Below are 103972 nucleotides of genomic sequence, written 5' to 3'. Positions count from 1 at the left end.
GTCCCGAACCCCCGCCGTCACCCTCGCCACATGAACGGGACCGAAACCCCCAAAACCGACAGCGCAGGATTGACGAACGACATAGAGGCACCCCCGTCAGTGTGATCGTTCCCGATAGACATACGGAATGCTATTGCTCAGGCGACAGTTGGTGCCTGGCCAAAGCTCGCTGCCGACTGTCTTGACGTGTGACTGTCCTGCACGGCTCGATCGGGAGGGCCGCGCAGGCGGTTTATGGTCAGCAGGTGACCAATGGTTGCGCACTGGGGGTGAGGTCACCTCGAGATGCGGCAGATGGTGACACAAGACGTCCCTATGCCAAGGGGCGCTCGGCGACGTGACGATCGAGCAGGTGCGGCGGACAGCGACGACGGCACATGCCCCGGGACGACCCTCCAGGAGAGCGCGGAACTACACGAGGGACTGGTACCCCGCTCCCGGGCACGGCATCTCGGCCGCCTCCGCGCGTGGCAGAACGTGACCGTTAGTGCTGTGGCTTCCCGCCGCGCTAGCCCACTTTCCGGCGGCGTCCTGCTTACTGCACGACTGCCGCTTCGGCGGGGGTCGGGCATGGGAAAGATCGGAAACCTGAACCCCATGGGGCGCTGGAGCGGTGGGGCAGCGAACGCTGCACCACTTCCGATGGAGCGGGATCGAGTAGGACGCAACTGGAGCGAAGCGGGGGTGTAAATCGGTCGCTTTGGTAAAGCTGCAGGTCAGAGGCATCACTTGAATGGGTTCGAGTCCCACCCGCCCCACCAGCGTCCCCAGGCAGAAACGTTCTGACCTGGGGAAACGCGTTTTCCGGGGGCGTTTCGCGTGTGGCGTTCGCCTCACGGCGCTGTGGAGAATGTGGGGCCTCGCGCGTCAAAAGTGAACTCTGAACGGCTTTGACCTGGGGTTTTGCAGCCAAGCCTTCGTGGAGCGTTGTGGGACGGTCCCACGGCCGCCGATTCCATGAAGATGCGGGAGCACTCCTCCTCCCGGCCGGCGCGAAAGTGCGTGCACGCGACTGGTGTTTACGTGCCCCGTGCAGACGGGGTCGCATGGCATACTTCGAGTATGGCGACTCGGAAGATCACGATCACGGTGCCGGATGAGCTGGTCGAATCGATCAAGGGGCGGGTCGATGCCCGGGGGGTGTCCGCCTACATCGCGGCAGCCGCGGCCCATCAGGACGCGATGGACCGGCTACGCGAGCTGGGGGACCGCCTGGAGGACGAGTACGGCTCGGTCACGGCCGAGGAGGAGCGGGCAGCGCTGGAGCGCATCGCGGCCATCGATGACTGGCATGACGAGAAGCGCTCGCCCGGCGCCGCGGCGTGAACCGTTCGAAGCGCGCTGGTGGCTCATCAGCACGTCGGCGCGCCTTCGTCCTCGACTCCCAGGCGCTGTCCAAGGCGGTCCAGGGTGACCGTCAGATGGCTGCCTTGATCAAGGCAGCGCCGCGCCTGGACATCGCTGTCGTCACCAGCGCGCTCACCACGCTGGAGGCGTGGAACCCTCAACAGGGTGCGCGCCAAGGGCTGTGGGACTGGGCGTTGTCCCGGATCGATGTGGAGCACACCGACGACAAGGCGATCTCCCTGGCCCGCCGCATGATGAAGGCTGCTGGGTTGCACGGGCACAAGTACGCCATTGATGCCGTCTTGGCTGCCGTAGCCGTCAAGGCGGCGGAACGCGGCTTCGAGGTCACTGTCTTCACCTCGGATGTCGACGACATGGACAAGTTCCTGGAGGGCCATCCCATTCGGGTGGAAAGAGTCTGAACGCAGGAGTCGGCCCCTCCGCCGCCGGGTGCAGCGGGCTGGCCAACTGCGCGTACGGGTTGTTGATGGTTCTCGGCTCGGTACGGACCCGTGTTGCCCTGGCCGTCCGTGCCCGGGCCGAGCTCTGGCCACGTATGAACTCGCGGCACTCGTCCCAAGCGCACTGTCGCCCCGCGGCGGAGCAGCTCAGGCATCGCCGGATCGCCTCCGATCGGTCTTCTGCGCCCGGTATGGGGGACGGCGAGCCGAGACGGCGTAGGCCATCTCGGCGGGGATGGCGTACAGAGTGCCGACCACGCGGCCGGGCACGAGCACGTTCTCAGCCGTCAGCGGCCGACGCGTCATCGCAAGGGGCTTCGTGGGCGTTGCGGACGCGGACCAGCAGTTAACGCAGGGTGTTGCTCGCGAGGGGTGAGGTCTGTCCTGCCGTCGATGAGGAGCACGCTCTGGAACGATGCTTGCTGCGGATCGACCACCGCCGTTCGTGCGACCAGGCGCTGATCGTTCTCGTTCAGGCTCAGCGCGGGTGGCCCCACCCGACCGTTGCCGTACTGGAGGCAGGTCGTCAGGGGGCGACTTCCATGTCCATGAGGGGTGCGTACTGCTGCCCGGCGTAGCAGTCGGTGTCGCGCAGTTCGCCCTGTACCGCCGGACGCGGCAGGGACACCTTCACGGCGAGGGCGAGGGGGTGGTTGACCAGGAGGACGTTGTCGGGGTCGGTGTTGTAGAGGGTGGCGAAGAGCTGCTTGTTGAGGAACTCGGTGGCCACCAGGGCTTCGTAGGTCTGTTCGTTGTGGCACATGAAGTCGAAGGTCAGGGTGAAGGGCCCGGCGTTTTTGGAGCGGACGAGGGAGCAGTAGTCGAGCAGGGTGGTCATGGGGTTACAGCTCCTCGGTGGTGGTGCGGAACAGTTCGGTGGGGGTGACGCCGGTGGCGACGTGGTTGAGGGTGAAGCGGTACAGCGGTCCTCGGTCCATTTCGGGCGGGGAGTAGGGGTAGGCGAGGGTGGAGACCAGGCCGTCGTACTCGGGGATCGGCAGGTGGCTGCTGGCGTGGGCGACGAAGGTGGCGACGGCGTGGGCGGTGGCCTGGTCCGGGGCGGTGACGGTGATGAGCACTCCGAGTTCCCGCGGATCCAGCGGGTCGGGCTCGTTGCCCGCGAGAACGGCGCCGGTGCCATAGAGGCGGTAGTCGATGTCGACGTCGGCGGGGTCGACGGTGCCGCGGAAGATGTCGGCGATTTTGGCGTCGAAGTAGTGCTTGGCCATGGGCAGGAGTTCGGGAAGGGTCTGGATGACGATCCGGTCGCGGACTCCGCCGATGATGACGGTCTGGTAGCCGATGAGCTCGGCGCCTTCCAGCTTGTTGGTGTAGCCGTCGGCGGGTACGTAGCGGGCTCCGCGGACTCGGACGGTTCTGTCGTCGACGGCCTCGTAGGTGGCGTCGGTGGTGTCCAGGACTCCGGAGGGTTCGGCGATGTGGAAGGGGTCGGCGTTCTCGTACAGGGTGTGCGCGGCTACCGACCGTGGGGTGAGGCGGCTGCCGTCGGCGAGGGTGGTGACGTCGAAGTGGTCCTCGCGCAGTGTGACGAGCAGGCCGTTCGCGGACGGGGGGATGGCGCAGGCGGCGCCGCACTCGATGGTCTTGGCCATGTGCCAGGTGAGGCCGGGGTCGGTGCCCTTGAGGTGCGGGAGGGCGGCGAACAGGGCGGTGTCGCTGGCGCGGCCGGCGAGGATGACGTCGCAGCCGTCCTGGAGGGCTTCCTGAATGGGTTCGACGCCCATCATGGCGACGGTGTGGCTGCGCCCGAAGAGTTCACGGTCGATCTCGGGTGCGTTGGCGAGGGGGGTGATGCGGCCGGCGTCGTAGAGTTCCTCCAGCCGTTCGGTGGGCTGGTCGGAGTAGATCAGGCCGAGTTTGAAGTGCAGGTTCTCCTCTGTGGCTATGGCGCGGGCGATGTCGGCGACCCGGTCGACGCCGACGTCGCGTCCGGAGGTTCCGCAGGAGCCGATGATCAGTGGCACGCCGAGCTGGTCGCGGGCGCGCAGCAGGAGCCGCAGGTCGCGTGTGACGGCCTGGGCGGACAGTTTGGGGGTGCCGGAGCCCAGGGCGGCGGGGCCGGAGTCGGTGGAGCCGGCGTCGCAGGCGATCACGTCCGGGCGGGCGGCGACGCCGGTCGCGAAGGCGGATGCGTCGAACCCGGCGCCGAGTGCGCCGGTGGGGGCCAGGATGCGGAGTTCCATGAGGTGGTGCCTTTCGGGATTGCGCGTACGGAGGCAGAGGTCTGTGGGCGTCGTCAGGTTGCGGGCCGGTCGGGACCTCGGCGGGCGAGGCGAGTGAAGACGAGAAGAGTGATCACGGCGAAGACGGTGGCGTTGAGGAACATGTAGCGCCAGGCGGTGAGGTCGATCGTCGTGCCGAGGAGACCGGGGCCCAGTGCCATGCCCGACTGCGAAGCGATGGTGTAGAGGGCGGTGTAGGTGCCCAGCACTTTCTGGGTGGGGGCGAGGTTCCACAGGGCGACGAGCGCGTTGACGGCAAATGATGCGTAGCCGAGTGACGAGATGATCATCGAGGCGATGGTGCCGGGCACGGTGGGCCAGGCGAAGCCGATCAGAAGGCCGACGATGAACAGACCGACGCCGTAACGCATTGAGCGCAGTTGGCCGAGCTTGTTGGACAGGTAGGCGATCGGCAGGACGCAGACGAGAAAGGCGACGGCGCCCGGCAGGGCCAGGCCGCCGGCCTCGCCACGGGTCAGATCGAGGACCTGGGTGCCGTAGGGGGTCATCAGCGAGCGGAGTGCTGACCACATGCCGGCGAAACAGAAGATGCCGATCATCAGCAGGAACGTGGGGCTGGTCGGCGTGCGCAGCGCGTCCTTCATCACCGCCCACGGCGAGGCGAAGTCGCGGACCGTCTCCGTCTTGTCCTCGGGGAGCACCGAATCGGTGTGGCGGCGCCCGAGGAAGGTCCAGGACAGACCGAGCATGACCAGCATCAGCAGCGGAGGGATCGCGAACGCGAGGTGCAGGGAGCGGTCGACGACCAGAAGACTGATGAGGGAGGAGACGATGATGGTCAGCGCAGCACCGGCCTTGATGAACCCCTGGGCCTTGCTGCGCTGGGACCGGACGACGTAGTCGGAGACGAGGGTCTCTGTGACGCCCTTGAAGGCGTTGGCGATGGCCGCGAATCCCACCACGCAGATCATCAGCAGGGGCAGGTTGTCCGCCCAGGGGATCAGGACGAACGGCACGCTCGCGGCTGCGGCCCCTACCAGGACAATCGGCCACCGGCCCGCGCGGCGGCGCACGAGCTTGTCGGAGAAGAACCCGACGAACGGCTGGGTGAAGATGCCCCAGGAGTGGTCCAGGCCCATGATCAGACCGATCACGCCTGCGGAGGCGAAGTAGTGCCGCAGCTGTTCGGGGACCTGGGCGTCGTAGAAGTTCCAGACCGCTTCCTGGGCGAACACCGCGAGGGTCACCCACAGCACCGCACTGCGGTTCATGCGCTCACCCACGCCTGACGGCGACGGGATGGTGGCTGCCCCAGGGGCGGGTGGTGAATCGGGCATCGTCATGACGGCTCCTATGCCACATGCTATAGCAAAAGGGAGCCTGTTCGCCGGGGGCGCATCAACGCCGGTGGGCGGAGCAGGCGGTTTGAGGGGGAGGGTCAGCTGCCGGAGAGCTGGTCGAGCGCGGCGCGATGGTGACGCGCGGCGAGTTCCTCGGCGTGCTCCTCGTCCCTTTCGAGGAGTGCGTCCAAAAGCTCGCGGTGCTCGTGGTAGCGGGCGCGGAATGCTTCGGCGCGCGCGGGTGCGAGCTCCATGGTGAGGTCGAGCCGTTCTTCGTCGCTGAAGGCGCGGGCTTGGTTCAGCAGGCCTTCCAGGACGGGGTTGCCGACGCAGGCCTCGACCTGGTGGTGGAAGAGGCGCAGCATGTGAAAGACAGCCACGACCTGGTCGGACACGTCGGCTTCCGGACCCTGTTCGGTAACGGTTTGCTCGATGCCGGCGACGATCTGATCAGCCTGGGTGAGCAGGGAGACCAGGCCGGTCAGCTGCTCGGCGGAGGCATTGCGGGCAGCGAGACGTGCCATGAGCGCGGACAGGCGGACCTCAGCCTCGACGATCTCGGCACGGGCCGCCGAGGAGTGATCGGCAATCCGCAGGGCCCGCGGGCCGACGCGCTCGACGACCCCTTCGTGCACCAACTGCCGCAGCGCCTCGCGGATCGGAGTGGGGCTCACTCCGAGCCGGGCGGCAAGATCACGTTCGGTGATCTTCTCGCCCGGCCGCAGGATGCCCTCGCGGACGGCCGCCCGCAGTCGCCGGTATGCCTGATCGGCCAGCGACATGGTCTCCATCGGCCCCAGGGCGTCAGTGCTCATGCCCCAAGAATGGATCTCGCTATAGCAAACAGTCAATGGTGCGAACGGACACGTAGGTCAAGCGACCATGGATGGCCCATGGGTATGCGCCTGGTTCACCGTTCGTAGTGGAAGCGGCACGCCACCACGTGGATGATGGTGTTCTCATCGATGCGGTACACCAGTCGGTGTTCGGAGTTGATGCGCCGCGACCAGTAGCCGGAGAGGTCGTTCCGCAGCGGTTCGGGCTTGCCGATTCCTTCGTGGCCGCCCCGGTCGATGTCGGCGATCAGCTGGTTGATGCGCTTCAGTATTTTGCGGTCGTTCCCCTGCCACCACAGGTAATCGTTCCAGCCGTCGTCGACGAACAGCACCTTCACGCGGCGCCCCGCCCGGCCTCGTCATCGGGATCCACCAGCTCGCGAAGTGCACCCTGGCCGGCCCGGTCCTGCTCGATGGACCTGCGCAGGCGCTCGGCCATCGCGGGCGACCGCAGCAGGTAATCCGTCTCTTTCAGTGCCTCGTACTCGGCGAGCGAGACGACGACCATCGGCTCATGGCCAGTCCGGGTGATGACCAGCTCCTCGGCGTCGTTCTCCACCGCGTCGAGGGCGTCGGCGAGGCCCGCGCGTAGCTCGGTGACACTCATCGTCTTCATGACGTACACGATAACGTACAGATAGGATCCCTGTGCGGCTGATCGCAATCCGCCTCCGGACGGCCATGCGGTTCAGCCTTCGGTGGCATTGGGGTGCGGCAGAGCCCGTCGGGCGGCTCAGTTGGTGTGGTGACCTCGCCGTTTTCGCGGCCGACCCGCTCCATGAGCGTGATCGTCGCGAACTCGGGAATGATCACTCACGGGCATGGTGGTAACGGACTTCGCCCTGTGCGGAGTTGGCGGCGTTCGAAGCGGGCACAGTTGGGCGGTGCGCTCCTCGACCCGCGCCTGCGGCAGTCTTCGGTGGTGTTCGACGAACCGTTACTGATGGTTGTGCCGGACGTTCGGCCGGCCGATGTCTCAGATTCTCTGGTCGGCCTGCCGGCCGGAAGCGAGACTTCCGCTCAGTGCGGTTGAGGGGCGTGATCGAACGGCCCGGATGCGGCCTCATGTGCCTCTCGGTCGGTGCAGCGAACGTGGCGCTTGGGGTAGGCGCGGCAAGCCTTACGTGGCTGTGACCTGGGCCTTTTCCAGTTCCGTGTCCGTGAGAGGGTTGTGAACGCTCCCGCGCCGCCACCTGGACCACGAGACGTTCAAGTTCCTGGTCGCTCCCGTGGGCTCGGGGCGGACACGGCCCGGTCCCACACCGCAGTCTCGGTCAGGTCGAAGCTTCTGACGACCTGTCCGACCGGGCGGTCACCTTGTCGGTAGAGCCCGACGATCTGAGCTACGGACTTCGGCGTGAACGCACACGAGGCGGCGTGGTGCCCTGGCGCGATCTCGGAATGCCGGGGGACGTGGGCCCTGACGGCGCCGATCTTGTACGTCTCGTGCCGCCCGCGCCCGCTGCCTTCCGGCCCCGTGAAGTCAACATCTCTCACACAACCCCGGTCGCGGGGAGCGCGTGGTCGATCGGTACTGGCGCGGCGCGGGGGGTGCCCCGTAGAGGTTCGGTGCGGTGCGTACCGCACCGAACCTCCGCGGCCGGGGATCGAGGCGGATGAAAGAGGACTCAGCAGGCTATGAATGTCCGTCTCTGTGCGGTTTCACAGGTGGGACGCGTCTCCCTTGGAGGCGTGAACAGCGCGCCTGACTCCGTTCTCGGACTTTGACGACAGGCGCGGCTCCGGTGGGCGGCGACCGGCTCAGGTCGAGCGCAGGCAGAAGGGGTGTCCGGCCGGGCTGGCGTAGACGCGGCTACCGGTGCGGGTTTCCGGGGTGGCCTCGTCGGTGGGCCGCAGTCGGGTGGCGCCGGCTTCGATGGCCGTGCGGTCGGCGGTCGCGAGGTCGTCGACGCGGAAGTCGAGGTGCATCTGCTGGGAGGAGCCGTCCGGCCAGTTCGGGGCGGTGTGTCCGGGGGCCGACTGGACGACGATCACCGGGAGGCCTGGGGCCTGAACGAAGTGGTGGCTCGGCGAAAGGGTGAGGGAGCCGCCGAGCAGGCGGTGCCAGAAGGAGCTTTCCTTCTCGATGTCGGCGGCGTCAATGATCACGGAGGCCAGGGTGATGGGCATGGGGGCGTCCTGTTCGTGCTGTCGGTGGTTGTTCAGACGGTCGGGATGATGCCGCCGTCGACGCGGAACTGCGCTCCGGTGAGCCACTTCGCGCGGCCGGAGGCGAGGAAGACGATCATCTCGGCGACGTCCTCGGGATCTCCGGGACGGCCCATGGGGACCTTCAGGTGGTCCACGATCTGCTGTGTGACCTCTTCGGTGGTGATGCCCTGCTTCTCTGCCATGTGTTTCAGATGGGCGGTGGCACCGTCGGTGACGACGAAGCCGGGCAGGACGCAGACCACGCGCACCCCGTTCTCGCCGACCTCGGTGGCCAGTTCGCGGCTGTAGGTGTTGAGCGCGGCCTTGGCGGCGGCGTAGGACGCCTCGGTGCGTTGAGGCAGTTGGCTGGCGATCGAGGAGACGTGCACGACGACGCCGGAGCCCCGCTCGACCATTCCCGGCACCAGGGCCCGGTCCAGGCGCACGGCGCTGAGGAGGTTCGTCTCCAGGTCCGCCTGCCAGGATTCGTCCGACCGGCTCAGGGTCGGCGCCGGGGCGCTCGCTGCGCCCGCGTTGTTCACGAGCACGTCCACGCCGCCCACCTGCTCGACGACGCGGCGGCCGAGTTCGGCCACGCCCTGCTGCGTGGAGAGGTCCGCCGCGAGGAACGTGGCACCGCGGTCCTCCTCCGGCCGGCTGCGGGAGGCGGTCAGCACGGTCGCGCCCGCGGCGACGAAGCGGCGCACGGTCGCCGCGCCCAGGCCCCGGCTGCCTCCGGTGACCAGTACCCGAAGGCCGTCGAGGCTGTAGTCCGTGATGGGCATGGGCATCTCTCCTCCGTAAGATGAACCTGACTCCGGATACGCTACACGTAAACGGAACCGGACTCACTTTATGGAGGTTCTCTTGCCGGCATCACGCCCGCTGCGTGCCGACGCGCGACGCAACCGCGAGGCACTGCTGTCCGCGGCCCGCCAGGCGTTCCTCGGTGGTGACGCCGACGCGCACGTGGAGGACATCGCCCGCAGCGCCGGCGTCGCCGTCGGAACGCTCTACCGCCACTTCGAAACCCGCGAAGCGCTGATCGAGGAGGTCTACCGCAAAGAGGTCGACGACCTGTGCGCCACGCCCGGCGACCTGCTGGACCAGCACCCCCCGGAGGAGGCGCTGCGGCGTTTCCTGCTGCTGCTGGTGGATCACGCGGCGGTGGGCAAGGGGATGTCGAGTGTTCTGGAGGGCATCATGGCGACGGACTCACCGGTCTTCGACGACGCACGCACTCGTATGGCCAACGCCCTCTCCCTGCTGCTCGAAGCCGGCAGCGCGGCCGGCGCCGTCCGCGGCGACGTCACCGGCGCCACCCTGTTGCGCGCCCTGGGCGGCGTCTGCGGAATGCGCGCCACGGAGGGCTGGGTGGTCGAGGCCCGGCAGATCACCGGCCTCCTCTTCGACGGCCTGCGCCACGTCGCCCCGCAGTCACCCTGAGCCGGGGGCGGCCCGTTGCGCGATCCTGACTCGCCGGAGCTGGACGAGGACGACGACGGGGCGGTCAGGAGTGACGGGCAGGACTTCCCGCTCATGGCTCCGAGCATGGGGCGGCCCGAAGCACGCAACATCCCCCCGCCGTGGATAGGCGGCACCGGGTCTGGCTCCGTGGCCCGAGCTGCGATGAGGTGGGCCTGACCGCACCCACTCACCCATTCAGGAGCATCCTTTGAGCACCGCGATCCGCGCACATGACCGTTTCGATGCCCTGAACGCGGCGGATTTCGCCTTCACCAGACGCGCATGGGTCGACGCCACCCCCACCCGGGTCTACGACCTCGTCAGTGACGTGTCCGCGATTCCCCGATGGAGCCCCGACGCCACCGATGTCGCCTTCGACCAGGGCGCGGGGCCCCGAGCCGGCGCCTGGTTCAGCGGCCGTAACCACAGGGACGGCAGGGACTGGACCACTCGCTCCCAGATCGAGCGGGCCGACCCCGGCACCGCCTTCACCTTCGTCGTCGGCGGCGTCGCGAACGGCATCGTGCGATGGGGCTGGACCTTCCGACCCCATGGGCGCGGAACCCTCGTCCAGCAATCCTGGCAACTCCTCCGCCTCGACCCGGTGCTGGGCACCACCCGCGGCGACCTCGACGCGCTGCGCCACCGTATGGCGGACAGTGCCGAAGCCACACTGGCCTCTCTCGCCCGGTGGATCGCCGAAGAACCCCGTCCCGACACAGCCCCCGGACCACGCCGGATCTCGGGCTGACCCACTGTCCCGGCAGGACGACGCTCCCTGTGGGGGGAGGTGATCGACACCGAGCAGGGCGCCACCGGCGCAACTTGGGTTCGCTCCTCTCGGGCGGACGTCCTGTCCGCCCGAGAGGACCGAGCGGTCCGCCGCGCAACTGGCCGGCCCCCCACCAGGCGCCTGGTCATCGAGGACGCCACCGAGCGCACGGAACGGGCGCTTGCGGTTACCGCGTCGCGGCGGCCGGCGCCGCGCGGATGGCGTCCGCCGACCTGCCGGCCCTTCTCGTCAGAGGTCGGTCCGTACGGGATCCCCCACACCGGCGTGTCCGTCGCCTGCCGCCAAATGTCGGCCAGCGACCCCGCGTCCACCACGCTGTACCCGATGGACTCGACGGATTCGGCCACCGCCGCCTGGGGTGGGCGAGCGTTCCTGCCTGTCGATCGCCAGGGACTCCGCACCGGCGACGTAGTTGCACGTGTCGATGACCGCCTTCCCGGCCAGTGGCGCGGCGGGCAAGCTGGGGAACGCCTTGACCGGCACCGTGATCACGACGATGTCACCGGACGCCGCGGCTTCGTCGCTCGTCGCCGCGGAAGCTCTCGGCCCCAATCTCTCGGTTGAACGGTGGCCGCGTATGCCCTTGTCCGCAAGGTGTTCGTCGCCCGGCACCGCGGTGACACCTGTGCGGCAATCGGCTTCGCCGACCGAGCGGCCCGGGCATCCGGTGGGTAACTCGGTGATCCGCGCGCACGCCGAGCCCACGCGTGGCCCAGGGGCATGCGCGCCGTGACGATGCGGGGCGTGCCAGTGACATCGCCACCCGTAGTGACAGCTTGAGCTCGCGTCAGGACCCAGTGTCGTTGTGTGTGTTGCCTGGGCCCCTGGGCTGCCGCCCTCGTGCCGTCGCGTGCACGAGAGCGGCGTGGGGTGACTCAGCGGTGGGCGGCGCGGTTCATCTCGACGACGTCGTCGACGGTGGGGGCGGCCGGGAGGGTGGCGAAGCGTTCCGGGAGGCTGTCGCGGACGGCCACGTCCTTGACGCGGTCGGCCGCGGCCAGGGCCGCCGGCAGCTCGTCGAGGGTCAGTTCGGTGCAGTAGGCGGGGCTGTTGGGCTGCTGGCGCCAGGAGTCGGCCAGGGTGCCGGCGTCGTAAGGGTCGAAGCCGGTGTCGTCCACGAGCCGCATAGCCACACGCCGCGCCTCCTCGGAGTCGCCTGCGACGGGGATGGCGAGGCGGCCGGGCGTTCCGGCCGGCACACCCTTGGCCCGCTGGGTCTCGGCCAGGGCGGCGTTCCACGCCTTGACCACGGGGCGGCCGAGCAGCTCGGCGGTGTACACGCTCTCCACCTGGCCGTCGTCCACCGCCTTGATCGGCTCGCCGAGCATGCCGGGGTAGTAGTTCGAGGTGTCGATGACCACCGTCTCCTCGGGCACCGACGCGAACAGTTCCGCCAGCTGGTCCGCGACCCCGAACGGGATCGACAGGACGATGACATCGCGGCCCTGGACGGCGTCGGCGAGGTCCGCCGCGCGTGCCCCGGACTCCAGCACCTCCGCCCGAACGGCCTCGGGGCCGCGGGCGTTGGGCACCTGGACGTCGTGGCCGGCCGCAGCGAGCTTGGCGGCTAGGTTCCCACCGATGGCACCAGCGCCGATAACGGTGATTTTCATGATGTGTCCTTCAAGGGGTTGTGCTGTGCCTGGAGGTAGCGCACACGTAATGACCGGGGTAGCCGCTTGAGGGGTGCGGGGCGGGTGCTTGGCGGTTTACGCCTGGACGTCCCGCTCGCGGTAGCCGCTCGCGATGAGAGCGCGGAGGCGGTCGAGCGACTCCTCCTCCATGCCGGTGCCCTTGATCCAGGCGACGGAACAGGCCGCGAGGAACAGGTCGTTCCCCCGTACCGACGCGCGTACGTGCCCCGCGCTCTGCGCCGCTTCCACGTACTGATCGGTGGCGGTGATGAGGATGTCGCACGGGATCGTGAGCGGATTGTCCGGCTTCTGGGCCCTGGCCGCGGCCATGAGCGGGTCCGGCAGCCCGCTGAAGGCGCTGAAGTACTCCTCCATCGCCCGCAGCCACTGCTCCAGCGCCTCGGCGGCGTCACCGAGGCGCTCGATGTCCGCCTGGCGAGCCACCAGCTCCTCGGAGCGTGTCTGCAGGACAGCCGCGAGCAGCGCCTCCCGGGTGGGGAAGTGCCGGTACAGAGTGCCTGGCCCCACGCCCGCTTCCTTGGCCACCGCCTCGAGCGAGGTGCCGACCCCGTACTGCAGGAAGTGACGCTGCGCGGTCTCGAGAAGCGCCGCGCGGTTGCGCTGGACATCCGCGCGGGGCTTGCGCCCTGGCTGCTCACTCACGCTCATGCGCCTTCCTGCCTCCGGTGGTCCTGCTGCAGCACCAAACGGATGCTGCCTCCATTCAGGTCCAAAGGTAAAGCGGAGGCGGCATCCGGTCAAACCGGCCACGTCTGTCGGCAGGCCGGAATCACCTGCTGGAGCACGAAGAACAGCTCTCTCCGGCGGCGGGTTCGCCCTCAGCCGCGGCACAGCCATCATGTGACGCCTCCGGACAGTTGTGGCGTGTCTCCCATGGTTGTTCACCGAGCTGATCCCCGAAAGCCGATCATGGCCGGGCGGGGCGGGCGTCAGCGGGGCGGGGCCGGTCTGGTGGGGGTCGCTCGGCGGGGATCGCCGTGCCAGTCCAGTATCAGGACCGTGGCGTCGTCCTTGAGGCTGCCGCCGCAGGCGTCGAGCACCGCCCCGGTCAGGCTGCGGACGGCTTCTCGCGGGTGCAGCGCCCCGGTGCTGTGAATGACCGAGGGCAGATCCACCGCGGCCGCACAGCGATCCTGCATGCCGTCGGTGAGCAGGACCAGGCGGTCCCCGGGCAGCAGTTGGAGCTCCTGCAGGTGATATGTGCTGGGGGCCGCGACGCCGAAGGGCAGGCTGACGGCGAGTTCGATCTCCTCGACGGTGCCGTCGCGCAGGCGCAGGGGCCGGGGGTGGCCGGCGTTGACCAGTTCGCACAGGCCGGTGTCGAGGTCGACGCACAGCAGTTGCCCGGTGGCCAGGCCACGGTTGTGGCTGAGCAGTGACCGGTGGGCGTGATGGGCTTGGGCGAGGGCGTCGCAGCCGCTGCGGCGCGACTGTCTCAGCGCTCCGACGAGCAAGGTGGCCAGCAGGGCGGAGTCGGTGTCGTGGCCCATGGCGTCGGTGATGGACAGGTGCAGGGTGTCGCGGTCGAGGGTGTAGTCGTAGGTGTCGCCGCCGATGTCGTCGGCCGGGACCAGCCCCGCCGCCAGGGTGAACTCGGTGGCCTCGCAGCAGGGTGCCGAGGGAAGCAGCTGGTGCTGGATCTCCGCGGCCAGGCTGGTCCGGGTGGTGCGTCGGCCCAGGTGGTACAGATCGGTGAAACGGCGGTCCGTGACGATGATGTAGGCCAGCGCGTGGGCCGCGTCGCGCACCTGTCGGAGCACGGTGTCACCGCCGGCCTGCAGGGTCACCTCCAGGACGCCGATGCGGTCGCCCCGGTTGGTGACCGGAGTGATGACGCGCAGGCTTCCCTGCCCGTCCGTCTCCACGTGCTGGCGTTGGCTCCGCAGGACATGGTCGTAGACGCTCCCCCGCAACTCGATCGGCTCGTCGGGGCCAGGGGCCGAGCCGTCGGCCGCGGTCAGCCGGACCAGCCGTTCGCCGATGAGGTCGACGAACAGGAAGGACACGCACTCCGCGCCGAACCGCTTCTGCAGGTCGTGCGCCACGACCTCGACGGACTCACCGGGCGGCGCGGCCTCAGCAGCTGCCAGCAGTTCGCCCAGTTCCAGATCTCTACCCACCACAGCAACCTCCCATCGGCTGCCGCACCTTCTTCCCCACATCCCCGCAACCTCACCTCCCGCATCTGTTTTGCCTGGTCAGAGCAGAGGGTGAGGCCGGGTCCAGCCGGTCCGGAGGCTTTCACACGGTGGCTGCGGTGGCGTCTGTCAGCGGGTGCGCCGGACGGCGACGATGTTGTCGGTGACGGTCGCGGTCCGGCCCTGGGGGCCGGTGGCGATGCGCTGGGGGGCGTCGCTCCGTTCGACGCGCCAGGCGTCGGTCAGCTGGAGCGAGGCGATGACCTCGTCGGGGGTGGGGAACCGGACGTCCTGGCCGGCCTGCCAGGACCAGGGGGCCACGGAGGCGTGCTCGATCACGATCAGCAGTCCGCCGGAGGACACGGCCCGGGCGGCCCGGCGCAGGACCTGTGCACGGGACAGCGCGATCGGGGTGTGGAAGTAGGTGGCGGTCACCAGGTCGTAGGTGCCGTCGGGGAAGGTTTCGGCCAGGTCGTGGCGCAGCGTGTGGATCCGGTCGGCGACACCGTTGACGGCGGCGCCCGAGGCCACGCGGTCGAGCGCGGTCCGTGACACGTCGACGGCGGTGACGTCCCAGCCCCGAGAGGCGAGCCAGAGGGCGTCGCCGCCGTGTCCGCAGCCGAGGTCCAGGGCTGTTCCAGGGGTGGGGGCCAGGTCGGTGACGAGGCCGGTCAGGACGGTGTTGGGCTCGATGCCCCACCGGGCGTCCATGCCGGCGTAGTGGTTCTCCCAGAAGGACGCGGAGTCGTTGGCACTGGTCACGTGTGGGCCTCTCGGGTGCGGGGTGGTCGGGTGGTGGCGGCCCCTGTGCGTCTCTGCGGCCGCCGGACCCGACCCTGCGACCCTCCTGCCATGGTTGCAAGGATCCATGCCGTTTCGGCATGCTGGTGGGCATGGGTACCCCTGGCAAGGACAGACTGGCCGCGGTCGGGCCGCGCCTGCGGGAGCTGCGACAGCGCCACGGGCTGACGCTGGCCGCCCTCGCCGGACGGACCGGGATCAACGAGAGCACGCTCTCGCGCCTCGAGGGCGGGAACCGTAAACCGACCCTGGAGATGCTCCTCCCTCTTGCCGAGGTCTACGGGGTTCCGCTGGACGAACTGGTCGGCGCACCCCGTACCGGTGATCCCCGCATCCACCTCAGGCCCGTCACCAGCAACGGCATGACCTTCGTGCCGCTCAGCAGGCCCGGCGGCGTCCAGGCCCACAAGCTCCTCATCCCGCCCTGGCCCGGCACCGAACCGCAGCCGAAGACCCATGAGGGTTTCGAGTGGGTCTACGTCCTCGCCGGCCGGCTGCGCCTGCTCCTGGGCGACAGAACCGTGATCCTCCAGCCCGGGGAGGCCGCCGAGTTCGACACCCACGTGCCGCACCGGCTCGGCCCTGACGACGAACGGACGGTGGAACTCCTCGTCCTGTTCGGCGCCCAGGGGGAGCGGGCCCACCTCAAGGCCCGCACCACCGGACGGCGCGGGTGACGTTGTCAGTGCCGAACACGCCCCGTCGGCACGGGTGAAGAGCGCTCCTCACCGCCCGGCCAGGTCACCCGCAGGCCGCCGACCCCTCCACCGCCTCGGTGTAGTCGATGAGCAGCTTCTCGATGGCGGCCCGGTCGTCGACGCCCGAGTCGCGGACCTGGACCACCGTGTAGAGGTCCTGCTCCGGATGGTCCGACGACGTGCACGAAGAAACGGTCTTGCCGACGCCGGCTTTCCCGGTGTGGACGAAGCGCTCGTCCTCCGACAACGTCCCGTCGTCCGTGTCAGCGTATCCCTGCGAGACCGCCGCCGTGCTCTGCCCCTCTCCCCACCAGGCCTGGACGAGGCTCAGGGCCGCCTTGCCGTCCACGGACAGATTGCAGCGGATCGTTCCCCCGTTCGGCTTCTCGGCGGCCGAGGAGAGCGAGTCACCGCCGGGCAGCGCGGCCTTCACCAGCGCGGGGTCCACGGTGATCCCGCACAGTGAGGTGGGCACGGTGTACGCCTTCTCGGGCGCGTCGTCGCCGGCGCACGCCGACAGGGCGGAGGCGAGGGCGACGGTGGCCGACAGGGAGACGAGTGTGCCGATGAACCGGTGACGCCGGAGAGATCCACGGACAGACAACGCGAGAAGCCTTTCGAGGTCGGGACGGGACGACGCGGCGGGCGCCGTTCCCGGACAGTCGGATCAGATGTCCGTCTTCAGGTGCGGGGACATGAAGTCGGTGTTCGTACCCGCGGCCCGGAACCCTTCCTGGGCGGCCGCGCGCGCCTTCTCGTCGATGCTGTCGTCCAACAGGTCGTCACGCTTGTGCGCCTTCGCCGCGTTCTCCACGGCCGTCTCGGTGTACCCCGCGTTCTGGTCGAGGCCGCTCTCCCACTTCTCGCCCATGACGGAGCCCGCGTCGTCCTTGGCATGCCCTTCGGCGTCCTGGAAGAGGGCTTCGAGGACCATGCTGCTGGCCGTCCCCGCCACGCCTCCGGCCACCGCGCCGCCGACCGGGCTGGCGATGAACGACGTACCGACGCCGATCCCCGTGCCGATGCCTCCGGAGACGGCGTTCTTCCACTGCCCCACGGACTGGTCGAACTTCTTGTCGGCTTCCTCGGCCGGCCCGGCGACGGCCTCCTGGCGGCCGATGGCCAGCGTCCCGGACACCTCGCCGGAACCGTGGGCGATCTGCTCGATGGCGAACTGGGTGTCGTTCGAGTAGCGCGCGTCGGCCGGCAGGTCCGGGTTCATGTGGTAGTCCATGAGGTTCGCCATGTACGCCTTGTTGGCCACCTCCACCGCCGCGTAACCCTCGGGGTTCTGCCCGACGGTCACCAGCAGGGCGTTCACGTCACGGTGGTTGAGCGTGGCGGAGCTCCCGGCGACGGGGAACAGGCGGTTCGTGTCCTCGTCCTGGTCGTCGGTCATGGCCCGGTTGATGTCCGGCAGGTACTCCGAGGTGATCTGTCCGATGCTGTCGGACATGTAACTGTGCTTCGTGAGCCGTTCGTTGTCGTCAGCGACGGAGGACACGATGGACTCGAAGAGCTTGGTCTGCTCGTCGTTGTGGGCCGGGGTGTCCGCCGTCGGCAGCTCGCCCGCCGGGTGCCCCGTCGTGGCGGCCTCCAGGGCGAGGGCGAGGTTGTTGCGGCCGGTGTTGTCGTCGTCGCCCTTGAGGTTGCTCTCCTGGGGCCACTCCCGCTCCTCGAACAGGTACTGGAAGTTGGAGAGCGGGACCTTCCCGTTCTTGCCGTTGCCGTCCGTGTCGCGCTCGAAGGGGGAGTCGTCCTTGGAGACGTACCCCTCGTTGAAGAAGTCGGTCGCCGCGTCCGGGCTGTTGGACAGGCCCTTGAGGTATCCGGCCAGCGGGTCGTCGCCGCTGTCGTCACCGATCCGGTTGAGCCACGTGTCCATGCCCATGTGCTGCCACGCCAGGTTGTCGTGCTCGCCGTTGCCCGTGAGCTTGCGTTCCGTCTCCATGAGCTTGGTGCCGTAGCTCTTGAGGAACTGGTCGTCGTAGTCGCCGGTCCGCATCAGGTTGCTCATGACCTGGAAGCCCATGGGGCCGCCGCCGTCCCGGCCGATGGGCTGCTCGCCGAGCCTGATCATGTTGCTCTTCCAGTTCGTCATGTCGGCCGAGTCGCTCTGCGTCGCGGTGGCGAGCGTCAGGCCGAGATTGCGCTGGAGGTCGTCGAGCTTGTCGAGCCGTTCGCGTCCCACGTGCGGGTTCACGGCGGGGTCGTTGATGCCCTGCCAGAATTCGAGGGTCTTCTCGGGCCCGAGCTGGGTGGCGAACCGCTCGGCGAACAGCGGGTCGTCCTTGTACTTGTCCAGGCCTTCGTTGATCTTGTCGAAGTCGGCCGGTGTGACGTCCTCGGGCTTCTTCGCCGCGATCCTGGCGAGGTCCTCCGCCGCCTGGACGGCCTCTGCCGCGGAGTCGCGGTCCTTGTAGTCGGCGTCCGAGAATCCCATCGTGGCCTGATCGGCTATCGCGGTCAGTACCTTGCTCGCGGTCTCGTCGCTCTCCGTGGCCTTCTTGAGGATTCCCTGCACCTCGTCACGCAGCGCGGTGACATCGCCCTCGCTGTGCTCCGGGACGGACGTGCCCTTCGCGGCCCGGTCGGGGTGGATGTTCATGGTGACGGTGAAACCGCCGTCACCGTTGCTCGTGACGGTCAGGTTCTTCTTGTGCCCGCGGCTGATGGCGGCTTCAAGATCCTTCTTGTACTGCCGCAGCTCGTCCCGGGTGTCGCTGAGGATCTTGTGAATGGTGTTGGCCTGCGTGTGGGCATCGCCGAACTCGCCGGCGGTCTTGCCGACGAACTCCTTGGTGACCTGAGCGTTCAGGCCGGCCCAGTCAGCCGTGTTGGCGGCCTTGTGCAGTCCGTCCTCGGCCTGCCTCTTCAGCTCGACGAGGTGGCGTACGAGCAGGTTCCAGTCGGAGACAGCGTCGTTGAGCGTCGTGAAGTTGGCGAAGCGCAGCGCGTCGAGATCCATGAGGTGTCGTTTCTCCTGTACGTCTGTGGTCGCGCCGCTACTTCTTCGGCTCGTACGCCGGGTTCTTCTTGCCCGGCTCGCCGACCCGCTCGTCGAACCCGGCATCCAGGGCGTCGATGCTGCTCACCTGCCGCTGGATGTAGTGCTCGTCACCGGCGTGCACCTTCTTGGTGACCTGCATGTGGTTGGAGATGTGGGCGCACGCGTCCATGAGCGACTTCAGCTGTTCGTCCCACCGCTTGGACACGTGCTTGAGGCCGCCGCCCAGCGCGAAGCCCTGACCGCTCAGGTCACCGGCGGCCTTGTCGCTGCTGGGGACGGCCACCCGGGCCTTGTCCCAGAGGTTGTCGTAGAGCTCGTGCGCCTGGCTGCCGATCTTCGCCAGATCGCTGTGGCCCACCTTGAGATCGCCCGTCTGCCCGGGCAGAGCCGCGGAACCGCCGCCTCCGGGGTCGAGCTGGTTCAGCTGCATCCCAGTCGACTGCCGGTCGGCGGCCTCCGCCTTCAGCTGTTCCCACTCGTCCCATGCCATGGGCAGTCCTTCCCCCGCGTACCTGTCCCGTCCCGTCGCGCCCGGCGGACGGGACGGCTTCAAGCCAAGCTAGCAACTCGCCAAGGCGTGCACATGGGGCGGAGTCCGGATCCTTGGACAGTGGCTGTGTACATTCCGTGGAGGCTTCAGGGGCGGCGCTGCTCGAATATCTGGATTCATCCCGAGAGGCCGGGACTGTCTCATTCTCGCGGTCCGCCGTCGGGCACCCGGAGCGAGGCGATGGTGAAGGGGAGGGTCTCCGGCGGCAGGCCGGCGGACCAGCGGCCGAACTGGCTGTTGACGACGAGGAGCCGTTCCTCCCGGCCTCCGGTCAGCGCCACCGCGCTGGGATGCCGCAGCCCTCGAGGCGGGACGAGTCCGGCCGCGTAGCGACCCCGGGTCAGGTCGGAGTTCATGGTCACGACGGCCACCTGGGCTTCGGTGCCGGGCGTGTCGAACAGGTTGCCCTGGGAGACGAACAGCCGGCCGTCGCCCCAGGCCAGACCGTCCCCGTTGCGCAGGAGGTACCCGCCGAGGTCCACCTCGACGACCTCACGGGTCGCGGGGTCGATGCGCCACAGCTGCCCCGTGTTGCTCTGTACGGCGAGGAGGTGGCGCCCGACGGACAGGATGCCGTTCAGGTTGTGCTCCCCGTCGATCCAGCCGATTCCGGCCGCCTTCACGTCGAGCCATGGCTCCATTTCCCAGCGCCCGTCCTCCCGGGCGACGCGGTAGATGACGGGTTCGAAGGAGTCGGTGACATAGGCCGCGCCGTCCGGGGCCGGCGCCACGTCGTTGACGAAACCTCCCGCGACGCCGTCCAGTTCGGCCAGCATGACGCGCTTCCGGGTGTCGTAGACGCGCAGGGTGCTGGTGGGGCCGCCGTTGACGTACAGCCGGCCCTCGCCGTCCAGTGCCATGCCCGCGGTGAACGTCCTGCCGTCCCGCCCGTCCGGCGACCAGACCGTCGTGGTGGGGCTGTCGACGTGGCCGCGCCGCAGCGTGCCGTCCTCGGCGCTGCCCACGTAGAAGTGGCCGGTGCGCGGGTCGTGGGCCAGGCCGGTGGGGAAGGCCCGGTCGCCGGGCACCACGTACCGGTCGGGTGGCGTCGGAGCCGTCGGATGGGTGAGCGCGAGGGAACCGGCTGCCACCGCGGCGGCGACGGAGACGAGGAGACGCATCGGGGGTCCTTCCGAGTACGGACGATGGGGCCATCGGGTGCCGCTCCATCGTGGGCGGCGCTCAGCCGCCGTCCCGCCACCCCGTCGTCCCCCGGGCGGCCCGGTCCCCGGGTCGCCGCTTCCCGGGTACGGCGAACCCGGGTACGCCCGTACCCCCTCGGGGACGCTGCCCGTGCGCCGGCCGGTCCGCCGCCCGGCCGCAGCCGCTCACCCCTCGCCCATCATCCGCAGCGCGGCCTCCTCCGCGGTGCCGGGCGCCGCCGTGTACACCAGCAGGCTCAGCTCCGGGTCCTGCGGGAAATGCGTGATCTCGTACGTCAGGGCGAGCGGGCCGGCGTCCGGGTGGTTGACGCGCTTCACGCCGTAGGACTTGGTGCGCACCGTGTGTCTCGACCAGTGGTGGACGAACTCCGCGCAGTGTTGCTTCAGTTCGTCGACCAGTTCCCACAGCAGGGGGTCGTCCGGATGGATGCCCGCGGCGATCCGCAGGTGGCCCACGACCTCCTGGGCGATCAGGTCGCGATCCGGGTAACGGCTGCCGATCTCCGTGTCGACGAGATGCAGCCTGCAGAGGTTGCGTTCGCGTGGCGCGAGCCGGCCGAAGTCGGTGATGAGCCTGCCGGCCGGCCGGTTCCAGGCGAGGACGTCCATGCGGCGCCCGATGGCCAGTGCGGGTGCGCTGATCCAGTCCAGGAGCCGCCGGACCTCGGCCCGGACCGGTTCGCCGCTCTCCTCCCGGCCGCCGGCATCCCCCGCGCGGGGTCGGGCCAGCCGGAACAGGTGGGCGCGTTCGTCCCCGTCCAGACGCAGCGCGTCCGCTATGGCCCCGAGCACGGCGTCGGAGGCGCTGTGGTTGCGGCCCTGCTCCAGGCGCACGTAGTAGTCGACGCTCACGCCTGCCAGATGGGACAACTCCTCGCGGCGCAGCCCCGGCACCCGGCGCACCCCGGCGCCCGAGGCGAACCCGGCGTCCTCGGGACGGATGCGGGCCCGGCGCGAGCGTAAGAAGTCGCCCAGCTCTCCCTGCGGTCTCATGGACGCATTCTCCCCACGCCGGCGGGTCGAGCTCGCCGATGTGCGGATCTGCCTCCGTCGGGAAAGGAGGAGGAGGGTGTCAGATCGGCCGGCACTCTCCCGAGTTCCCCGCTTCGGAGCACAGCCCGTGGCCGTGCTCGTGCAGGATGTCCCGGCCGCTCTGCCGGGTGAGGAAGTTCAGGAAGGCCGCCGCTATGGAGCCGGCCGGGGCCTCACCGTAGGTGTAGGCGTACTCGGTCTGCCAGTACGGGTAGTTGGTGTCCTCGACGCCTTCCGCCGTCGATTCCCTGCCGTCGATCCTCAGCTCGACGAGCTGCTCGGCGGCCTTGTGGTCGTCGACTCCCGCTGCCTCGCTGTAGCCGATGGCCCCGGGCGTCGAAGCGACCGTCTCCAGCATGGTGCCCGTGCCGGAGACCTCGCAGCGCCCGTACCGGGCCGGGTTCAGGGACGCGCAGTCGGTCACCGTGAACTGGGGCGGCTCCTTGCCGTCCAGGACCTTGGAGACGAGGGTGCTGCGGGTCCCCGAGCCGGGGTCTCGGTTGATCAGGTGGAGGGGAACGTCGTTGCCGCCGACCTCGGTCCAGTTCCGCACCCGGCCGGCGAAGATCTCGCGTATCTGGGCCGGACTCAGATTCTCCACGCCCGCCTCCCTGTTGACGATCAGGGTGAACACGGCGAGGGCGACAGGTCTGGGGACCAGCCGGGGGTGACCGTCGGACGCGAGGCCGTCGGTGAAGGCGATGTGGTCACCGAGCCCCCCACCGGCCTTGGTCCCGGCCTTCTTGCCGGCCTGGTCCAGGTCGGTGACACCGTCGGTGCTGCCCTTGAAGGTGTCGTCCGCGAGCGGGATGGACACGTCCGCCCCCTCGCAGCGCTTGAGGTAGTCCTCGGCGGCGGCCCGCACGGCGGATCCGAAGGCGGTGGAGCCGTGGAGGTGGAGGGTGCCGCCGACGCAGTCCAGCGGGGGCCGGCGGTCGTCGCGGAGGAAGAGCGTGAAGCACGCCTGGGCGGCGACGCTCGCGATCAGGATCCAGATGACCACCCACGCGGGCCGGGAGGCGAAGACATGGCTCTCGGTCCTGGTCGCTTTCAGCCGGAAGAACTTCAGCAGTTTGTCGTACCAGCGGCCCTGTCCGCCGAGGCCGCTGACGACGGGGTCCGGGAAGTCACCGGTGCCGACGTCGTCGGGCCAGCGCTCCAGTACGACGAGCACCTTGTACTCGGCACCCCGGGGCAGCGTCACCTTCGGCAGCCGGACGATGCCCGTGCGGTCCACCTCGCTGTTGTTGCGGCGGAAACCGGGTTTGGCGACCGCGCGGACGGTGTTGTCGTCCGCCGCCACCTCCTCGAAGAAGAAGTCCGGCACCTCCTCCTCGCTCGGATCGGTGAGGACGACGGCCGCGACCCGGCGGTCCCGGAAGGTGACCTTGATGCCGTAGGGGTCGGCGGGGTCGGCCAGGTAGTCCTCGGAGACGATCTTGGCCGACCCGGCGTTCTCGATGCGCAGCAGGACGAAGGAGGGGTCCTTGAGCTGGTGGCCGTCGTGCCGCATGTCGCCCAGCACGTCGGCGTACGGTTTCCCCGCCGCGTCGGCGGCCAGGGTGTCCATCTGCACCCGGTAGCCGAGCCGCTTGCGGCCGACGACGGCGAACTCCCACAGGAACGCCCCGACGGGGAACGCGAGACTCACGATCGCGATCCACTGCTCTATCTGTTCACTCATCGCAGGACCCCCGAATTGGCCTGCCCGGTGAGAGGAGTGGGCAGGGGTGCCAAGGGTGACGAGTGGGTGCGGACCGTTGCCAGCGGTGTCGTAACTCTCCGGGCGATGTTCATCCGGGAGCCATCTGTGAAACGTTCCGTTCACCGGCCCGATCGTCGTCCGGGGCGCGCCTGCCCCGTCCCCGGGGGACGCCGGGTGCACCGGGGAAGCGGCCGGACGCGGGGGACGGTTCAGGAACCGGCCGGGATGCCGGGGCTCATGTCGTACGCCTTCTGTACGAGGGCTGGGCGGCGGCCGTCGTTGAGCTGCCGGCCCCACTGGGCGTCGACCTGTTCGCGGGCCTGCGGCTCCATCTCGGCGGGGAGCAGGTGGCGGTAGCGGTTGTCCTCGCCGAGGAGGACCTGGACGGTCCGCCGGTAGACCGGTTCGGGGTCGTACTGCTCGTGCGGGAAGGCGAGGGCGGAGTGGTCGTGGAGACGGTCGGCGGGGTCGTCGCGCCATTCCTTCCACGTCTCGAACATGGTGTCGTTGAATCCCGTGAGGAAGGGGCCCGGGTTGATCGTCGCCACCGTGACCCCGAACTCCGCGAGCTCCTGGTCCAGGGCGTCGGCGAACGCTTCCACGGCGTGCTTGGATCCGGCGTAGGCGCCGGTGAAAGGGTCGACGGTGAGACCGGCGACCGAGGACATGAAGACGATCCGCCCACTGCGGCGGGCGGCCATCCGGCGGGCGACGCCCTGGGTGAGCAGAACGGGCCCGAAGACGTTCACCTCGAACTGGCGGCGCAGCCGCTCCTCCGGGATGTCGGTGGTCGCCCCGCCCTCGGAGACACCGGCGTTGTTCAGGAGGACGTCGACATCCCAGGACCAGGCGTTCTCCCGGTCGCCGGGGTCGGTCACGTCCAGCTTCTCGACCCGCACCTCGACACCGCGCGCCCGGGCCTCGGCGCGGACCGCGCTGACCTGGGCGATGATCTCCACGCCCGCGATCACCTCGTGCCCGGCCGCGGCGAGCCGCAGCGCCACCTCCTTGCCGAAGCCGCTGCCCGCGCCGGTGATCAGAATGGGTCCCGCCATGTCGTCACGTCTTCCCGTACCGGCGCCCGGGCTCCCCGGACGACGGGGCTGCCCGCCCGGCTCCGGTCCGGGTGGCGCATATGACGGCCACGTTAGGTCCGCGGGCAGCCAGGGCGCCCTCCGGTACAGCCGATCGGGGGAGGAGGTGGAGGAGGAGGACGCTCCCGGCGGGCGGAGCTCACGGGGTCATGGCGCGTCGGCGGTCTCAGTCACCGACCGCGCAGGCGTCCCCGTTGAGCATGAACCGCGGAGGTGCTGACGCGTCACCGGTGTGCTCGGACAGATAGCCGAGGGTGATGCTCGCTCCCGGGGCGATCGTGGCGTTGTGCGAGGCGGCGGCCGCCTCGATCGTGTTGCTTCCCTGGGTGAGGTCGGTGTTCCAGTCGGAGACGACGGTCTGCCCGAGGGGCAGCGGGAATTCGAGCGTCCAGCCGTTCACGGGGGTGCTGCCCGTGTTGGTGACGGTGAGGTCGACCGTCGAGCCCGTACCCCACGCCGTCACGGCGCGGTCGACACGGCAGGTGGGTTCCTCCCTGGCGAACGACACCCGGTGCAGGCCGCCGGGAAGGTCGTTGACCACGTAGAGCTCCCCGTCGGCCGTCGCCCCGATCGACGTCACCTGGGTGGGCATCTCGCCGATCTCGGCCTGCTCGTAGCCACCCTGGCCGTCGGGGCGCAGTGCCCAGACCGTGGACGAGCAGTAGTCGGTGGCGATGTACGTGCCACCGACCAGATCGGCGTACTCCTGGCCCCGGTAGACGCGGCCACCGATGACGGAACAGCCGCCGGTGTAGGGGGAGTACGTGAAGACCGGCTCGGTGTAGCTCTCGCCGGCCACGCAGTCGCCGCCGGGGAACTTCTCCAGACCCTCGTAGCAGGACCAGCCGAGGTTCAGCCCTCCCTGCCCGGGGGCGATGTGGTCGACCTCCTCCCACCGGCCCTGGCCGACGTCGCCGATCCACATCGAGCCGTCGGCGTCGTCGAAGGAGAAGCGCCACGGGTTGCGGAGGCCGTACAGCCAGATCTCCTCGCGGGCGCCGGGGGAGCCCACGAAGGGGTTGTCGCCGGGAACGCAGTAGGCGAGCTCGCCGCAGCTCCGGCTCACATCGACGCGCATGATCTTGCCGAGCAGGGTGTCCAGCCGCTGTGCGGCGCGGAGGGGGTCGGCGGAGCCGCCGCCGTCGCCGATGCTCCAGTACAGGTGGCCGTCCGGGCCGAACGCGAGCTGGCCGCCGTTGTGGTTGCTGTGCTCGGCGTGCTCCTGCGAGAGCAGGACCTCCAGACGGGACTCGTCGAGCCGGTAGCGGGCGAGGGTGACCGCGCCGTCGGGCAGCGCCGTGTACGCCAGGTAGAGGTCCTGGCTCTCGGCGAAGTCGGGCGGGACCGCGAGGCCGAGCAGGCCGCGTTCGTTGCCCGATTCGTCCACGGCCGAGGTGATGTCGAGGACCGGGTTCGGGGCCAGCCCGGTGTCCGGGTGGTAGACGCGGACGGTGCCGGACTTCTGGGTGATGAACAGCCGGTCCGTGCCGTCGTCGGCGGCGGCGATCGCGGTCGGCCGCCGCAGTCCGGAGGCCACCTGCGTGGTGGTCGCGCTGAGCGACGGCAGGGGCACCGGAGGCGCGTCCTCCGCCACTGCCGTGCGGGTCGGCGGGGCGGCGGCGGCGGGGAGCGAGAGGGGGGCGGTCAGCAGGAGGGCGAGGAGAAGTGGCCCGGCCCAGTGGCGTCTTGACATATCGGCTCCAGAGAAGGGGGCGCTGGCACAGCGGTGGTCCTTGCACGCGGTGGCGGTTCCTTGGAGATCGAGCGCGGCCAGACCTGCGGTACGCAGGGGCATGGGAGCGCTCCCGCACCAGGCTGCTCGTCGCGGAACGGGGCGGCAACACGTGATCGCGCCACGTTCGCGCCGTGTGGCGTGAACCCGCTGCCGCGCCGTCGGCTTCAGCTGAACGCGCGCCGATAGCTGTGGGGACTGACACCGGTCGTCTTCTTGAAGCGGTCGCGGAAGGCGGTCGGCGAGCCGAATCCGACCTGGGCGCCGATGCGTTCCACCGTGTGCCGGGTGGACTCCAGGAGGTGCTGGGCCTGGCGGATACGGGCACGGTGGAGCCACTGGAGGGGCGTCGAGCCGGTCTGTTCGCGGAAGCGGCGGATCAACGTCCGCGTGCTGATCCCTGCGTGGGCCGCGATGTCGGCGAGGGTGAGCTCGGAGGCGAGGTTGTCCTGGAGCCAGACGAGCAGGGGTTCGAGGGTGCTTCCCCGGGGAGTCGGCGCGTGGTCGTGGACGATGAACTGCGCCTGCCCGCCCTCGCGTTCGAGCGGCATGACGGACAGCCGGGCCGCGTGGGCGGCGACGGCGGAACCGTAGTCCCTGCGGATCATGTGCAGGCACAGATCCAGACCGGCGGCGGCACCCGCCGATGTGAGGACCTGGCCGTTGTCGACGTACAGGACACCGGGATCGACGTCGATGTCCGGGTGGGTGGCTGCCAGCAGGTCGGCCGCCATCCAGTGCGTGGTGGCCCGTAGTCCGTCCAGGAGCCCCGTGGCGGCGAGGGGGAAGGTGCCCGAACAGATGGACGCGATGCGCGTGCCTGCCCGTGCGGCGGTCCGCAGCGCGTCCAGGACGGCGGGGGTGGGCGGAGCTGCGGCATCGGCGGTGCCGGGCACGATGATCGTGTCCGCGTCCGCGAGCCCCTCCAGTCCCCAGGGCGCGCGCAGGGTGAAGGAACCCGCGTCCGTCTCCTGCCGCTCGGCGCAGACGCGGATCTGATATCCGGGACGGCCGTCGGGGAGACGGGCGCGGGTGAAGACCTCGATCGGGGTGGAGAGGTCGAACGGGATCACCTGGTCCAGCGCGAGGACGGCGACGGTGTGCATGGCGTAAACGTACCTGCCCACAGGGGAACCGCCAGGCCTGTGAGCCTGTCGGTGCCGCCATTTTCCCAGGTCACACGCGGCAGAAGAGCGAATGGCACTTTTCCGTCGAGGTATGGCACTCACGCCACTGGGAGGCAGGGGAGCGGCTGGCTAGCGTCGTGACCGAACCCGGCGCCGACCGGGCCGCCCGATTCCGGGGGACCTCCTATGCACGCCCAGATCGTCCTGTTCGACGGTTTCGACCCACTCGACGTCATCGCTCCGTACGAAGTCCTCTACGCCGGTGGCACCGCCTCCGGCGGCCTGGTGAGCGTGGAGCTCGTCTCGGCCGAAGGGCCGCGCGAGGTGGTCAGCGGCACCGGGGCCCTGCCCCTGCGTGCCACGGCCGCCCTCGACCCCGCACGAGCGGGCCTGATCCTCGTACCCGGGGCCTCGGGCCTCGTCGGCGAACCCGACGAGGCAGCGGACCAGGACCTCGGGGCCGGGCAGTGGCGGCAGGACGAGTTCATTCCGGTACTGCTGGGGCGCACGCTGACCACCCGGCTGCCGTCGCTGTTGAAGGCGGCGATGGACAACCCCGAAGTGACCGTCGCAGCGGTGTGCGGCGGCTCACTCGTCCTGGCCATGGCCGGTCTGCTGGAGGGGCGGCACGCCACGACCCATCACATGGGTGCGGACCTGCTCGACGCCACCGGCGTCCACGCCGTGCGGGCGCGGGTCGTCGACGACGGTGACGTCGTCACCGGCGCCGGTGTCACCTCCGGGCTCGACCTGGCCCTCCACCTCCTGGACCGCGAGGTGGGCCCGCGGATCGCCCACGCCGTGGAGAACCTGTTCGCCCACGAGCGCCGCGGCATCGTCTGGCGCGACGAGGGGCCGACCGCAGCCTTCTGACCGTCGGGCGTTCCGGCCGGCTCCCGTACGAACGACACCGAACGACACCGAACGTCCCCGAAAGACAGCGAACGAAGGAACGTGCACATGCCCGTCGAAGGAACCTGGGACCTGTCCCTCTCCACCCCCATCGGCACGATCAAGGCCGTCGTCGAACTCCGCCGCGAGGACGGGATCCTGTCGGGGGTCGCCCATGGCACGGGGGAGGAGGTCCCGCTCGAGGACGTCGTACTCGACGGTGACCGCCTCACCTGGAGGCAGGCCGTCACCAAGCCCATGCGTCTGAACCTGGCCTTCGCGGTGCGGGTCACCGGCGACACCCTGGCCGGCACCTCCAGGGCCGGACGCCTGCCCGCCTCCGAGGTCACCGGCCGGCGTCTGCCCCAAGGGGCTCCGTTGCGCTCCTCCCCCGAACACCGTTCCCTGGACCGGGGCGTGTGACGGCGCGGACCGTCTCCCCGTAGCCGAGGGGAGACAGGGATGAGCGCGTACACCGTGGTCGGCCTGGTCGGGGCCGTCGTCGTGGCCGGGGCCGTGCTGGGCATCGCGGCCATCGTCCGCAGCGGTGTCCGGCACGCCCGGCGATACCCGGCCCCGCCGCCCGAACCCCGGTGCCCGGGCTGCGGCCACGGGGTGAGCCACCACGCCGGTGGCGTGTGCAGGGCGCAGGTCGCCGGAGGACGGCGATGGTGGAACCACGACGAATGGGTCTGGGACACGAAGAACTGCGGCTGCACGCGCCGCCCGTGACGGTGCTCAACTCCCTCACCGTGTACCGGCATCTCCCGACCACGGGCGGTGTCCCCGGGAAACGGGACCGGGCGGGATCCCGCGCTCCCGCCCGAGCGACTCAGCCCCAGGGCCCCGGGTGCCCCACGACCGAGCGGGCGACGCCCAGTTCCACCAGGTCCTGGGGGCGCAGCCGGAGCTGGTCGGCGGTGGAGCGGACCTCGTCCGGGCCGCGCTTGAGGATGGCCGCCGCGAGCTCCGGTGCGATCACCGAGAAGTAACTGTCCGCGGTGACATGGGTGTTGTCCGGTGCGGCCAGCGCCAGCGCGCCGCCCGAACCCCCTTCGCCGATCACGAGCGTCGTCACGGGGACCCGCGCGCCGGCGACGGCCGCGAAGGCGTCGGCGATGGCGGCGCCCGCGCCCGCCCGCTCCGCCTCCGCGTCGTTGGCGGCGCCGGGGGTGTCGATCAGGGTGAGGACGGGGAGGCCGAGCCGGTCCGCGAGCCGGATCACCCGGGCCGCCGTGCGGTAGCCCGCCGGGCGGGTCGCGGTGCCGCACTGCGCGGCGTACGCCACGGGCCGCCCCGCGTGCAGGCCCACTCCGCAGAGCAGCCCGGGGTCCCGGCCGCCGCAGCGGTCGCCGTTCAGCGGCAGCCGGTGCTCGAAGTAGGCGTCCAGATAGGCCTCGGCGCGTGGCCGCGCCGTCGCCCGGGCCTGTTGCACGGCGTCCCAGCCCGTCGCCGGCAGTCCGGTGTCCGACAGCGCGCCCGGCACCGGGGCTGCCCGCGCGGGGCCCGTGAGCGTCAGCGCCGTCAGCCAGCGGCCCAGCGTCCCGGGCAGTTCGTCCGGCGCGACGACCGCGTCGATCTGGCCGGCCGCCAGCTGGCCTTCGGCGGTGTACGCGTACGGATCCGCTGCGGCCGGCCGCACACGGGAACCCGCGAACCCGATCTGGGCCCTCGGCAGCGCCAGCACCACGTCGGAGCCCGCCCCCACGGTGGCCCATCCGCCCCCGGTCGCCGGGTCCCGCAGGACCGCGATCTGCGCCAGGCCCGAGGCCCTCAGCCGTGCGGACGCGCGGGCCACCCGCTGGAGCTGTACCAGCGCGACCATGCCCTCCTGCATCCGGCTGCCCCCGGTGGCGACGAGCGAGACGAGCGGCAGACGCCGCTCACCCGCGAGTGCGTACGCGGCCTCCAGGCGGTCCCCGGTGTGTCCGCCCAGCGAGCCGCCCAGGAAGCCGAATTCGAAGGAGACCAGGACACACTCCCGCTCGCCGACGACGGCGGTCCCGTACAGGACGGACTCCTCCTCGCCGGTCCGCTCCGATGCGCGCGCCCTGGACTCCGCGTAACCGCTCCAGCCGAGCGGGCCGTCCGGGAGGACGGGGCGGGCGGCCGGCCGGTGTTCGGTGAAACCCGCCGCGACGGCGGCGATCGCCTCCCGCGCCGTCAGGCGCTCGCACCGGATCTCAGCCACCGAGTGACCTCTTCATGATCTTGCCCAGCTCGTTGCGGGGAAGCGCGTCGAGATGACGCACGACACGTGGGCGCTTGTGCGGTGCCAGCAGCCTCGCCACGTGGTCCGCCAACTCCCTCTCACCGGGCGGTGATCCGGGGTCGGCCGGCACCACCCAGGCGACGATCCGCTCCCCGAGGTCCGCGTCGGGCTCACCGGTGACGGCCGCCTCGCGCACGCCGGGATGGTCCAGGAGGGCGTTCTCGATCTCGCCCGCACCGATCTTGTAACCGCCGCTCTTGATCAGGTCGGTGGCCTTGCGGCCGACGATCCGCACATAGCCGTCGGGGTCGATCGTGGCCATGTCGCCCGTGCGGAAGAAGCCGTCCTCGGTGAAGGCGGCGGCCGTGGCGTCCGGCCGGTTCAGATAGCCGGTGAAGAGGTTGGGTCCGCGCACCTGGATCTCGCCGATCGACGCGGTGTCCTGGAGCACGGTGCCGTCCTCCTCGACGAGCCGGAGCTCCACCCCGGAGAGGGGCGGGCCGACGGTCCCGGCGCGCGGTGCGCCGTCGGCCCGTACGCCGGTGTTCATCAGCGTCTCCGTCATCCCGTACCGCTCGATGACCCGGCGTCCGGTGGCCGAGGCGATCCGCTCGTGGTCGTGGACCGGCAGCGCCGCCGAGCCGGAGACCAGCAGCCGGGCGCCCGCCAGCGCCTTCCTGAGGCTTCCGGAGGCGTCCTGACCGGCCAGCGCGCCGGCCAGCCGGTGGTACATCGTGGGAACCCCGAACAGCATGGTGCCTCCGGAGAGCAGCTCCCGGGCCACGCCCTCCGTGGAGAACCTGCCGAGGTGGCGCACGGAGCCGCCCCGGCGCAGCGGGCCCAGGACGCCCAGGATCAGCCCGTGCACGTGGAACAGCGGCAGGGCGTGCACGAGGACGTCCTCGCCGGTCCACTGCCAGGCGTCCTCCAGCGCGTCCAGCGACGCGGCGATCGCCCGGCGGGGGAGGACCGCGCCCTTGGGCGGGCCGGTCGTCCCGGAGGTGTAGACGACCAGGGCGGGGGACCCGTCGGAGGGCTCGGGGAAGTCCGTCCCCGTGGCCCGGGCGGCGGTGCTGACGTCCAGCCGTTCCAGGCCGGCGAGGGCGGACGGAAGCGTGTCCTGCGCCCCGGCCAGCACCGCCGAGGGCTCGCTGTCGGCGACGATGTGCGCGAGTTCGCGCTCGCCGGTCCTCGGGTTGAGCGGCACGGCGGGCACCCCCGCCCGCAGCGCCGCGACGACGGCGACCACCGTCTCGGGGGTGGACGTCGCCCAGACGGCGACGCGTCCGGCCCCCGCGATCCGGGCCGCGAGCGAGGCGGATGCCTCGTCCAACTGGGCGTAGGTCAGGACGTTTTCGCCGAACCGGACGGCCTCCGGGGAGTCCGTCCGGCGCGACGCTCCGCTCAGCGCGGGCAGAAGAGAGGTCACACGTCGAACCCTAGGCCGTGTCCGGCTCCAGGTCAGCCGTCGCGCCGGACGTTCCGCATCCGGCCGTAGGCGTACACACCGCCCGCCAGCGCCAGGTCCGAGAGCAGCATGAAGCCGATCGAGTACGAGTCCTTCGCGCTGTAGATCGCACCCATCACCAGCGGCGGCACGAAGCCGCCGAGGCCGCCCATCGCGCCGACGATGCCGGTCACGCTGCCCACCTTGGCCTGCGGTGTCACCTGGGAGACCAGGGCGAAGACGCTGCCGCTCGCGGTGCCCAGCCCGGCCGCCATGCAGAGCAGCGCGATCGTGCCGAGCGGATTCAGCGGCGGGTCGAAGGCCTGGAGGATGGCCATCAGCGCGGCCAGCAGCAGTGCCCCGGCCGTGACCAGGGCGGGGTGGACCCGGTCCGAGAGCCAGCCGCCGATCGGTCTGAAGACGACGGTGACCAGGGCGAACCCCGCCGCCTTGGTGCCCGCCTCGGTGGGGGACATCTCGTACCAGGTCTTCAGATACGTCGGCAGGTACACCCCGAACGCCACGATGCCGCCGAAACCGATCGCGTACAGCGCCGAGAGTTCCCAGGTGACCCGCAGCCGGCCCGCCGCGCCCAGCCGGCGGCCCAGCGAGTCCGCCGGGATCTTCCGCTCCGGGTGGTCGGTGATCAGGACCGCCGCGAGCAGCGAGTACAGCAGGAGCGCACCGGCGACGATCCAGAACGGCAGGTTCTCGCTGTGCTCGGCGATCCGCGGCGTGAAGTAGCCGGACAGCGCGACGCCGCCCATACCCATCCCGAACACCCCGAGCGCGAGACCTCGTTTCGCGGGCGGGAACCACGAGTTGACCAGCGGGATGCCGATCGCGAACGTGGTGCCGCCGAGGCCGAGCAGGAAGCCCACGGCGAGCATCGCGCCGTAGGAGTGCTTCGCCGGGATGAGCAGCAGCACCGGCACGATCGTGAGGGCCGAGACGATGGGGAACATCAGCTTGGCGCCGTACTTGTCCGTCAGCGCGCCCGCCGGGATGCGGCCGAGCGAACCGACCAGCACGGGAACGGCGACGAGCAGCGACTGCTGGAAGGAGCTCAGGCCGAGCCGCTCCTTGAAGTCACCCGACAACGGGGAGATCAGGTTCCACGCCCAGAAGGTGAGCGTGAAGCCGATCGTGGCCATGATCAGATTCCGGTACGCGGCGGCGGACCGCTTCCGGTCCGGTGCGGGGGCCTGCTCGGCGGTTGTCTCCACACCGCAAGTCAAGGTCGGAGGGGCGGGCCGGGCACGGCGGGCTGAGCCATTCGGGGAAGGCCGCCGCGCGGCAGGCCCCCCACGGGCAGGGGCCCTCTCCACGCCCCCGGGAGGCGCCGCTCGCCCGCCGTTTCCGGCCCCGGGCTGCGACAATCACCGGTATGGACCGGCTGGACAGAGAGATCCTCGGGCTCCTCCAGGAGGACGCCCGGATCTCGTACCGCGACCTCGGTGTACGCGTGGGACTCAGCGCCAACGCGGCGGGCGACCGTGTACGCCGCATGCGCCGTGACGGGGTGATCCGCGGCTTCACGGTCATCGTCGACCCGGCCGCCGACACCCGGTCGGGGCTCGTCGTCTTCATCGATGTGTCGTTGCGCCTCGACACGACGAACGAGGAGTTCGAACGCTCGGTGCTCACCCTGCCCGGCATCACCGAGGTGGTGCACGTGACCGGCGGTCACGACTACCTCGTACGTGCCACGGCGGCCGACCCCGGCTCCCTGGACGCGCTGCTGCGCAGGCTGAAGAAGGACGCGGGCGTCGCGCACTCCAACACCCGCATCGCGCTCAGAGCGGCGCCTGCCAGATGACCGTCGGCGACCGGGCGCCGTCCTCGTCGCGCCCGTCGTCCGCGACCGCCAGCCGCACCGCCGCGCGCCCGTCGGGCAGCCGCGCCGTCGTGTCCACCTCCACCTCGACCGCCGACACCCCGGTCCGGCGGTGCACGGCGGCCAGGGCTCCGCGCAGCACATCGAGCAGTTCGCCGTCCACCGGCTCCGTCACCAGGGCGTCCACCGCACCGGTGAAGTGCACCGACGGCTGGAAGCCGAGCACCGCCGCGGCACCGCCCGTCTCACGCAGGACCCGGCCGCGGAACGTCGTGGGGGCGTCGGCGGGAGGCTGCTGGAGGGCGAAGATCGCGGTCCTGACCTCCTGGATGGTGGAGTCCAGCTCGTCGACCGCCTGCCCGAGGAGCTCAGCGGTCCGGGTGTCACCCGCCATGTCCTTGCGGCGGGTCGACTCCAGCATCATCTCCGTCGCGAACAGCCGCTGTACGACGAGGTCGTGCAGGTCACGGGCGATGCGGTCGCGGTCCTCGTAGACCGCCAGCTGTTCCCTGTAGTGCTGCGCGTCGGCCATCACCAGCGCCAGCGCCGCCTGCGAGGCGAACTGGGAGGCCAGCAGCCGGTCCATCGCCGTGTACGGGGCCTCCCCGCGCCGCCGGGGAAGGGCGAGCGTGCCGACGAGCCGTCCCCCGCTCTGCAGGGGCAGCATCATGCTGGGGCCGAACCGGGACCGTACCGGGGTCGTCATCCGCTCGTCCGTCGCGGAGTCCTCGATGTAGACGGCCTCGCCGCCCAGCAGCTGGACGAGGACGGGGGAGCCGGGCTCGATGGCCGTGCCGACGAGACCTGCCGGATCGTCGCGGGTCGACGCGGCGACGATCTCCATGCCACCGCCCGGGGTCGGCTGGAGGATCACCCCTGCCGCCGCCCCGGCCAGCACCCTGGCCCGCTCGGCGACGGTCGTCAGGGCGTCCTTCGTACCCGCCCCGGACAGCAGCGCCCGGGTGACGGCGGCGGCCCCCTCGATCCAGTGCTCCCGCTGCCGGGCCGCCTCGTACAGGTGGGTGCCGCCGATCGCCGCGGCCGCCTGGGACGCGAGCAGCCGCAGCAGCGCCGGTTCGGCGTCCGCGAAGCGCCCCGGCTCCTCCGCCGTGAGACAGAGGCTGCCGAGCGTCTCGGTGTGCACCCGGACCGGTGCGCCGAGGAAGGAGCGCATCGGGAGGAGCGGCTCCGGCACGGCACGGGGCTCCGGGCCCGCCGTCAGATCGGCGACGCGCACAGCCTGCACATCGTCCACGAGAGCCCCGAGAAGTCCCGTACGCCCGTCCAGGAGCGGGCCCACCGCGCGGCGTTCGCCGTCGGACATGCCCGTGGTGAACAGGTCGGTGACGTGGCGGTCCTCGCCGTGGAGAAGGGCGAGCGTGCCGTAGCGCGCCCCCGCCAGTGCCGTGGCGGTGTCCACGATGTGCTGGAGGGTGGTCGGCAGGTCGAGATCCGTGCCGGGGTTCACCGGTGCGCCCGACGGCTCTCAGCCGGCGAGCGGGGAGAGGACCAGTGGCTGGACCGTGCCGTCCAGCATCGCGCCGAGCCCCAGCACCGAGCAGACGTCGGGCCGGTCGGCGATCCGCACCGGCACGCCCGTGGCGTCGCGCAGCATCTGGTCGAGCCCCGGCAGCAGGGCACTGCCGCCGACCATCATGATCCCGGACTCCGCGATGTCCGCCACCAGGTCGGGCGGGCAGTCGCGCAGCACCTTGCCCAGCCCGTCGAGCACCGCGGTGAGCGGGGTGTGGATCGCCTGGCGTACGGCGGCGGTGTCGACCTGGACCGAGCGGGCCAGGCCGGTGGCCACGTCACGGCCGTGGATCTCCGTCACAGCCGGCCCGTTGAGCGTCAGGCCGTTGCCGCGGAGCGCCAGCTGCAGGGGGCGCACGGACTGGCTGGGCAGCATCAGTTCGTGGTGCTGGCGCAGATGCTGGATGACCGCGTGGTCGATGGCCTCGCCACCGATCGGGATGCGCACGGCCGTCACGATCGAGCCGAGCGAGAGCACGGCGATCTGCGTGGTGGCGGCCCCGCACACCATGATCATGGTGGCGGTCGGCTGCTCCACCGGGAGCCCGCAGCCGACGGCGGCGGCGATCAGGGTGTCGACGAGCTCCACCCGCCGGGCGCCCAGCCCCACGAGCGTCTCGACGGTCGCCCGCTGAGCCAGCGGATCGGCGTCGTGCGGGGTGCAGGCGGCTGCACGCAGCCGGGGCTTCCGGCGCAGCTGGCGGCGCAGCTTCTCACCGAGCAGATGGCGCAGCATGCGCTGCGCCATGTCGATGTCGACGACGGTTCCGCCGGAGACCGGGCGGGCCACCCGGATGTACTCGGGCGTACGGCCCGTCATCTGTTCGGCGAGCGCGCCGACGGCGATGAGCGAGCCGGTGCGCATGTTCACGGCGGCGACACTGGGTTCGTCGACGACGAGCCCCACTCCTTTGACGTACACACGGGTCCTCGCGGCCCCGAGATCGACGGCGACATGGCAACGGCGCAACTGATCGAGACTGACGGTCACGGCAGGTTCTCCCGAGAGCGCTGGCGGGGGGCACCGGCGGGCAGCCGGCTCTCCTGGCATCGTCGCTCCGGTGCGGGGGCGGCGCGCGCCGGGTGAGCCGTAGGGGGGACCCGGAACTGACGGCACGACAGATCTCAGGCCCCGCCGGGCAGCAGTCGCTGGAACAGTCCCCAGGTGAACTCGGCGATCCGCGGCCGGCCGTCGGCCGGGTCGGTGAAGGCCAGTGCCCAGCGGGTCGGCGCGCTGCCCTCCATCGGGCGCGCCGGGGCGAAGGCCCTGGCCACCTCGTCCACCGTGCAGGACCACGGGCGCAGGTCGGCCGCCGTGCCCAGCTCGGGGGACGCCGCGCCCGGGGCCCGGACCAGCCATTCGTTCCACACGGCTCCACCGGGGCCCGCCATCACCTCGAAGCGCAGCTCCGGCCAGAGCGGCAGCGGCCACAGCAGCGCGTCGCACTCCAGGTCGCCGACCGTGCGGCGTACGGACGACTCGGGCTCGCCCAGGACCGAGCGGTAGCGGCGCAGCGCGCCCCGGCCGCGCGGGGCGCGCAGCATCGCCTGCCAGCGGCGGTTCGCCTCGCGCATCTCGGCGAGGGAGGCACTCAGTCGGCGGCGCGCGTCCTCGACGAGGTCCGGCTGGTGGTCGGCCATCCGGCGCAGCAGGACGAGCTGGAACTGGAGCGGCCCGAACGGGGCGGGAGCGGTCATGGGCCCCATCCTGCCGCGTACCGCACGTATCGGGCGGTGTGCCGCGGAGTCCCGGATTCCACACAGGATCCTCACCCGTGCGGCTTCCTGTGTTGTTCTGTGCGCGTCTACTCTTCGGGCTCCATGGATTACTGCCACCCGTGCCAACGGCACCTCAACGGGGCGCTGGCCTGCGCCGGTTGCGGGACCCCTGTCGACGCGCTGGTCCCCTATGCCGTCGTGGACGGCTCGGCCCGTGCTGCCCGGCCGGCCGCGGAGACCCTGGACGCGTCCGGGACCGCAGGCCACCGTCGCCGTGCCCGCGGTGCCACCGAGCGGCGTGGCCGCCGTGCGCACCGGAGGCGCGGCCGCGCACTGCTGCTGACGGTGGCGGGCGTGGTGCTGGCGCTGGGTGCGCTGAGTCTGGCCGAGCTGGCGACCGAGCCCGGGGGTGACGGCGGCGCGTCGGACTACGTGAGCGAGGCCACGTCGACCGCCGAGGTGACCGTCCCGTCGGCCTCGTCGAGCACGGGACCCGACGCCCCCGGGCCGGTGGACGGTCCCGCCGGTCCCACCGGCCCCACCGTCGTACCGGTCGACGACTCCCGCTCCGCGACGCCCACGGACGGCTCCGCCGCGACCACCGAGGCCCCGGGGGAGGCGGCCCCGCCGGCCTCCACCCCCGCCGAGTCCTCACCTCCCGACTCCGCGCCCACGGCCCCGGAGGAGACCGGCGCGCCGGCCGAACCCTCGGGGTCGGGTGAACCCTCGGCGCCCCCGACCTCGCCGGAGCCCCCGGGCGACCCGGCCCCCGCCCCCACCCCGTCCCCCTCTCCGACGGAGACGTGCGAGTGGTGGCAGATCTTCTGCGACTGACGCGGTCACGCTCCGGGCTTTAATCCCGGCCCGTGTCCGCGTCCGCCCCCTCGTCCTCTCCCTCGTCCATGTCCTCGCCGAGCATCCGGCGCAGCAGGTCGCGCAGCACTGTCCGCTCCGCATCCGACAGCTCGGCGAGCGGTTCCCGGGCGAAGTCCAGCGCGTCCCGCAGCTGCCGGGCCGTCCGGATGCCCTCCTCGGTCGGGGCGGCGAGCTTCACCCGTCGGTCGGCCGGGTCGGGGCGGCGCTCCACCAGGCCCCGCAGCTCCAGCCGGTCGACTATGCCGGTGATGTTGGACGGTTCGCATTTCAGTTTCCGGGCAACCTTGCGCATGGGCATCGGCTTCAGTGCGAGCAGCCCGAGGACCCTGGCCTGTGCGCCGGTCAGCGCGTGTGTGGCCGCGGCCCGGTCGTACTCCTCGTGGTAGCGCGCCACGACTCCGCCGATGAGCTGGATGACATCGAGCGTCAGCGGGTCCGTGCGCGAGTGGGTGGCCATGACGCCCAGGGTACCGAATTACTTGACAAGGTGAAATATCTGGACGCATGGTTGTTTCATGTCCTGAAGCTTTTCGCTTCTCTCCGCACGACATCGAGGAGAACCCGAGCCCATGTCCGCACTCCCCACGTCCAGCCGCGAATGGCACCTCGTCGCCCGCCCGCACGGCTGGCCCGAAGCTTCGGACTTCGCGCTGCGCGAGGCGCCGGTGACCGCCCCCGGTGAGGGCCGCGTCCTCGTCCGCAACCTCCACTTCTCGGTCGACCCCTACATGCGCGGCCGGATGAACGACGTGAAGTCGTACACCCCGCCCTTCAAGCTCGACCACCCCATGGACGGCGGCGCGGTCGGCGAGATCATCGCGTCGAACGCCGAGGGCTTCGCCGTCGGCGACCACGTCCTGCACGGCCTCGGCTGGCGCGAGTACGCCGACGTCCCCGCCAAGCACGCGGTCAAGGTCGACGGCTCGATCGCCCCGCTCTCCGCCTACCTCGGCGTGCTCGGCATGCCCGGCCTCACGGCCTACGCCGGTCTGTTCGAGGTCGCCTCCTTCAAGGAGGGTGACGCCGTCTTCGTCTCCGGTGCGGCCGGTGCGGTCGGCAGCCTGGTCGGCCAGATGGCGAAGATCAAGGGCGCCTCCCGGGTCATCGGCTCGGCCGGCTCCGACGAGAAGGTCAAGCTCCTCGTCGAGGAGTACGGCTTCGACGCGGCCTTCAACTACAAGAACGGCCCCGTCAAGGACCAGCTCCGCGAGGCGGCCCCGGACGGCATCGACGTCTACTTCGACAACGTCGGCGGCGAGCACCTGGAGGCCGCGATCTCCTCGTTCAACCTCCACGGCCGCGCCACGATCTGCGGAATGATCGCCCAGTACAACGCCACGGAGCCGACCCCGGCCCCGCGCAACCTCGCACTCGTCATCGGCAAGCGGCTCCGCCTGCAGGGCATCCTGGTCGGCGACCACTCGGCGCTCCAGCCCCAGTTCGTCAAGGACGTGGCCGGCTGGCTGGCCTCCGGCGAGCTCAAGTACCGCGAGACGACGGTCCAGGGCATCGAGAACGGCTACGACGCCTTCGTCGGCCTGCTGCGCGGCGAGAACACCGGCAAGATGATCGTCTCGCTGGACGCCTGACCGGTCACGGCAGTCCGGGAGGCCGCCGGTGCGGCCGTCCGCGCGGCCGTGTGTGTGGCCGTCCTCACCGCCCTTCGCGGTCCGAGGACGGCCACACGTACGGCAGGTCGGGCGGCGCGTCCGGGAACAGCGGGCGGTAGTACTCCGGGTCCTTGCGTACGAGCGCGGAGCGGTGGCTCTCGTGCAGTGGCTCGTCACCCAGCCACGGGGGCAGTTCGCCCGCCGTCCGCAGTTCTTCGGCCGGCCGGACGGTGGTGCGTCCGAGCGACGCGGCGAGGTCCTTGCGCAGGGTCGCGGCGCAGGTGTCCGCCCTCCCCTCGGCGGTCCACGCCTCGCACATGGCCAGGCCGTAGCGCACCAGTGCCTCCTCGTAGCCGGTCCACATGCGCACCGCGGGGTGGTGGCGCCACCCGTAGCCGGGGACGGTGAGCCCGCGCAGGACCTGGATCGTCTCGACCCGCTGTTTGCCCAGCCGCCGAGGGTCCAGCGCGAGGGCGCTCCGGTGGAAATCGGCGAACGGCAGGAATGTCTGCATGGGCCATACCTATCCCCATGTGCGCCCGACGTCGGTGCCGCTCGCCCACCGTCACCCGCTAGGCTCCGTCCAGGCCGTCGCGGTCGTGGGCGCGAGTCGCGACACATCAGCAGGAGGAAATCACCGTATGACCATCCAGCACATAGACGTGGCCTACACCGCCGTCGCCACCGCCGAGAACGGCCGGGACGGCCGGGTCTCATCCGACGACGGTCAGCTCGACGTCGTCGTCAACCCGCCGAAGGCGATGGGCGGCAGCGGCGCGGGCACCAACCCCGAGCAGCTCTTCGCGGCCGGCTACAGCGCCTGCTTCCAGGGTGCTCTCGGCGTGGTCGCCCGTCAGGAGAAGGCCGACATCTCCGGTTCGACGGTGACCGCCTCGGTCTCCATCGGCAAGTCCGAGGCGGGCGGCTTCGGCCTGGAGGTCGCCATCAGCGCCTCCATCCCGAACGTCGACACGGCCACCGCCCAGGCGCTCATCGAGAAGGCGCACCAGGTGTGCCCGTACTCGAACGCCACCCGGGGCAACATCAAGGTCGAGCTGTCGGTGGCCTGACCCGAGTCTGATCGCGTAGGTCCGAGGGCCGCATCCCGTCACAGGGGTGCGGCCCTCGGCCGTGTGCCGTCACACGCGTCCCGAGAAGCGCGCGCAGGGGCATTGACGGCCGTGGACGCGGAAACTTACGGTCCGTTCGAGGTTACGAGCAGCATTCGGCATATCGAACGAGTGAGGAAGTCATGACCCGCACCGCGCGCTTCACCCTCGACCCGGCCTTCACCGTCGGCGACGTGGACCCCCGGCTCTTCGGCTCCTTCGTGGAGCACCTCGGCCGCTGCGTCTACGACGGCATCTTCGAGCCCGGACACCCGTCGGCGGACGAGGCCGGGCTGCGCACCGACGTCCTGGATCTCGTCCGCGAACTCGGTGTCACCGCCATCCGTTACCCCGGTGGCAACTTCGTCTCCGGCTACCGCTGGGAGGACAGCGTCGGCCCCGCCGACGAGCGCCCCCGCCGCCTCGACCTCGCCTGGCGCTCCACCGAGACGAATCGTTTCGGCCTCTCCGAGTACATCGGCTTCCTCAGGAAGATCGGCCCGCAGGCCGAACCGATGCTCGCGGTCAACCTCGGCACCCGTGGCGTCCAGGAAGCCATCCAGCTCCAGGAGTACGCCAACCACCCGTCCGGCACCGAACTCTCCGACCGCCGCGTCGGCCACGGCGACAAGGACCCCTACGGGATCACGCTGTGGTGCCTGGGCAACGAGATGGACGGCCCCTGGCAGACCGGCCACAAGACGGCCGAGGAGTACGGGCGTCTCGCGGCCGAGACCGCGCGTGCGATGCGGCAGATCGACCCGTCCGTCCAACTCGTCGCGTGCGGGTCCTCCAGCCGTGCCATGCCGACCTTCGCGGCCTGGGAGGCGACGGTCCTCGCCGAGACCTACGACCTCGTCGACTACGTCTCCCTGCACGCCTATTACGAGGAGACCGACGGCGACCGGGACTCCTTCCTCGCCTCGGCCGTGGACATGGAGTCCTTCATCGAGAGCGTCGTCGCGACCTGTGACCACGTGGGGGCGCGCCTGAAGTCCACGAAGAAGATCAACCTCTCCTTCGACGAGTGGAACGTCTGGTACCAGAAGCGCTTCCAGCAGGAGGCGGAGGAGAACCCCCTCGACTGGCCCGAGGCCCCGCGGCTGCTGGAGGACAACTACAGCGTCACGGACGCCGTCGTCTTCGGCAGCCTGCTCATCGCGCTGCTGCGGCACGCGGACCGGGTGACCGTGGCCTGCCTCGCCCAGCTGGTCAATGTGATAGCGCCGATCATGACCGAGCCGGGCGGGCCCGCCTGGCGGCAGACGACGTTCTTCCCCTTCGCGCAGGCGGCGCGGTACGGGCGGGGGCAGGTCCTGGACGTACGGGTGGACTCCCCGACGTACGGGACGGCGAAGTACGGCGAGACGGACCTGCTGCACGCCACCGCCGTACGGGACCCCGGGACGGGTGCCGTCACCGTCTTCGCCGTCAACCGCAGTCAGCACGCCGCGCTGCCGCTCGAAGTCGCGCTGGCGGGGCTGGACCTGGAGCGGGTCGCGGAGCACCAGGTCGTCGCGGACGCCGATCCCGAGGCCCGTAACACCCTCGCCGAGCCCGAGCGGGTGCTCCCGCACGCGGCCGAGGGCACCGTGCTCACCGACGGCACGCTGAAGGCGGTCCTGGAGCCGATGTCCTGGAACATGATCCGGCTGGTGTGACGCGAACGGGCGGCGCCCTCCCCGCCGGGGGAGGGCGCCGCCCGCTGTGGGTGCTCAGCGTGCCGAGAAGGCGTGCACCGTCGTCGAACGGAAGGTCTCGCCCGGCCGCAGCACGGTCGAGGGGAACGACGGCTGGTTGGGGGAGTCCGGGAAGTGCTGGGACTCCAGGCAGAACGCGTCGCCCTGGCGGTAGACCCGGCCCGAGGTGCCCGTCAGGGTGCCGTCGAGGAAGTTGCCCGTGTAGACCTGCATGCCGGGCTCCGTGGTGTACATCTTCATCACCCGGCCGGACCCGGGGTCCGTCACGGTCAGCGCGTACTCCGGGCGGGCCGTGAGCCCCTTGTCCAAGGCGTAGTTGTGGTCGATGCCCTGCCCGTGGCCGATCTGCTCGTGCGGGGTGCGCACGGCCTCCCCGATGGCCCGGGAACGCCGGAAGTCGAACGGTGTACGCGCCACCGGGGCGAGCTCACCCGTGGGGATCAGCGTCGCGCCGACCGGCGTGTAGCGCGCCGCCGCCAGCTCCAGCAGGTGCCCGTCGACGCTGCCGCTGCCCTCGCCCGCCAGGTTGAAGTACGTGTGGCTGGTCAGGTTGAGGACGGTGGCCCGGTCCGTGGTCGCCGTGTAGTCGACGCGCCACTCACCCCGGGAGGTGAGGGTGTAGACGACACGGACGGCGAGCGCGCCCGGGTAGCCGGCCTCGCCGTCCGGGCTGGTCCTGGTCAGGACCAGCCCGACGTCACCGCGCGAGGTGAACGGCTCGACGTCCCAGACCCGCTTGTCGAAGCCCTGGTCGCCGCCGTGCAGGCTGTTCGGGCCATCGTTGACGGGCAGTTGGTGCGTGACACCGTCGAGGGTGAAGCGCCCCTCGGCGATGCGGTTGCCGTACCGGCCGATCAGCCCGCCGAAGTACGGGGACTTCGCCACGTAGTCCGGCAGGTTGTCGAAGCCGAGCGAGACGTTCGCCGTGCGGCCCCTGCGGTCGGCGGTCTCCAGGGACTGGACGACACCGCCCCAGGAGAGGACCTTGAGCCGGGTCCCGCCGTTGGCGAGGGTCCAGCGGTGCACCTTCGTCCCGTCGGCGAGCGTGCCGAAGAGCTCCTTGGACGGGGTGCGTCCGGTGGCCGCGGCCTGCGCGGCCGGGGCGCCCGCCGCCACGGCCAGCCCGGCCGCTGCCGTGGCCGCGAGGACCGTGCGTCTGCTGGTTCCGGTCATGAACAACTCCTGTTGCGTCAGAGGATGTTACGAGCCGACCTTGCGCTTGTTCCAGACGTCGAAGCCGACCGCCGCCAGCAGGACGAAGCCCTTGATGACCTGCTGGTAGTCGGTGCCGATGCCGACGAGGTTCATACCGTTGTTCAGCACGCCCAGGACCAGACCACCGATGATCGCGCCGAGGACGGTGCCGACGCCGCCGCTCATCGACGCGCCGCCGATGAACGAGGCCGCGATGGCCTCCAGTTCGAAGTTGAGACCGGCCTTGGGCGAGGCCGCGTTGAAGCGGGCGGCGAAGACCAGACCCGCCAGGGCCGCGAGCATGCCCATGTTCAGGAAGACCAGGAAGGTGACCTTCTTGTCCTTCACACCCGACAGCTTGGCCGCGGGCAGGTTGCCGCCGATGGCGTAGATGTGACGGCCGATGATCGCGTTGCGCATCAGGTAGCCGAAGCCGACGACCAGGACGCCGAGGATGAGCAGGACGACCGGGGCGCCCTTGTAGCTGGCGAGCAGGAGCGTGACGACGAGGACGGCCGAGACCAGGGCGATCAGCTTCAGGACGAACATCTTGGCCGGCAGCACCTCGAGGGCGAACTCCTGCTGCCGCTTGCGGTCGCGGACCTCCTGGATCACCACGAAGGCGATCAGGGCGAAGCCCAGCAGCAGGGTGAGGTTGTGGTAGTTGGTGTCCGGACCGACCTCGGGCAGGAAGCCGTTGGCCAGCTCCTGCAGGTCCTTCGGGAAGGGGCCGAGGGTCTGGCCCTTCAGGAAGATCTCCGTCAGACCGCGGAAGAGCAGCATGCCCGCGAGGGTCACGATGAAGGACGGTATGCCGAGATAGGCGATGAAGAAGCCCTGCACCGCGCCCGCGACGGCACCGATGGCCAGGCACAGCACCACCGCGAGCGGCCAGGGAAGGTCGTTCTCGACCATCAGCACGGCGGCCATCGCGCCGATGAACGCGGTCAGTGAGCCGACCGAGAGGTCGATGTGGCCCGCGATGATGACGAGCATCATGCCGATCGCGAGGATCAGGATGTAGCTGTTCTGCAGCACCAGGTTGGAGACGTTGCGCGGAAGCAGGAGGTCGCCTCCCGACCACACCGCGAACAGCACCACGATCAGGCCGAGGGCCATCAGCATGCCGTACTGGCGCATGTTGCGGCGCATGCCGTCGAGCAGCAGCTGCAGCATGCTGCCGGAGGCCGGTCCGGCCTTGCCCGGCGGCGTGGGGGCCGGGGTCTTCGCGGTCACATCCGTGCTCATCGTGTTACCTCTTTGTCCTTCGTCATCTGACGCATCAGTGCTTCCTGCGAGGCCTCGGCCCGCGAGAACTCACCCGTCAGCCGTCCCGCGGCCATCGTGTAGATGCGGTCGCACATGCCGAGCAGCTCCGGCAGCTCGGAGGAAATGAAGACGACCGCCTTGCCCTGGGCGGCCAGTTGGTCGATGACCGTGTAGATCTCGTACTTGGCGCCCACGTCGATGCCGCGCGTGGGCTCGTCCAGGATGAGCACCTCGGGCCCCGCGAAGATCCACTTGCTGAGGACGACCTTCTGCTGGTTGCCGCCGGACAGCTTGCCCACCGGCTCGAAGACGGTCGGCGCCTTGATGTTCATCGACTTGCGGAAGTCCTCGGCGACCTGTCGTTCCCCGTGCTCGTCGACCACACCCCGCTTGGCGACCTTGCCCAGCGCGGTCAGCGAGATGTTCCGGTTGATGGTGTCGATCAGGTTGAGGCCGTAGTGCTTGCGGTCCTCGGTGGCGTACGCGATGCCGTGCTTGATCGCGTCGGGGACGGACTTCGTGTGGATCTCGGTGCCGTCCCTGAGGACGGTGCCGCCGGCGTACCGGCCGTACGAGCGGCCGAAGACGCTCATCGCCAGCTCGGTGCGGCCGGCGCCCATGAGCCCGGCGATACCGACGATCTCGCCCCGCCGCACCTCGATCGAGACGTCGTCGACGACCTTGCGCTGCTGGTCGATGGGGTGGTGCACGGTCCAGTTGCGGATCTCCAGGGCGGGTGCGGTCCCCTCCTCCGGGTGGTGCGGGGTGCGCTCCGGGAAGCGGTTCTCCAGGTCGCGGCCGACCATCCCGCTGATGATCCGGTCCTCGGTCGTCTCCGCCGCCTTCACGTCGAGCGTCTCGATGGAGTGCCCGTCGCGGATGATCGTCACCGAGTCGGCGACCCGGCGGATCTCGTTCAGCTTGTGCGAGATGATGATCGAGGTCATGCCCTGTTCCTTCAACGAGAGGATCAGGTCCAGCAGTTTGCCGCTGTCCTCGTCGTTGAGCGCCGCCGTCGGCTCGTCGAGGATGAGCAGCTTCACCTTCTTCGACAGCGCCTTGGCGATCTCCACCAGCTGCTGCTTGCCCACGCCGATGTCGGCGACCCGGGTCTCCGGGTGCTCGTCGAGACCGACCTGGCGCAGCAGTTCACCGGCGTGCCTGAGGGTGTCGTTCCAGTTGATCAGCCCGCGCTTGGCGTGCTCGTTGCCGAGGAAGATGTTCTCCGCGATGGAGAGGTACGGCACCAGCGCCAGCTCCTGGTGGATGATCACGATGCCGTGCTGTTCGCTCGCCCGGATGTCCCTGAAGCGGCAGGTCTCGCTCTCGAAGAGGATGTCCCCTTCGTAGCTGCCGTGCGGATGGACGCCGGAGAGCACCTTCATCAGGGTCGACTTGCCGGCGCCGTTCTCTCCGCAGATGGCGTGGACCTCGCCCTGGCGGACGGTCAGTGTGACGTCCGACAGCGCCTTCACACCGGGAAAGGTCTTGACGATCGAGCGCATTTCCAGGACGGGTCCCGCCATGGTTGTGCCTTCCAATCCTTGAGGGAGCCCGGTTACTTGAGGTCGTTCTCGGTGTAGTAGCCGCCGTCGACCAGGACTTCCTTGTAGTTGGCCTTGTCGACGCTGACCGGCTGCAGCAGGAAGGCGGGGACGACCTTGGAGCCGTTGTCGTAGGACTTGCTGTCGTTGACCTCGGGCTTCTTGTCGTTCAGGACCGCTTCGACCATGTTCGAGGCGGTCTTGGCGAGCTGGCGCAGGTCCTTGTAGACGGTCTGCGTCTGCTCGCCCGTGATGATCGACTTCACCGAGGCGACCTCGGCGTCCTGGCCCGTGACGACCGGCAGCGGCTTGGCCGCGGTGCCGTAGCCGTCCGACTTCAGGGCGGAGAGGATGCCGATGGAGATGCCGTCGTACGGCGAGAGCACGGCGTCGACCCGCGTGCTGCGGTAGCTCGACGTCAGCAGGTCGTCCATGCGCCTCTGCGCGGTGCCGCCGTCCCACCGCAGCGTGGTGACCTGGTTGAGGGCGGTCTGCTTGGACCGGACGACCAACTCGCCCTTGTCCACGTACGGCTTGAGGACGTTCATCGCGCCCTGGAAGAAGTACTTGGTGTTGTTGTCGTCGTTGGAACCGGCGAACAACTCGATGTTGAAGGGCCCCTTCTTGCCGTCCGCCAGGCCGAGCTTGTCCACGATGTACGAGCCCTGGAGCTCGCCGACCTTCTCGTTGTCGAACGAGGCGTAGTAGTCGACGTTCTCCGTGCCGAGGATCAGCCGGTCGTAGGAGATCACCGGGATGTCGGCGTCCTTGGCCTGCTGCAGCACGTTGTTGAGGGACTTGTTGTCGATCGCGGCGATGATCAGGGCGTCCACGCCCTGCGTGATCATGTTCTCGATCTGTGAGACCTGCTGGTCCGTGTCGTCCTCGCCGTAGGCCAGCTTGGTCTCGTACCCCTTGGCCTTCAGCTCCTTCACGACGTTGGCGCCGTCGGAGATCCAGCGCTCGGAGGACTTGGTCGGCATCGCGATGCCGATGGTGCCGGCGCCGGCACCACTCTTCTCCTCCTCGCTGCCGCCCTCACCGCTCTGGCCGCAGGCGGTCAGGGTGAGAGCGAGGGTGGTGGCGGAGGCCATGGCGGCAAGTGCGGCTCTGCGGTTACGCATTGTCATCATCCTTGATGGGGGGAGCAGGGCTCGGTCCGGTGGCGTCGGCACGCCCGGAAAACTGAGGGCGGTTCGACCGCGAGCAGGTGTGTGGGATTGTGCGCGGCTGTGTCGTCTTTTGGGGAGAGTGTTTCCGGAACGTTATGACGAGATCTCGAAGCGGTTGAGGGGGCCCGGCAGGCGGCTGCCGAGCGCGGCCATGCCACCGTCCGCCCCGTGCCGTGCGAGCAGGTCCAGCGCGAGCCTGCCGCGCCGCACCCGCTCCTTGGCGGTGGCCAGCGCCAGCTCCCGCAGGTGCCGGCCGTAGGGGTAGATCCCGGGCGACTTGGAGAGACCGAACTTCAGGTACAGCGGTGCGCCACGCCGGATCAGTTCGGCCACCTCGTACATCCGCACATACCCGCCGAGGTCGTCCGGAGCCTCGATGTAAAGGTCCATCGGGGCGCGGGACACCCTGCGGATCTCCGTGAACTGGGCGAGCGTCAGGTCGGAAGGGATGTTGATCGAGTCGGCGCCGAGCTGCTCGAACACCGCGTACGAGGCCGGGTTCACCGGTCCGATGAGCGCCGAGACCTTGAAGGTGGTGTCCGAGGGAAGAGCCCCTTGCTCCCGCAGCCGGTGCAGGGTCCACAACACGCCCTCGTCCGCCACGAGCAGGCACTTCACACCAAGCCCGGTGGCACGCAGGGCGTCCTCGACACAGCCGGCCAGGGCGTCGTGGCCACGGGAGCGAAGCCCGGCGCCGCCGGAGTCCGTACGGACCGACGCACCGGTGTCCCAGGTGCCACGCGGGCCGGTGAACAGGCAGAGCTCGATGCCGCGTTCGGCGCATCCCTCCACCATCTCGGTGATCTCCGCATCGGTCAGCATCCAGATGCCGCTGCCCTGGCTGACGCGGTGGACCGGGACGTCGAGCCTCGCGGACTCCTCGAGTACGACACCGAGGGCCTCCGGGCCCTCCACGGACGGCACCTCGGTGCGCCAGCTCCCGCCGTCGGGGAAGGCGTGCGGGGACGCGTCGGCCGGGGACAGGGGTGCCGGGCCCAGGCCCAGCGCGGTGAGTGCGGCGTCTCCGGGGCGTCGTGCACCGGCGGCACCGGGGGAAGAGGCAGGGGCGTCGTTCACGACTGGTCCTTCATGTTCGGTATTTCGGACGTCATTCGGGTCCGGTGGCACCGGGTCTGGTGGCATCGGGTCTGGCGGCGTGCGGATCGATCACCGGCGCACGGATCAGGGCGGCCCGGTCACGGCCGCAGCAGCACCTTCCCGGTCTCCGGGTCCCCTGACCCCACCAGTGCCACGGCCTCGGCGAAACGCTCCAGCGGGAACTCGTGGGTGATCAGGGGGGCCGGGTCGAGCAGCCCGGCCGTGAACGCCCGCACCGCGTAGGACCAGGCCGCCGACGGGGCGCCGAAGACGCTGCGCACGGTGAGCTGGCTCAGCGACAGGTGCACCGGGTCGATGCCCTGGGCGCCCGGGGTGAACATCCCGGTCAGCACCACCCGTCCGCCGCGTCGCGCCAACAGGCACGCGTCCGCCGCGGTGGACGGCGCTCCGGCCGTCTCCACGACCAGGTCGTACCGGCCCCGCACCTCCTCGGCCTCCTCGGGCACCCGGGCCTCGCTCGCCCCGAAGTCCAGCGCCTGGGCGGCCCGTCCCTCCCTCGGGTCGATCACGGTGAGCTCGGCGGGCGACACCGCCGCCAGCAGCTGCACGGCGAGCAGCCCGAGCGTGCCCGCGCCCAGCACCGCGATCCGCTCTCCGGGCTCGGGCGCCCCGGCCCGTACCGCCGCCGCGATCACCGCCGCCGGCTCCAGCAGGGCCGCGGCCCGCAGATCGGCGTCGTCCGCCAGCGGGTGCAGCAGCCGCGCCGGGACCACCAGGTGGTCGGCGAACGCGCCGGGGCGGGTGAAGCCGGTCTCGTCGTACCCCGCCGTGCACAGGGAGGTCTCCCCGTAGCGGCACCGCTCGCAGCGCCCGCAGGCCCGGAAGCCCTCGGCGACCGTACGCCGCCCGGTCAGCGCGGGGTCGACGCCCTCGCCCACCGCGTCGACGGTCCCCGACCACTCGTGCCCCGGCACCACGGGGTAGCGCACATAGGCCGGGTCGCGGTGGCCGTCGTACACCTCGCGGTCGCTCATGCAGATCCCGGCCGCGGCGACCCGCACCCTGACCTCGCCGGGGCCGGGCTCCGGTGGCGGGTCCTCGGTCAGTGTGTGGCTGCCGGGCCGCTCGACGGTCAACGAGCGGGAGAGCGGGGTCACTTGGGCTGCCTCTTCTCCCAGCCGTCCGCCCACAGGTCGAAGCGCGCCTGCTGCTGGGGGAATTCGGCCGCCGCGTCCACGTCCAGCTCCACGCCGAGCCCGGGGGCGTCGGAGAGCTCGAAGCAGCCGGTGGCGGGGTCGACGGCCGGGGCGCCCTTGACGACCTTCTTGATGTCCGCGTCCGCGAAGTCGTTGAAGTGTTCGAGGATCTTGAAGTTGGGCGTGCAGCCCGCGACCTGGAGGCTGGCCGCCGTGAGCACCGAACCGCCCACGTTGTGCGGGGCGATCAGTGTGTAGTGGGTCTCCGCGGTCGCCGCGAGCTTACGGGTCTCCAGGATGCCGCCGATGTGTCCGACGTCCGGCTGGATGATGTCGGCGGCCTGCGACTCGAAGAGCTCACGGAACTCGATCCGGTCGTGGATGCGCTCACCGGTCGCGATCGGCATGTCGACCTTCTCCGCGACCTTGCTCAGCGCCTTGAGGTTCTCCGGCGGCACCGGCTCCTCCAGCCAGGCGGGCTTGAAGGGGGCCATCTCCCGGGCGATCCGCACCGCCGTCGACGGACTGAACCGGCCGTGCATCTCCAGCATCAGCTCGGTGTCCGGGCCGATGGCGTCCCGCACCGCCTCGATGAGGGACACCGCGTACCGGGTCTCCTCCTGGCCCAGCTCGAAGTGCCCCGTACCGAAGGGGTCGATCTTCAGCGCCCGGTAACCGCGCTCCACGACACCCTGCGCCGCCTTGTGGTAGGCCTCCGGGGTGCGCTCGGTGGTGTACCAGCCGTTGGCGTACGCCTTCACCCGGTCGGTGACCTTCCCGCCGAGGAGCTGCCAGACGGGGACGCCGAGCGCCTTGCCCTTGATGTCCCAGCAGGCCATCTCGATGACCGCGATACCGGACATCACGATCTCCCCGGCCCGCCCGTAGTCGCCGTACTTCATGCGGCGGACGAGGTCTTCGATCGCGAACGGGTCGGAGCCGGTCACGTGGTTGGCCGACGCCTCGCGCAGGTAGCCGAGCAGGGCGTCCGTGCGGCCCAGCATCCGGGTCTCGCCGACCCCGGTGAGACCCTCGTCGGTGTGGACCTGGACGTAGGTGAGGTTGCGCCACGGCGTGCCGACGACATGCGTGCTGATTCCGGTGATGCGCACGTGTGTTGCCTCTCAACGTGTTCGGTATTTCGTCACTCGTTCGAAATGCTGGCGTGACGGTAATGACGGGCCCGGGGGCATGTCAATGGTTGGCACAAGTACGCTGACGCCATGAGTGATCTCGGGGCGGGTTTCGGTTACTTGATCAAGGGTCAACGCTGGGCCTTCGGGCACGGCCGCTGGTTCGGCTTCGGCCTGCTCCCCGCGCTGATCACCCTCGTCGTCTACGCCGCGGCGCTGGTCGGACTGGGCTACGGCGCCGACGACTTCGTCGGCTGGGCCACCCCGTTCGCCGACGACTGGTCCTCGCCCTGGCTGGGCCTCCTGCGCAACACCCTGGTCGTCCTGGTCTTCGCCTTCGGGATCTTCCTCGCGGTGATCACCTTCACCGCGGCGACCCTGCTGGTCGGCCAGCCGTTCTACGAGTCGCTGTCCGAGGAGGTCGACCGCAGCGAGGGCGGCGAGGTGCCCGAGTCGGACCTGCCGCTCTGGCGTGAACTCTGGATCTCCGCCCGCGACTCCGTCCGCATCCTGGTGCGCGTCGCGCTGTACGGGGTGGTGCTCTTCGCCCTCGGGTTCATCCCCGTCATCGGGCAGACCGTGATCCCCGTCCTCGGCTTCTGCGTCACCGGCTACTTCCTCTCCGAAGAGCTCACCGCCGTCGCCCTCCAGCGCCGCGGCATGGTCCTGAAGGACCGCCTCGCGCTGCTGCGCACCCGCCGCATGATGGTCCTGGGCTTCGGCGTCCCGCTCGCGCTCGCCTTCGTCGTCCCGTTCGTCGCGGTGCTGCTGATGCCGGGCGCCGTCGCGGGGGCCACGCTGCTGGCCCGCGCCCTGACGGCGACACCGGGAGCCGGTCCGGCCCCGGCGCCCGAGCCGTACACCCTGCGCAAGGACTGAGCGGGCCGCCGGTCCGGCGACCCGCCGCCGGTCAGCCGCCGTGGACCTCCAGCGCGGTCCTGACCGCCGATTCCAGGGCGCCCTCGATCCAGGCCGGCTTGATGGACGTGTGGCAGCCGGCGAAGTGCAGCGGACCCTCCGGGGTGCGGACGTCGGGGAACAGCTCGGTGTGCTGGCCGGGCAGCAGCACCGACGCCTCGCCGTACGCGTACGGGTCACGCATCCAGGACTGGGTGCGGCCCACGCCCGTGTAGAACACCTCGATGCGCTGCCCGTACACGTCCTGGACGCCGCCCAGGGTGCGCGGGTAGCGCTCGTCGTCGTCCAGCGAGTCCCACTTCAGGGCGTCGTCGGCCCAGCTGTACGAGGCGAGCAGGACGCCGCCCCTGCTGCCCTCGACCGGGTGCGAGGGCTGGTACATGAACCGGTTGGCGTTGTCCGTCACCGAACCGCCGCCGATGACGTGGGCCGCCTCCGGCTGATTGCGAGCGGTGGCCCGGCAGGCGGCGTAGTGCACCCGCTGGTTGGGCGGGATGTGGCCGCTCGGTACGGAGGGGTGCGCGCCCAGCAGCGAGCCGTCGGCGGGGGCCTTGCCCAGGCGGTAGGCGTCGTACAGGCCGGGGCGTACGGCCTCCAGCTCCCGCTTCCAGTCCGCCTCGTCGAACTCCCACCAGCGGCGGCTGAATTCGAGCAGCACCTTGGTCGCGGCGTCGTAGTGGACCTCGGTGATCGCCCGCCGCTTGCCGTACGAGAGCGCCGGGGACACCGGGATGTGCCGCAGCCCGGAGAAGGGGACGGTGATGATCGCCCGGTCACCGGTGAAGGTCTCCCGGACCACGGGACCGCCCCGGCCCTCGGAGACCGTCTCGACCCGCACGCCGTCCTTCGAGTGGCTGATCCGGGTGGCCCGGCGGTCCAGGCGCACCAGGTCCTTCACCTGTGCGTACATCGCGTCGGCCAGCGTCGCGGTGCCGTCGGGCAGTTCGAAGAAGGAGGTGGCGGGGCTGATCAGGGAGGCCCCGATGAAGCTGTGCAGGAAGGCGAGGTGGAGCCGCGAGGTCATGTTCTCGACGGTGCCGATGAGATCGATGGTGCGCTCGTCGAGCTCGGCCACCTCGGTCATGTACCGGAACATCGAGAAGTGCCCGTACCGCTGGAGCACCGTCGCCCAGCCCTCGACCAGGGCACTGCCCTCCTTGCCTTCGATCTCCTTGCGCACCGGGGCGAAGGCGTCCCGCACGATCTGCGAGGCGGGGGTGTTCTCGTAGGCAGCGGGCACACCGAAGGAGCGGTTGACGGCCTGCGGCTTCTTCGCGTAGTCCGCGCGGCGGACGCGGACGCCGTTGACGTGGATCCAGGTGCGGTTGGCGGGGCGCCCCTCGCCGTCCACGTCGACCAGGTGGAAGCGGCGGGTCTTCAGCCCGAGGTGGGCCATCAGCCCGGTGACCAGCGGATGGCTGTCCGGGATGCGCATCGCGCCGGCCTCGGCGTACTGCTTCGGATCGGCGAAGGGCGGCTCGGACTTCTCGTGACCGCCGGCCCGGAAGGTCTTGATGCGGCCCCCGACGCGGTTGCCGTTGGCCTCGATCACGGTGACCTGGTGACCCGCCTCGTGGAGCAGCCGCGCCGCGGTGAGCCCGGCCGGCCCCGCGCCGACGACCAGCACCTTCCTGCGGGCTGCCCGGGTGGGGGGCAGGCCCTTGCCCAGCAGGACCTCGCGGTAACGGGGGATCAGGTCCCGGTCCTTCTCGTCCCGTACGAGGATGGCGCGGGCGACGGTGAGGGCGGCACTCCGGTCGGATCCGGGCGCCGCTGCCGGCGCGGCGGCAGCGGTCCGGGGCGCCGCGCCGGCGGAACCGGCGGCGCCGGTCACGGCGAGGGCGGCGGCACCCGCGGTGGCCCCCGCGATCACGGCACGGCGGGAGGTGCGGAGGGTTGACGGTTCAGCAGGTGTGATCATGGAGATCAGCCTGGTGTGCCACAACCCGAAACCATGCGGAATCGGCCCCGAATCACCCGCTGGTGATCGCGGCGAGTTCGTGTTGACGCAGGTCGTCGGGCCGGGCCGGGCGTCAGCGCGCCGAGAAGGCGTACACCGTCGTGGAGGCGAACTCCTCGCCGGGCCGCAGCACCGTGCTCGGGAAATCCGGGTGGTTCGGTGAGTCGGGGAAGTGCTGTGTCTCCAGCGCGATCCCGGCGCACGGGACGAACGGGCCCCCGTCGAGGTGGTCGGCGGTGTACAGCTGGAGCCCCGGCTCCGTCGTGCGGACCGTGAGCAGGCGTCCCGACGCGGGGTCGTACAGCTCGGCGACCGGCTTCCCACCGGTCTCCTCCAGTACGTAGTTGGTGTCGTAGCCGGGCCCCAACGGCTTCGCCTCCCGGAAGTCGAAGCGGGTGCCCTCCACCGGCAGGAGCTCACCGGTGGGGATCGACTCCGCGTCGCCCGGGGTGATCAGCCCTGCCGCGAGACGCAGTTCGTGCCCCAGCGCGCTCCCGCTGTCCGCCCCCGCCAGATTCCAGTACGTGTGGTTCGTCAGGTTCACCACGGTCGGCGCGTCCGTCGTCGCCCGGTAGGCGATCCACAGCGCGCCCACCTCGTCCAGGGTGTATGTCACCGACACCGCCAGCCGCCCCGGGAAGCCCTCCTCGCCGTCCTCGGAGACCAGGGAGAGCCGCACGCCGTCCCGCACCTCCTCGGCGTCCCACACCCGCTTGTCGAAGCCGCGCCCACCGCCGTGCAGGGTGTTGCGGCCCTCGTTGCGCGTCAGCCGGTGCGTCCGCCCGTCCAGGACGAAGGACCCGCCCGCGATACGGTTCGCGTACCGGCCGACCACGGCGCCGAGGTACGGGCCGGCGTACGTCTCGTACCCCTTGACGTCCGGCAGTCCCAGGGCCACCTCTCCCCGGGTGCCGTCCCTCCCGGGGACCACCACGGACTGCACCACGGCGCCGTACGTCAGGACCCGCACCCGGGTGCCCTCGCGTTCCAGGGTCCAGCGCCGCACGGGCGTGCCGTCTTCGAGCGTGGAGAAGTCGTCGCTGTGTACCGCTGCACCCGTCGTCATGATCACGAACTTTACGCGGGGGGCCCGGACGCGGTGACGTTGCGGTAAGCGATCTCTGCCAGTCCGGCCTGGCCGTCTCGGCCCGGATGGAACCAGTCCCACTCGCTGAGCTGTTCACCGGTGAACCGGTAGTCGAACACCGCCCCGCCGTCGTACCGACAGCGCTCGTCCCGCGCGCAGACGTCCCGCAGCACCCCGTTGTACGCGACGACGCGCTCCCGCACCGCGTCACGCCGGGCGACGGCCGCGGCCCCCATGTCGTCGGCGTCGCCCAGCATCGAGCGGCAGATCCCCAGCTTCCAGATCTGCTTGCCCATCGGATTCTCCCGACCGACCGACCAGAGCCGCTTGAGGTCCGGCACGCTCGACACGTACACCTGCGCCTTCGGGGCCGCCGCGCGCAACTGCCGCATCGACGCCTCGAAGGACGCCCGGAAGTCGGCCTCCGGCGTCATCAGCTCCACCGAATCGCGGCAGGCGTCGTTCGCTCCGATCATCACCGTGACCAGGCCCGGCCTCTCCTTCGCCGCCAGCGCCATCTGCTCCGGCAGCTGCGCGATCCTGGCGCCCGACACCGCGTGGTTCCAGCTGTGCGTGGCGGCCTTCGACGTGCCGAGGACGCGTACGGCGAGGCTCCGCACCGCGCTGTCGGTCCCGGTCGCCCAGGACACCTCGGGGCAGTCGGCCAGCACCGAGCAGGCGTCGAAGCCCGTGGTGATGGAGTCCCCGACCGCGGCGATGGACGCGGGGCTCACGTCCCACAGCGGGGTGGGCGAAGGGGAGGGGCTCGCGGCGCCCGTGCCGCTCCGCGCGGACGGGCTCCCGTCTGAGGTGCAGCCCGTGAGCACGGCGGCTCCGACGGCGGCGACAGCCGTCAGAGTGGCTGCGACGCCTCGGACACGGCGACGTGACGGACGCTCGGACATCTGTGTTTTCCCCTCCGGCCACGCGGGTGACTGTGCCCCTGGCACAACCGGACAGCCCCAGGTGGCGGGCCTCCGCGCCCTCGCGGGTGAATGCTCTGCGAATGATGGCCCCGGGACCGACCGTACGTCACACACCCGGCCCCGGGGCACGGTAGCTTTTCCCCGTCGAACCAGCGGTGTGTGCCCGGCCCACGACGCGTCAGCGGGCCCGGTACGTTATCTCACGTCACATACTGTTCCTTTTCAGGAGATTCACTCCCGATGCTGTTTACTGATGACAACCTCGGGATCCGGCCGAAAAGCGACGGTACGGGCGCGAGGCCGCTGTGGAAGGCGAACCTCGTCCCACACTGGAGGTCCCGGTGACGACACGTGGAGTCCTTTACGTTCACTCCGCACCGCGCGCGCTGTGCCCGCACGTCGAATGGGCGGTGGCGAATGTGCTCGGTGTGAGGGTCCAGCTGGACTGGGCCAGACAGCCGGCCGCCCCTGGCACCTGGCGGTCCGAATTCTCCTGGAAGGGCCGTACGGGCACGGCTTCGGAGCTGGCCTCGGCCCTCCGTGGCTGGGACCTGCTGCGCTTCGAGGTGACGGCGGAACCGTGCCCCACGGCGGAGGGGGAGCGCTACAGCTCCACGCCGGGTCTCGGCATCTTCCACGCCGTCACCGGCATGCACGGCGACATCCTGGTCCCGGAGGACCGGCTCCGAGCGGCTCTGGCCCGCTCGCTGAACGGCGAGACGGACCTGGAGGCCGAGGTGGCCAAGCTCCTGGGCAAGCCGTGGGACGACGAGCTGGAGTCCTTCCGCCACGCGGGCGAGGGCGCGCCCGTGCGCTGGCTGCACCAGGTGGTGTGACGGGGCCGGCCCTGCCGGAACCTCGGTAGTCGGCCCAGCAGGAACGTTTCACCCCGGTTGTCGCAGGGTCGGTCCGGGGCCGGGGGCCCATCTTTCGCGCCTCAGCTGTGTGGTGCGGTGGCCCGGATGCCGGCGAGCACCACGCCGACGATGCGCTCGGCGTCCGTGCGTGTGAACGGGCGCATGCCGCGGTTGACGATCAGGTGCACGGGTCCGGAGATCATCTCGCCGAGGAAAGCGGGGTCGACCGGCGGGAGTTCGCCGCGGTCGACGGCGGTGTCGACCCGCCGCCGCATGACGGCCACGCGCTGGTCGAGGATCTTGGTGAGCGCCTGGACGGTGGGGCTCTGGCGGGCGGGCTGGATGGCCTGTTCGAGGGTTTTGCCGAACGGCGTTTCCAGGCCACCGGCCAGGTCCAGCAGAAAGTCCACCAGGTCCCGGTGGAGGTCGCCCGTGTCGGCGACCGAGGCGAGCTCCTCGGCGTAGCGCAGCAGGGCTTCGACCACCAGCTCCTCGCGGTCCGGCCAGTTGCGGTAGACGCTGGTCTTGTGCACGCCGGCGGACTCGGCGACCTCCTCGTAGCGGAAGCCCGCGATGCCGTCGCGCGCCACGAGCCGGACCGTCGCGGCGAGGATCTGCGCTCTCACCCGTGCGTTGCGGCCGCCCGGGCGCCGTGCGGGCGGCCGGGCGGCGGTCCCGTCGGCCATGGCCGCGCTCACCTCCTGTTTCTCTGCTCGGGCGCCGATTGTCGCCACGAGGGGCGTTGCGGTGCAAGCCGGTGGTAAGTATGGTCGCTAAAAGCGACAGGTTGTTTCTTTAGTAGCCCGGCCCGTCGCGATACCGGCCTGCCCGCCTCTCGCTCCGCCCCGCGGGCCCGGCCACCGACCGGCGGGCGGCGACCGATCCGACCGCGCACCCACTCCAACGAATCCTGGAGCACACACGTGAACATCCTCGTCTCAGGAGCCGGTATCGCAGGACTTGCCTGCGCACGCGAGCTCGGCACCCGCGGCCACGACGTCACCGTGGTCGAGTACGCCCCACACCTCCGACTCACAGGCACGCCCATCGACATCCGCGGTGACGCGATCCGGGCCGTGGACCGCATGGGACTTCTCGCGAAGGTCCGGAAGCAACGGGTCCGGATGTCGGAGCTCACCCAGTTCGTCGACAGCGGGGGCGAGCCGGTGGCCCCGATCCCGATGGCGGACATCAACGACTCCGACGACGACATCGAGCTCCTCCGCGAAGACCTCGTCCGCATCCTCGCCGACGCGCTCCCGGCCACCACCGCGGAGATCCGGTTCGGCGACTCGATCGAGACACTCACCGACGACGGCGGCGGTGTCGACGTACGTTTCGCATCGGGTCGCACCGGGCGGTACGACCTGGTGATCGGAGCCGACGGCCAGCACTCCGCGGTACGCGGGCTGGTGTTCGGGCCCGAGGACGACTACCTCCGGCACCTCGGCGTCTACTTCGCGCTCGCCGACCATCCCGGCGAAGCGCGTACCGAGGGCGCCAACTCCATATACAACGTCCCCCGTCGGATGGCAGGCATCTTCCGGTACAACGGCAAGGCCGTCGCGGTCTTCCAGTTCCGCTCGGATCCGATCGAGTACGACCACCACGACCTGGACGCCCAGAAGAAGATCCTCGTCGACGCCTTCGCCGGCCACCGGTCGTGGCGGATCCCGGAGCTGCTCGACGCGGCCCTCGCCGACCCCGGCTTCTTCCTCACCCCCGCGAGCCAGATCCACCTGCCCTCCTGGCACCGCGGCCGGGTCGCACTCGTCGGGGACGCCGGGTACAGCCCGGCCTATCTTTCCGGCCGGGGCACCTCACTCGCGCTCACCGGCGCCCACTTCCTGGCCGAGGAGATCGATCGGCACGGCACCGACCACACCACCGCGTTCGCACGGTACGAGGCCCGGCAGCGCCCCTACGTCACGTTGGCCCAGGACCGTGTCCACAGCGGTCGTGACCGCATGCTGCCGACGAGCTGGGCCGCCATCGCAGCCCGCAACAAGGCCCTGCGAGCATCCGCCACCGGCGCGCCCTGAACCCGGTGCCACGGCCGACCCGTGCCGGCCGCGCCGCCCACGGGGCGTGCCGTTCGCCGGGACCTCACCACTCACACGCTGCACACGCTGAAGAGGACGCGAAGTGAAAGACACACCGGAAAGGCCCGCCCCCCGCCCCCAGGAGCACCGCTGGAGCAAGCGGCTCGTCCTCTGGGCGGCCGTCCTCACCCTCGCCAACGTCCTGGCCGACGTCGCCATCGGCTCGCCCATGATGGTCCTGCCCCAGTTACTGGAGCACTTCCACACCGACCAGGCCGCATGGCTGAACGCGAGCGCGATGCTGGCAGGGGCCCTCTGGTCGCCGCTGCTCGCGAAGAGTTCCGACATCTTCGGCAAGCGCCGGATGCTCATCGGCACACTTCTCCTCGCCTGCACCGGAGCACTGGTCTGCCTCGTCGCCCCCAGCATCTGGATCTTCCTGGTGGGGCGCTTCCTCCAGGGCGCCGCCTTCGCGGCGATCTTCCTCACGGTGGCCCTCGCACGCCAGATCTGCACCCCGCGGGTGGCGATGGCCCTGATCGGACTCGTGACCTCGGGCTCCTCGCTCGTCGGCATCATCGAACCGTTCCTGATGCAGCCGGTCATCGACGCGTTCGGCTACCGGAGCGTGTTCCTGATGGCGGCGCTGCTCGCCGCTGCGGCCGCGCTCTGCGTGCGCGCCTTCATCCCGGAGTCACCGGTCCGCGGCACCGGCCGGATCGACGTGACCGGGGCGCTCCTGCTCGGCGGCGGCCTCTGCGCGGTGCTCGCCTACACCAGCCTCGGCAGAGACCTCGGATGGCTGTCCGGGGGCATGATCACGCTGCTGACGGCCGGCGCCGCCGCCCTGGCCGGCTGGGCGTTCCTCGCGCTGCGGGTCGAGGAACCCATCATCGACCTCCGGGCCCTCGGCCGCCCGATCCTGCTGACGCTGCTGGCCCTGGTGCTGGCGGCAGGTTCCTTCCGGAGCATGCTGCAACTGACGAGCATCGTCGCCCAGGTGCCCCCCGAGCTGGGTCTCGGTTACGGGCTGGGTGACGGGGAGGCGGTCGCGGTGCTGCTCGCCGCCCCCAACCTCGGCATCGTCATCGGCGGCACGTGCGCCGGATGGATCGCGGGGCGGTTCGGTCCCGCACTGCCCCTCTTCGTCGGCATCGCCGTCGGAGCGGTGGCGACCTTCGCGATGGTGGCGGGCGTATCGGTGCTCCCACTGGCGATCGCCTGCGGCGCCCTGGTCGGCATGGCCGCCGGAGCGATCGGCGCCTCCGGCTACAACCTGGCGACCAGCCTCGAAGCCCCCGAACGCCAGGGCACGACCGCCGGCCTGGTGTCGGTCGTGCTGGCCCTCGGCTCGGTCGTCTTCAGCTTCGCCGGGGGCGAGGTACTCAAGGCGACCCTCGTCCCCGGGACCTTCGCCGGCGACGCCCCGGTGAGCACGGCGACCGGCGTCCACCTCTACGTCGTCATGGCGGGAGCGCTCTTCCTCCTCGCCGCGGTGCCCGCGATCATGCTGGCCCGCAACCGGCCTGCCGCGCCCGTGCCGCCGGAGGCACCGCGGCTTCCGGTTCCGCAGGCGAGCGGCCGGTAGTCCGGCCCCACATCCTCGCCGGCCGGACGGATCGATGGGGCGCGCATGCGCGAGGCCCGCCTCCCCACGGGGGAAGCGGGCCTCGCGGCAGGATCAGTGGCTGATCACCGGGTCAGACCGAACGGAACGCCAGCACCACGTTGTGGCCACCGAAGCCGAACGAGTTGTTGATCGCCGCGATCGAACCCTCGGGCAGCGCCCGCGGCTCACCGCGTACGACGTCGGCGTCGACCGCCTCGTCGAGGTCGTCGATGTTGATCGTGGGCGGTGCCATCCGGTTGTGCAGGGCCAGGACCGTCGCCACGGTCTCGATACCGCCCGCGCCACCCAGCAGGTGACCCGTCATGGACTTCGTGGCGGAGATCGCGACATGGTCCAGGTCGTCGCCCAGCACCGCGCGCAGTGCCTTGATCTCCGCGATGTCACCCTGCGGCGTGGACGTGGCGTGCGCGTTCAGGTGCACGACCTCCGAGGGCTTCAGGTCCGTCGCGTCCAGCAGGTTCTGCATCGCGGCGGCGATCCCGCGCCCGGTGGGCTCGGGCTGCGCGATGTGGTGGGCGTCGGCCGACAGGCCCTGGCCGAGCACCTCGCAGTAGACCTTGGCGCCCCGCGCGGCGGCGTGCTCCGCGGACTCCAGGATCACGACGCCGGCGCCCTCGCCGAGAACGAAGCCGTCGCGGGCCGTGTCGTAGGGACGCGAGGCCTTCTCGGGCTCGTCGTTGCTCTTGGACATCGCCATCATGTTGGCGAACGCCGCGATCGGCAGCGGGTGGATGGCCGCCTCGGTGCCACCGGCGACGACCACGTCGGCACGGCCGGTGCGGATCATCTCGACGGCGTAACCGATGGCCTCGGCGCCCGACGCGCAGGCGGAGACCGGGGTGTGGACACCGGCCTGGGCGTTGACCTCCAGGCCGACGTTGGCCGCCGGGCCGTTGGGCATGAGCATGGGAACGGTGTGCGGGGAGACGCGGCGTACGCCCTTCTCCTTCAGCACGTCGTACTGGTCGAGCAGGGTGATCACGCCACCGATACCGGAGGCGATGACCGAACCCAGACGCTCGGGCCGGATCTTCTCGTCCTCGCCGGCCTTGCCGGTGAAACCGGCGTCGGCCCACGCCTCGCGGGCGGCGATCAGCGCGAACTGCGCCGAGCGGTCCAGCTTGCGGGCGAGCGGACGGGGCAGGACGTCACCCGGGTCGACGGCCGCGAGGGCCGCGATCCGGACGGGCAGTTCGGCGAAACGTTCGCCCTCGAGAGGCTTGACGCCGGACCGGCCGGCCATCAGACCTTCCCAGGTCGATGCGGAGTCGCCACCCAGCGGAGTGGTTGCGCCGATACCGGTGACGACCACGGTGCGATTGGTCGGGCTCACTGGAAAATCTTCTCCACGTGTAGAGGGTCGTGAATCAGCGGCGCCACCGCCGGGTGGCGACACACAGAACGGGCTGGGATCAGCCCTGGTGCTTCAGGATGTAGTCAGCGGCGTCGCCGACCGTCTTGAGGTTCTTGACGTCCTCGTCGGGGATCTTGACGTCGAAGCGCTCTTCGGCGGCGACGACGACCTCGACCATGGACAGCGAGTCGACGTCCAGGTCGTCGGTGAAGGACTTGTCCAGCTGGACGTCCTCGACCGGGATACCGGCGATCTCGTTGACGATCTCGGCGAGACCGGTGACGATCTCTTCCTGAGTGGCGGCCATGTTGGCGCTCCTTCGATGTGTTTCTGCAGGGTTCGGGCGGGTGGACCGAAAGGTCCAGGGTGCCTAGGGGAGGGTAACGACCGTCGCGGCGTAGACGAGACCCGCCCCGAAGCCGATGATGAGCGCCGTGTCGCCGCTCTTGGCCTGACCGGTCGCCAGAAGCCGCTCCATCGCGAGCGGAATCGAGGCGGCCGACGTGTTGCCGGTGGTTTCCACGTCACGGGCGACCGTGACGTGCTCCGGCAGCTTGAGTGTCTTCACCATCGAGTCGATGATCCGCATGTTGGCCTGGTGCGGGATGAAGACGTCCAGGTCCTCCGGGGAGATCCCGGCCGCTTCCAGCGCCTGCTGGGCGACCTTCGCCATCTCGAAGACGGCCCAGCGGAAGACCGCCTGGCCCTCCTGCGTGATGGCCGGGAACTTGACCTCACCGTTCTTGTCGAGCGGCAGCTTGGAGACGTCGCCGATGTGGAGGTCGTTCCACGAGACGGTCTGCTTGATCGTCTCGGACTTGTCGCCCTCGGAACCCCAGACGGTGGGGCCGATGGCCGGCTCCTGGGACGGGCCGACCACGACGGCGCCCGCGCCGTCGCCGAACAGGAAGGCCGTCGCGCGGTCCTCCAGGTCGGTGAGGTCGCTGAGCCGCTCGACACCGATGACGAGTACGTACTCCGCCGAGCCCTCGACGATCATGCCCTTGGCGAGCGTGAGTCCGTAGCCGAAGCCCGCGCAGCCGGCCGAGATGTCGAAGGCGGCGGGCTTGCCCGCGCCGACCTTGTGCGCGATGTCGGTGGCGACGGCCGGGGTCTGCTTGAAGTGCGAGACGGTGGAGACGATGACTCCGCCGATCTGCTCCGGGGTGATCCCGGCATCCGCGATCGCCTTGCCGGAGGCCTCCACGGACATCATCGACACGGTCTCCTCGTCGGAGGCCCAGTGGCGGGTGGCGATACCGGAGCGGGAGCGGATCCACTCGTCGGACGAGTCGATCGTCTCGAGGATCACCTCGTTGGGCACGACACGGGTCGGGCGGTAGCCGCCCACACCCATGATGCGTGCGTACGGGGCGCCCTTGCTGGGCTTGATCTTCGACATGCTCTCGGGCTCCTTAGGCGCCTGCGTGCTCGGAGATGAGCGCGCGGGCCGCGTCGAGGTCGTCGGGGGTCTTGAGCGCGAGGGTCTTCACGCCGGGCAGCGCGCGCTTGGCGAGCCCGACCAGGGTCCCGCCGGGAGAGGCCTCGATGAGGGCCGTGACTCCGAGCGCGGCGAAGGTCTCCATGCACAGGTCCCAGCGGACCGGGCTGGCGACCTGGCCGACGAGCCGCGTGATGACCTCGTCGCCGGTGGCGACCGTCTTCCCGTCGGCGTTCGACACGTACGTCACCTTCGGGTCGCTGACCGTCAGGGCGGTGGCGGCGTCACGCAGCTTGTCCACGGCCGGGGCCATGTGGCGCGTGTGGAACGCGCCGGCGACCTTGAGCGGCACCACACGGCGTACGCCTTCGGGCTTGTCCTCGGTCAGCGCGGCGATCTGCTCCGCGGTGCCGGCGGCGACGATCTGCCCGCCACCGTTGACGTTGGCCGGGGTGAGCCCCAGCTTCTCCAGGTGCGGGACCGTGACGTCCGGGTCCCCGCCGAGGAGCGCGGCCATGCCGGTCTCGGTGGCCGCGGCGGCCTCGGCCATGCCGAGCCCCCGGGTGCGTACGAAGCGGAGCGCGGCCTCGTCGTCGATGACGCCGGCGAGCGCGGCGGCGGTGATCTCGCCGACGCTGTGGCCCGCCACGACGCCGGGCGAGGCGTCAAGGGCGGCGGCGGAGAGGAGACCCGCGGCGACCAGCAGCGGCTGGGCCACCGCCGTGTCGCGGATCTCGTCCGCGTCGGCCTTCGTGCCGTAGTGGGCAAGGTCGAGCCCGATGGCGTCGGACCATCCCGCGATGCGGTCGGCGGCACCGGGGAGGTCGAGCCAGGGAGTCAGGAAGCCGGGCGTCTGAGCGCCTTGGCCGGGAGCGACGAGTACGAGCACCCTCACACTCTCTCTTGTGGACGGCCCCTGGCGCCGGTGGGGACAGGGACGAAGAACCGTCAGGGGAATTGTTGGAGTTCGACAAAAGTCTAGGACTGAGTGTCTCCGGCGGCCAAGCGCCCCAGGATGAGGGCGATCCGCAGAGTGAACGCGGAACGGACGTCGGAAGGTGACCAGCCGGTGACGTCAGTCACACGTCGCAGCCGGTAGCGCACGGTATTGGGGTGCACGAACAGCATCCGTGCCGCGCCCTCGAGGCTGCTCGCCTGCTCCAGATACACACTCAGCGTCTCCAGGAGTGCCGAACCCGCCTCTTCCAGTGGTCTGTAGATCTCCTCCACCAACTGAGCGCGCGCTGCCGGATCGCCCGCCATCGCACGCTCAGGAAGGAGATCGTCCGACAGGACGGGCCTCGGAGCGTCCTGCCACGCCGAGCAGGCCTTGAGACCTGCCGCCGCGGCCTGCGCGGACCTGGTGGCGGCGAGGAGGTCGGGCACCACGGGGCCGGCGACGACGGGGCCGGCCGCGTACGGACCGATCAGCGACTTCGCGACGTTCAAGGGGTTGTCGCTGCCGCCCGCGATCACGACCAGGCGGTGTCCGAGGACCCCGGTCAGGACCTGGAGCTTGGCGTGCCTCGCCGCCCGCCGGATCGCCTCCACGGTGAGCTCGCTGTCCCCGTCGGGGGCGGTGCCCAGGACGACGCACACATGGTCGGGGGAGTTCCAGCCGAGCGCGGCGGCCCGGGACACGGCACCCTCGTCCGCCTCGCCGGACAGCACGGCGTTCACCACCAGCGACTCCAGCCGGGCGTCCCACGCGCCACGCGCCTCGGCGGCCTGGGCGTACACCTGGGCGGTCGCGAAGGCGATCTCGCGGGCGTAGACGAGCAGCGCCTCGCGCAGCACCGACTCGTCGCCGGGCGCCGCGACCTCCTCGATCGCGGTCTCCATGACCTCGATCGTCGTACGCACCATCTCGACGGTCTGCCGCAGGGTGATCGCGCGTGTCAGCTCGCGCGGAGCGGTGCCGAACACATCGGTGGAGATCGCCTGCGGTGTCTCCGGATGCCGGAACCACTCGGTGAACGCGGCGATACCGGCCTGGGCGACCAGGCCGATCCAGGACCGGTTCTCCGGTGGCATAGCCCGGTACCACGGAAGCGTCTCGTCCATGCGTGCGATGGCGTGGGCGGCCAGCCGGCCGGAGGACTGTTCCAGCCGTTTCAGGGTCGCGGCGTGAAGATGGGCGGCATGCGCGGCGGGCTGCTCAGGATCGGGTCGGGGCACGCACACAAGACTGCCTTATCAGGGCAGGTGCCCGGAGAGGAGGGGCGGAACGCGGCCCGGCGGGGGATACCGTGGGGGCGTGATGGACGTACGCCGGTCCGGGGACCGATTCCGAGGCGGGGATTCCGCCACGGGCGGCTCCGAGGGCATCGAGACGCTGCACGCCTTCTCCTTCGGGCGGTTCTACGATCCGGACAACCTGCGCTTCGGGCCGATCCTCGCCTGCAACGAGGAACGTCTCGCGCCGGGTGCCGGCTTCGACGAGCATCCGCACAGCCACACCGAGATCGTCACCTGGGTGGTGGAGGGTGAGCTCACCCACCGCGACTCGGCCTCCCACGCCACCGTCGTACGGCCCGGGGACGTCCAGCACCTCAGCTCGGCCGCCGGGGTGCGGCACGTCGAACGCAACGACGGGGAGCACCCGTTGAGGTTCGTCCAGATGTGGCTGTCCCCCCTGGAACCCGGCGGCGAGCCCTCTTACACGCACGTCTCCGGGATCGCCGGCTCCACCCCGTACGCCCTTCCGGAGGCGGGCGCGCTGCTCCATGTGTACCGGCCTTCCGAGGGGGAGCGCACCGCCGTGCCGGACGCGGCGGGCGCCTACCTCCACGTCGTACGGGGCGAGGTGGGCCTCGGCGACGAACGGCTGGGTGAGGGTGACTCGGCGCGGGTCACGGAACCCCGGGGGCTGGAGCTGGTGGCGCTGCGGGACGCCGAGGTGCTGGTGTGGGAGCTCGGCGTGGTGTGAGGCGTCACGGCTGCCGCCTGAGCAGTCCCAGTTCCAGTGCGCCCTGACCACGGGCGCTGCCGCGTCTCACGCCCCTGTCGTGGACCCGGGGCGGACGATCATCAGGACGACGACGACCGCCCAGACGAGGTTGAAGATGCCGGTGAGCATGGTCAGCCGCGCCGCCATCGGCCGTGCGGCATCCAGGGTGGGCGGGCCCTCGCCGTCGTCCTCGTCGGCCAGCAGCCGCCGCTGTCCGGGCAGGATGGCGAGTCCGAGGACGGCCGCGGCGATCAGGGTGAGGACGAGCGAGGCGATCAGCCAGGCATCGGTGAGGACTCCGAGCGCGGCACCGGTCGCGATCCCGAACACCGGCACGAAGATCCCGGCGAGCGAGTAGCCGTAGCAGACGCGGTGCAGGAGCCCGGCGACCCCCGCGGCCCTGCCGTCCTTCTCGGTGCCGTCCAGGGCACGCAGCGCGTAGCGCGGAAACATCGAGGCGGCGACGGTGATCGACCCGACGGCCACGATCGCGGCGATGACATGGATGGATAGCAGCAGCTTGGTCACTGCGGATGCCTCCTGCTCGGGACACGCGTATGTGTTGGCTGCCAATACATACACTGCCTACGCGTCCTTTGGGTAGGCTGCCTACCCATGAAGGCGGATGCGGTGCGAGGGCACCTCGACGGACTGCTGCTGGCCGTGCTGGAACCGGGCCCGCTGCACGGGTACGCGATCATCGCGGCCGTGCAGCGCCGCAGCGGCGGCGTACTCGAACTGCGCACGGGCACGATCTATCCGGCCCTGAACCGGCTGGAGCGGATCGGGCTGCTGAGCAGCAGCTGGGAGTCGGCCGGTGAGCGGCGGCGGCGCTGTTACGAGCTGACCGAGGAGGGGCGGCGCACCCTGGCCGGTGAGCGGACCGCGTGGGACGAATTCACCACGGCGATCGGCTCCGTCCTCAACCCCTCCACCCCGCCCGGGCTGACGACATGAAACCCACCGGCGGACCGGCCGACCCCGTCGCCGCGTACGAGGCATCCCTGACGGCCGTCCTGCACGGCCCTGCCGGGCCGAAGGCCCGCATGATCGAGGAACTGTGCGACGGCCTGGCGGACACGGCCCAGGCCCACGTCGCCGAGGGGATGTCCCCCGGACGGGCCGCCCGGGCGGCGGTACGGGAGTTCGGGACCGTCGAGGAGATCGCCCCGGCCGCCCAGCGCGAACTGACCATTGCCCAGGCCCGGCACACGGCACGGGCCGTGACCCTCACCGCGCCCTTCCTGATCGCCTGCTGGTGCCTCGCCCGGACGTCGGACCTCCCCGAGGCGACGACCGGGCAACTGTCGCGCACGGCCCAGCTGTCGGCGATGGGCCTGGCCGGTGTCGCGATCGTCGCCGCGCTGCTCGCCGCGGCACTGCTCGCCGCCACGGGCACCCTCGCCCGCAGGCTGCCCACCCTCCATCGACTTCCCCTGGCGGTCGCCTGGGCCGGCACCACGGCCAGCGTCGCCATGGCGGTCGCGACGCCCGCACTGGCGGTCGCCGCCGCGCTCACCGCGGACTGGCCGCTGCTCGCACTGGCCGGAGCCCTCTCGGCGGCCTCGCACGCCGTGGTGGCCTCTTCGGCCCGCGCCAGCCGCCGCTGTGCCCGCCTGAGCCCGGGGTAGGCCGGATTCACCGCTTGCCGGTGCCGACGGGACCGACCGTGACCCCTCGGAGCGCTCGGCCTCATGCTGCCGCCCCTCACCGGAACCGGGGAGACGGCCCCCCTGGGGCGGGGCGCCGCGTCCGTGGCTCCGTTCAAGAGGTCCGGCGGTGCTGGGCGGTCGAGTTGCGGCCCTTGATCCGTACGGTCAGGTAGACGACCAGGGCCACCACGACGACGACCAGGACCGCCTTGCTCAGGAAGCCGACGTAGGTCTCCACCACATCCCAGTGACTGCCCAGCCAGTAGCCGCACATCACCAGGACGCTGTTCCAGACGAGGCTGCCGAGCGTCGTCAGTATGACGAACTGGGGCATCGGCATCCGCTCCAGGCCCGCGGGGACCGAGATGAGGCTCCGGAAGATGGGCACCATCCTGCCGAAGAACACGGCCTTGGTGCCGTGCTTGGCGAACCAGGCCTCGGTCCGCTCCAGGTCCGAGGTCTTCACCAGCGGAAGCTTCGCCCACACGGCGAACAGCCGGTCACGGCCGATGAGTACGCCGATCCAGTAGAGGGCCACCGCACCGACCACCGACCCCAGGGTCGTCCAGAACAGGGCCGAGGCGAGGCTCAGCACTCCCTGGCCGGCCGCGAAGCCGGTGAGCGGGAGGATGATCTCGCTGGGCAGCGGAGGGAAGAGGTTCTCCAGGGCGATGGCCAGCCCCGCGCCGGGACCGCCCAGGGTGTCGACGAGGTCGGCGGCCCAGCCCGCGATGCCGTCCGTGGGCTCCTGCGGCAGCGCAAGGGTCATGAGATGCATGGGGGGCCTCCAAGGCGGCGGATCGAACGCCCGGGGCCGACGCCCCGACGCCCCTGCATTTTAGGAACTCTTTACTCGCCTATGGTACGCGGGTTGCCATTCGACGGACTGCGGCTTCCCACAGAGCCCGATGTGCGGGAAACCGCAGGGTCCCGCTCGGTGGTCGGGCCGCCGCCCGGGGGCTGGCCCCACCGAGCACGGTGCCCTCAGCCGCACCACGAACCTGCCTGGTGGCCGGATGTCGCACGGGCCGGTGCGGGCGAAAGATGGCTCTCGGGCGAGCAGCGCTGCACGCCGGAATCCAATCGCTCGACCTAACTCCTGAGGATCACTCATGGCCCGTTTCCGCCTTACCGACCGACGTGCACACCGCGCGATGTCGGGTATCGCCTTGCTGGCACTTGCCGCCGGTGCCCTCACGGCCTGCGGAGATGAGAGGGCTGCTCCTCCGGACTCGGCCGCGTCGGTACCCGCCGCACCGCAGGCGGCCACGTCGACGCCGCACCTGATCGACAACGGCGGGCACCGTCTCGCGTTCCACGTCACCGAGGGGCGCGGCCCGACCGTCGTCCTGGACGCGGGCGGCGGCGAGGACTCCTCCTACTGGAAGGACCTCGTCACCGAGCTCCACGCGAGAACCGGATCCGAGATCATCACGTACGACCGGGCCGGGCTCGGGCGGAGCGAGAAGGTGGCGGGACCGTGGAAGGTGGAGAACGCCGTCAGCGACCTGAGGGCGGGTCTGCGAGAGCTGGGCGTGACCGAGGACGTGATCCTGGTGTCCCACTCGCAGGCCGGCGAGATCGCGACCTACTTCACCAAGGAGAACCCCGAGCTGGTGTCCGGCTCCGTGCTCGTCGACGCCAGCCTGCCTCCGCTGTACACGGACGACCAGATAGCACGTGTCGTCGCGGCCAATCAGCCGGCGGTCGACGCGGCGAAGAAGGATCCCTCCGCCCCGCGGAACAGCCAGCTGATCTCCACCGCGGAGAGCTACGTCCCGATGCACCGGGCCTATCACCAGGTCTCCTGGCCCGACACCGTCCCGGCCACCGTCATCGTGTCGGAGAAGACCCCGTTCGACGGGTCGCCCGAGGACGCCCGGCGCTGGCGGGACGCCGCCTCGTCATTCGTACGGCAGGGGCCCGATCGGACCCTCGTGACCGCGAGGGGAAGCTCGCACGACGTCCCGAAGGACCGCCCGGGCCTCGTGATCGAGGAGATCGAGAAGATGGTGGCTGCCGCAGGCTGACGGCCCGCCGGACACGCCTAGGGCGACGTGCTCACCGCCGGTCCGTCCAGCTCGCGCATGGCCTGGCTGTGGGAGCTCATGCGGCGCGTCACGGTACCGATGGTGAACAGCCCCACACCGACGATCGACACCGGCAACGAGACACCGAGCACGGCTATGGCCTCGGGCCAGTCCCGCTCGTCCGCGCAGTGATCCCCGCTCCGGACGCCCTCGTTGGCGGTGCCGCGATCGGTGAACAGCCGCGAGGCGCATTCCCTCGGGTACTGGTCGTCCGGCTTCCGGTCCACCTCGTACGGCATGATCAGCAGCGCTGCGCACCAGACCCACAGCAGCGCGGCCAGGGAGAGCAGAACGAGGCCCCATGTCCGTGTTTTCCTGGCTCGGTCCCGGAAGTCGAGGTCGTAATCACGTGATCGCATAGCGTTCGAATCTATCGGAGCCCGAGGGCGCGGCTCGATTCAGGCGGCGGAGTGCCGACGCAGCCAGGTGTCGACGGCGGCGAAGTCCGCCCCGGTGAGCCCTCGCCAGGCCTCGATGCGGTGGAGGAGTGCACGCCCTGGGTGGTGTGCCTCCACCCAGACGCGGTCGATGTCGCTGATCTCGTCGTCGACCCAGGCGAACGGGCGCCCGGCGGCCCATTGGACGAGGGCCGAAGTCTTCCAGTGAAGCCCGTACACCTCCCGCTCCCGAGACGGCTCCGGCCACTCCAAGACGGGCAGTTCAGGCAGGCCGAGCCATGGCGCGACACAAGAGGAGGGGCGGCAGCGGATAGCCGGTCGTGGCCGCTGTCCCGCCCGTCAGCGGAGCCCATCCACGAACGCCTGCCAGGCGTCGGCGCCCAGGACGAGCACGGGGCCGGTCGGGTTCTTGCTGTCGCGGACGGGGACGGAGGCGGAGCAGCCGTCGGCGACCTCGACGCAGTCGCCGCCGGTGCTGCCGCTGTACGAGGACTTACGCCACGTGGCGCCGCCGGTCACGGTGCACTCGACGCACTCGCCGCCGTTGGTGCCGCTGTGGCTGGACTTACGCCACGCCGCGCTCTTCAGGTTCGGACCGGTCGCCATAACGCTCCTCCATCACACGAGTGATCAGTGCCGCCGAGTCCTCGACGGAGAGGGCTGCGGCCTGCAAATGAGCGTAGCGGCGTGCGGCTTCCCTGATGGTCTCGGGGCTGGCAGTCATGTGGCCGGAGATGAGGTCTTCCGTATAGATCAGATCTGGGTCACTTTCGAAACGGAGCAGGTTGAACGTCCCATCAAGACTGGTGTGTTCACCCGCTGAAAAAGGCAGCACCTGAATCCGCATCCATCGGTGCCCGGTGTACTCCAACAAGCGGGCGAGTTGCTTCCGCATGACCTCGCGGCCACCGATCGGCCGGTGAAGTACCGCCTCGTCCAGGATCGCCCAGGCCAGCGGCGGTTGCGCCCGCTCCAGGATGCGTTGGCGCTCCATTCGGGCCGCGAGGAGGCCTTCCAGGCCATCGGGCATGCCGGTGACCAGGACCGCCCGCGCGTACTCCTCCGTCTGCAGCAGCCCATACACCAACTGCGCCTGGTACGTGGAGATGTACGTCGCCTTCGCCTCCATGTCGGCGTACGCCTGGAACCAGGTCGGCAGCTGGCTCCTCAGCACCAGCCCCACCAGTCGCGAGAACACCCCGTCCGTGCCCAGCGCCGCGTCCAGGCGTTCCGAGAAGTCGCGGGTCGGCACCTTCTTCGACGTCTCGATCTGGCCGATCAACGAACCTGTGCAGAAGATGATCTCGCCGAGCTGCCCCTGCCTGAGGCCTGCGGCCTCCCGTCGGCGGCGCAGCTCCCAGCCGTAGAAGTGCAGCGGGGAGGCGTTGGGGTCGAGGGTCCGCACATTGGCCATGGAGGGTGCCTTCCGCTTCAACGCTCGGCGGCGTTCGGTTCAGTTGGTAGCCGAGAGTAATCACAGCACTGCATCCTGGTGACATGAATCACGTACCTGGCACTCGAACCGGTGACATGGAACCGGTCTACCGTGCCGATCTCGCGATGGGCGCGCACTCCGCCCGGCATCTGCGCCGCATCCTGCGCACGTACCTCACCCGCTGGGACCTGCTCGATGTGGCCGACGCGGCGGAGCTCGCGCTCACCGAGCTCATCGCCAACGTCGTACGGCATGTTCCCGGCCGCCGTTGCCAGACCTTCGTCTTCCTGCTCCCCGTCGGTGGCGTACGCGTCGAAGTCGCGGACGCCTGCGCCACGTTGCCGCACGCGGTAGCGGGTGACGCGCTCGACGAGGGCGGGCGGGGGCTGCTCCTGGTGGGCGCCGTCACCGACAGATGGGGTGTGGAGGAGCGACGGGACGGGCGCGGGAAGACGGTGTGGTTCGAGTGCCTCGGCCGGGGGGCCGCTCAGCGGGAGGCGGCGAGCTCCGCCAGCACCGCGTCGGTGAACGGCGTCCAGACCTCGGCGGCCCACGGGCCGAACGCCCGGTCCGTCAGTGCGACGCACGCCACGCCCGCCACGGGGTCGATCCAGAGGAACGTGCCGGACTGGCCGAAGTGGCCGAAGGTGGCGGGGGAGGAGGAGAGCCCGGTCCAGTGCGGTGACTTGGAGTCACGGATCTCGAAGCCGAGGCCCCAGTCGTTCGGGTTCTGATGCCCGTAGCCGGGGAGCACGCCCTTGAGGCCGGGGTGCACCACGCTCTGCGCCTCCAGGACCGTACGCGGGTCGAGGAGGCGCGGGGCCTGGACCTCCGCCGCGAAGCGGACCAGGTCGTCCACGGTCGAGACGCCGTCCTTGGCGGGGGAGCCCTCCACCGTCGTCGAGGTCATGCCCAGGGGTTCCAGGACGGCCTGGCGTACGTACTCCGGGAAGGGGATCTCCGTGGCCTTCGCGATGTGGTCGCCGAGCACCTCGAAGCCGGCGTTGGAGTACAGCCGGCGGGTGCCTGCAGGGGCGGTGACCCGGTGTTCGTCGAAGGCGAGTCCGCTGGTGTGGGCGAGGAGGTGGCGGACGGTCGAGCCCTCCGGGCCCGCGGGATCGTCCAGCTCGACGGCACCCTCCTCGTACGCCACCAGCGCCGCGTACGCCGCGAGCGGCTTGGTCACCGAGGCCAGCGGGAAACGGTGCGCGGTGGGACCATGGGTACCCAGGAGCGTGCCGTCCGGGGTGACGACGGCGGCTGCCGCGGTGGGGACGGGCCAGTTCTCGATCATCGCCAGGCTCTGCATGGGTACGAGCCTAACGGGAGCCGAAATCGAGATCGCCACTCGAATACGCTTGCTTGGAGTGCACTCCAAGGTTCTAGCGTGGAGGTCATGACGGTGATGGAGAGCATTTCCGCACGTACGGACATCTGCGCTTCCGCCCCGACGGCGCACCCGCGACCCGAAGGACAGGACCGCTACACCATCAGCGAGGTCGTCGCCTTCAGCGGGCTCACCGCCCACACGCTGCGCTGGTACGAGCGGATCGGGCTGATGCCGCACGTGGACCGCTCGCACACGGGCCAGCGCCGCTTCAGCAACCGTGACCTGGACTGGCTGGCCTTCGTCGGCAAGCTGAGGCTGACCGGCATGCCGGTCGCCGACATGGTCAGGTACGCCGAGCTGGTCCGGGAGGGCGACCAGACCTTCGCCGAACGGCAGGAGCTGCTGGAGTCGACCCGACGAGACGTGGAGACACGGATCGCGGAGCTCCAGGGGACGCTGGCCGTACTCGACTTCAAGATCGACTTCTATGACGGCGCCCGTACGGCGCCGGAAAGGGTCTGACGACATGAGCGAGACCGAAAAGATCGCGACCGTACAGCTCGGCGGCGGAGGCCCGCAGGTCGGGGTGCAGGGGCTCGGCTGCATGGGGATCAGCGAGTTCTACGGGGACACCGACGAACCGGCGGCCCGGGACACCCTGGAAGCCGCGCTGCAGGCGGGCGTCACCCTCTTCGACACCGCGGACATCTACGGGAGCGGGGCCAACGAGACGTTCCTCGCGCCGTTCGTCGGGGCGCACCGGGACGAGATCACGCTGGCGACCAAATTCGCCATCGAGCGAAGGGACGACGACCCGCACTACCGGGGCGTGCGCAACGACCCGGCGTACATCCGCGCGGCCGTCGAGGGCAGCCTGCGCCGCCTGAACACCGACGTCATCGACCTGTACTACATGCACCGCCGCGATCCGCTCGTCCCGTTCGCCGAGTCGGTGGGCGCGATGGCCGAGCTGGTGCGGCAGGGCAAGGTCAAGCAGCTCGGGCTGAGCGAGGTGACCGGGGACGAGCTCCGTGAGGCGCACGCCGTGCACCCGATCGCGGCCCTGCAGTCCGAGTGGTCGCTCTTCAGCAGGGACGTGGAGCGCAGCTCCGTGCCTGCCGCCGTCGAGCTCGGGGTGACTCTCGTGCCGTACTCGCCGCTCGGACGCGGCTTCCTGACCGGGGCGTTCGCGGACGCGGCCAAGGACCTGACGCCGAACGACTTCCGTAAGCACCAGCCGCGTTTCACCGGCGAGAACGCGAAGACGAACGCCGCGCTGATGGAGCCCGTGCACAAGATCGCGGCGGCGCACGGGGCGACGGCCGCGCAGGTGGCCCTGGCCTGGGTCCAGCAGCGCGCCGAGGTGCACGGCCTGACCGTCGTGCCGATCCCCGGCACCCGTAGGCGCAGCCGTCTGCTGGAGAACCTCGGAGCGACCCGGCTGACCCTGACCCCGCAGGAGTTGGAGGTGCTGGAGCCCATCGCGGGCCAGGTGGCGGGGGACCGCTACCCGGACATGAGTAACACGGCCACCGCGCGCGAGTAGGCGCCCACGCGGCCGTCACTCCCAGGTCGCGGTGTCGGGGTCGACGCCGTGGGCGCGCGCGGCGGCGTCGACGATCCGGCGGAACCACGCGGCGAGACCGGGGCGGATGCCGTCGTAGTGGGCGGCGAACGCCGGGTCGGCCTCGTACATGCGGGCGAGGCAGACCTGCATCTGCCGGGTGAGCGGAAAGTGCGAGGCGAAGACCTCGCGGTGCCGGTCGACCAGCCCGTTCGCCTCCGGGCTGCCCGGTGTGACTCCGGCGTCCATGGCGTCCGCCAGGGCGCGGTCGAGGCCGTCGACGGCCTCGACGACGGCTCCCCACTCCTCCGGTCCCCGGGAGGCGGAGCGTTCGGCGTACTGCTGCCACTGTGCCGTGTTCCCGTAGCGCTTCCGGGCCTGGGCGGGCCAGTCCGGATTCCACCCCGGGCCGAAGATCGCGGCCTGCTGCTCGACGCTCAGCAGCAGGCCGTTCTCATGGGCGTCGATCATCCGGTCCAGTCCGGCGCCGAGCCGCTGGAGGCGGTCGATCCGTTCGGCGACCTGGGCGCGCTGGGCACGCAGCGCGCCGGGCACGTCAGCGGTCGAGTCGTCCAGGACCGCCCGGATCCTGTCCAGGCCGAGGCCGAGCTCACGGTAGACGACGACGCGGTGCAGGCGTTCCAGATCACCGGCTGTGTAGAGCCGGTATCCGGCCGCCGTGCGCATCGACGGGCTCGCCAGGCCGATCTCGTCCCAGTGGTGCAGGGCGCGGACCGTCACGCCCAGGCGCGCCGAGGCCTGACCGACGGTCAGGCCTTCGGCGTCAGAGATGTCAGGCATGCTCAGCATTGTCGCCGACGGGGTCCGGCGGGGTGATCCCGATCTCCGCGAGGTTCCTCGCCTCCTGGCTCGCCGGGTCGAAGGGCTTCGCCGCCGTGAGGACGACCCGTGCGTTCTCGGGGGTGATCACTTCCACGTCGCGGGTGTTCCAGGGCGTGTCCCGTGGCCCGTCGACCGAGTCCGGGCGCACGGCGCGGCAGGCCTCCACGAGGGGGTCGATCTGGCTGAGCACGCACGAGAAGCTGACGCTCATCGCCGGTGCCTGTTCCGGAACGCTCTCCGCCCGGACGAGGAGCACGTCCTGGAACGCCCATCGGCGCAGGTGCACGAGTGTGCCGGGGATGCCGAACAGCTCGAAGAACCCGAGCCCACGCACCCAGAAGTCCACGGAAGCGGCCAGGTCGTCGGTGGGGATCGTCACGAACGCGGGCATTCCGTAGATGCCGCGGAACGGCTCCGGAGGGACCGCGTCGGGGCCGGGGGCGGGTACGGGGCTGGTCTCGAACGCGTTGTAGTAGTCGCTCATGTGCTCCACCCTCCGGCCTCACGCGACGTGAGGGTCAAGCGACCGCTTCCACCGGCAGGTCACAGGAGCCGCTTGCGGCCCCACAGGAGGACGAAGGCGACGACGGCTGCGGTGACGGCGAACATGATGCCCGCTCCGAGCCACTGCATCGACTGCATCTGCGAGACGGGAAGGTAGTCCATGGACCGGCCGATGACGTGCTGGGACTCCAGGCAGGAGGTGTGCGCCTCGGCGTTCTCCATCTGGTCGAGACAGGTGGTCCAGTCCAGGCGGTCGCCGGATTCGGTGAGGAAGTAGGTGCCCTGCCCCTGCTGCTCCGCCTCGGTGGGCAGCTCCGGCAGTGTGGCGTCGGGGCCGACGCCCTGGTCGGTGCTGACCGACATGACGTTGCCCAGGCTCCGCCACAGCTGGTCCCACACGAACCCGATGGCCACGACGATGCCGAGCGTGACCACCATCGACACCAACGTACGGCGCAGGAGCAGACCGACCGCCGCGCCGACGGTGAACGTGAGCAGGGCGTAGGCCACCGGTGTGACCCCCGTGACGCTGAAGAAGGAGGTCCACGTGAGGCCGTCGGAAAGCCCCTTGACCGGGCGCCACCACCAGGTGAAGACGACGCTGAGGACCGTGGTGCACAGGGTGAGCATCGCGGCGGGCACGGCGAGCTTCGTGGCGAGCCACCGCAGCCGGCTGACGGACTGCGAGGTCACCAGCTTGGCGGTGCCGGACTCCAGGTCGCCCGCGATGAGCGGGGCCCCGAGGAAGACACCGGCGAGGACGGGGAGGTAGCCGAGGTAACTGCCGATGCCGAACAGGCGGTCGGCGTACGTCTCGAACTCGGGCGGCAGGCCGCCGGACCTCCGCGAGGTCGGCTCCACGGTGGCCAGGAAGTCCATCGTCTGCCCTCGCAGGTAGGCCATGACGAGCACACCGAGGCAGGTGAGGGCGAGGAGCGTCCAGAACGCGGCGCGGTGCTGGCGCCGGACGAGCCAGACCGGACCGCCGAGCCGGGAGACCCAGCCGCTCCGAGGAGGCGCGGTGGGTGCCGTACGGGCCGGGTCACGGGTGAGGGTGGTCATGCGGTCACAGCCTTCGTCCGGTCGCGGGCGATGATGTCGTCGATGTCGCCGACCCGGGCACCGGGCGCGATCAGCGCAGGCACGTCGGGTGCGCGCAGGTACGCGAGCAGAAGCTCCTCCAGGGTCGGGACCTCGGCCGCCGGGCCGCCGTACCCGACCGGTCCGCCGAGACGCACCAGGACGCCGGGCCGGCCCTCGCCGCGGCGGGACTCGATGACCGTGTGGGGGGTGAGTTCGGGGGAGGGGCCGCCTCCCGGTACGTCGAGCAGGGCGTGCGCGGCGCGCAGTTCGCGTACCTCGCCGGCGAGGCGAAGACCACCGTTCGCGACGACGAGGAGGTAGTCACAGATGTGCTCCAGCTCGGCGAGCATGTGTGACGACACCAGCACCGTGGTGCCGTGTTCGGCGGCCTCCGTCGTCAGCGTGGTCATCAGCTCGCGGCGGACCAGTGGGTCCAGATCGGCCATCGGCTCGTCGAGGATGAGCAGATCAGGCCGCTTGCCGAAGGCCAGGGCGAAGGCGACGCGGGTGCGCTGCCCACCGGACAGCGTTCCCACCTTGGCGTCCAGCGGCACCTGTCCCGCGTGGACGATGCCCTCGGCGACCTCCTGATCCCAGCGGGGGTTGAACTCTCGCCCCAGCCGCAGGGTTTCGGCCACGGTGAAGCGCTTGAACAGCGGCTTCTCCTGGGTCAGGTACGCGGTCCGCAGGACGGCCTCCGTCGACCCCGGTGCCGCGCCGAACACCCGCAGGGCGCCGGTCGTCGGCCTGATCATGTTCGTGGCCAGGCCCATCAGGGTGCTCTTCCCGGCGCCGTTGGGGCCGACGAGGCCGCACACCCGCCCGGCGGGCAGCCGGAACGAGACGTCCCGCAGGGCCCAGCCCCGCCGGTACTTCCTGCCGATCCCGCGGGCTTCGACCGCCGCCTCGCCGACGGGGGGTGCGAACTCCGTCCCGCTTCCGTGGTGTGGCTGTGCGTGTTCCATATGGGGCTCCTGTGAGTGGAGGAGGGGGCCGTTCGCGTACGTGGGGGAGGGCGTTACGCGGGCGAGGTGACGGCGGCCACGGTCATGGCATCCTCCTTGTGTGATGAACGGCGAGCGCCGCCCGGTGAGGACCACTCTTCTCCGTCGCGCTCCGCGGCGGATCAGGCGAAAGACAGATCCTGCGCGGCCGGCTCCTACTTTCGGCCGGTCGGCGGGAGAACGGTGAGGGAGATGCTGGAGAAACCGGACGCGGCGTCCGCACAGGTGTGGGCGCGCGGGCAGTTGCTGCCCGTGATGGGCCGGCTGCTGCTGGTCGTGGCCCTGGCCGGTCTCGTCCTGCTGGATCTGGTGGGCGGCGACTTCTACCGGATCCAGGACGACCACGGGCCCTCTCCGCTGGGCCCCGCCAAGCTGGTCGGCGCCCTGCTGGGCATCGCACTCGTCGTCGCTTCGCCCCGGCTCGGCAGCAGGGCGCTGCCCGTGGCCTGCTGTGCGCTCGCGGTCGCGTCGCTGTGCCTCTCGGTGGTGCTGCACCTGGAGATGTCGGTCGGCGCGCAGGCGCTGGGGTTCGCCGAACCGGCGGCTCTGGTGTGGCTCCTGCTGGTCGTCGCCCGCCGGGGGACCCCTTCGTGGGCGGCGGTTGCCGTCCCCGCGCTGTTCCTGGCGATCGTGCTGCGGCCGGTGTCGATCTCGGTGCGGGACACCACGACCATCGTGGCGCTGCTCTACGCCCTGGTGGCGCTCATGGTGCTGGGCGTCGGCCTCGGGATGCGTCTGCTCCTCATCGACCGGCGGCGGCAGGCGGCCGCTCTCCGTCTGGAGCAGCGGACGGAGTTCGCCAGGGACCTGCACGACTTCGTCGCGCATCACGTGACCGGCATCGTCGTCCAGGCGCAGGGAGCCCAGGCGATCGCGGACCGTCGGCCCGAACTGGTGCCCCCGGCGCTGCGACGGATCGAACAGGCGGGTTCGGAGGCCCTGACGTCCATGCGGCACATGGTCGGGATGCTGCGCGACGCGGAGGGAGAAGTGGCCCTGGCGCCGCTCTCGGGCATCGGCGAAGTGCGTTCGCTCGTCGAGGAGTTCTCGGCCGTCGGCGGCTCAAGGGCCCACCTCGATCTGGACGGGACCTTCGACGACCTGCCGGTGGAGGTGACCACCACCGCGCACCGGGTGGTCATGGAGGCGCTCACCAACGTACGGAAACACGCCCACGGCTGCACCGAGGTGCGGGTGCGCCTGGACCGTTCGGGGCACAGGGTCACCGTGCGGGTCAGCGACGACGGACGGCCGCGCTCTGTCTCACAGAGCGGCTTCGGGCTGAAGGGCCTGTCCGAGCGGGTGGGTCTGATCGGCGGAAGCGTTCAGGCCGGCCCGATGACGGCCGGCGGATGGGGTGTCGAGGCGACGCTCCCGGTGGCCACGGCGGGGGCGGTGACCGCATGACGATCCGTGTGCTGATCGCCGACGACCAGGCCATGGTCCGTGCCGGATTCGCGATGATCCTCGCCGCCGAGGACGACATCGACGTCGTCGGCGAGGCCCCGGACGGGGTGCACGCCGTGGAACTCGCCGAGCGACACCGGCCCGACGTGGTGCTGATGGACATCCGCATGCCCCGCATGGACGGTCTGGAGGCACTGCGCAGGCTGACCCGCCCCGGCACCGTGAACCCACCGAAGGTCGTCGTGGTCACGACCTTCGACGACGACGAGTACGTCCAGCGCGCCCTGACCGAAGGTGCCTCCGGTTTCCTGATCAAGGATTCCGGCCCCGCCCTCCTGGTCGAGGCCATCCGGGCGGCCGCCTCCGGTGAGGCGCTGGTGAGTCCGGCCGTCACCGTCCGGTTGCTGCGTCGCCTCAACAACGCCGGGCCCGCCGCCCGGAAGCCGAACACCGCGATCTCCGCACGGGAGGAGGACCTGGTGCGTCTGGTGGCCAGAGGACTGACCAACGCCGAGATCGCGGCCGAACTGTCCATCTCGGTGGGCACGGTGAAGACCCACCTCGGCAATGTGCAGACCAAACTGTCCGCCCGTAACCGCGTGGAGATCGCCGCCTGGGCCTGGGAATCCGGCCTGGTCGACGGGCGTCGCTGAGCCGGGTGCCCGGACCGAGGCCCGTGTCAGCGCTCGGCCGGACGGTCGTGGGCCCACCTCTGCGGAACCGGGTACGCGGTGTTCCCGAAACCCGGATCGACGTAGGAGGGGAGGAAGCCGTTGCCGTCCTGGCCGTAGGGCGTGTACGGCCCGGTCTCGGCCCGGACGGACGCGTCCGTGGCCGTCGGCCACGCAGGGGTCTGGCTCGCTCCTGCGTACAGGGCTCGGTCGAATGTGGGGGCGGGCTCGACGCTCCGATCGAATTCGTCCGTCCGGCGCCGGTGACGGCCCCGGTCCCGGCGTACCTGTGTGAGGCGGCCGTCCGCGTGGAGCACCTGGGCCCGGGAGACCAGCTCCGTCAGACCGACGCCGAGCCGGTCGGCGAGCGCCGCAGCGTCCGTGCCCTTGTTCCAGCCTTCCACCAGCAGGGAATCGCAGGCGGGGGACCACTCCTTCTCCTTCGGTCCCGGAGGGCCCGCGGGTGGTGTCCGCCGAGCGGCGAACTGTTCCGCGCGGGGGGACGGAATGGGGAAGTGCGGGGACTCCGGGCGCGCTTCGGCCGCAGGTTTGCCGACCCCTCGGGGCGTGGGCGAGGTGGCGATGTCGCGGGGCTCGTTCTCCGTTGCCGTGCCGACGTCCGGAGCATCGGTGGGCGGAGGACCGATCAGTGACCCGGCGAGCGAGCGGGCATCACTCTTCCCCACGGTACGGCGGGCAATGCGCACCTCGCGCTCGTTCAGCCCCAGCAACTCGGCGACCGCGACGTCGCTACCCACAGTGACGGCGAATGCCGCAAGAGTCCTCGCGCGCTCGGCCTGCGCCCCGTCGAACACCGACTGCGCCTCACGGACACGGTCGTCCGCGCCGCAGAAGGCGTCGGCCAAAACGGCGTGCCGCGTCCACATCTCCCTGGCTTCCACGGTCGGTCAACGCCATTGCGGCTGAATAGGATTCAGCTGGATCGCGAAATGACCCGATTGGGCCTGGGAGGTCATACCTGACGAAAATCATCATGCTTCATGTCCTCGGCCGTTCGTGCTTCTTGTTTGTGAACTTGAATTATCTTCGGTTGTCTTCGGCGGCCACATCATCCGATCGGCGTGTTCTTCTGGAGACGGAGCATCCGCAGGGTCCGCTCCGTCTCCTCCAGGTGGTTCCGATAGGAGGAGAGCCTGTGCCACTCCGGGTCCGGGACACCGGGGAGCGTGCGACCGCGAGCAGCCCAGAGCCTGATCAATTTCCCGAACATCGGTGTTTCCGCGCCCCCTTGGACCATCGCCGGAGAAATCACGTACGGCCCCGGGGCCGTACGGTATTCCGCGGGCCTTGGACCAGGCACATTTCCTGCTCTTCGGGGTGCGCGATTCGGAAGAAAAGATGCGTAGCCGGTGCCCGTCACTGTCGGAGCATAAGAGGTGATCACGCCTGAGAAACGAACGCCCGCCCCACTTGTCACTACTCGTGCGGTTGTCCCACGGCTGCGGGGAGATCGTCATGCCGTGGGCAGGCATGGAGGCTGCCGCCCCGGCGCACTCAGGCCAGCCGGAGGGCGAAGGCGGCGAAGCCCACCGCGAGCAGTCCGGCCGCAGCCCGACGGGCGTTCCGGCCTCGGCCGCCCGTGGCGTCCCAGGGTGCCTCGAACCGGCGGGCGTACCGCGAGACGAGGACGAGCAGGGCGGCGAACAACGGCATCCAGGCCATTCGGGCCAGGATCCAGCCGATCGAGTCCGGGGCCGACGTGAGCCCGGGCACCACTCCGGCGAACGACGCGGGGACGGCCGCCGCCAGCATCGCCGTCTGGTGCCAGCACAGGATCGTCATCGCCGACAGGTTGATCACGACCACAGGGGCCCACAGTGCGGGGCGGCGCAGCGCCCGCCCGATCCGGCCGTGCAGCAGGACCGCCGCACCGCTCTGCGCCGAGGCCAGCGCGAGGACCAGCAGCGACGGCGGATGCGAGTTGGTCCGCGCCTCGCCCGGCACACCGACCATCGACGCCGGGTAGTGGAAGACGAGCAGCAGCACCGCGAACAGCGCCGTCCCCCCGACGAGCAGGAGCCGCGCCCCGCGCCGGCCGAGGCGGCCCTCGCCCCAGGAGACGCCGAGCTGATAGGCGAAGAGCCAGCCGGGCAGGATGTTCAGCAGACTCAGCCAGGACGGCACGGCGTCCGCGTACGGCCCGTAGCGCAGGAGGTCGACGACGGCGACCGAGGCGATCAGCGGGGCCGCCGCCCAGCCGCCGAGCCGCCGCGCCAGACGTACGCAGTACGGCGTGAGCGCCGTGACGACGGCGTAGACCCCGACGAACCAGAGCGGCTGGATCACCAGCTTCGCACCCGTACGCAAGGTGGCCTCGGGCACCCCGGCCGCGTACAGCACCGGGATCATCAGCGCCCACACGGCGGTCACACCGAGCACCGGCCTGCCGAGCCTGACCATCCGGGTGCGCAGCCAGGCGCCGGTGGTGGACGGCCTGCGGTGGTAGGAGAGGACGGAGGCGTAGCCGCCGACCAGGAAGAACACACCCAGCATCTGGAGCACCCAGCTCACCGGGGAGAACACGGCGAACGTGGAGAGCGGGCTGGCGTTGTGCAGGGCGCCGTCGCCGTCCAGCGTGAAGCCGCCCAGCAGCCAGTGACCTGCCGGGACGGCCAGCAGCGCGAGGGCGCGCAGGCCGTCGACCGCGCGGTCGCGGTGGGCGGGCGTCCGCTCGTCGATCCGGGAGACCAGCTGCCGCACGCTCATCAGGAGGCCCTCTCGGCGATGGCGGCGAAGGCGCGGAGCGAGTCGGTGCCGGGGACGAAGTAGCCGGTGTGGCCCTTCGCGTCGTCGGCGGGCACCCGACGGGCGCCGAAGTCCTCGTCGGCCGGGTCGGCGCCGTGCCCGAGACCCGCCACCTCGACATGCGGTATGTCGTCGATCCAGTCGGTGTCGTCCTTGGCCGCCCAGACCCGGGCCGTGGTGCCCAGCCCGGCCACGTCGTCGGCGCGCATCCCGGGGGAGCCGAGTACGACCAGGTCCGTGGCACCGAGCCCGGAGGCCGCGAGCCCGCACACCACCGAGCCGTAGCTGTGGCAGAACACCGCAGGCGCGGGCAGCCCGTCCGCCGCCAGCCCCGCCGTGAACCGGGTCAGCCGCTCCGCCCCCGCCGCGGCCAGCGTGCCGGTCGCCGCGTCCAGGCCGAGGCCGACCGGGGTGGTGTAACCGGCCCAGGCGATCACCGCGTGGCCGGCGCCCGCCTCGGCGTACAGAGACTTCGCCATGCCCACCGGGGTCCCGTACACGTTGCCGCGCCGGTCGAAGCTGCCGGCGTCGATGTCCGAACCCGGCACCACCACGGACACCCGGCGCGCGGACCGCAGGTCCCCGAACACCTCGGCGACCAGGCCCCGCCCGCGCGGATCGAACGCGAGGATCTGCCGTCCGGGCGCCGCGAGACGGACGTACCGGGGATCCTGGGAGGCCCGCAGCGCACGGGCGTTGGCACGGTAGCGGAGCTCCAGCGGAACCCCGTCCAGATTGCCGACCACCGACGGGTGCCGCTCCAGCAGCTCCCGCTGCTCCGCCGCGCCCAACCCCCGGAAGAACGACCGGACCTGACCGGGCGTCGCGCGGCCCGGGTCGGGCAGCTCCCGCCCCGTCGACTCGTCGGCGCGCCATGAGGCGCTGCCGGGCGGCGGTCCCGTGACCGCCGTTCGGGCGCTCCCGGACGCCCAGCCGACGTTCCCCGCCACCACCGTGGTCGCCAGTGCGACCGCGGCGAGTGTCCTCGTGAATCGGCGCATCGTGCCCTCCCCTTCCTCCCCGGCACACCGTTCGGTGTGCGGGAGAGGAAGGTAGGAGGACGGCGGGTGGCAGGGCGTCACCCCACGGAGCCAACTGTCCGGTGCTACCGGGGTAGGGGGCGTACCGGGGGACAACCCCACGCCCGGCCGGGGTGGTGCCCGGTGTCCTACGCCTCCCCGGGGGCCACCAGCCCCGACTCGTACGCGAAGATGACGGCCTGCGCCCGGTCCCGGAGGCCGAGCTTGGCCAGCACCTTGCCGATGTGGGTCTTCACCGTCTGCTCGGCCAGCACCAGCCGCGCCGCGATCTCCTGGTTCGACAGGCCCCGGGCGATGAGCTCCAGGACCTCCGTCTCACGCGGGGTCAGCCCGTTCAGCCGCAGCGCCGGCCCGCCGGCCGGTGGAGCGGGCCGCTGACGCGCGAAGTCGGCGATGAGCCGCCGGGTCACGGACGGCGCGAGCAGCGCGTCCCCCGCCGCCACGACCCGTACCGCCGAGATCAGGTCCGCCGGAGGCGCGTCCTTCAGCAGGAAGCCGGACGCCCCGGCGCGCAGCGCCTCGTAGACGTAGTCGTCGACGTCGAACGTCGTGAGCATGAGGACCCTCGGCCGGTGGATCACTCCCACCGGCGGGCTCAACAGCTCGCGGGCGGCGGCCAGTCCGTCCATCTCCGGCATCCGCACGTCCATGAGGACGACATCGGGGTGAGCCGCCCTGCTGACCTCGACCCCCTTGCGCCCGTCCGGGGCCTCGCCCACCACATCGATGTCACTCTGCGCCGACAGCAGCGCGGCGAACCCGGCCCGCACCATGGCCTGGTCGTCGACGATGATCACGCGGATGGTCACGGTTCCTCCGGGGTCGCGGATGCCGAGGGCGGCCGGTTCGGCGGCAAGGGGAGCCGCGCGGCCACCCGGAAACCCCCGTCGGGCAGGGGACCGGTGTCGAGTGTGCCGCCGGTCAACCGTACGCGTTCCCGCATGCCGACCAGCCCGTGTCCCGTCCCCGACTCCTCCAGCGGCGAACCCGGTTTCCGCGCACGGTCGTTGACGACCAGCACCGTCAGATGGCCGTCGCGTGCCGTGACCGACACCCTGGTCCGCGCGCCCGGCGCGTGCCGGACCGCATTGGCGAGCGCCTCCTGCACGATGCGGTACGCCGACATGTCCACCGCCTGCGGCACACCGCCCCGCTCCACCGCCTCCCGCACGTCCGAGGCCAGTGACAGCTCGGCCGGGAGCCCGGCCCGCACCGTCGCCTCCACCAGCTGCTGCAACCGTTCGAGACCCGGCTGAGGAGCCAGTTCCCCCCGGCTCCCGTCACTGCGCAGCACCGACAGCAGCCGCCGCATCTCGGCCAGCGACTCCCGGGCACCGGCCGCGATCGACGCGAACTCCGCCCGGGCCTCCTCGGAGAGCCCGTTGACCCGGTACGGAGCCGAGTCGGCCTGCACGGTGATCACCGACATGTGGTGCGCGACCACGTCGTGGAGCTCACGGGCGATCCGGGTGCGCTCCTCCAGCAGGGTCCGCTGGGCCCGCTCCGCCTCGCTGATGGTCCACTGCTCGGCGAGCCGGCGCTGCGCCTCGCCCCGCTCCCGCACCGAGGCCCCGATCACGAGGACCACCGCGCCGAGGACGGCCAGCAGGAGCGCGCCACCGTCGCTGCGCACCGGCGCGATCAGATGCAGCAGCAACCCTGCAGCGCCTGTCATCAGCCACACGCCGACCACGGTCCGCCGGCTCTCACGCAGGCCGAGGGCCAGCAGCACGAAGAGGTAGCCGACGATCGCCGGTGGGCTCCACGGCCAGATGGTGCCCTGCTGTTCGGGCCGCGCCAGCAGCACCAGAGCGCCCACGATGTCGGCGGCGAAGACGATCCACCAGGCCTGCAACGGCCGGTGCGCCAGCATCAGCAGGGGTACGGCCTGCCCGACTGCCAGCGCTCCGGCGACTCCGCCGCGTACCCCGTAGTCGCTGGTCAGCACGTCGATCGTGACAGGGATGAAGACCGCGGTGAGCGCGACCACCACGGCGTACGGCAGCAGCCGCAGCCAGCGGCGCGGGGAATCCGCGAACAGCGGGGTCGGCGGGTGGGACGCGTGGGACAGCCCGTGGGCGAGCTCGCGCAGATTGCGGCGGGCGGCGCTCAGCAGACCGTCGGCGGGCGGGGGCCCGGTGGGAGGAGGGGAGGACATGGTCGGGTCAGCGTAGGCGCGCGGGGTGCCGGACGGCGTCATACCGAAGGGTGGACCTCAGGCCCCCGACCCGTACCGGAGTACGGGGCCGGGGCCGCCTACAGCTCGGCGAGGAGCTCCGCCTTCTTCGCGCTGTACTCCGCGTCCGTCACCAGACCAGCCTGGTGCAGGTCCCCGAGGTGCCGCATCCGCTCGGCGATGTCCGCCGGGTCACGCCGCGCGCCGACCGCGACCGGAGCGTTCGCGACCGGGGCGGGCTGTGTCCGGCGGACGGACTCCAGGACCGCCGCCGCGAAGGGCAGCGACTCGTGCACCGGCCCGTAGCCCAGGCCGAACACGACAGCGGCAGGATCCTGGTCCGGCTGGACACGCCCCACGGAGGGCTGCCCCGTGCCGGGCACCGGCTCCGGGCCGCCCACCTCGTGATCCGCCACCGCGCCGTGCGGCACCAGGCGCAGATACCCCTCGAATGCCTCCGGCGAACGCCACTCGATCCCACCCAGCTCCGCCACGGGGAACGTCTGGTCGCCCGCCTTCCACTTGGCGCTCGACGCCCCCGTCCAGAACCACCGGAAGGAGACCAGGGACCCGTCGAAACCGGCCCGGCCGTCGTACGCCTTGAAGTGCAGGGGCGCCTCGGGGGCCGTCACCAGGAAGCGTTCGGCGGGTAGCGCCGCCTCGGAGCCGAGCAGGGCGCGCAGCTCGTCGGCGTAGTACCCGGCGAGCGTCTCGCGTTCGACGGGCAGCACCAGTCGGTAGGGGTCGATTCCCTCCTTGAGCTGCCCCGCCGCAGCCTCCAGCAGTGGATCGGCACCGGGTCTCGGCACCGCGTGCAGGACCACCGTGCCCCGCTTGCCCGGGGTCAGCGTCACCGAAGACAACGCCGCGTACGGTATGCGGCGTTCACGCAGACTCTGGAAGAGCCTCGGCGTGCGGATTCCCCGTTCGAAGCGGATGAGCACGGAGTCGGTGTCGAACTCCCAGGTGGCATGAATTCCGGCCAGCACATCACCCATGTGCCTCATCGTATGTGGCACAGGCCCGCACGTCCCCCTTCGGTACAGGCGGAATCGCGACCAGGCAGACGGGCCGCCCGCCGTTCTCTACGCGCGTCAGACGTCTCGCCACGTCCTTCTACGCGCGTCAGGCCTCTGTCGTACCGGAGATCTCCCGGTGGCACGCACCATCGGTGGTCGCGCAACTGACCGCGTCATAGGCGCCCACGCCGATCGCGGCGAGGTTGCTGAGGCTCTCCGTGCCCGGCTCGAAATAACCGCTGTGCCCGACCGCGCCGTCGGCGGACACGATCCGTGCGCCGAAGGCCGGGTCGACCGGATCGGCGCCGTGGCCGAGCCCGCCGACCTCCATGTGCGGGATGTCCTCGATCCAGTCGTCGCCGTCCCGCATCGCCCACACCCTGGCCCCGGTGCGCAGGCCGGCGGCGCTGTCCACCCGCATCCCCGGACTGCCCGCGACCGCGATGTCGGACACTCTGGACGGCAGGTCGTGAGCGGCCACACCACACAGCACGGAGCCGTAGCTGTGGCAGAACAGCGAGACGTCCGACGTACCGGGCAGAGCCTCGACCAGGGCGTTCAGCCGCACTGCCCCGTCCTCCGCGAGTCCGCCCAGCGCGGCGTCCATGCCGATCCCCACGGGCGCCGTGTAGTCCGCCCACGCGATGACCGCCGTGCGCGAACCGGGGCGCGCCGAGCGCTCGGCGCCGTACAGCGACTGCGCCATGCCGACGGGCGCCGCGTTCCTCTTGATGCCGCTGCGTTCCAGCGTCAGCAGGTTCGTGTCGACCCCGGGCACGACGACCGAGACGCGCTCGGCCCGGTCCAGGTCGCCGAAGACCTCGGCCGCCCGGCCGCGGCCCGACGGGTCGAAGGTGAGGATCTGCCGGTCCCCGGCGAGCAGGGACCGGAAGCGCGCGAGCCGGAGCACGGCCTGGTGGCGCCCGTCCGGGGAGAGCCGCACGTCCCGGGTCCGCTGTTCCTCGGCGGACTCCGCCTGTGCCAGGGCGTGCCGGTTGGCCCGGTAGCGCAAGGCGGCCGGCGCTCCGTTCAGATTCCCCACCACCAGCGGGTACTCGTCCGCCAGGGCGACCTGCTGGCCCGCAGTGAGCGTCGAGAAGAAGTGCGCCAGCCGCTTCGCCGGGGCACTCACGTCCGGGAGCGCGCGACCGGCTATCCGGTCCTTCGCCCAGGAGGCGAGGGCGGTCTCGCGCGGCGCGGCGGAGTGCTGATGACGTACGGCGGTCCATCCGGTGGTCGCCAGCATCACGAACACGACCGCGAGGGCGAGCAGCGCGCGCCATGCGGTGAGAGTGGGGGAGGAGTCGAAGGAAGTCACTGCGCCCCACCCTAGGAGACGCGCCCCTGACGCCGTCGCAGGGGTGGCACGGATCACTCGACCGCTGGGAATCGACCGTCCGACTCTTACGCTCCGTGGCCGGCGGATTCACACTCCGGTGTCCCGGAGAGCTGCCCGCCGCTCGAATCGGTCCGAGGGGCCAGGGCTCTGTGAGTTCGGCCATGCGGGAGCGGCGAGGGGTACGGCACACCTGTGCGATGCGCGTAAGTGTGCGCTCACGCGGCGTGCCGATGGTCGGACGGCGCAGGTCCGAGCCGGTCCGGACGGATTCCGGCTCGGCGATCGACAGGGTGGTCTCCCGCTCCGGACCGACGCTGCGCCGCATGCGGGCGGCGGAGATCACGGTGTCGCCCATGACACATTCGTGTCAGGCAGGATCATGAAATCTGCGGTCGCCGGGACCGTCGGCCCGGTCTCCGCGCTCACCGAGCGTGGCCCGAGCGCCGGGGTGGGGACGGGCGCGGGGCGCATCCGAACCCCCGTGATCCCGGTCCGGCGCCGGGTGCTCCCCGGGCGCCCCAGGCGTCAACACAGCGCACCCGACAGCCCGACGGACCGCTCCGGCGGGGCTGTCGCCTATCAGGGTGGTCCGCCGCCCGGCCCCTTCCCGCCCCGTGCTTCCGCAGGTCAGAGTGCGGACATGCGAGCCACCCGGCTCGCTCGACCACGGGGGTTGAACCACCATGCGCACCATGCGTACGACCGTCCTCGCCGCCACTCTGGCGGCCACCGCACTCGTCCCGGCCACCGCCCTGTCCTCGGGCGCGGCACCGGCCGCGCACCACGGGTCCACCGGGCAGGACCGCATCCGCAGCGCCCCGCACGCGGCGCCCGGCGGGCTCGCACCCTGCGGGGCGGGGCAGCTCTGCCTCTGGGCGAAGGCCGACTTCACCGGGGGCACACAGGTCCACGAGCTCTCCACCGTCGACATCGAGAGCTGCGTCCCGCTGCCGGCCGGGCGGACCGCCCAGGCGCTCGTCAACCGCACCGGGCGGCCCGTCACCACCTACCAGTCGGCGGAGTGCGCCGAGACCGGCGAATTCGAGACGTACCCGGGTGACGGCACCTGGGTGCCCCGCTCGCCGTACACGGTCAGGGCCTTCAAGATCTGGGAGAACTGAGCGGGGCCGGTGAACGCCGGAGGGCGGCGGAGCCGTGAAGCTCCGCCGCCCTCCGTCCGGAACCGCGGTTCCCTTACGCGTCACCGCCGGCCGGGCCGGGACCGGCGGCGGCCACGTCCAGCAGCTCGTAGCGGTCGAGCGCCGTCTTCAGCGCCGAACGGTCGACCTTGCCCTCCTTCGCCAGCTCGGTCAGCACCGCCAGCACGATCGACTGCGCGTCGATGTGGAAGAACCGGCGTGCCGCACCCCGGGTGTCGGCGAAGCCGAAGCCGTCCGCACCCAGCGACTGGTACGCGCCCGGCACCCAGCGCGCGATCTGGTCGGGCACGGAACGCATCCAGTCCGAGACCGCCACGAACGGACCCTCGGAGCCGGAGAGCTTCCGCGTCACATAGGGGACGCGCTGCTCCTCCTCCGGGTGGAGCAGGTTGTGGCGCTCCACCTCGACGGCCTCACGGCGGAGCTCGTTCCAGGAGGTCGCCGACCAGACGTCCGCCTTCACGTCCCACTCGTCGGCGAGGATCCGCTGGGCCTCGACCGCCCACGGGACAGCCACACCGGACGCCATGATCTGGGCCGGGATCCCGCCCTTCTCGCCGGCGCGATAGCGGTGCACACCCTTGAGGATGCCTTCGACGTCCACATCGGCGGGCTCGGCCGGGTGCTGGATCGGCTCGTTGTAGACGGTGAGGTAGTAGAAGACGTCCTCGTTCTCCTCGGGCGTCCCGCCGTACATCCGGCGCAGACCGTCCTTGACGATGTGCGCGATCTCGTACCCGAACGCCGGGTCGTAGGAGACACAGGCCGGGTTCGTCGACGCGAGCAGCTGAGAGTGGCCGTCCGCGTGCTGGAGGCCCTCACCCGTCAGAGTCGTACGACCGGCGGTCGCGCCCAGCACGAAACCGCGCGACAGCTGGTCGGCCATCTGCCAGAACTGGTCGCCCGTGCGCTGGAAACCGAACATCGAGTAGAAGACGTACACCGGGATCAGCGGCTCGCCGTGCGTGGCGTACGCCGAACCCGCGGCGATCAGCGAGGCCGTGCAGCCGGCCTCGGAGATGCCGTCGTGCAGCATCTGACCCGTCGGCGACTCCTTGTACGCGAGGAGGAGCTCACGGTCCACCGACTCGTACTGCTGGCCGAGCGGGTTGTAGATCTTCGCACTCGGGAAGAACGCGTCCATGCCGAAGGTGCGGTACTCGTCGGGCGCGATCAGCACGAAACGCTTGCCGATCTCCTTGTCCCGCATGAGGTCCTTCAGGACGCGGACGAACGCCATGGTCGTGGCGATCGACTGCTGACCCGAACCCTTCTTCGCGGTCGCGTACGCCTTGTCGTCGGGCAGGGGCAGCGGCTTCGCCCGCACGACACGGGTCGGGACGTAACCGCCGAGACCCTGACGCCGGTCGTGCATGTACTGGATCTCTTCCGAGTCACGGCCCGGGTGGTAGTACGGAGGGTTGCCGTCCTCCAGCTGCTTGTCCGCGATCGGGATGTGCAGCCGGTCACGGAAGCGCTTCAGGTCGTCGGCCGTGAGCTTCTTCATCTGGTGGGTCGCGTTGCGGCCCTCGAAGTTCGGTCCGAGCGTCCAGCCCTTGACCGTCTGCGCCAGGATCACGGTCGGCTGGCCCTTGTGGGCCTTGGCCGCCGCGTACGCCGCGTAGACCTTCCGGTGGTCGTGACCGCCGCGGCCCAGGTGCAGGATCTGGTCGTCGGACATGTCCTTGACCATGTCGCGCAGCCGCGGGTCGTCACCGAAGAAGTGATCACGGATGTACGCCCCGGTCTCGGTGGCGTACGTCTGGAACTGGCCGTCCGGCGTGGTGTTCAGCTTGTTGACCAGGATGCCGGTGCGGTCCTGCGCGAGCAGCGGGTCCCAGGTGCGGTCCCAGACCAGCTTGATGACGTTCCAGCCGGCGCCGCGGAACTGCGACTCCAGCTCCTGGATGATCTTGCCGTTGCCGCGCACCGGTCCGTCCAGGCGCTGCAGGTTGCAGTTGACCACGAAGGTGAGGTTGTCCAGGCCCTCGCGGGCGGCGATGGACAGCTGCCCCAGCGACTCCGGCTCGTCCATCTCGCCGTCGCCGAGATAGGCCCACACGTGCGACTTGGAGGTGTCGGCGATGCCACGCGCCTCCATGTAGCGGTTCATCCGTGCCTGGTAGATCGCGCCGAGCGGGCCGAGGCCCATCGAGACGGTCGGGAACTCCCAGAAGTCCGGCATCGACCGCGGGTGCGGGTAGCTGGACAGCGCGTGACCCGCCTTCGACTTCTCCTGGCGGAAGCCGTCGAGCTGGGCCTCGCTCAGCCGGTCGAGGAGGAAGGCGCGGGCGTAGATCCCCGGGGAAGCGTGCCCCTGGAAGAAGATCTGGTCGCCGCCCAGACCGTCGTCCTTGCCGCGGAAGAAGTGGTTGAAGCCCACGTCGTACAGCGAGGCGGAGGAGGCGAACGTGGCGATGTGACCGCCGACACCGATCCCGGGGCGCTGGGCGCGGGAGACCATCACCGCGGCGTTCCACCGGGTCGCGTTGAGGACCTTGCGCTCGATCTCCTCGTCGCCGGGGAAGAACGGCTCGTCCTTCGTGGCGATCGTGTTGACGTAGTCCGTGCTGCGCATCTCGGGCACGGCCACGCGCTTCTCGCGCGCACGCTCGATGAGCCGGAGCATCAGGTAGCGGGCCCGCTCGCGGCCGCGCTCGTCGACGGCGGCATCGAGGGAGTCGAGCCATTCCTGGGTCTCTTCGGGATCGAAGTCCGGGACCTGGCTCGGAAGGCCGCCAATGATGATCGGGTTGCGATCGGATGCGGAAGCCACGCTGTTCCTTCGCTGTTCGGTGGTGCTCTTCGGGGCATGGTTGCGGGAAACGTACCCCCGGGACGGCTGCTTACGCCGCCTCCATCGTGTACCGCGAGGACCTGGACGTCATCTCTACCCCGAGGTAACCCGAGGTTCCCGGACGCCGTGTCCCGGGCACGGGTACCAGCGCTGCGAGGGCGGTCCTGCCCAAACCGCAACCATACGCCCAACCCGGCCAAGCGTTCCCAAAGGACGTTCGGATCCGAATGGCGGAGCGAAACGGCATAAGCTGAGGAAGGACGTAAAGGGTCCGGACACCGTTTCCGGCCCCGCAGGAGACATGCCGGACGTTGCGGCGACGTGGCAGGGAACGTCACCGTTTAGGCGGTCTCGGACGCCGGGTACTTGCGCGATTCGCCGAGCCCGTGTGGACTACGGCCAACGCCCCGCGCACGCGCGTGGCTGAAGCATTTTCCGAAACATGATCAGGAGGCAACCCGTGAGCGCGACCGCGGACCACGCGGAGGAACGGACCAACACGGCCGCAAGGCTTGGGTTCGAACCCGGACAGGTGGTCCAGGAGATCGGCTACGACGACGACGTCGAGCAGGAGCTCCGTGAGGGCATTGAGGCCACAATCGGCCAGGAACTCGTCGACGAGGACTACGACGACGTCGCTGACGTCGTCCTGCTCTGGTTCCGCGACGAGGACGGCGACCTTACGGACGCGCTGGTGGATGCCATTGGTCTGATCGAGGACGGTGGGGCGGTCTGGCTGCTGACGCCCAAGACCGGCCGAGACGGATACGTCGAGCCGAGCGACATCAACGAGGCTGCCCAGACAGCTGGTCTCGCCCAGACCAAGAGCATCAGCGCGGGCAAGGACTGGACGGGCAGCCGTCTGGTCACCCCCAAGGGGGCCCCGGCCAAGCGCTGAGAGCTCTTTCATCACCCGAGGCCCCCGACGGCACCACGCCGCCGGGGGCCTTCGTATGCCCCGGTGCGGACCCGCCCGGGTGAGACCGGTGGCGCTGCGTAGGGTGGGTGTCACCCGGACGGCCCAGGCCGGGAAGTACGACGTTTGCGAAGGGACGCGTTTCACATGGCGATCGAGGCCGGCACGCAGGCTCCGGAATTCGAGCTGAAGGACAACCACGGGCGGACCGTGAAGCTCTCCGACTTCCGTGGCGAGAAGAACGTGGTGCTCCTCTTCTACCCCTTCGCCTTCACCGGCGTCTGCACCGGGGAGCTGTGCGCGCTCCGCGACGAGCTGCCGAAGTTCGAGAACGACGACACCCAGCTGCTCGCCGTCTCCAACGACTCGATCCACACCCTGCGCGTCTTCGCCGAGCAGGAGGGCCTCGAGTACCCGCTGCTCTCGGACTTCTGGCCGCACGGGGAGACCTCGCGGGCGTACGGAGTCTTCGACGAGGACAAGGGCTGCGCGGTGCGCGGCACGTTCGTCATCGACAAGGAGGGCGTGGTCCGCTGGACCGTCGTCAACGGCCTGCCGGACGCACGTGACCTGAACGACTACATCAAGGCGCTCGACTCGATCTGATCCGGCGGGGCCCGGCAGGGCTTGCGCGGGATCAGGGGTTTGCGAGGTGCCGGATCCGGGGATCTCCTGGCCTCGACCGGCCAAAAGCCTGTTTTGACCGGGAACCGGTCACTAGGATCCGATCGTTGATCCTATGCCAACGCACGACGGGGGCGCTGGTGTCTGCCGGCCCTCTCAAAACTTTTGGAGGACTCGTGGGAGTCAGCCTCAGCAAGGGCGGCAACGTCTCGCTGACCAAGGCCGCGCCGAACCTGACGGCGGTCATCGTCGGTCTGGGCTGGGATGCCCGTACGACCACCGGCGGTGACTTCGACCTCGACGCCAGTGCGCTGCTGGCGAACGCCGAGGGCAAGGTCGGCAGCGACGGGAATTTCGTCTTCTTCAACAACCTGAAGAGCCCCGACGGCTCGGTCGAGCACACCGGTGACAACCTCACCGGTGAGGGCGAGGGCGACGACGAGGTCATCAAGGTCAACCTCGCCGGTGTCCCGGCCGATGTGGACAAGGTCGTCTTCCCGGTCTCGATCTACGAGGCCGAGAGCCGTCAGCAGAGCTTCGGCCAGGTGCGCAACGCGTACATCCGCGTCGTCAACCAGGCGGACAACACCGAGCTCGCCCGCTACGACCTGAGCGAGGACGCCTCGACGGAGACCGCCATGGTCTTCGGCGAGCTCTACCGCAACGGCGCGGAGTGGAAGTTCCGTGCCATCGGCCAGGGTTACGCGTCGGGCCTGCGCGGCATCGCGCAGGACTTCGGCGTCAACGTCTGAGCCGGTCCGGAGGGGTTCTCCGGACGCCACCGGTTTCCTCACGTCCGGCGCCGCACCCCGTGCGGCGCCGGACGCGCTCGGCACAGGGCGCCCCGCGTCCGTCAGGCGCCCGTGCCGGGCCGAAAGACCGTCCATCGACTCGGGGAGGACACACCATGGGCGTCACGCTCGCCAAGGGAGGCAACGTCTCCCTCTCCAAGGCCGCACCCGATCTCACGCAGGTGCTGGTGGGGCTCGGCTGGGACGCACGATCCACGACGGGAGCCGCCTTCGACCTCGACGCCAGCGCACTGCTGTGCCAGTCGGGCCGGATCCTCGGCGACGAGTGGTTCGTGTTCTACAACAACCTCACCAGTCCCGACGGTTCCGTCGAGCACACCGGTGACAACCTCACGGGTGAGGGCGACGGCGACGACGAGTCCGTCATCGTGAATCTGACGCAGGTGCCGGCTCACTGCGACAAGATCCTTTTCCCGGTTTCGATCCATGAAGCCGACAATCGCGGGCAGACCTTCGGTCAGGTCAGCAATGCCTTCATCCGCGTGGTGAACCAGGCGGACGGCCAGGAGCTGGCACGGTACGACCTCACGGAGGACGCGTCGACGGAGACCGCGATGATCTTCGGCGAGCTCTACCGTTACGGCGGGGAGTGGAAATTCCGTGCAGTCGGGCAGGGGTACGCGTCCGGGCTGCGAGGCATCGCTCTAGACTTCGGGGTCAACGTTTCGTAAAGCCGCGCACGGCGCGGGGGAGCCCCGTTCTCACCGGGGGAGACCCTTACACACATGATGGGGTAGCCAGTGGTCCTGAAAACCTTCGGCTGGTCGTTCGCGGTTACCGCGCTCGGCTTGGTCGCAGCGGTGTTCTACGGGGGGTGGCAGGCATTCGGTATCGTCGCGATCCTGTCGGTCCTGGAGATCTCGCTGTCCTTCGACAATGCGGTGATCAATGCCGGGATCCTGAAGAAGATGAGTGCCTTCTGGCAGAAGATCTTCCTCACCATCGGCGTGCTCATCGCGGTCTTCGGTATGCGGCTGGTCTTCCCTGTCGTGATCGTGGCCGTCAGTGCCCAACTCGGGCCCATCGAGGCTGTTGATCTCTCCTTCAACGACCCCGAGCGTTACAAGGAACTGGTGACGGACGCCCATCCGTCCATCGCCGCTTTCGGTGGCATGTTCCTGCTCATGATCTTCCTCGACTTCATCTTCGAGGACCGTGACATCAAGTGGCTCGGCTGGCTGGAGCGTCCGCTCGCCAAGCTCGGCAAGGTCGACATGCTGTCGGTCTGCGTCGCGCTCATCATCCTCATGATCACGGCGATGACGTTCGCCACCCAGGCCCACCAGCACGGTGGCGGTCACGCGAACAAGGCCGAGACCGTCATGCTTTCGGGTATCGCCGGTCTGATCACGTACCTCGTCGTCGGCGGCCTCTCCGGATTCTTCGAGAGCAAGCTCGAGGAGGAGGAAGAGCGCGAACACGAGGCCGAGGAAGAGGCCAGGAAGGCCGGGAAGCCGGTCTCCGGGGTCGTCCTGGCGGGCAAGGCCGCGTTCTTCATGTTCCTCTACCTCGAGGTTCTCGACGCGTCCTTCTCGTTCGACGGTGTCATCGGCGCCTTCGCCATCACCAACGAGATCGTGCTGATGGCCCTCGGCCTCGGTATCGGTGCCATGTACGTCCGTTCGCTCACCATCTACCTGGTCCGCCAGGGCACGCTGGACGACTACGTCTACCTGGAGCACGGCGCGCACTACGCGATCGGTGCCCTGTCGGTGATCCTCCTCGTCACCATCCAGCACGAGATCAACGAGCTCATCACCGGCTCCGTCGGAGTCATCCTGATCGGCTGGTCCTTCTGGTCCTCGGTGCGGCGGAACAAGGCCGCCGCGGCGGCCGGCGGCGGCGACGGCGGCTCCGATTCCAAGGCGGAAGTCTCCTCCGGGGTGTGACCCGGTAGGGAATGAGGAACGCTCTCTCTGCGGGGCGGCCCACGCGGCGGTTCTCCGGGAACACCCGGACCCGGCCGGTGGCCGCCCCGCAGTGACGTGCGGGGTCGGGTACCAGTGAGAAATATGGGGGTTGGGATGGCCTTCTGGGACGGCCTTTTTCCGTTGCGGTCGGCGCAGTTCGAGTCGGGTAACTCGGCGACGAGCTCGATCGTGCTGTCCAAGCGCAACGCGACGGTCTCGCTGACCAAGCAGGGCGCGCTGTCGGGCAACCTGCGCGTCAACCTGTCGTGGCGGATGCGTACGTCGGACATCGGCGGCAGGTCGCGGCAGAGCGGCAGGCTGCTGCGTCCGCTGAAGCTCTTCAAGCCCGACGTGGTGCAGGCGCACACCCAGGGCATGGTCAACGTCGACCTGGACCTGGGCTGCATGTACGAACTGGCGGACGGGACCAAGGGCGTGGTGCAGCCCCTGGGCAACCTCATCGGCGACCTGAACACGGCGCCGTACGTCAGGCTCAGCGGGGACGACCGCTTCGGCGCGCCGTCGGGCGAGACCGTCTACGTGAACCTCGACAAGCACGAGGAGATCAAGCGCCTGCTGTTCTTCGTCTACATCTACGACCAGACCCCGGCCTTCGACCGTACGCACGCCAAGGTGACGCTCTATCCGGGCAACGGCCCGCGCATCGAGATAGAGCTGGACGAGCGGGCACCTCAGGCCCGTTCCTGCGCGGTGTTCACGGTGGAGAACGTCAAGGGCGAGCTGATCGTGCGCCGCGAGGTGAAGTTCGTGTACGGCTTCCAGTCGGAGCTGGACCGGATGTACGGCTTCGGCATGCAGTGGGGACGCGGCTACAAGACGCGAGCCTGAGTGCGCTCCGTGGAGGGCGGCAGCGCCCCCGGTTCACGACCGGAGGAACTGCGGGCCCTGCGGGGGGAGCACGAAATTCGGATCGGCGGCATGCGCCGCCGCCGCGGCAGGCTGTGGGTAGCCGTAGGCCGGCGGACCCGCGGCGGGCTGTGGATAGCCGTAGGCGGGCTGAGGAGCCGCGGTGGGCGGCTGCGGGTAGCCGTAGGCCGGCTGGGGCGCCACAGCGGGCTGCGGATAGCCGTACGCGGGCTGCTGGTGCTGGACCGTGGCCTGGGAGTCGGGAGAGGGCGCGCCTGGCTCCGGTGCGGGCAGGGCGGACGTGGGCGTCTCGGGGGCGCTGGGCACGGCCGGGGGACCGGCCTCGGAGGCGGCCTCGGCCTCGTCCACGGAGATACCGAAGGCGGTGGCCAGTCCGACGAGGCCCGTCGGGTATCCCTGTCCCACCGCCCGGAACTTCCAGCCGTCCCCGCGCCGGTACAGCTCGCCGCAGATGACGGCGGTCTCCTCGCCGGTCTCCGCCCGTACGTCGAAGACCGCGAGCGGCTCGCCGTCGGTGGATGCCGCGTCGTACAGCGATATCCGCAGGTCCGTCACGCGTTCGAACGGCGCCTCGTCGCAGGACGCGGCGATGACCACCTGCTCCACGGACGGGTCGAGCGAGGAGAGGTCCGCCTCGATGGTGTCCGTGAGCCCTTCGGGCGAACTGCGCTTGGGCAGGCGCCGGACGAGTCCCGAAGGATGCCGCGGCTGGTTGTAGAAGACGAAGTCCTCGTCGGAGCGCACCCGGCCGGAGGGGTCGATCAGCAGGGCGGAGGCGTCCACGTCCGGGACACCGTCGCCCGGGGTCCAGCGCAGCACGGCCCGTACGGCCATGGCGTCGAGAGGGACGTTCGAGCCCTTCAGCATCGCGTGCGTCATGGCGGTCATCCTGCCTGCTGGGGGGGCGTCCGGACAACGCGGGGGTACGAAACAGTAGGCCAGGCACTGCTCGTGGGGAGCACGCAGGCGCGCCGCGCGGGGTGTGAGATACGCCGGGGACACCCGAAGTTCACGGGGACGGGGAACCGACGACACCTGTCCGAACGTACTATTACCGGCCATACGTTGTCCGGCCTCTATGACAGTACGGGGGAAACACATGCGTCATTTCGGGCATATCTCGCCCGCTGTCCGGGACAGTCTGTTCTTCAGGGAGCCGTGCGAATTCGACGCGCGGTCCTCCTCCCGCATGCTGTCCATGGCCCTGGGCGCCACGCTCTACAGTCCCGCGACCCGGCCCAGACTGGCCGATGACGTGATCAAGCAGGCCGGGCTGGGCGTCATCTCCATGGTGCTCTGCCTGGAGGATTCCATCGACGACTCCGAAGTGGCCGGCGCCGAGTCCAATCTGGTCCGCCAGTTCGCCGACCTCGAGACGCGGGACGCGAAGGTGCCGCTGCTCTTCATCAGGGTGCGCGAACCGGAGCAGATCTCCGACCTCGTGCGGCGGCTCGGAAGCTCCGTCCGATTCTTGTCCGGATTCGTACTTCCGAAATTCACGGAGGAGCGTGGAGAGCTCTTCCTGGAAGCCCTCGCCGCGGCCGAAGCGGACAGCGGTCACCGGCTGTTCGCGATGCCCGTCCTCGAATCCCCGGAACTCCTGCACCTGGAGACCAGGAGCGAGACCCTCCGGGGAATCGCCCGTGCCGTCGACAAACACCGCGAGCGGATCCTGGCGTTGCGGCTCGGTGTCACCGACTTCTGCTCCGCCTACGGTCTGCGCCGGGCCCCCGACATGACGGCGTACGACGTCCAGATCGTCGGAGCCGTCATCGGCGACGTCGTCAATGTGCTGGGCCGGGCGGACGGCACCGGCTTCACCATCACCGGACCCGTATGGGAGTACTTCCGGCTCCAGGAACGGATGTTCAAGCCCCAGCTGCGCCGCAGCCCCTTCATGGGGCAGGCCGAGGAGCTCCGCACCACGCTCATCGAGCACGACCTCGACGGTCTGCTGCGCGAGATCGAGCTCGACCGGGCCAACGGGCTGCTGGGCAAGACCTGCATCCATCCGTCCCACGTCCTGCCCGTGCACGCGCTGTCCGTCGTCAGCCACGAGGAGTACAGCGACGCGCAGGACATCCTGCGGCCCGAACGGGGCGGCGGCGGAGTGCTGCGCTCCGCCTACACGAACAAGATGAACGAAGTGAAGCCGCACCGCGCCTGGGCCGAGCGCACCCTGCAGCGGGCCGAGGTCTTCGGGGTGGCCCGCGAGGACGTCGGTTTCGTGGAGCTCCTGGCCGCCGGACTGGCCGGCTGAGCGCGGGCATGGGCGAGCACGGGGCGGCACCGGAGCTCGGGCGACCGCACGAGCACCTACGGGAAGAAGAGGCAGTGGACGACGTGGAGTGGTCGGGTAACTGGGTCGCCGGACGGCTCGGGGTCGAGCTCGCCGGTGACGGGGAGATCAGGGAACTGCTGGGCCTCGCCCTGCGCCGCAACCCGAAGCGGGCCCACCTGCTCGTGTCGAACGTCCTGGGCAAGCACGTCCCGCAGCGGCCGTCCGTCGTCCACGGCGTCGGCTACGAGCTCGGTGAGCGGGTCCGGCACCTGCTGGGCGAGAGCGAGGCCCGCCGCGCGGTCGTCCTCGGCTACGCCGAGACGGCCACGGGCCTCGGCCACGCCGTCGCGGACGGGCTCGGGGTGGCCCCGTACCTCCACTCGACCCGGCGCCCCGTCGCCGGAGTCGCGCGGGCGGGCGGTTTCGAGGAGGCGCATTCGCACGCCACCTCCCATCTGCTGCTGCCCGAGGACCCCGGCCTGCTGAGCGCCACCGGGGACGGCTCGCCGCTCGTCCTGGTCGACGACGAGTTCTCCACCGGCAACACCGTGCTCAACACCATCCGTGACCTCCACGCGCGCTACCCCCGGGACCGGTACGTCATCGTCGCCCTGGTCGACATGCGGTCCGAGGCCGACCAGGGGCGGCTCGCCGGATTCGCCGAGGAGATCGGGGCCCGCGTCGACCTGGTGGCCCGCGCCCGGGGCACCGTGCGCCTGCCGGACGGCGTCCTGGAGAAGGGCCGCGGCCTGGTGGCCGCGCAGGAGGCGGCCGCCACCGAGGGCGAGCCCCCCGCCCCGCGGTGCGCTCCGGCGCGCGTCACCCTCGACTGGCCGGCCGGCGTACCCGACGGCGGACGCCACGGCTTCACCCCGGTGCACCGCGCGGCCCTGGAAGCCGCCCTCCCGGCCATGGCGGGCCGCATCGCCGACGCCCTGGGAGACGCCCGCACGGTGCTCGTCCTCGGCTTCGAGGAGCTGATGTACGCGCCCCTGCGCCTCGCCACCGCGCTGGAGGAAGCCACCACCGCCGAGGTGCGTTACTCCACCACCACCCGCTCGCCCGTGCTCGCCGTCGACGACCCCGGCTACGCCATACGCAGCCGCCTCGTCTTCCCCGCCCACGACGACCCCGCCGACGGGCCGGGCGACCGGTACGCCTACAACGTCGCGGGCGCGGGGTTCGACGCCGCCGTCGCCGTCGTCGACTCCACCGCCGACACGCCCGCACTGCACGCCCCCGACGGACTGCTCGCCCGGCTCGCCGCGCACACCGACCGGGTCCTGCTCGCGGTCGTCCCCTCGTACGTCCCTCCGCCGGCCCCCGGCGCCGGTTCCTCGCCGGCCTCCCACCGGACCTCCCACAGGCAGGAAGCCGCCATGCTGCCCGACCCTCTCCGGGGACCCGCCTTCTCCTCGTACGCGGCGGACGACGTCGGATGGCTGCTCCAGGACCTCTCGGACGCGCCCCTGGAGGCCCCCACCGAGGAGCGTGAGGAAGCCATCCAGAGCGGCGGCGCGCACTACGCCGAATCGCTGCCCGTCGAATACCAGCCCAGCCCGCAGTACCAGGCGCTGTTCAGGGCCGCCCTGGACACCTCGGCGGCCCGTATCGCCCGGGCGGTCGGCACCGTCACCGAGACCGTCCTCGCCGAAAGGGGCCCCCGCCCCGTCCTCGTCTCCCTCGCCCGGGCCGGCACACCCGTCGGGGTCCTCATGCGCCGCTGGGCCCAGCACCGGCACGGCCTCGACCTGCCGCACTACGCCGTCTCCATCGTCCGCGGCCGCGGGATCGACGCCAACGCCCTGCGGTGGCTGGCCGCCCATCACGACCCGGCGGACGTCGTCTTCGTCGACGGCTGGACCGGGAAGGGTGCCATCACCCGCGAACTCGCGGCGGCACTGGAGGAGTTCGAGGGCTTCGACCCGGAGATCGCCGTACTGGCCGACCCGGGCGGCTGCGTACGGACGTACGGGACGCGCGAGGACTTCCTCATCCCGTCCGCCTGCCTCAACTCCACGGTGTCCGGACTGATCTCCCGTACGGTCTTGCGTTCCGACCTGGTCGGCCCGCACGACTTCCACGGCGGGAAGTTCTACCGCGAACTCGCCGACTCCGACGTCTCCGGCCTGTTCCTCGACACCGTCGCCGCCCGCTTCGACGAGGTCGCCGACGCCGTCGACGCCGAGGCGAAGACACTGCTCGCCGCGGACCGCGCCCCCACCTGGGAGGGCTGGGCCGCCGTCGAGCGCATCAGCGAGGAGTACGGCATCCACGACGTGAACCTGGTCAAGCCGGGCGTCGGGGAGACGACCCGGGTGCTGCTGCGCCGCGTCCCGTGGAAGATCCTGGCCAAGCGGGGAGCCGGCGCCGACCTCGACCACGTACGGCTGCTCGCCGGGCAGCGCGGTGTCCCGGTCGAGGAGGTCGAGGAACTCCCCTACTCCTGCGTCGGGTTGATCCACCCCAAATACACCCGCGGCGCCACCGGTGCGGACGGCACGGCGGTGACGGCGAAGTGACCGACACCGGCAGCGCACCCGTGCCCGGGGCCACGCCCCCGCCCGCCCCCGTGACACTGGTGGCCAGCGACCTCGACCGCACCCTCATCTACTCGGCGGCTTCCCTCCAGCTGACCATGCCCGACGAACAGGCCCCACGCCTGCTCTGCGTGGAGGTGTACGGCGGGGCACCCCTCAGCTACATGACCGAGACGGCCGCCGCACTGCTCGACGAACTGGCCCGCACCACCGTGTTCGTCCCGACCACCACGCGGACCCGGGAGCAGTACAACCGCATCCACCTGCCCGGCCCCGCACCCCGGTACGCCATCTGCGCCAACGGCGGACACATCCTGGTCGACGGCGTCTCCGATCCGGACTGGCACGAGCACGTGGTCCGCCGGATCGCAGACGAGTGCGCCTCCCTGGCCGAGGTCCGCGCCCACCTCCAGGCCGTCGGCGACCCCTCGTGGCTGCTCAAGGAACGGGTCGCGGAAGACCTCTTCGCCTACCTCGTCGTCGACAGGGCAGGCCTCCCCGAAGGCTGGGTGAAGGAGCTGTCCGCCTGGGCGGACCCGCGGGGCTGGACCGTCTCCCTCCAGGGCCGCAAGGTCTACGCCGTGCCCAAGCCGCTCACCAAGAGCGCCGCGATGCGCGAGGTGGCCCGCCGTAGCGGTGCGACACTGACGCTCGCCGCCGGTGACTCGCTGCTGGACGCCGACCTGCTGCTCGCCGCCGACCGGGCCTGGCGCCCGGGCCACGGCGAGCTGGCCGACTGCGGCTGGGGCGCGCCCGACACCGAGGTGCTCCGGGAGCGCGGCGGCGCCGCGGGCGAGGAGATCCTGCGCCGCTTCCTGCGGGCCGCCGACCCGCTGAACGTCTGACAGGAGGGCTCAGCCGCAGCAGCCCCCGCCGCAGCAGCCGCCACCGCCACCACCCGCGGGGGCGGAGACCGGGGCGGAGCCGGCCGAGCCGCCCACGGCCACGGTGGAGAGCAGCTTCACGGTGTCCTCGTGCCCGGCGGGGCAGGAAGCAGGATCGGACGACTCGGCCATGGGACGGCTGAGCTCGAACGTCTCGCCACAGGGGCGGCAGCGGTATTCGTAACGAGGCATGGCCCCAGATTAGAGCCTCTTGCCCCTGGCGCTTCCCCTCGCGACCTCGGGCATCGGGGCGACGGCGCGGCGCTCCTCCCGTGCGACCTGCTCCGGGTGGCGGGCGCGCCAGTACGGATTGTCGTGCGGCAGCCCGCCGCTGACCCTCCCGTACATGCCGAACATCATCAGCAGCAGCCCGACCACGAAGCTGAACAGCACGTTCTGCATGCGGAAGGCCAGGAAGTTCATGCTGCTGTCCAGCAGGGCCAGATTCACGAACCCGCTGAGGACGAACGCGACGCCCAGCACCATGTTCAGCGTCGAGGCGAAGTTCCCGCCGATGACCATGCCGACGAAGAGCAGCAGCCCGACGCAGATGGACAGGATGCTCAGCGCACCGTTGGTGTTGAGGCCCGCCACCGTGTCGCCGCCGGTGTCGAAGAAGCCGATGCGGTCGACGAGACCAAGGATGCCGAAGGCGAGGAGGAGCAATCCCATCAGGCCCGCGCCCACCCGGTAGAACCGGCTGAGACCGTGGTCGACGGGCAGGTGCTCGTCGAGCCGGATCGCCTCGCGCCGGGTGGGCTTGCCGTGCCGTCGCCTGTGATGCGGATGCAGGACGTGTGTGGCCATGACGGCCTCCTTCGGCCGGGTGCGGCCAGGTACGCCTCAGCGGAAACCGCTGCGTACTTCCA

Annotated in this window: 102 protein-coding genes and 2 pseudogenes; 36 read left to right on the top strand and 68 right to left on the bottom strand. The window is 70.5% G+C overall.

The window, feature by feature from the left end; all coding sequences use genetic code 11:
* The first annotated feature begins 1062 nt into the window (after nt 1-1062).
* Nucleotides 1063-1326 (top strand): hypothetical protein, encoded by a 264-nt coding sequence (locus ABT001_RS04835; RefSeq protein ID WP_033299579.1) that lies wholly within the window; start codon nt 1063-1065, stop codon nt 1324-1326.
* Nucleotides 1323-1769 (top strand): hypothetical protein, encoded by a 447-nt coding sequence (locus ABT001_RS04830; RefSeq protein WP_351272406.1) that lies wholly within the window; start codon nt 1323-1325, stop codon nt 1767-1769. The genes ABT001_RS04835 and ABT001_RS04830 overlap by 4 nt, the downstream gene beginning before the upstream one ends.
* Nucleotides 1770-2334: 565 nt before the next feature.
* On the opposite strand, the gene ABT001_RS04825 is transcribed toward ABT001_RS04830, so the two are convergent.
* From ABT001_RS04825 to ABT001_RS04790, 8 genes are all read right to left on the bottom strand, one after another.
* The gene (locus ABT001_RS04825; protein WP_351272404.1) at nt 2335-2646 is read right to left on the bottom strand and encodes a DUF4387 domain-containing protein; all 312 of its coding nucleotides are present in this window, start codon (nt 2644-2646) and stop codon (nt 2335-2337) included.
* Between the two features lie 4 nt (nt 2647-2650).
* Nucleotides 2651-4012, bottom strand: coding sequence for an acyclic terpene utilization AtuA family protein (locus ABT001_RS04820; protein WP_351272402.1), 1362 nt, complete (start codon nt 4010-4012; stop codon nt 2651-2653).
* A gap of 53 nt (nt 4013-4065) precedes the next feature.
* Nucleotides 4066-5355, bottom strand: coding sequence for an MFS transporter (locus tag ABT001_RS04815; protein WP_351272399.1), 1290 nt, complete (start codon nt 5353-5355; stop codon nt 4066-4068).
* 95 nt (nt 5356-5450) lie between these two features.
* The gene (locus ABT001_RS04810) at nt 5451-6167 is read right to left on the bottom strand and encodes a GntR family transcriptional regulator (RefSeq protein WP_351272396.1); all 717 of its coding nucleotides are present in this window, start codon (nt 6165-6167) and stop codon (nt 5451-5453) included.
* Between the two features lie 95 nt (nt 6168-6262).
* Nucleotides 6263-6526: a Txe/YoeB family addiction module toxin gene (locus tag ABT001_RS04805; RefSeq protein ID WP_257849240.1), complete on the bottom strand. Its 264-nt coding sequence runs from the start codon at nt 6524-6526 to the stop codon at nt 6263-6265.
* A complete protein-coding gene (locus ABT001_RS04800; protein WP_351272393.1) occupies nt 6523-6804 on the bottom strand; it encodes a type II toxin-antitoxin system Phd/YefM family antitoxin in 282 nt (93 codons plus the stop codon). Before ABT001_RS04800 ends, ABT001_RS04805 begins: the two co-directional genes overlap by 4 nt.
* A 1145-nt stretch (nt 6805-7949) precedes the next feature.
* The gene (locus ABT001_RS04795; protein WP_351272391.1) at nt 7950-8318 is read right to left on the bottom strand and encodes a VOC family protein; all 369 of its coding nucleotides are present in this window, start codon (nt 8316-8318) and stop codon (nt 7950-7952) included.
* 32 nt (nt 8319-8350) lie between these two features.
* Nucleotides 8351-9124, bottom strand: coding sequence for an oxidoreductase (locus tag ABT001_RS04790; RefSeq protein ID WP_351272389.1), 774 nt, complete (start codon nt 9122-9124; stop codon nt 8351-8353).
* An 82-nt stretch (nt 9125-9206) separates the two neighbouring features.
* Here ABT001_RS04790 and ABT001_RS04785 point away from each other — a divergent pair, with 82 nt between their 5' ends.
* Nucleotides 9207-9785, top strand: coding sequence for a TetR/AcrR family transcriptional regulator (locus tag ABT001_RS04785; RefSeq protein ID WP_351272386.1), 579 nt, complete (start codon nt 9207-9209; stop codon nt 9783-9785).
* Between the two features lie 229 nt (nt 9786-10014).
* Entirely contained in the window at nt 10015-10557 is a 543-nt protein-coding gene (locus ABT001_RS04780; RefSeq protein ID WP_351272383.1) for an SRPBCC family protein, read from the top strand.
* Nucleotides 10558-10827: 270 nt separating this feature from the next.
* On the opposite strand, the gene ABT001_RS04775 is transcribed toward ABT001_RS04780, so the two are convergent.
* The 5 genes from ABT001_RS04775 to ABT001_RS04755 all read right to left on the bottom strand — a co-directional run bounded on the left by ABT001_RS04775 (nt 10828) and on the right by ABT001_RS04755 (nt 15154).
* Nucleotides 10828-11211 (bottom strand): NAD(P)-binding domain-containing protein, encoded by a 384-nt coding sequence (locus ABT001_RS04775; RefSeq protein WP_351272381.1) that lies wholly within the window; start codon nt 11209-11211, stop codon nt 10828-10830.
* A 263-nt stretch (nt 11212-11474) separates the two neighbouring features.
* The gene (locus tag ABT001_RS04770) at nt 11475-12212 is read right to left on the bottom strand and encodes an NADPH-dependent F420 reductase (RefSeq protein WP_351272379.1); all 738 of its coding nucleotides are present in this window, start codon (nt 12210-12212) and stop codon (nt 11475-11477) included.
* A gap of 96 nt (nt 12213-12308) precedes the next feature.
* Entirely contained in the window at nt 12309-12902 is a 594-nt protein-coding gene (locus ABT001_RS04765) for a TetR/AcrR family transcriptional regulator (protein WP_351272376.1), read from the bottom strand.
* A gap of 281 nt (nt 12903-13183) precedes the next feature.
* On the bottom strand, nt 13184-14377 hold the full coding sequence (locus ABT001_RS04760) for a PP2C family protein-serine/threonine phosphatase (RefSeq protein ID WP_351272373.1): 1194 nt from the start codon (nt 14375-14377) through the stop codon (nt 13184-13186).
* A 144-nt stretch (nt 14378-14521) separates the two neighbouring features.
* Nucleotides 14522-15154 carry a class I SAM-dependent methyltransferase gene (locus tag ABT001_RS04755; protein WP_351272371.1) on the bottom strand — a complete coding sequence of 211 codons (633 nt, stop codon included), beginning with the start codon at nt 15152-15154 and terminating at the stop codon, nt 14522-14524.
* 131 nt (nt 15155-15285) lie between these two features.
* On the opposite strand from ABT001_RS04755, the gene ABT001_RS04750 reads away from it, so the two are divergent.
* Entirely contained in the window at nt 15286-15870 is a 585-nt protein-coding gene (locus tag ABT001_RS04750) for a helix-turn-helix domain-containing protein (RefSeq protein ID WP_351272368.1), read from the top strand.
* 64 nt (nt 15871-15934) lie between these two features.
* On the opposite strand, the gene ABT001_RS04745 is transcribed toward ABT001_RS04750, so the two are convergent.
* From ABT001_RS04745 to ABT001_RS04705, 9 genes are all read right to left on the bottom strand, one after another.
* Nucleotides 15935-16495, bottom strand: a complete 561-nt coding sequence (locus ABT001_RS04745) for a hypothetical protein (RefSeq protein WP_351272365.1) — start codon at nt 16493-16495, stop codon at nt 15935-15937.
* Between the two features lie 63 nt (nt 16496-16558).
* Nucleotides 16559-18859: a hypothetical protein gene (locus ABT001_RS04740; protein WP_351272362.1), complete on the bottom strand. Its 2301-nt coding sequence runs from the start codon at nt 18857-18859 to the stop codon at nt 16559-16561.
* A 37-nt stretch (nt 18860-18896) separates the two neighbouring features.
* Nucleotides 18897-19391 (bottom strand): hypothetical protein, encoded by a 495-nt coding sequence (locus ABT001_RS04735; protein WP_351272360.1) that lies wholly within the window; start codon nt 19389-19391, stop codon nt 18897-18899.
* 200 nt (nt 19392-19591) lie between these two features.
* Nucleotides 19592-20572: an SMP-30/gluconolactonase/LRE family protein gene (locus ABT001_RS04730; RefSeq protein WP_351272357.1), complete on the bottom strand. Its 981-nt coding sequence runs from the start codon at nt 20570-20572 to the stop codon at nt 19592-19594.
* A gap of 207 nt (nt 20573-20779) precedes the next feature.
* The gene (locus ABT001_RS04725) at nt 20780-21607 is read right to left on the bottom strand and encodes a helix-turn-helix transcriptional regulator (RefSeq protein ID WP_351272355.1); all 828 of its coding nucleotides are present in this window, start codon (nt 21605-21607) and stop codon (nt 20780-20782) included.
* Nucleotides 21608-21686: 79 nt separating this feature from the next.
* Nucleotides 21687-23330 (bottom strand): substrate-binding domain-containing protein, encoded by a 1644-nt coding sequence (locus ABT001_RS04720; protein ID WP_351272352.1) that lies wholly within the window; start codon nt 23328-23330, stop codon nt 21687-21689.
* A gap of 230 nt (nt 23331-23560) precedes the next feature.
* The gene (locus tag ABT001_RS04715; protein WP_351272350.1) at nt 23561-24406 is read right to left on the bottom strand and encodes an SDR family oxidoreductase; all 846 of its coding nucleotides are present in this window, start codon (nt 24404-24406) and stop codon (nt 23561-23563) included.
* 205 nt (nt 24407-24611) lie between these two features.
* On the bottom strand, nt 24612-26138 hold the full coding sequence (locus ABT001_RS04710; protein WP_351272348.1) for a PQQ-dependent sugar dehydrogenase: 1527 nt from the start codon (nt 26136-26138) through the stop codon (nt 24612-24614).
* Between the two features lie 206 nt (nt 26139-26344).
* The gene (locus tag ABT001_RS04705) at nt 26345-27283 is read right to left on the bottom strand and encodes a GlxA family transcriptional regulator (RefSeq protein WP_351272346.1); all 939 of its coding nucleotides are present in this window, start codon (nt 27281-27283) and stop codon (nt 26345-26347) included.
* Between the two features lie 207 nt (nt 27284-27490).
* Between ABT001_RS04705 and ABT001_RS04700 the strand changes: the two genes are divergently transcribed.
* The 3 genes from ABT001_RS04700 (at nt 27491) to ABT001_RS04690 (ending at nt 28927) form a co-directional block, all read left to right on the top strand.
* A complete protein-coding gene (locus tag ABT001_RS04700) occupies nt 27491-28177 on the top strand; it encodes a DJ-1/PfpI family protein (RefSeq protein WP_351272344.1) in 687 nt (228 codons plus the stop codon).
* Nucleotides 28178-28264: 87 nt separating this feature from the next.
* Complete coding sequence (locus ABT001_RS04695) at nt 28265-28618, top strand: hypothetical protein (RefSeq protein ID WP_351272341.1); 354 nt, start codon at nt 28265-28267, stop codon at nt 28616-28618.
* Between the two features lie 39 nt (nt 28619-28657).
* On the top strand, nt 28658-28927 hold the full coding sequence (locus tag ABT001_RS04690) for a hypothetical protein (RefSeq protein WP_351272339.1): 270 nt from the start codon (nt 28658-28660) through the stop codon (nt 28925-28927).
* 100 nt (nt 28928-29027) lie between these two features.
* On the opposite strand, the gene ABT001_RS04685 is transcribed toward ABT001_RS04690, so the two are convergent.
* The 3 genes from ABT001_RS04685 to ABT001_RS04675 are packed head-to-tail and all read right to left on the bottom strand — an operon-like array spanning nt 29028 to nt 33008.
* On the bottom strand, nt 29028-30362 hold the full coding sequence (locus ABT001_RS04685; protein ID WP_351272424.1) for a carboxyl transferase domain-containing protein: 1335 nt from the start codon (nt 30360-30362) through the stop codon (nt 29028-29030).
* A 16-nt stretch (nt 30363-30378) separates the two neighbouring features.
* Complete coding sequence (locus tag ABT001_RS04680; RefSeq protein WP_351272336.1) at nt 30379-31836, bottom strand: acyl-CoA synthetase; 1458 nt, start codon at nt 31834-31836, stop codon at nt 30379-30381.
* Nucleotides 31837-31868: 32 nt separating this feature from the next.
* Nucleotides 31869-33008 carry an MFS transporter gene (locus ABT001_RS04675; RefSeq protein WP_502967422.1) on the bottom strand — a complete coding sequence of 380 codons (1140 nt, stop codon included), beginning with the start codon at nt 33006-33008 and terminating at the stop codon, nt 31869-31871.
* A gap of 233 nt (nt 33009-33241) precedes the next feature.
* On the opposite strand from ABT001_RS04675, the gene ABT001_RS04670 reads away from it, so the two are divergent.
* Nucleotides 33242-33673: an Lrp/AsnC family transcriptional regulator gene (locus tag ABT001_RS04670; protein ID WP_351272331.1), complete on the top strand. Its 432-nt coding sequence runs from the start codon at nt 33242-33244 to the stop codon at nt 33671-33673.
* On the opposite strand, the gene ABT001_RS04665 is transcribed toward ABT001_RS04670, so the two are convergent.
* From ABT001_RS04665 to ABT001_RS04655, 3 genes are all read right to left on the bottom strand, one after another.
* Nucleotides 33651-35159, bottom strand: a complete 1509-nt coding sequence (locus ABT001_RS04665) for a sensor histidine kinase (RefSeq protein WP_351272328.1) — start codon at nt 35157-35159, stop codon at nt 33651-33653. The two genes, ABT001_RS04670 and ABT001_RS04665, sit on opposite strands and share 23 nt — an antisense overlap.
* An 18-nt stretch (nt 35160-35177) precedes the next feature.
* On the bottom strand, nt 35178-36215 hold the full coding sequence (locus ABT001_RS04660; protein WP_351272325.1) for a rod shape-determining protein: 1038 nt from the start codon (nt 36213-36215) through the stop codon (nt 35178-35180).
* 134 nt (nt 36216-36349) lie between these two features.
* Complete coding sequence (locus tag ABT001_RS04655) at nt 36350-36922, bottom strand: RNA-binding protein (protein WP_351272323.1); 573 nt, start codon at nt 36920-36922, stop codon at nt 36350-36352.
* Between the two features lie 123 nt (nt 36923-37045).
* On the opposite strand from ABT001_RS04655, the gene ABT001_RS04650 reads away from it, so the two are divergent.
* Nucleotides 37046-37777 carry an SCO2400 family protein gene (locus tag ABT001_RS04650; RefSeq protein WP_351272320.1) on the top strand — a complete coding sequence of 244 codons (732 nt, stop codon included), beginning with the start codon at nt 37046-37048 and terminating at the stop codon, nt 37775-37777.
* Nucleotides 37778-37796: 19 nt separating this feature from the next.
* On the opposite strand, the gene ABT001_RS04645 is transcribed toward ABT001_RS04650, so the two are convergent.
* Nucleotides 37797-38276, bottom strand: coding sequence for a MarR family winged helix-turn-helix transcriptional regulator (locus ABT001_RS04645; protein WP_351272318.1), 480 nt, complete (start codon nt 38274-38276; stop codon nt 37797-37799).
* Nucleotides 38277-38388: 112 nt separating this feature from the next.
* Here ABT001_RS04645 and ABT001_RS04640 point away from each other — a divergent pair, with 112 nt between their 5' ends.
* On the top strand, nt 38389-39408 hold the full coding sequence (locus tag ABT001_RS04640; protein WP_351272315.1) for an NADP-dependent oxidoreductase: 1020 nt from the start codon (nt 38389-38391) through the stop codon (nt 39406-39408).
* 64 nt (nt 39409-39472) lie between these two features.
* On the opposite strand, the gene ABT001_RS04635 is transcribed toward ABT001_RS04640, so the two are convergent.
* Nucleotides 39473-39943: an MSMEG_6728 family protein gene (locus ABT001_RS04635; protein WP_351272312.1), complete on the bottom strand. Its 471-nt coding sequence runs from the start codon at nt 39941-39943 to the stop codon at nt 39473-39475.
* A gap of 127 nt (nt 39944-40070) precedes the next feature.
* On the opposite strand from ABT001_RS04635, the gene ABT001_RS04630 reads away from it, so the two are divergent.
* Both ABT001_RS04630 and arfA read left to right on the top strand, forming a co-directional pair.
* The gene (locus ABT001_RS04630; RefSeq protein WP_351272310.1) at nt 40071-40499 is read left to right on the top strand and encodes an organic hydroperoxide resistance protein; all 429 of its coding nucleotides are present in this window, start codon (nt 40071-40073) and stop codon (nt 40497-40499) included.
* Nucleotides 40500-40681: 182 nt separating this feature from the next.
* Nucleotides 40682-42199 carry an arabinosylfuranosidase ArfA gene (arfA, locus tag ABT001_RS04625; RefSeq protein ID WP_351272308.1) on the top strand — a complete coding sequence of 506 codons (1518 nt, stop codon included), beginning with the start codon at nt 40682-40684 and terminating at the stop codon, nt 42197-42199.
* Nucleotides 42200-42253: 54 nt separating this feature from the next.
* Here arfA and ABT001_RS04620 read toward each other — a convergent pair whose 3' ends face one another.
* The 7 genes from ABT001_RS04620 to ABT001_RS04590 all read right to left on the bottom strand — a co-directional run bounded on the left by ABT001_RS04620 (nt 42254) and on the right by ABT001_RS04590 (nt 50784).
* A complete protein-coding gene (locus ABT001_RS04620; RefSeq protein ID WP_351272306.1) occupies nt 42254-43411 on the bottom strand; it encodes an aldose epimerase family protein in 1158 nt (385 codons plus the stop codon).
* Nucleotides 43412-43438: 27 nt separating this feature from the next.
* Nucleotides 43439-44680, bottom strand: a complete 1242-nt coding sequence (gene mmsB / locus ABT001_RS04615; protein ID WP_351272303.1) for a multiple monosaccharide ABC transporter permease — start codon at nt 44678-44680, stop codon at nt 43439-43441.
* Complete coding sequence (gene mmsA / locus ABT001_RS04610; RefSeq protein WP_351272301.1) at nt 44677-46227, bottom strand: multiple monosaccharide ABC transporter ATP-binding protein; 1551 nt, start codon at nt 46225-46227, stop codon at nt 44677-44679. The genes mmsB and mmsA overlap by 4 nt, the downstream gene beginning before the upstream one ends.
* A 32-nt stretch (nt 46228-46259) precedes the next feature.
* Nucleotides 46260-47369, bottom strand: coding sequence for a multiple monosaccharide ABC transporter substrate-binding protein (chvE, locus tag ABT001_RS04605; protein WP_351272299.1), 1110 nt, complete (start codon nt 47367-47369; stop codon nt 46260-46262).
* A gap of 141 nt (nt 47370-47510) precedes the next feature.
* Nucleotides 47511-48494, bottom strand: coding sequence for a hypothetical protein (locus tag ABT001_RS04600; protein WP_351272296.1), 984 nt, complete (start codon nt 48492-48494; stop codon nt 47511-47513).
* A 119-nt stretch (nt 48495-48613) separates the two neighbouring features.
* Entirely contained in the window at nt 48614-49633 is a 1020-nt protein-coding gene (locus ABT001_RS04595) for a zinc-dependent alcohol dehydrogenase (RefSeq protein WP_351272294.1), read from the bottom strand.
* Nucleotides 49630-50784: a mandelate racemase/muconate lactonizing enzyme family protein gene (locus ABT001_RS04590; protein WP_351272291.1), complete on the bottom strand. Its 1155-nt coding sequence runs from the start codon at nt 50782-50784 to the stop codon at nt 49630-49632. Before ABT001_RS04590 ends, ABT001_RS04595 begins: the two co-directional genes overlap by 4 nt.
* Before the next feature lie 111 nt (nt 50785-50895).
* Between ABT001_RS04590 and ABT001_RS04585 the strand changes: the two genes are divergently transcribed.
* A complete protein-coding gene (locus tag ABT001_RS04585; protein ID WP_351272288.1) occupies nt 50896-51684 on the top strand; it encodes an EI24 domain-containing protein in 789 nt (262 codons plus the stop codon).
* A gap of 31 nt (nt 51685-51715) precedes the next feature.
* On the opposite strand, the gene lgoX is transcribed toward ABT001_RS04585, so the two are convergent.
* The 3 genes from lgoX to ABT001_RS04570 form a co-directional block, all read right to left on the bottom strand.
* Nucleotides 51716-53644 (bottom strand): L-glutamate oxidase LgoX, encoded by a 1929-nt coding sequence (lgoX, locus tag ABT001_RS04580; protein ID WP_351272286.1) that lies wholly within the window; start codon nt 53642-53644, stop codon nt 51716-51718.
* A gap of 112 nt (nt 53645-53756) precedes the next feature.
* Nucleotides 53757-54749, bottom strand: a complete 993-nt coding sequence (locus ABT001_RS04575; protein ID WP_351272284.1) for an aldose epimerase family protein — start codon at nt 54747-54749, stop codon at nt 53757-53759.
* An 11-nt stretch (nt 54750-54760) separates the two neighbouring features.
* Nucleotides 54761-55675 carry an SGNH/GDSL hydrolase family protein gene (locus ABT001_RS04570; RefSeq protein WP_351272281.1) on the bottom strand — a complete coding sequence of 305 codons (915 nt, stop codon included), beginning with the start codon at nt 55673-55675 and terminating at the stop codon, nt 54761-54763.
* A gap of 362 nt (nt 55676-56037) precedes the next feature.
* Here ABT001_RS04570 and ABT001_RS04565 point away from each other — a divergent pair, with 362 nt between their 5' ends.
* On the top strand, nt 56038-56532 hold the full coding sequence (locus tag ABT001_RS04565) for a DUF3145 domain-containing protein (protein ID WP_351272278.1): 495 nt from the start codon (nt 56038-56040) through the stop codon (nt 56530-56532).
* Between the two features lie 101 nt (nt 56533-56633).
* On the opposite strand, the gene ABT001_RS04560 is transcribed toward ABT001_RS04565, so the two are convergent.
* Entirely contained in the window at nt 56634-57239 is a 606-nt protein-coding gene (locus ABT001_RS04560) for a TetR/AcrR family transcriptional regulator (RefSeq protein ID WP_351272275.1), read from the bottom strand.
* 237 nt (nt 57240-57476) lie between these two features.
* Between ABT001_RS04560 and ABT001_RS04555 the strand changes: the two genes are divergently transcribed.
* Nucleotides 57477-58595: an FAD-dependent monooxygenase gene (locus tag ABT001_RS04555; RefSeq protein WP_351272272.1), complete on the top strand. Its 1119-nt coding sequence runs from the start codon at nt 57477-57479 to the stop codon at nt 58593-58595.
* A gap of 103 nt (nt 58596-58698) precedes the next feature.
* Nucleotides 58699-60183 carry an MFS transporter gene (locus tag ABT001_RS04550; protein WP_351272269.1) on the top strand — a complete coding sequence of 495 codons (1485 nt, stop codon included), beginning with the start codon at nt 58699-58701 and terminating at the stop codon, nt 60181-60183.
* 112 nt (nt 60184-60295) lie between these two features.
* On the opposite strand, the gene fabF is transcribed toward ABT001_RS04550, so the two are convergent.
* The 5 genes from fabF to ABT001_RS04525 form a co-directional block, all read right to left on the bottom strand.
* A complete protein-coding gene (gene fabF, locus ABT001_RS04545; RefSeq protein WP_351272266.1) occupies nt 60296-61558 on the bottom strand; it encodes a beta-ketoacyl-ACP synthase II in 1263 nt (420 codons plus the stop codon).
* 79 nt (nt 61559-61637) lie between these two features.
* A complete protein-coding gene (locus tag ABT001_RS04540; RefSeq protein ID WP_014045780.1) occupies nt 61638-61886 on the bottom strand; it encodes an acyl carrier protein in 249 nt (82 codons plus the stop codon).
* A gap of 63 nt (nt 61887-61949) precedes the next feature.
* On the bottom strand, nt 61950-62981 hold the full coding sequence (locus tag ABT001_RS04535) for a ketoacyl-ACP synthase III (protein ID WP_351272262.1): 1032 nt from the start codon (nt 62979-62981) through the stop codon (nt 61950-61952).
* A gap of 13 nt (nt 62982-62994) precedes the next feature.
* Nucleotides 62995-63909, bottom strand: coding sequence for an ACP S-malonyltransferase (locus ABT001_RS04530; RefSeq protein ID WP_351272259.1), 915 nt, complete (start codon nt 63907-63909; stop codon nt 62995-62997).
* A gap of 89 nt (nt 63910-63998) precedes the next feature.
* A complete protein-coding gene (locus tag ABT001_RS04525; protein ID WP_351272256.1) occupies nt 63999-65198 on the bottom strand; it encodes a PucR family transcriptional regulator in 1200 nt (399 codons plus the stop codon).
* Nucleotides 65199-65280: 82 nt separating this feature from the next.
* On the opposite strand from ABT001_RS04525, the gene ABT001_RS04520 reads away from it, so the two are divergent.
* A complete protein-coding gene (locus ABT001_RS04520; RefSeq protein WP_502967421.1) occupies nt 65281-65949 on the top strand; it encodes a pirin family protein in 669 nt (222 codons plus the stop codon).
* 66 nt (nt 65950-66015) lie between these two features.
* Here ABT001_RS04520 and ABT001_RS04515 read toward each other — a convergent pair whose 3' ends face one another.
* On the bottom strand, nt 66016-66498 hold the full coding sequence (locus ABT001_RS04515) for a DUF2269 family protein (RefSeq protein WP_351272250.1): 483 nt from the start codon (nt 66496-66498) through the stop codon (nt 66016-66018).
* A gap of 87 nt (nt 66499-66585) precedes the next feature.
* On the opposite strand from ABT001_RS04515, the gene ABT001_RS04510 reads away from it, so the two are divergent.
* Entirely contained in the window at nt 66586-66927 is a 342-nt protein-coding gene (locus ABT001_RS04510; protein WP_351272247.1) for a PadR family transcriptional regulator, read from the top strand.
* Nucleotides 66924-67601: a permease prefix domain 1-containing protein gene (locus ABT001_RS04505; RefSeq protein WP_351272244.1), complete on the top strand. Its 678-nt coding sequence runs from the start codon at nt 66924-66926 to the stop codon at nt 67599-67601. The genes ABT001_RS04510 and ABT001_RS04505 overlap by 4 nt, the downstream gene beginning before the upstream one ends.
* Nucleotides 67602-67734: 133 nt before the next feature.
* Here the strand turns inward: ABT001_RS04505 and ABT001_RS04500 are convergent, their stop codons facing one another.
* Nucleotides 67735-68400: a DedA family protein gene (locus ABT001_RS04500; protein WP_351272241.1), complete on the bottom strand. Its 666-nt coding sequence runs from the start codon at nt 68398-68400 to the stop codon at nt 67735-67737.
* 334 nt (nt 68401-68734) lie between these two features.
* On the opposite strand from ABT001_RS04500, the gene ABT001_RS04495 reads away from it, so the two are divergent.
* Nucleotides 68735-69652, top strand: a complete 918-nt coding sequence (locus ABT001_RS04495) for an alpha/beta fold hydrolase (RefSeq protein ID WP_351272238.1) — start codon at nt 68735-68737, stop codon at nt 69650-69652.
* A 17-nt stretch (nt 69653-69669) separates the two neighbouring features.
* Here the strand turns inward: ABT001_RS04495 and ABT001_RS04490 are convergent, their stop codons facing one another.
* The 4 genes and pseudogenes from ABT001_RS04490 to ABT001_RS04475 form a co-directional block, all read right to left on the bottom strand.
* Complete coding sequence (locus tag ABT001_RS04490; RefSeq protein WP_351272235.1) at nt 69670-70071, bottom strand: hypothetical protein; 402 nt, start codon at nt 70069-70071, stop codon at nt 69670-69672.
* Nucleotides 70072-70110: 39 nt separating this feature from the next.
* A pseudogene (locus tag ABT001_RS04485) lies at nt 70111-70407 on the bottom strand (hypothetical protein); the annotation flags it as partial.
* A gap of 42 nt (nt 70408-70449) precedes the next feature.
* A complete protein-coding gene (locus tag ABT001_RS04480) occupies nt 70450-70716 on the bottom strand; it encodes a DUF397 domain-containing protein (RefSeq protein WP_351272232.1) in 267 nt (88 codons plus the stop codon).
* The gene (locus ABT001_RS04475) at nt 70676-71524 is read right to left on the bottom strand and encodes a helix-turn-helix domain-containing protein (protein ID WP_351272229.1); all 849 of its coding nucleotides are present in this window, start codon (nt 71522-71524) and stop codon (nt 70676-70678) included. The genes ABT001_RS04480 and ABT001_RS04475 overlap by 41 nt, the downstream gene beginning before the upstream one ends.
* An 83-nt stretch (nt 71525-71607) precedes the next feature.
* Between ABT001_RS04475 and ABT001_RS04470 the strand changes: the two are divergent.
* Nucleotides 71608-72018: pseudogene (locus ABT001_RS04470) on the top strand (ATP-binding protein); the annotation flags it as partial.
* A 14-nt stretch (nt 72019-72032) separates the two neighbouring features.
* On the opposite strand, the gene ABT001_RS04465 reads toward ABT001_RS04470, so the two are convergent.
* Nucleotides 72033-72854, bottom strand: a complete 822-nt coding sequence (locus tag ABT001_RS04465) for a serine hydrolase domain-containing protein (protein WP_351272226.1) — start codon at nt 72852-72854, stop codon at nt 72033-72035.
* An 87-nt stretch (nt 72855-72941) separates the two neighbouring features.
* On the opposite strand from ABT001_RS04465, the gene ABT001_RS04460 reads away from it, so the two are divergent.
* Nucleotides 72942-73397 carry a MerR family transcriptional regulator gene (locus tag ABT001_RS04460; RefSeq protein WP_351272223.1) on the top strand — a complete coding sequence of 152 codons (456 nt, stop codon included), beginning with the start codon at nt 72942-72944 and terminating at the stop codon, nt 73395-73397.
* 4 nt (nt 73398-73401) lie between these two features.
* Nucleotides 73402-74421 (top strand): aldo/keto reductase, encoded by a 1020-nt coding sequence (locus tag ABT001_RS04455; RefSeq protein ID WP_351272220.1) that lies wholly within the window; start codon nt 73402-73404, stop codon nt 74419-74421.
* A 15-nt stretch (nt 74422-74436) separates the two neighbouring features.
* On the opposite strand, the gene ABT001_RS04450 is transcribed toward ABT001_RS04455, so the two are convergent.
* Genes ABT001_RS04450 through ABT001_RS04435 form a run of 4 tightly spaced genes read right to left on the bottom strand, consistent with a single transcriptional unit; the run spans nt 74437 to nt 77834 of the window.
* The gene (locus ABT001_RS04450) at nt 74437-75240 is read right to left on the bottom strand and encodes a MerR family transcriptional regulator (protein ID WP_351272217.1); all 804 of its coding nucleotides are present in this window, start codon (nt 75238-75240) and stop codon (nt 74437-74439) included.
* Nucleotides 75233-75766, bottom strand: a complete 534-nt coding sequence (locus ABT001_RS04445; protein ID WP_351272214.1) for a VOC family protein — start codon at nt 75764-75766, stop codon at nt 75233-75235. The genes ABT001_RS04450 and ABT001_RS04445 overlap by 8 nt, the downstream gene beginning before the upstream one ends.
* A gap of 59 nt (nt 75767-75825) precedes the next feature.
* Entirely contained in the window at nt 75826-76848 is a 1023-nt protein-coding gene (locus ABT001_RS04440) for an ABC-2 membrane transporter-related protein (RefSeq protein WP_351272212.1), read from the bottom strand.
* Nucleotides 76845-77834 (bottom strand): ABC transporter ATP-binding protein, encoded by a 990-nt coding sequence (locus ABT001_RS04435; RefSeq protein WP_351272209.1) that lies wholly within the window; start codon nt 77832-77834, stop codon nt 76845-76847. The genes ABT001_RS04440 and ABT001_RS04435 overlap by 4 nt, the downstream gene beginning before the upstream one ends.
* A 231-nt stretch (nt 77835-78065) precedes the next feature.
* Here ABT001_RS04435 and ABT001_RS04430 point away from each other — a divergent pair, with 231 nt between their 5' ends.
* The gene (locus tag ABT001_RS04430) at nt 78066-79280 is read left to right on the top strand and encodes a sensor histidine kinase (protein WP_351272207.1); all 1215 of its coding nucleotides are present in this window, start codon (nt 78066-78068) and stop codon (nt 79278-79280) included.
* Nucleotides 79277-79933: a response regulator gene (locus tag ABT001_RS04425; RefSeq protein ID WP_351272204.1), complete on the top strand. Its 657-nt coding sequence runs from the start codon at nt 79277-79279 to the stop codon at nt 79931-79933. The genes ABT001_RS04430 and ABT001_RS04425 overlap by 4 nt, the downstream gene beginning before the upstream one ends.
* 26 nt (nt 79934-79959) lie before the next feature.
* Here the strand turns inward: ABT001_RS04425 and ABT001_RS04420 are convergent, their stop codons facing one another.
* From ABT001_RS04420 to ABT001_RS04390, 7 genes are all read right to left on the bottom strand, one after another.
* A complete protein-coding gene (locus ABT001_RS04420; RefSeq protein WP_351272201.1) occupies nt 79960-80853 on the bottom strand; it encodes a hypothetical protein in 894 nt (297 codons plus the stop codon).
* Nucleotides 80854-81466: 613 nt separating this feature from the next.
* Entirely contained in the window at nt 81467-82678 is a 1212-nt protein-coding gene (locus ABT001_RS04415; protein ID WP_351272199.1) for an acyltransferase family protein, read from the bottom strand.
* Complete coding sequence (locus ABT001_RS04410) at nt 82678-83718, bottom strand: alpha/beta hydrolase (protein WP_351272197.1); 1041 nt, start codon at nt 83716-83718, stop codon at nt 82678-82680. The genes ABT001_RS04415 and ABT001_RS04410 overlap by 1 nt, the downstream gene beginning before the upstream one ends.
* 167 nt (nt 83719-83885) lie before the next feature.
* On the bottom strand, nt 83886-84566 hold the full coding sequence (locus ABT001_RS04405; protein WP_351272194.1) for a response regulator: 681 nt from the start codon (nt 84564-84566) through the stop codon (nt 83886-83888).
* The gene (locus tag ABT001_RS04400) at nt 84563-85957 is read right to left on the bottom strand and encodes a sensor histidine kinase (protein ID WP_502967418.1); all 1395 of its coding nucleotides are present in this window, start codon (nt 85955-85957) and stop codon (nt 84563-84565) included. The genes ABT001_RS04405 and ABT001_RS04400 overlap by 4 nt, the downstream gene beginning before the upstream one ends.
* 56 nt (nt 85958-86013) lie before the next feature.
* A complete protein-coding gene (locus ABT001_RS04395; RefSeq protein WP_351272188.1) occupies nt 86014-86931 on the bottom strand; it encodes a DUF4429 domain-containing protein in 918 nt (305 codons plus the stop codon).
* Nucleotides 86932-87058: 127 nt separating this feature from the next.
* Nucleotides 87059-88270, bottom strand: coding sequence for an alpha/beta hydrolase (locus ABT001_RS04390; protein WP_351272185.1), 1212 nt, complete (start codon nt 88268-88270; stop codon nt 87059-87061).
* A 713-nt stretch (nt 88271-88983) separates the two neighbouring features.
* Between ABT001_RS04390 and ABT001_RS04385 the strand changes: the two genes are divergently transcribed.
* Entirely contained in the window at nt 88984-89412 is a 429-nt protein-coding gene (locus ABT001_RS04385; protein ID WP_351272182.1) for a peptidase inhibitor family I36 protein, read from the top strand.
* A 73-nt stretch (nt 89413-89485) separates the two neighbouring features.
* On the opposite strand, the gene aceE is transcribed toward ABT001_RS04385, so the two are convergent.
* Nucleotides 89486-92227: a pyruvate dehydrogenase (acetyl-transferring), homodimeric type gene (gene aceE, locus ABT001_RS04380; RefSeq protein WP_351272179.1), complete on the bottom strand. Its 2742-nt coding sequence runs from the start codon at nt 92225-92227 to the stop codon at nt 89486-89488.
* Nucleotides 92228-92708: 481 nt separating this feature from the next.
* Between aceE and ABT001_RS04375 the strand changes: the two genes are divergently transcribed.
* The 6 genes from ABT001_RS04375 to ABT001_RS04350 all read left to right on the top strand — a co-directional run bounded on the left by ABT001_RS04375 (nt 92709) and on the right by ABT001_RS04350 (nt 97359).
* Entirely contained in the window at nt 92709-93146 is a 438-nt protein-coding gene (locus ABT001_RS04375) for a DUF3052 domain-containing protein (RefSeq protein WP_031092598.1), read from the top strand.
* Nucleotides 93147-93311: 165 nt separating this feature from the next.
* Complete coding sequence (locus tag ABT001_RS04370) at nt 93312-93770, top strand: peroxiredoxin (RefSeq protein ID WP_351272175.1); 459 nt, start codon at nt 93312-93314, stop codon at nt 93768-93770.
* 194 nt (nt 93771-93964) lie between these two features.
* Nucleotides 93965-94540: a TerD family protein gene (locus ABT001_RS04365; RefSeq protein WP_351272173.1), complete on the top strand. Its 576-nt coding sequence runs from the start codon at nt 93965-93967 to the stop codon at nt 94538-94540.
* A gap of 155 nt (nt 94541-94695) precedes the next feature.
* Nucleotides 94696-95271, top strand: coding sequence for a TerD family protein (locus ABT001_RS04360; RefSeq protein WP_351272170.1), 576 nt, complete (start codon nt 94696-94698; stop codon nt 95269-95271).
* 69 nt (nt 95272-95340) lie between these two features.
* Complete coding sequence (locus ABT001_RS04355) at nt 95341-96489, top strand: DUF475 domain-containing protein (RefSeq protein WP_351272167.1); 1149 nt, start codon at nt 95341-95343, stop codon at nt 96487-96489.
* A gap of 135 nt (nt 96490-96624) precedes the next feature.
* Nucleotides 96625-97359: a TerD family protein gene (locus ABT001_RS04350; RefSeq protein ID WP_351272164.1), complete on the top strand. Its 735-nt coding sequence runs from the start codon at nt 96625-96627 to the stop codon at nt 97357-97359.
* A 33-nt stretch (nt 97360-97392) separates the two neighbouring features.
* Here ABT001_RS04350 and ABT001_RS04345 read toward each other — a convergent pair whose 3' ends face one another.
* The gene (locus ABT001_RS04345; RefSeq protein ID WP_502967417.1) at nt 97393-98277 is read right to left on the bottom strand and encodes a TerD family protein; all 885 of its coding nucleotides are present in this window, start codon (nt 98275-98277) and stop codon (nt 97393-97395) included.
* A gap of 220 nt (nt 98278-98497) precedes the next feature.
* Here ABT001_RS04345 and ABT001_RS04340 point away from each other — a divergent pair, with 220 nt between their 5' ends.
* From ABT001_RS04340 to ABT001_RS04330, 3 genes are read left to right on the top strand one after another with little or no spacing between them, the layout of a single operon-like run.
* Complete coding sequence (locus ABT001_RS04340) at nt 98498-99658, top strand: HpcH/HpaI aldolase/citrate lyase family protein (protein WP_351272159.1); 1161 nt, start codon at nt 98498-98500, stop codon at nt 99656-99658.
* Between the two features lie 8 nt (nt 99659-99666).
* Nucleotides 99667-102201 (top strand): phosphoribosyltransferase, encoded by a 2535-nt coding sequence (locus ABT001_RS04335; protein ID WP_351272156.1) that lies wholly within the window; start codon nt 99667-99669, stop codon nt 102199-102201.
* Nucleotides 102198-103064: an HAD family hydrolase gene (locus tag ABT001_RS04330; RefSeq protein ID WP_351272154.1), complete on the top strand. Its 867-nt coding sequence runs from the start codon at nt 102198-102200 to the stop codon at nt 103062-103064. The genes ABT001_RS04335 and ABT001_RS04330 overlap by 4 nt, the downstream gene beginning before the upstream one ends.
* A gap of 9 nt (nt 103065-103073) precedes the next feature.
* Here the strand turns inward: ABT001_RS04330 and ABT001_RS04325 are convergent, their stop codons facing one another.
* Both ABT001_RS04325 and ABT001_RS04320 read right to left on the bottom strand, forming a co-directional pair.
* Entirely contained in the window at nt 103074-103295 is a 222-nt protein-coding gene (locus ABT001_RS04325; RefSeq protein ID WP_351272151.1) for an FmdB family zinc ribbon protein, read from the bottom strand.
* Between the two features lie 9 nt (nt 103296-103304).
* On the bottom strand, nt 103305-103910 hold the full coding sequence (locus ABT001_RS04320) for a DUF4383 domain-containing protein (protein WP_351272148.1): 606 nt from the start codon (nt 103908-103910) through the stop codon (nt 103305-103307).
* Between the last annotated feature and the right edge of the window lie 62 nt (nt 103911-103972).

Source organism: Streptomyces sp. NPDC002793, from assembly GCF_040295485.1.
GTDB lineage: Bacteria > Actinomycetota > Actinomycetes > Streptomycetales > Streptomycetaceae > Streptomyces.
This window is presented reverse-complemented; position numbering and strand designations above follow the sequence as displayed.

Coding starts and splice junctions, on each gene's coding strand:
- ABT001_RS04835 (WP_033299579.1), top strand. CDS start 1,063: ATGGCGACTCGGAAGATCACGATCACGGTGCCGGATGAGCTGGTCGAA.
- ABT001_RS04825 (WP_351272404.1), bottom strand. CDS start 2,646: ATGACCACCCTGCTCGACTACTGCTCCCTCGTCCGCTCCAAAAACGCC.
- ABT001_RS04820 (WP_351272402.1), bottom strand. CDS start 4,012: ATGGAACTCCGCATCCTGGCCCCCACCGGCGCACTCGGCGCCGGGTTC.
- ABT001_RS04815 (WP_351272399.1), bottom strand. CDS start 5,355: ATGACGATGCCCGATTCACCACCCGCCCCTGGGGCAGCCACCATCCCG.
- ABT001_RS04810 (WP_351272396.1), bottom strand. CDS start 6,167: ATGAGCACTGACGCCCTGGGGCCGATGGAGACCATGTCGCTGGCCGAT.
- ABT001_RS04800 (WP_351272393.1), bottom strand. CDS start 6,804: ATGAAGACGATGAGTGTCACCGAGCTACGCGCGGGCCTCGCCGACGCC.
- ABT001_RS04795 (WP_351272391.1), bottom strand. CDS start 8,318: ATGCCCATCACCCTGGCCTCCGTGATCATTGACGCCGCCGACATCGAG.
- ABT001_RS04790 (WP_351272389.1), bottom strand. CDS start 9,124: ATGCCCATCACGGACTACAGCCTCGACGGCCTTCGGGTACTGGTCACC.
- ABT001_RS04770 (WP_351272379.1), bottom strand. CDS start 12,212: ATGAAAATCACCGTTATCGGCGCTGGTGCCATCGGTGGGAACCTAGCC.
- ABT001_RS04765 (WP_351272376.1), bottom strand. CDS start 12,902: ATGAGCGTGAGTGAGCAGCCAGGGCGCAAGCCCCGCGCGGATGTCCAG.
- ABT001_RS04750 (WP_351272368.1), top strand. CDS start 15,286: ATGGGTACCCCTGGCAAGGACAGACTGGCCGCGGTCGGGCCGCGCCTG.
- ABT001_RS04740 (WP_351272362.1), bottom strand. CDS start 18,859: ATGGATCTCGACGCGCTGCGCTTCGCCAACTTCACGACGCTCAACGAC.
- ABT001_RS04735 (WP_351272360.1), bottom strand. CDS start 19,391: ATGGCATGGGACGAGTGGGAACAGCTGAAGGCGGAGGCCGCCGACCGG.
- ABT001_RS04730 (WP_351272357.1), bottom strand. CDS start 20,572: ATGCGTCTCCTCGTCTCCGTCGCCGCCGCGGTGGCAGCCGGTTCCCTC.
- ABT001_RS04725 (WP_351272355.1), bottom strand. CDS start 21,607: ATGAGACCGCAGGGAGAGCTGGGCGACTTCTTACGCTCGCGCCGGGCC.
- ABT001_RS04720 (WP_351272352.1), bottom strand. CDS start 23,330: ATGAGTGAACAGATAGAGCAGTGGATCGCGATCGTGAGTCTCGCGTTC.
- ABT001_RS04715 (WP_351272350.1), bottom strand. CDS start 24,406: ATGGCGGGACCCATTCTGATCACCGGCGCGGGCAGCGGCTTCGGCAAG.
- ABT001_RS04710 (WP_351272348.1), bottom strand. CDS start 26,138: ATGTCAAGACGCCACTGGGCCGGGCCACTTCTCCTCGCCCTCCTGCTG.
- ABT001_RS04705 (WP_351272346.1), bottom strand. CDS start 27,283: ATGCACACCGTCGCCGTCCTCGCGCTGGACCAGGTGATCCCGTTCGAC.
- ABT001_RS04700 (WP_351272344.1), top strand. CDS start 27,491: ATGCACGCCCAGATCGTCCTGTTCGACGGTTTCGACCCACTCGACGTC.
- ABT001_RS04695 (WP_351272341.1), top strand. CDS start 28,265: ATGCCCGTCGAAGGAACCTGGGACCTGTCCCTCTCCACCCCCATCGGC.
- ABT001_RS04690 (WP_351272339.1), top strand. CDS start 28,658: ATGAGCGCGTACACCGTGGTCGGCCTGGTCGGGGCCGTCGTCGTGGCC.
- ABT001_RS04675 (WP_502967422.1), bottom strand. CDS start 33,008: ATGGCCACGATCGGCTTCACGCTCACCTTCTGGGCGTGGAACCTGATC.
- ABT001_RS04670 (WP_351272331.1), top strand. CDS start 33,242: ATGGACCGGCTGGACAGAGAGATCCTCGGGCTCCTCCAGGAGGACGCC.
- ABT001_RS04655 (WP_351272323.1), bottom strand. CDS start 36,922: ATGACCGCTCCCGCCCCGTTCGGGCCGCTCCAGTTCCAGCTCGTCCTG.
- ABT001_RS04650 (WP_351272320.1), top strand. CDS start 37,046: ATGGATTACTGCCACCCGTGCCAACGGCACCTCAACGGGGCGCTGGCC.
- ABT001_RS04645 (WP_351272318.1), bottom strand. CDS start 38,276: ATGGCCACCCACTCGCGCACGGACCCGCTGACGCTCGATGTCATCCAG.
- ABT001_RS04640 (WP_351272315.1), top strand. CDS start 38,389: ATGTCCGCACTCCCCACGTCCAGCCGCGAATGGCACCTCGTCGCCCGC.
- ABT001_RS04635 (WP_351272312.1), bottom strand. CDS start 39,943: ATGCAGACATTCCTGCCGTTCGCCGATTTCCACCGGAGCGCCCTCGCG.
- ABT001_RS04630 (WP_351272310.1), top strand. CDS start 40,071: ATGACCATCCAGCACATAGACGTGGCCTACACCGCCGTCGCCACCGCC.
- arfA (WP_351272308.1), top strand. CDS start 40,682: ATGACCCGCACCGCGCGCTTCACCCTCGACCCGGCCTTCACCGTCGGC.
- ABT001_RS04620 (WP_351272306.1), bottom strand. CDS start 43,411: ATGACCGGAACCAGCAGACGCACGGTCCTCGCGGCCACGGCAGCGGCC.
- mmsB (WP_351272303.1), bottom strand. CDS start 44,680: ATGAGCACGGATGTGACCGCGAAGACCCCGGCCCCCACGCCGCCGGGC.
- mmsA (WP_351272301.1), bottom strand. CDS start 46,227: ATGGCGGGACCCGTCCTGGAAATGCGCTCGATCGTCAAGACCTTTCCC.
- chvE (WP_351272299.1), bottom strand. CDS start 47,369: ATGCGTAACCGCAGAGCCGCACTTGCCGCCATGGCCTCCGCCACCACC.
- ABT001_RS04585 (WP_351272288.1), top strand. CDS start 50,896: ATGAGTGATCTCGGGGCGGGTTTCGGTTACTTGATCAAGGGTCAACGC.
- lgoX (WP_351272286.1), bottom strand. CDS start 53,644: ATGATCACACCTGCTGAACCGTCAACCCTCCGCACCTCCCGCCGTGCC.
- ABT001_RS04575 (WP_351272284.1), bottom strand. CDS start 54,749: ATGACGACGGGTGCAGCGGTACACAGCGACGACTTCTCCACGCTCGAA.
- ABT001_RS04570 (WP_351272281.1), bottom strand. CDS start 55,675: ATGTCCGAGCGTCCGTCACGTCGCCGTGTCCGAGGCGTCGCAGCCACT.
- ABT001_RS04560 (WP_351272275.1), bottom strand. CDS start 57,239: ATGGCCGACGGGACCGCCGCCCGGCCGCCCGCACGGCGCCCGGGCGGC.
- ABT001_RS04540 (WP_014045780.1), bottom strand. CDS start 61,886: ATGGCCGCCACTCAGGAAGAGATCGTCACCGGTCTCGCCGAGATCGTC.
- ABT001_RS04535 (WP_351272262.1), bottom strand. CDS start 62,981: ATGTCGAAGATCAAGCCCAGCAAGGGCGCCCCGTACGCACGCATCATG.
- ABT001_RS04520 (WP_502967421.1), top strand. CDS start 65,281: ATGGACGTACGCCGGTCCGGGGACCGATTCCGAGGCGGGGATTCCGCC.
- ABT001_RS04510 (WP_351272247.1), top strand. CDS start 66,586: ATGAAGGCGGATGCGGTGCGAGGGCACCTCGACGGACTGCTGCTGGCC.
- ABT001_RS04505 (WP_351272244.1), top strand. CDS start 66,924: ATGAAACCCACCGGCGGACCGGCCGACCCCGTCGCCGCGTACGAGGCA.
- ABT001_RS04500 (WP_351272241.1), bottom strand. CDS start 68,400: ATGCATCTCATGACCCTTGCGCTGCCGCAGGAGCCCACGGACGGCATC.
- ABT001_RS04495 (WP_351272238.1), top strand. CDS start 68,735: ATGGCCCGTTTCCGCCTTACCGACCGACGTGCACACCGCGCGATGTCG.
- ABT001_RS04490 (WP_351272235.1), bottom strand. CDS start 70,071: ATGCGATCACGTGATTACGACCTCGACTTCCGGGACCGAGCCAGGAAA.
- ABT001_RS04480 (WP_351272232.1), bottom strand. CDS start 70,716: ATGGCGACCGGTCCGAACCTGAAGAGCGCGGCGTGGCGTAAGTCCAGC.
- ABT001_RS04475 (WP_351272229.1), bottom strand. CDS start 71,524: ATGGCCAATGTGCGGACCCTCGACCCCAACGCCTCCCCGCTGCACTTC.
- ABT001_RS04465 (WP_351272226.1), bottom strand. CDS start 72,854: ATGCAGAGCCTGGCGATGATCGAGAACTGGCCCGTCCCCACCGCGGCA.
- ABT001_RS04460 (WP_351272223.1), top strand. CDS start 72,942: ATGACGGTGATGGAGAGCATTTCCGCACGTACGGACATCTGCGCTTCC.
- ABT001_RS04455 (WP_351272220.1), top strand. CDS start 73,402: ATGAGCGAGACCGAAAAGATCGCGACCGTACAGCTCGGCGGCGGAGGC.
- ABT001_RS04450 (WP_351272217.1), bottom strand. CDS start 75,240: ATGCCTGACATCTCTGACGCCGAAGGCCTGACCGTCGGTCAGGCCTCG.
- ABT001_RS04445 (WP_351272214.1), bottom strand. CDS start 75,766: ATGAGCGACTACTACAACGCGTTCGAGACCAGCCCCGTACCCGCCCCC.
- ABT001_RS04440 (WP_351272212.1), bottom strand. CDS start 76,848: ATGACCACCCTCACCCGTGACCCGGCCCGTACGGCACCCACCGCGCCT.
- ABT001_RS04435 (WP_351272209.1), bottom strand. CDS start 77,834: ATGGAACACGCACAGCCACACCACGGAAGCGGGACGGAGTTCGCACCC.
- ABT001_RS04430 (WP_351272207.1), top strand. CDS start 78,066: ATGCTGGAGAAACCGGACGCGGCGTCCGCACAGGTGTGGGCGCGCGGG.
- ABT001_RS04425 (WP_351272204.1), top strand. CDS start 79,277: ATGACGATCCGTGTGCTGATCGCCGACGACCAGGCCATGGTCCGTGCC.
- ABT001_RS04415 (WP_351272199.1), bottom strand. CDS start 82,678: ATGAGCGTGCGGCAGCTGGTCTCCCGGATCGACGAGCGGACGCCCGCC.
- ABT001_RS04410 (WP_351272197.1), bottom strand. CDS start 83,718: ATGCGCCGATTCACGAGGACACTCGCCGCGGTCGCACTGGCGACCACG.
- ABT001_RS04400 (WP_502967418.1), bottom strand. CDS start 85,957: ATGACGCCGTCCGGCACCCCGCGCGCCTACGCTGACCCGACCATGTCC.
- ABT001_RS04395 (WP_351272188.1), bottom strand. CDS start 86,931: ATGGGTGATGTGCTGGCCGGAATTCATGCCACCTGGGAGTTCGACACC.
- ABT001_RS04385 (WP_351272182.1), top strand. CDS start 88,984: ATGCGTACGACCGTCCTCGCCGCCACTCTGGCGGCCACCGCACTCGTC.
- ABT001_RS04370 (WP_351272175.1), top strand. CDS start 93,312: ATGGCGATCGAGGCCGGCACGCAGGCTCCGGAATTCGAGCTGAAGGAC.
- ABT001_RS04360 (WP_351272170.1), top strand. CDS start 94,696: ATGGGCGTCACGCTCGCCAAGGGAGGCAACGTCTCCCTCTCCAAGGCC.
- ABT001_RS04350 (WP_351272164.1), top strand. CDS start 96,625: ATGGCCTTCTGGGACGGCCTTTTTCCGTTGCGGTCGGCGCAGTTCGAG.
- ABT001_RS04345 (WP_502967417.1), bottom strand. CDS start 98,277: ATGACGCACGCGATGCTGAAGGGCTCGAACGTCCCTCTCGACGCCATG.
- ABT001_RS04340 (WP_351272159.1), top strand. CDS start 98,498: ATGCGTCATTTCGGGCATATCTCGCCCGCTGTCCGGGACAGTCTGTTC.
- ABT001_RS04335 (WP_351272156.1), top strand. CDS start 99,667: ATGGGCGAGCACGGGGCGGCACCGGAGCTCGGGCGACCGCACGAGCAC.
- ABT001_RS04325 (WP_351272151.1), bottom strand. CDS start 103,295: ATGCCTCGTTACGAATACCGCTGCCGCCCCTGTGGCGAGACGTTCGAG.
- ABT001_RS04320 (WP_351272148.1), bottom strand. CDS start 103,910: ATGGCCACACACGTCCTGCATCCGCATCACAGGCGACGGCACGGCAAG.